104 protein-coding genes, 3 tRNA genes and 1 pseudogene (2 of these 108 cut by a window edge) are annotated in these 113,336 nt (G+C 67.6%); 47 read left to right on the forward strand and 61 right to left on the reverse strand.

The window, feature by feature from the left end; translation table 11 throughout:
• Window positions 1–89, reverse strand: the beginning of a protein-coding gene (locus ACFQQD_RS02190; protein WP_378085739.1) for a PspC domain-containing protein. 1,174 nt of this gene lie to the left of the window's left edge; the window shows 89 of its 1,263 coding nt (coding positions 1–89); it begins with the start codon at window positions 87–89; its stop codon lies off the left edge, out of view.
• 115 nt (window positions 90–204) lie between these two features.
• Between ACFQQD_RS02190 and ACFQQD_RS02195 the strand changes: the two genes are divergently transcribed.
• From ACFQQD_RS02195 to ACFQQD_RS02215, 5 genes are read left to right on the forward strand one after another with little or no spacing between them, the layout of a single operon-like run.
• Window positions 205–1,563, forward strand: coding sequence for a PspC domain-containing protein (locus tag ACFQQD_RS02195; protein WP_378085741.1), 1,359 nt, complete (start codon window positions 205–207; stop codon window positions 1,561–1,563).
• A 47-nt stretch (window positions 1,564–1,610) separates the two neighbouring features.
• Window positions 1,611–1,964, forward strand: a complete 354-nt coding sequence (locus ACFQQD_RS02200) for a hypothetical protein (protein ID WP_378085743.1) — start codon at window positions 1,611–1,613, stop codon at window positions 1,962–1,964.
• Between the two features lie 40 nt (window positions 1,965–2,004).
• A complete protein-coding gene (locus ACFQQD_RS02205; RefSeq protein ID WP_378085745.1) occupies window positions 2,005–2,265 on the forward strand; it encodes a PspC domain-containing protein in 261 nt (86 codons plus the stop codon).
• 17 nt (window positions 2,266–2,282) lie between these two features.
• Window positions 2,283–3,314, forward strand: coding sequence for a 6-phosphofructokinase (locus ACFQQD_RS02210; protein WP_378085747.1), 1,032 nt, complete (start codon window positions 2,283–2,285; stop codon window positions 3,312–3,314).
• Window positions 3,315–3,324: 10 nt separating this feature from the next.
• A complete protein-coding gene (locus ACFQQD_RS02215) occupies window positions 3,325–4,101 on the forward strand; it encodes a GNAT family N-acetyltransferase (RefSeq protein ID WP_378085749.1) in 777 nt (258 codons plus the stop codon).
• Here the strand turns inward: ACFQQD_RS02215 and ACFQQD_RS02220 are convergent.
• Window positions 4,091–4,957 (reverse strand): LysR family transcriptional regulator, encoded by an 867-nt coding sequence (locus ACFQQD_RS02220; protein WP_378085751.1) that lies wholly within the window; start codon window positions 4,955–4,957, stop codon window positions 4,091–4,093. The two genes, ACFQQD_RS02215 and ACFQQD_RS02220, sit on opposite strands and share 11 nt — an antisense overlap.
• A 93-nt stretch (window positions 4,958–5,050) precedes the next feature.
• Between ACFQQD_RS02220 and ACFQQD_RS02225 the strand changes: the two genes are divergently transcribed.
• A complete protein-coding gene (locus ACFQQD_RS02225) occupies window positions 5,051–5,989 on the forward strand; it encodes an EamA family transporter (RefSeq protein ID WP_378085753.1) in 939 nt (312 codons plus the stop codon).
• A gap of 320 nt (window positions 5,990–6,309) precedes the next feature.
• A pseudogene (locus tag ACFQQD_RS02230) lies at window positions 6,310–7,419 on the forward strand (DUF222 domain-containing protein); the annotation flags it as partial.
• A gap of 252 nt (window positions 7,420–7,671) precedes the next feature.
• Here the strand turns inward: ACFQQD_RS02230 and ACFQQD_RS02235 are convergent.
• The 4 genes from ACFQQD_RS02235 to ACFQQD_RS02250 form a co-directional block, all read right to left on the reverse strand.
• A complete protein-coding gene (locus tag ACFQQD_RS02235) occupies window positions 7,672–8,820 on the reverse strand; it encodes a YgfZ/GcvT domain-containing protein (RefSeq protein WP_378085755.1) in 1,149 nt (382 codons plus the stop codon).
• Window positions 8,821–8,828: 8 nt separating this feature from the next.
• Window positions 8,829–9,473, reverse strand: coding sequence for an FABP family protein (locus ACFQQD_RS02240; protein WP_378085757.1), 645 nt, complete (start codon window positions 9,471–9,473; stop codon window positions 8,829–8,831).
• Between the two features lie 140 nt (window positions 9,474–9,613).
• A complete protein-coding gene (locus ACFQQD_RS02245) occupies window positions 9,614–9,970 on the reverse strand; it encodes a hypothetical protein (protein WP_378085759.1) in 357 nt (118 codons plus the stop codon).
• Window positions 9,971–9,988: 18 nt separating this feature from the next.
• Window positions 9,989–10,780 (reverse strand): hypothetical protein, encoded by a 792-nt coding sequence (locus ACFQQD_RS02250; protein WP_378085761.1) that lies wholly within the window; start codon window positions 10,778–10,780, stop codon window positions 9,989–9,991.
• A 77-nt stretch (window positions 10,781–10,857) separates the two neighbouring features.
• Here ACFQQD_RS02250 and ACFQQD_RS02255 point away from each other — a divergent pair, with 77 nt between their 5' ends.
• Genes ACFQQD_RS02255 through asd form a run of 8 tightly spaced genes read left to right on the forward strand, consistent with a single transcriptional unit; the run spans window position 10,858 to window position 16,597 of the window.
• Window positions 10,858–11,559, forward strand: a complete 702-nt coding sequence (locus ACFQQD_RS02255) for a winged-helix domain-containing protein (protein ID WP_378085763.1) — start codon at window positions 10,858–10,860, stop codon at window positions 11,557–11,559.
• Window positions 11,560–11,569: 10 nt separating this feature from the next.
• Window positions 11,570–12,523, forward strand: a complete 954-nt coding sequence (gene mshD / locus ACFQQD_RS02260; RefSeq protein ID WP_378085765.1) for a mycothiol synthase — start codon at window positions 11,570–11,572, stop codon at window positions 12,521–12,523.
• Between the two features lies 1 nt (window position 12,524).
• Window positions 12,525–13,508, forward strand: a complete 984-nt coding sequence (locus ACFQQD_RS02265) for an NUDIX domain-containing protein (protein WP_378085767.1) — start codon at window positions 12,525–12,527, stop codon at window positions 13,506–13,508.
• 14 nt (window positions 13,509–13,522) lie between these two features.
• On the forward strand, window positions 13,523–13,870 hold the full coding sequence (locus tag ACFQQD_RS02270; RefSeq protein WP_378085769.1) for a GNAT family N-acetyltransferase: 348 nt from the start codon (window positions 13,523–13,525) through the stop codon (window positions 13,868–13,870).
• Window positions 13,867–14,670, forward strand: a complete 804-nt coding sequence (locus ACFQQD_RS02275) for a thymidylate synthase (RefSeq protein ID WP_378085771.1) — start codon at window positions 13,867–13,869, stop codon at window positions 14,668–14,670. Before ACFQQD_RS02270 ends, ACFQQD_RS02275 begins: the two co-directional genes overlap by 4 nt.
• Window positions 14,660–15,199 (forward strand): dihydrofolate reductase, encoded by a 540-nt coding sequence (locus ACFQQD_RS02280; RefSeq protein ID WP_378085773.1) that lies wholly within the window; start codon window positions 14,660–14,662, stop codon window positions 15,197–15,199. Before ACFQQD_RS02275 ends, ACFQQD_RS02280 begins: the two co-directional genes overlap by 11 nt.
• Window positions 15,196–15,417 carry an NF038396 family protein gene (locus tag ACFQQD_RS02285; RefSeq protein WP_378085775.1) on the forward strand — a complete coding sequence of 74 codons (222 nt, stop codon included), beginning with the start codon at window positions 15,196–15,198 and terminating at the stop codon, window positions 15,415–15,417. Before ACFQQD_RS02280 ends, ACFQQD_RS02285 begins: the two co-directional genes overlap by 4 nt.
• A 10-nt stretch (window positions 15,418–15,427) precedes the next feature.
• Window positions 15,428–16,597 carry an aspartate-semialdehyde dehydrogenase gene (asd, locus tag ACFQQD_RS02290; RefSeq protein ID WP_378085777.1) on the forward strand — a complete coding sequence of 390 codons (1,170 nt, stop codon included), beginning with the start codon at window positions 15,428–15,430 and terminating at the stop codon, window positions 16,595–16,597.
• A 13-nt stretch (window positions 16,598–16,610) separates the two neighbouring features.
• Here asd and ACFQQD_RS02295 read toward each other — a convergent pair whose 3' ends face one another.
• The 8 genes from ACFQQD_RS02295 to nirD all read right to left on the reverse strand — a co-directional run bounded on the left by ACFQQD_RS02295 (window position 16,611) and on the right by nirD (window position 25,574).
• Window positions 16,611–17,510 (reverse strand): NAD(P)/FAD-dependent oxidoreductase, encoded by a 900-nt coding sequence (locus ACFQQD_RS02295; protein WP_378085779.1) that lies wholly within the window; start codon window positions 17,508–17,510, stop codon window positions 16,611–16,613.
• A gap of 60 nt (window positions 17,511–17,570) precedes the next feature.
• The gene (locus ACFQQD_RS02300) at window positions 17,571–18,635 is read right to left on the reverse strand and encodes a UDP-N-acetylmuramate dehydrogenase (RefSeq protein ID WP_378086091.1); all 1,065 of its coding nucleotides are present in this window, start codon (window positions 18,633–18,635) and stop codon (window positions 17,571–17,573) included.
• The gene (locus ACFQQD_RS02305; RefSeq protein ID WP_378085781.1) at window positions 18,623–19,048 is read right to left on the reverse strand and encodes a MaoC/PaaZ C-terminal domain-containing protein; all 426 of its coding nucleotides are present in this window, start codon (window positions 19,046–19,048) and stop codon (window positions 18,623–18,625) included. The genes ACFQQD_RS02300 and ACFQQD_RS02305 overlap by 13 nt, the downstream gene beginning before the upstream one ends.
• Window positions 19,045–19,497: a MaoC family dehydratase N-terminal domain-containing protein gene (locus ACFQQD_RS02310; protein ID WP_378085783.1), complete on the reverse strand. Its 453-nt coding sequence runs from the start codon at window positions 19,495–19,497 to the stop codon at window positions 19,045–19,047. Before ACFQQD_RS02310 ends, ACFQQD_RS02305 begins: the two co-directional genes overlap by 4 nt.
• Before the next feature lie 149 nt (window positions 19,498–19,646).
• Window positions 19,647–21,110 (reverse strand): S-layer homology domain-containing protein, encoded by a 1,464-nt coding sequence (locus tag ACFQQD_RS02315; RefSeq protein WP_378085785.1) that lies wholly within the window; start codon window positions 21,108–21,110, stop codon window positions 19,647–19,649.
• Between the two features lie 323 nt (window positions 21,111–21,433).
• Entirely contained in the window at window positions 21,434–24,367 is a 2,934-nt protein-coding gene (locus ACFQQD_RS02320; RefSeq protein WP_378085787.1) for an esterase-like activity of phytase family protein, read from the reverse strand.
• Between the two features lie 101 nt (window positions 24,368–24,468).
• Complete coding sequence (locus ACFQQD_RS02325; protein WP_378085789.1) at window positions 24,469–25,173, reverse strand: sirohydrochlorin chelatase; 705 nt, start codon at window positions 25,171–25,173, stop codon at window positions 24,469–24,471.
• Window positions 25,170–25,574 carry a nitrite reductase small subunit NirD gene (gene nirD / locus ACFQQD_RS02330; protein WP_378085791.1) on the reverse strand — a complete coding sequence of 135 codons (405 nt, stop codon included), beginning with the start codon at window positions 25,572–25,574 and terminating at the stop codon, window positions 25,170–25,172. The genes ACFQQD_RS02325 and nirD overlap by 4 nt, the downstream gene beginning before the upstream one ends.
• 205 nt (window positions 25,575–25,779) lie before the next feature.
• Between nirD and nirB the strand changes: the two genes are divergently transcribed.
• From nirB to ACFQQD_RS02345, 3 genes are read left to right on the forward strand one after another with little or no spacing between them, the layout of a single operon-like run.
• Entirely contained in the window at window positions 25,780–28,374 is a 2,595-nt protein-coding gene (gene nirB / locus ACFQQD_RS02335) for a nitrite reductase large subunit NirB (RefSeq protein ID WP_378085793.1), read from the forward strand.
• Window positions 28,374–29,138, forward strand: a complete 765-nt coding sequence (gene cobA, locus ACFQQD_RS02340) for a uroporphyrinogen-III C-methyltransferase (protein ID WP_378085795.1) — start codon at window positions 28,374–28,376, stop codon at window positions 29,136–29,138. The genes nirB and cobA overlap by 1 nt, the downstream gene beginning before the upstream one ends.
• Window positions 29,135–30,283 carry a uroporphyrinogen-III synthase gene (locus ACFQQD_RS02345; protein ID WP_378085797.1) on the forward strand — a complete coding sequence of 383 codons (1,149 nt, stop codon included), beginning with the start codon at window positions 29,135–29,137 and terminating at the stop codon, window positions 30,281–30,283. Before cobA ends, ACFQQD_RS02345 begins: the two co-directional genes overlap by 4 nt.
• Here the strand turns inward: ACFQQD_RS02345 and ACFQQD_RS02350 are convergent.
• The 6 genes from ACFQQD_RS02350 to ACFQQD_RS02375 all read right to left on the reverse strand — a co-directional run bounded on the left by ACFQQD_RS02350 (window position 30,255) and on the right by ACFQQD_RS02375 (window position 37,764).
• Window positions 30,255–31,829 (reverse strand): FAD-dependent oxidoreductase, encoded by a 1,575-nt coding sequence (locus ACFQQD_RS02350; RefSeq protein ID WP_378085799.1) that lies wholly within the window; start codon window positions 31,827–31,829, stop codon window positions 30,255–30,257. The two genes, ACFQQD_RS02345 and ACFQQD_RS02350, sit on opposite strands and share 29 nt — an antisense overlap.
• Complete coding sequence (locus tag ACFQQD_RS02355) at window positions 31,822–34,044, reverse strand: molybdopterin oxidoreductase family protein (RefSeq protein WP_378085801.1); 2,223 nt, start codon at window positions 34,042–34,044, stop codon at window positions 31,822–31,824. The genes ACFQQD_RS02350 and ACFQQD_RS02355 overlap by 8 nt, the downstream gene beginning before the upstream one ends.
• On the reverse strand, window positions 34,037–35,455 hold the full coding sequence (locus ACFQQD_RS02360) for an MFS transporter (RefSeq protein ID WP_378085803.1): 1,419 nt from the start codon (window positions 35,453–35,455) through the stop codon (window positions 34,037–34,039). The genes ACFQQD_RS02355 and ACFQQD_RS02360 overlap by 8 nt, the downstream gene beginning before the upstream one ends.
• 186 nt (window positions 35,456–35,641) lie before the next feature.
• A tRNA-Met gene (locus tag ACFQQD_RS02365) sits at window positions 35,642–35,715 on the reverse strand.
• 55 nt (window positions 35,716–35,770) lie between these two features.
• Window positions 35,771–35,842, reverse strand: a tRNA-Thr gene (locus tag ACFQQD_RS02370).
• A gap of 68 nt (window positions 35,843–35,910) precedes the next feature.
• Complete coding sequence (locus tag ACFQQD_RS02375) at window positions 35,911–37,764, reverse strand: DEAD/DEAH box helicase (protein ID WP_378085805.1); 1,854 nt, start codon at window positions 37,762–37,764, stop codon at window positions 35,911–35,913.
• 343 nt (window positions 37,765–38,107) lie between these two features.
• On the opposite strand from ACFQQD_RS02375, the gene ACFQQD_RS02380 reads away from it, so the two are divergent.
• A complete protein-coding gene (locus ACFQQD_RS02380; RefSeq protein WP_378085807.1) occupies window positions 38,108–38,674 on the forward strand; it encodes a hypothetical protein in 567 nt (188 codons plus the stop codon).
• Window positions 38,675–38,751: 77 nt separating this feature from the next.
• Here the strand turns inward: ACFQQD_RS02380 and ACFQQD_RS02385 are convergent, their stop codons facing one another.
• Both ACFQQD_RS02385 and ACFQQD_RS02390 read right to left on the reverse strand, forming a co-directional pair.
• Window positions 38,752–39,996, reverse strand: a complete 1,245-nt coding sequence (locus tag ACFQQD_RS02385; protein ID WP_378085809.1) for a cystathionine gamma-synthase — start codon at window positions 39,994–39,996, stop codon at window positions 38,752–38,754.
• Window positions 39,997–40,037: 41 nt separating this feature from the next.
• Entirely contained in the window at window positions 40,038–41,513 is a 1,476-nt protein-coding gene (locus ACFQQD_RS02390; protein ID WP_378086093.1) for a cystathionine beta-synthase, read from the reverse strand.
• Between the two features lie 167 nt (window positions 41,514–41,680).
• Between ACFQQD_RS02390 and ACFQQD_RS02395 the strand changes: the two genes are divergently transcribed.
• Window positions 41,681–42,649: a DNA-3-methyladenine glycosylase family protein gene (locus ACFQQD_RS02395; RefSeq protein WP_378085812.1), complete on the forward strand. Its 969-nt coding sequence runs from the start codon at window positions 41,681–41,683 to the stop codon at window positions 42,647–42,649.
• A 36-nt stretch (window positions 42,650–42,685) separates the two neighbouring features.
• Here ACFQQD_RS02395 and trxA read toward each other — a convergent pair whose 3' ends face one another.
• Window positions 42,686–43,048, reverse strand: a complete 363-nt coding sequence (gene trxA / locus ACFQQD_RS02400) for a thioredoxin (protein ID WP_378085814.1) — start codon at window positions 43,046–43,048, stop codon at window positions 42,686–42,688.
• 188 nt (window positions 43,049–43,236) lie between these two features.
• Between trxA and ACFQQD_RS02405 the strand changes: the two genes are divergently transcribed.
• A complete protein-coding gene (locus ACFQQD_RS02405; RefSeq protein ID WP_378085816.1) occupies window positions 43,237–43,680 on the forward strand; it encodes a hypothetical protein in 444 nt (147 codons plus the stop codon).
• 7 nt (window positions 43,681–43,687) lie between these two features.
• Here the strand turns inward: ACFQQD_RS02405 and ACFQQD_RS02410 are convergent, their stop codons facing one another.
• Both ACFQQD_RS02410 and ACFQQD_RS02415 read right to left on the reverse strand, forming a co-directional pair.
• Window positions 43,688–45,967 (reverse strand): tannase/feruloyl esterase family alpha/beta hydrolase, encoded by a 2,280-nt coding sequence (locus ACFQQD_RS02410; protein WP_378085818.1) that lies wholly within the window; start codon window positions 45,965–45,967, stop codon window positions 43,688–43,690.
• Window positions 45,968–46,211: 244 nt separating this feature from the next.
• Window positions 46,212–46,293, reverse strand: a tRNA-Tyr gene (locus tag ACFQQD_RS02415).
• A 181-nt stretch (window positions 46,294–46,474) separates the two neighbouring features.
• On the opposite strand from ACFQQD_RS02415, the gene ACFQQD_RS02420 reads away from it, so the two are divergent.
• Together ACFQQD_RS02420 and ACFQQD_RS02425 are read left to right on the forward strand one after the other, a co-directional pair.
• Complete coding sequence (locus tag ACFQQD_RS02420) at window positions 46,475–46,963, forward strand: YajQ family cyclic di-GMP-binding protein (protein ID WP_378085820.1); 489 nt, start codon at window positions 46,475–46,477, stop codon at window positions 46,961–46,963.
• A 9-nt stretch (window positions 46,964–46,972) separates the two neighbouring features.
• Entirely contained in the window at window positions 46,973–47,452 is a 480-nt protein-coding gene (locus ACFQQD_RS02425; RefSeq protein ID WP_378085821.1) for a hypothetical protein, read from the forward strand.
• Window positions 47,453–47,459: 7 nt separating this feature from the next.
• Here ACFQQD_RS02425 and htpX read toward each other — a convergent pair whose 3' ends face one another.
• The 5 genes from htpX to ACFQQD_RS02450 form a co-directional block, all read right to left on the reverse strand.
• A complete protein-coding gene (gene htpX, locus ACFQQD_RS02430; protein ID WP_378085823.1) occupies window positions 47,460–48,329 on the reverse strand; it encodes a zinc metalloprotease HtpX in 870 nt (289 codons plus the stop codon).
• 127 nt (window positions 48,330–48,456) lie between these two features.
• Window positions 48,457–49,764, reverse strand: coding sequence for an MFS transporter (locus tag ACFQQD_RS02435; protein WP_378085825.1), 1,308 nt, complete (start codon window positions 49,762–49,764; stop codon window positions 48,457–48,459).
• 9 nt (window positions 49,765–49,773) lie between these two features.
• Complete coding sequence (locus ACFQQD_RS02440) at window positions 49,774–51,171, reverse strand: FAD-dependent oxidoreductase (protein WP_378085827.1); 1,398 nt, start codon at window positions 51,169–51,171, stop codon at window positions 49,774–49,776.
• A gap of 200 nt (window positions 51,172–51,371) precedes the next feature.
• Window positions 51,372–51,674, reverse strand: coding sequence for a hypothetical protein (locus tag ACFQQD_RS02445; RefSeq protein WP_378085829.1), 303 nt, complete (start codon window positions 51,672–51,674; stop codon window positions 51,372–51,374).
• 82 nt (window positions 51,675–51,756) lie between these two features.
• Window positions 51,757–52,098, reverse strand: a complete 342-nt coding sequence (locus ACFQQD_RS02450; RefSeq protein ID WP_378085831.1) for a hypothetical protein — start codon at window positions 52,096–52,098, stop codon at window positions 51,757–51,759.
• A gap of 244 nt (window positions 52,099–52,342) precedes the next feature.
• On the opposite strand from ACFQQD_RS02450, the gene ACFQQD_RS02455 reads away from it, so the two are divergent.
• Genes ACFQQD_RS02455 through ACFQQD_RS02485 form a run of 7 tightly spaced genes read left to right on the forward strand, consistent with a single transcriptional unit; the run spans window position 52,343 to window position 61,204 of the window.
• Window positions 52,343–52,759 carry a hypothetical protein gene (locus tag ACFQQD_RS02455; protein WP_378085833.1) on the forward strand — a complete coding sequence of 139 codons (417 nt, stop codon included), beginning with the start codon at window positions 52,343–52,345 and terminating at the stop codon, window positions 52,757–52,759.
• A 1-nt stretch (window position 52,760) separates the two neighbouring features.
• Window positions 52,761–54,113 (forward strand): type VII secretion integral membrane protein EccD, encoded by a 1,353-nt coding sequence (gene eccD, locus ACFQQD_RS02460; protein ID WP_378085835.1) that lies wholly within the window; start codon window positions 52,761–52,763, stop codon window positions 54,111–54,113.
• Window positions 54,113–55,204 carry a hypothetical protein gene (locus ACFQQD_RS02465; RefSeq protein WP_378085837.1) on the forward strand — a complete coding sequence of 364 codons (1,092 nt, stop codon included), beginning with the start codon at window positions 54,113–54,115 and terminating at the stop codon, window positions 55,202–55,204. The genes eccD and ACFQQD_RS02465 overlap by 1 nt, the downstream gene beginning before the upstream one ends.
• Window positions 55,201–59,262 carry a type VII secretion protein EccCa gene (eccCa, locus tag ACFQQD_RS02470; RefSeq protein ID WP_378085839.1) on the forward strand — a complete coding sequence of 1,354 codons (4,062 nt, stop codon included), beginning with the start codon at window positions 55,201–55,203 and terminating at the stop codon, window positions 59,260–59,262. The genes ACFQQD_RS02465 and eccCa overlap by 4 nt, the downstream gene beginning before the upstream one ends.
• Entirely contained in the window at window positions 59,259–60,221 is a 963-nt protein-coding gene (gene rarD / locus ACFQQD_RS02475) for an EamA family transporter RarD (protein WP_378085841.1), read from the forward strand. The genes eccCa and rarD overlap by 4 nt, the downstream gene beginning before the upstream one ends.
• 9 nt (window positions 60,222–60,230) lie before the next feature.
• Window positions 60,231–60,725, forward strand: coding sequence for a hypothetical protein (locus tag ACFQQD_RS02480; RefSeq protein WP_378085843.1), 495 nt, complete (start codon window positions 60,231–60,233; stop codon window positions 60,723–60,725).
• Window positions 60,716–61,204, forward strand: a complete 489-nt coding sequence (locus ACFQQD_RS02485) for an HIT family protein (protein ID WP_378085845.1) — start codon at window positions 60,716–60,718, stop codon at window positions 61,202–61,204. Before ACFQQD_RS02480 ends, ACFQQD_RS02485 begins: the two co-directional genes overlap by 10 nt.
• Before the next feature lie 12 nt (window positions 61,205–61,216).
• On the opposite strand, the gene ACFQQD_RS02490 is transcribed toward ACFQQD_RS02485, so the two are convergent.
• Window positions 61,217–62,308 carry a polyprenyl synthetase family protein gene (locus tag ACFQQD_RS02490; protein WP_378085847.1) on the reverse strand — a complete coding sequence of 364 codons (1,092 nt, stop codon included), beginning with the start codon at window positions 62,306–62,308 and terminating at the stop codon, window positions 61,217–61,219.
• 9 nt (window positions 62,309–62,317) lie between these two features.
• On the reverse strand, window positions 62,318–63,658 hold the full coding sequence (locus ACFQQD_RS02495; RefSeq protein ID WP_378085849.1) for a geranylgeranyl reductase family protein: 1,341 nt from the start codon (window positions 63,656–63,658) through the stop codon (window positions 62,318–62,320).
• Between the two features lie 68 nt (window positions 63,659–63,726).
• On the opposite strand from ACFQQD_RS02495, the gene ACFQQD_RS02500 reads away from it, so the two are divergent.
• The 3 genes from ACFQQD_RS02500 to ACFQQD_RS02510 all read left to right on the forward strand — a co-directional run bounded on the left by ACFQQD_RS02500 (window position 63,727) and on the right by ACFQQD_RS02510 (window position 67,305).
• Window positions 63,727–65,079, forward strand: coding sequence for an isochorismate synthase MenF (locus ACFQQD_RS02500; protein WP_378085851.1), 1,353 nt, complete (start codon window positions 63,727–63,729; stop codon window positions 65,077–65,079).
• Between the two features lie 107 nt (window positions 65,080–65,186).
• A complete protein-coding gene (locus ACFQQD_RS02505) occupies window positions 65,187–66,530 on the forward strand; it encodes a TrkH family potassium uptake protein (RefSeq protein ID WP_378085853.1) in 1,344 nt (447 codons plus the stop codon).
• Window positions 66,523–67,305, forward strand: coding sequence for a potassium channel family protein (locus ACFQQD_RS02510; protein ID WP_378085856.1), 783 nt, complete (start codon window positions 66,523–66,525; stop codon window positions 67,303–67,305). The genes ACFQQD_RS02505 and ACFQQD_RS02510 overlap by 8 nt, the downstream gene beginning before the upstream one ends.
• Window positions 67,306–67,321: 16 nt before the next feature.
• Here the strand turns inward: ACFQQD_RS02510 and menD are convergent, their stop codons facing one another.
• The 4 genes from menD to ACFQQD_RS02530 all read right to left on the reverse strand — a co-directional run bounded on the left by menD (window position 67,322) and on the right by ACFQQD_RS02530 (window position 73,459).
• A complete protein-coding gene (gene menD / locus ACFQQD_RS02515; RefSeq protein WP_378085859.1) occupies window positions 67,322–69,274 on the reverse strand; it encodes a 2-succinyl-5-enolpyruvyl-6-hydroxy-3-cyclohexene-1-carboxylate synthase in 1,953 nt (650 codons plus the stop codon).
• A gap of 108 nt (window positions 69,275–69,382) precedes the next feature.
• Window positions 69,383–71,491 (reverse strand): PhoX family protein, encoded by a 2,109-nt coding sequence (locus tag ACFQQD_RS02520; protein WP_378085861.1) that lies wholly within the window; start codon window positions 71,489–71,491, stop codon window positions 69,383–69,385.
• A 116-nt stretch (window positions 71,492–71,607) separates the two neighbouring features.
• A complete protein-coding gene (locus ACFQQD_RS02525) occupies window positions 71,608–72,723 on the reverse strand; it encodes an o-succinylbenzoate synthase (protein WP_378085863.1) in 1,116 nt (371 codons plus the stop codon).
• Window positions 72,724–72,856: 133 nt separating this feature from the next.
• Entirely contained in the window at window positions 72,857–73,459 is a 603-nt protein-coding gene (locus ACFQQD_RS02530) for a hypothetical protein (RefSeq protein WP_378085865.1), read from the reverse strand.
• 162 nt (window positions 73,460–73,621) lie between these two features.
• On the opposite strand from ACFQQD_RS02530, the gene ACFQQD_RS02535 reads away from it, so the two are divergent.
• Window positions 73,622–74,542, forward strand: a complete 921-nt coding sequence (locus ACFQQD_RS02535; RefSeq protein ID WP_378085867.1) for a phosphatase PAP2 family protein — start codon at window positions 73,622–73,624, stop codon at window positions 74,540–74,542.
• Here ACFQQD_RS02535 and ACFQQD_RS02540 read toward each other — a convergent pair.
• From ACFQQD_RS02540 to ACFQQD_RS02565, 6 genes are all read right to left on the reverse strand, one after another.
• Entirely contained in the window at window positions 74,539–75,858 is a 1,320-nt protein-coding gene (locus ACFQQD_RS02540; RefSeq protein WP_378085869.1) for an MFS transporter, read from the reverse strand. The two genes, ACFQQD_RS02535 and ACFQQD_RS02540, sit on opposite strands and share 4 nt — an antisense overlap.
• Window positions 75,859–75,949: 91 nt before the next feature.
• Window positions 75,950–77,206 carry an ABC transporter substrate-binding protein gene (locus tag ACFQQD_RS02545; RefSeq protein ID WP_378085871.1) on the reverse strand — a complete coding sequence of 419 codons (1,257 nt, stop codon included), beginning with the start codon at window positions 77,204–77,206 and terminating at the stop codon, window positions 75,950–75,952.
• Window positions 77,203–78,312, reverse strand: a complete 1,110-nt coding sequence (locus tag ACFQQD_RS02550; protein WP_378085873.1) for a branched-chain amino acid ABC transporter permease — start codon at window positions 78,310–78,312, stop codon at window positions 77,203–77,205. The genes ACFQQD_RS02545 and ACFQQD_RS02550 overlap by 4 nt, the downstream gene beginning before the upstream one ends.
• Window positions 78,312–79,196, reverse strand: coding sequence for a branched-chain amino acid ABC transporter permease (locus ACFQQD_RS02555; protein ID WP_378085875.1), 885 nt, complete (start codon window positions 79,194–79,196; stop codon window positions 78,312–78,314). The genes ACFQQD_RS02550 and ACFQQD_RS02555 overlap by 1 nt, the downstream gene beginning before the upstream one ends.
• Window positions 79,196–79,906 carry an ABC transporter ATP-binding protein gene (locus tag ACFQQD_RS02560; RefSeq protein WP_378085877.1) on the reverse strand — a complete coding sequence of 237 codons (711 nt, stop codon included), beginning with the start codon at window positions 79,904–79,906 and terminating at the stop codon, window positions 79,196–79,198. The genes ACFQQD_RS02555 and ACFQQD_RS02560 overlap by 1 nt, the downstream gene beginning before the upstream one ends.
• Window positions 79,893–80,675 carry an ABC transporter ATP-binding protein gene (locus ACFQQD_RS02565; protein ID WP_378085879.1) on the reverse strand — a complete coding sequence of 261 codons (783 nt, stop codon included), beginning with the start codon at window positions 80,673–80,675 and terminating at the stop codon, window positions 79,893–79,895. Before ACFQQD_RS02565 ends, ACFQQD_RS02560 begins: the two co-directional genes overlap by 14 nt.
• A 322-nt stretch (window positions 80,676–80,997) precedes the next feature.
• Here ACFQQD_RS02565 and ACFQQD_RS02570 point away from each other — a divergent pair, with 322 nt between their 5' ends.
• A complete protein-coding gene (locus ACFQQD_RS02570; RefSeq protein ID WP_378086095.1) occupies window positions 80,998–82,404 on the forward strand; it encodes an NCS2 family permease in 1,407 nt (468 codons plus the stop codon).
• 97 nt (window positions 82,405–82,501) lie between these two features.
• Window positions 82,502–84,817 (forward strand): S9 family peptidase, encoded by a 2,316-nt coding sequence (locus ACFQQD_RS02575; protein ID WP_378085881.1) that lies wholly within the window; start codon window positions 82,502–82,504, stop codon window positions 84,815–84,817.
• Window positions 84,818–84,910: 93 nt separating this feature from the next.
• On the opposite strand, the gene ACFQQD_RS02580 is transcribed toward ACFQQD_RS02575, so the two are convergent.
• The 3 genes from ACFQQD_RS02580 to ACFQQD_RS02590 form a co-directional block, all read right to left on the reverse strand.
• Entirely contained in the window at window positions 84,911–88,012 is a 3,102-nt protein-coding gene (locus ACFQQD_RS02580; protein ID WP_378085883.1) for an FtsX-like permease family protein, read from the reverse strand.
• Between the two features lie 113 nt (window positions 88,013–88,125).
• Window positions 88,126–88,854: an ABC transporter ATP-binding protein gene (locus ACFQQD_RS02585; protein WP_378086097.1), complete on the reverse strand. Its 729-nt coding sequence runs from the start codon at window positions 88,852–88,854 to the stop codon at window positions 88,126–88,128.
• A 110-nt stretch (window positions 88,855–88,964) separates the two neighbouring features.
• Window positions 88,965–89,603, reverse strand: a complete 639-nt coding sequence (locus ACFQQD_RS02590) for a PadR family transcriptional regulator (protein ID WP_378085885.1) — start codon at window positions 89,601–89,603, stop codon at window positions 88,965–88,967.
• A gap of 289 nt (window positions 89,604–89,892) precedes the next feature.
• Between ACFQQD_RS02590 and ACFQQD_RS02595 the strand changes: the two genes are divergently transcribed.
• Both ACFQQD_RS02595 and ACFQQD_RS02600 read left to right on the forward strand, forming a co-directional pair.
• Window positions 89,893–91,560 carry an alkaline phosphatase D family protein gene (locus ACFQQD_RS02595; protein ID WP_378085887.1) on the forward strand — a complete coding sequence of 556 codons (1,668 nt, stop codon included), beginning with the start codon at window positions 89,893–89,895 and terminating at the stop codon, window positions 91,558–91,560.
• Between the two features lie 53 nt (window positions 91,561–91,613).
• Window positions 91,614–92,726: a 1,4-dihydroxy-2-naphthoyl-CoA synthase gene (locus ACFQQD_RS02600; protein WP_378085889.1), complete on the forward strand. Its 1,113-nt coding sequence runs from the start codon at window positions 91,614–91,616 to the stop codon at window positions 92,724–92,726.
• 4 nt (window positions 92,727–92,730) lie between these two features.
• Here ACFQQD_RS02600 and ACFQQD_RS02605 read toward each other — a convergent pair whose 3' ends face one another.
• Entirely contained in the window at window positions 92,731–93,153 is a 423-nt protein-coding gene (locus tag ACFQQD_RS02605) for a type II toxin-antitoxin system death-on-curing family toxin (RefSeq protein WP_378085891.1), read from the reverse strand.
• Window positions 93,150–93,353, reverse strand: a complete 204-nt coding sequence (locus tag ACFQQD_RS02610; RefSeq protein ID WP_378085893.1) for a toxin-antitoxin system protein — start codon at window positions 93,351–93,353, stop codon at window positions 93,150–93,152. The genes ACFQQD_RS02605 and ACFQQD_RS02610 overlap by 4 nt, the downstream gene beginning before the upstream one ends.
• Before the next feature lie 118 nt (window positions 93,354–93,471).
• Here ACFQQD_RS02610 and ACFQQD_RS02615 point away from each other — a divergent pair, with 118 nt between their 5' ends.
• Both ACFQQD_RS02615 and ACFQQD_RS02620 read left to right on the forward strand, forming a co-directional pair.
• Window positions 93,472–94,737 (forward strand): AMP-binding protein, encoded by a 1,266-nt coding sequence (locus ACFQQD_RS02615; protein WP_378085895.1) that lies wholly within the window; start codon window positions 93,472–93,474, stop codon window positions 94,735–94,737.
• A 25-nt stretch (window positions 94,738–94,762) separates the two neighbouring features.
• Window positions 94,763–95,641, forward strand: coding sequence for a 1,4-dihydroxy-2-naphthoate polyprenyltransferase (locus ACFQQD_RS02620; protein WP_378085898.1), 879 nt, complete (start codon window positions 94,763–94,765; stop codon window positions 95,639–95,641).
• A gap of 6 nt (window positions 95,642–95,647) precedes the next feature.
• Here ACFQQD_RS02620 and ACFQQD_RS02625 read toward each other — a convergent pair whose 3' ends face one another.
• A complete protein-coding gene (locus ACFQQD_RS02625) occupies window positions 95,648–96,022 on the reverse strand; it encodes a DUF4229 domain-containing protein (protein WP_378085900.1) in 375 nt (124 codons plus the stop codon).
• 69 nt (window positions 96,023–96,091) lie between these two features.
• Here ACFQQD_RS02625 and ACFQQD_RS02630 point away from each other — a divergent pair, with 69 nt between their 5' ends.
• From ACFQQD_RS02630 to ACFQQD_RS02645, 4 genes are read left to right on the forward strand one after another with little or no spacing between them, the layout of a single operon-like run.
• The gene (locus ACFQQD_RS02630; protein WP_378085902.1) at window positions 96,092–96,505 is read left to right on the forward strand and encodes a PLDc N-terminal domain-containing protein; all 414 of its coding nucleotides are present in this window, start codon (window positions 96,092–96,094) and stop codon (window positions 96,503–96,505) included.
• Between the two features lie 32 nt (window positions 96,506–96,537).
• A complete protein-coding gene (locus ACFQQD_RS02635) occupies window positions 96,538–96,912 on the forward strand; it encodes a hypothetical protein (protein WP_378085904.1) in 375 nt (124 codons plus the stop codon).
• A 10-nt stretch (window positions 96,913–96,922) separates the two neighbouring features.
• Window positions 96,923–98,902, forward strand: a complete 1,980-nt coding sequence (locus ACFQQD_RS02640; RefSeq protein ID WP_378085906.1) for an alpha/beta hydrolase — start codon at window positions 96,923–96,925, stop codon at window positions 98,900–98,902.
• Between the two features lie 35 nt (window positions 98,903–98,937).
• Complete coding sequence (locus tag ACFQQD_RS02645) at window positions 98,938–99,567, forward strand: hypothetical protein (RefSeq protein WP_378085908.1); 630 nt, start codon at window positions 98,938–98,940, stop codon at window positions 99,565–99,567.
• A 33-nt stretch (window positions 99,568–99,600) separates the two neighbouring features.
• Here the strand turns inward: ACFQQD_RS02645 and ccsB are convergent, their stop codons facing one another.
• The 5 genes from ccsB to ACFQQD_RS02670 all read right to left on the reverse strand — a co-directional run bounded on the left by ccsB (window position 99,601) and on the right by ACFQQD_RS02670 (window position 104,784).
• Window positions 99,601–100,818 carry a c-type cytochrome biogenesis protein CcsB gene (gene ccsB / locus ACFQQD_RS02650; RefSeq protein WP_378085910.1) on the reverse strand — a complete coding sequence of 406 codons (1,218 nt, stop codon included), beginning with the start codon at window positions 100,816–100,818 and terminating at the stop codon, window positions 99,601–99,603.
• A 3-nt stretch (window positions 100,819–100,821) separates the two neighbouring features.
• The gene (locus tag ACFQQD_RS02655; RefSeq protein WP_378085912.1) at window positions 100,822–102,501 is read right to left on the reverse strand and encodes a cytochrome c biogenesis protein ResB; all 1,680 of its coding nucleotides are present in this window, start codon (window positions 102,499–102,501) and stop codon (window positions 100,822–100,824) included.
• Window positions 102,498–103,268: a cytochrome c biogenesis CcdA family protein gene (locus ACFQQD_RS02660; protein WP_378085914.1), complete on the reverse strand. Its 771-nt coding sequence runs from the start codon at window positions 103,266–103,268 to the stop codon at window positions 102,498–102,500. Before ACFQQD_RS02660 ends, ACFQQD_RS02655 begins: the two co-directional genes overlap by 4 nt.
• Before the next feature lie 8 nt (window positions 103,269–103,276).
• A complete protein-coding gene (locus tag ACFQQD_RS02665; RefSeq protein ID WP_378085916.1) occupies window positions 103,277–103,978 on the reverse strand; it encodes a TlpA family protein disulfide reductase in 702 nt (233 codons plus the stop codon).
• Between the two features lie 137 nt (window positions 103,979–104,115).
• Window positions 104,116–104,784, reverse strand: coding sequence for a histidine phosphatase family protein (locus ACFQQD_RS02670; RefSeq protein ID WP_378085918.1), 669 nt, complete (start codon window positions 104,782–104,784; stop codon window positions 104,116–104,118).
• 108 nt (window positions 104,785–104,892) lie between these two features.
• On the opposite strand from ACFQQD_RS02670, the gene ACFQQD_RS02675 reads away from it, so the two are divergent.
• A complete protein-coding gene (locus tag ACFQQD_RS02675) occupies window positions 104,893–105,753 on the forward strand; it encodes a hypothetical protein (protein WP_378085920.1) in 861 nt (286 codons plus the stop codon).
• A gap of 24 nt (window positions 105,754–105,777) precedes the next feature.
• On the opposite strand, the gene ACFQQD_RS02680 is transcribed toward ACFQQD_RS02675, so the two are convergent.
• The 5 genes from ACFQQD_RS02680 to ACFQQD_RS02700 form a co-directional block, all read right to left on the reverse strand.
• Window positions 105,778–106,440: a redox-sensing transcriptional repressor Rex gene (locus ACFQQD_RS02680; protein ID WP_378085922.1), complete on the reverse strand. Its 663-nt coding sequence runs from the start codon at window positions 106,438–106,440 to the stop codon at window positions 105,778–105,780.
• Window positions 106,437–106,709, reverse strand: coding sequence for a glutaredoxin family protein (locus tag ACFQQD_RS02685; protein WP_378085924.1), 273 nt, complete (start codon window positions 106,707–106,709; stop codon window positions 106,437–106,439). Before ACFQQD_RS02685 ends, ACFQQD_RS02680 begins: the two co-directional genes overlap by 4 nt.
• A gap of 93 nt (window positions 106,710–106,802) precedes the next feature.
• Complete coding sequence (locus ACFQQD_RS02690) at window positions 106,803–106,901, reverse strand: 30S ribosomal protein bS22 (RefSeq protein WP_009882927.1); 99 nt, start codon at window positions 106,899–106,901, stop codon at window positions 106,803–106,805.
• Window positions 106,902–107,042: 141 nt separating this feature from the next.
• Window positions 107,043–107,228, reverse strand: coding sequence for a helix-turn-helix domain-containing protein (locus ACFQQD_RS02695; RefSeq protein WP_378085926.1), 186 nt, complete (start codon window positions 107,226–107,228; stop codon window positions 107,043–107,045).
• Window positions 107,229–107,410: 182 nt separating this feature from the next.
• The gene (locus tag ACFQQD_RS02700) at window positions 107,411–108,547 is read right to left on the reverse strand and encodes an acetoin utilization protein AcuC (RefSeq protein WP_378086099.1); all 1,137 of its coding nucleotides are present in this window, start codon (window positions 108,545–108,547) and stop codon (window positions 107,411–107,413) included.
• A 257-nt stretch (window positions 108,548–108,804) separates the two neighbouring features.
• On the opposite strand from ACFQQD_RS02700, the gene ACFQQD_RS02705 reads away from it, so the two are divergent.
• Window positions 108,805–110,304: a TrkH family potassium uptake protein gene (locus ACFQQD_RS02705; RefSeq protein WP_378085928.1), complete on the forward strand. Its 1,500-nt coding sequence runs from the start codon at window positions 108,805–108,807 to the stop codon at window positions 110,302–110,304.
• Entirely contained in the window at window positions 110,297–110,968 is a 672-nt protein-coding gene (locus ACFQQD_RS02710; protein ID WP_378085930.1) for a potassium channel family protein, read from the forward strand. Before ACFQQD_RS02705 ends, ACFQQD_RS02710 begins: the two co-directional genes overlap by 8 nt.
• A gap of 88 nt (window positions 110,969–111,056) precedes the next feature.
• Here ACFQQD_RS02710 and proC read toward each other — a convergent pair whose 3' ends face one another.
• The 3 genes in view from proC to ACFQQD_RS02725 are tightly spaced (at most 22 nt apart) and all read right to left on the reverse strand, a layout consistent with a single transcriptional unit that may run on beyond the window.
• The gene (gene proC, locus ACFQQD_RS02715; protein ID WP_378085932.1) at window positions 111,057–111,887 is read right to left on the reverse strand and encodes a pyrroline-5-carboxylate reductase; all 831 of its coding nucleotides are present in this window, start codon (window positions 111,885–111,887) and stop codon (window positions 111,057–111,059) included.
• Window positions 111,884–112,747: a sugar phosphate isomerase/epimerase family protein gene (locus tag ACFQQD_RS02720; RefSeq protein ID WP_378086101.1), complete on the reverse strand. Its 864-nt coding sequence runs from the start codon at window positions 112,745–112,747 to the stop codon at window positions 111,884–111,886. The genes proC and ACFQQD_RS02720 overlap by 4 nt, the downstream gene beginning before the upstream one ends.
• Window positions 112,748–112,769: 22 nt before the next feature.
• Window positions 112,770–113,336, reverse strand: the 3' portion of a protein-coding gene (locus ACFQQD_RS02725) for a Ppx/GppA family phosphatase (RefSeq protein WP_378085934.1). It continues 462 nt past the right edge of the window; 567 of the gene's 1,029 nt are visible here — the last part of the coding sequence; the start codon falls outside the window, past its right edge; the stop codon is at window positions 112,770–112,772.

Here is a 113,336-nt window from a genome sequence, read left to right on the forward strand (position 1 = left end):
GTCAGGGGCAGCCCGAGATACCGGGCCAGGCCGGCACAGACACCGGCGATGGCCCGATTCTCCCGGGAGCGGGTCAGGACCGAGTTCATGGTCTCCATCCTGCCCCAGAGAGGCGGTCCTGAGGTGCGCTTACGGGGCTTCTCCGGGTCAGCTCCGGGTGCTTACGGATACCGCGGGGCACCCCGGGGACCGGAGGATGGAGTCATGAACGGCTTCTACTCCTGGATCTACTCCCTCCGCACCGTCCGTGCACCGCAGCGCTGGCTGGGCGGCGTCGTCGCTGGTCTGGGCGCCCGCGTCGGCATGGACCGCACCCTGGCCCGCGCCCTGTTCGTGGTGCTGACCTTCCTGACCGGTGGATTCACCGTGCTGTTCTACGGACTGGCGTGGATGTTCCTTCCCGAACCGGACGGACGCATCCATGCCCGTGAAGCCGGGCAGGGCCGATGGACCTCCGGCATGACCGGGGCCCTGATCTTCTCCGTGCTGGGCTTCGTCGACCTGTTCACCTTGCCGGGCGAGATCGGCCGTGGGGACGGGTGGTGGGACGTCGGCAACATCTTCGGCCTGGCCATCATCGCCGTCTTCGTCTGGCTCGTGATCTCCCAGAACCAGAACAACCAGAACGGTGCACGCACGGCGCCCCAGGAGATCGCCCCCGCGGAGCCGACCGCGCCGACGGCCCCGACCCAGCCCGTGCACCTGGCCCCCTCGGACACCGGCTGGTACTCCGCCAGCGCCTCCACCGATTCCACCCCCGATTCTCCGCCTCATTCACCGCCCGAAGGATCCGAGACCATGACTGCGACCTCCGCTCCCCCCACCGCTCCTCCGCCTCCTCCTGCCGGACCGCCTGCCGCAGAACCCCCCGCCCCGGTGGACCGCACGCCGCCGTCGCTGTCCGGCGCGACGCAACTGGCCGTCGTCGGGCTGGCCCTGCTGGGTGCCGCGGCGATCTCGCTGCTGCGCTACCTGGAAGTGTTCATGGCACCGTGGCCCGTCGTCTTCGCCGCCAGTATGGCCGCCGGGCTGGCGGTCCTGGCGGTCGGAGTGGCCGCCGGAGCGCTGGCCGGCCGAGGCGGCGGCAGTCTGACGGTGATCAGTGCCATCCTCATCATCCCCGTGCTCCTGGCCACCAGTGCCGACCTCTTCCGCTCGGAGCGGTGGGACAGTGACAGGGACGGCGACTGGGACGGGGGCACGCTCACGGGCAACCCGAATCAGGGCTATTCCCTGAGCTTCGGCGAGGACACCATCGACCTTAGCGGGCTTCAGGGCGATCCCTCCGCACAGGCGGAGGCCATCCCGATCGACGTGAGTTTCTCCAACGTCGACCTCGTCGTGCCGGATGATGTGGACGTCTTCCTGAGGGTCGACGACACCTTCAGCACCATCAACTATGCAGCGCTCGATGCAGACAACTCCGGCAGCTCAGCCGGCTCAGACGACCGCGTGCAGATCGTGAACGCGCCCGGGGACGACCAGATCCTGATCGACGCGGACGTCACCTTCTCCGAGCTCACCGTCCGAGTTGAGGACACGTCCCCGGCAGCCACGAGCTGACCAAGCGCAGCAGACCGAGTCCAGAAGACCACACAGGAGTCCATGACATGAGCAACTATCCATACGATCCTGCCGACGCTGACGATTCTCTCGAAGAGGAGATCACCCGGGGCACCGTCTACGACCGGAACTATGCAGCAGACCGGAACCACGCAGCAGACCGAGACTATGCAGCAGACCGCACCGAGGAGCCGTCCGAGGCACCGCAACCCACCGGGGTGCGGGTCGGAAGCCTGGTTTGGGGGGTCATCGCGCTGCTGGTGGCCTTGTGGTCACTGTCGGTCACAGTCTTCGATTGGAACATCGACACGGTACTGGTCTTGATCGGCCTCGCCGTCGTCGGTGGCCTCGCCCTGCTGATCAGCGGCATCGCCGGCGCCGCACAACGCAAGAATTCCTAAACTCACGTCACCCTGAGCCACCATCCCTGAGGAGAACACCATGAACACCTTCTACCGTTCACTGCGAGCCATTCCGTTCCGCCGCGGGCCGAGTCGATGGGTTGGTGGGATCTGCGGTGGGATCTCGGCAAAATTCGGCTGGGACCCTACGCTGGTCAGGATCGTGGTGCTGATCAGCTTCCTGTTGCCGGTCATCGGGATCGGCGCCTACATCGTGGCGTGGATCCTGCTGCCGTGGCAGGACAATACGATTCCGCTGGAGCGGGTCTTTCCCGGAACCCAGCGCCCGTACAACCCCTAACCGAAAGGACCATCAGCATGCGCGTCGGACTGTTGACCAGCGGCGGGGACTGCCCCGGACTCAACGCCGTGATCCGTTCCGCGGTGCTGCACGGCATCAAGTCCTACGACCTCGAGCTGATCGGTATCCGGGACGGTTGGCGCGGGCTGATCGAGGCCGACGTCGAGGATCTGCCCCGCCAGAAAGTCCGGGGCCTGGCGCGGACGGGCGGAACGATCCTGGGCACCTCCCGCACGCACCCGTACAACCATCCCGACGGCGGCCCGGAGAACATCAAGGCCCGGATGGCGGAACTGGGACTGGACGCCGTCGTCGCGATCGGCGGCGAGGGCACCCTGGCCGGGGCGAAGCGGCTGTCCGACGACGGTGTCCCGCTGGTCGGCGTGCCGAAGACCATCGACAACGATCTCAAGGCGACCGACTACACCTTCGGTTTCGACACCGCCGTCTCCATCGCCACCGACGCCATGGACCGGCTGCGCACCACGGGCGAGTCCCATCATCGGTGCATGGTGGCTGAGGTGATGGGCCGCCACGTCGGCTGGATCGCCCTGCATTCGGGCATGTCGGCCGGTGCTCATGCGATCCTCATCCCGGAACAGCGCACCTCGATGGACGAGGTCTACGACTGGGTGCGCCAGGTCTACGACCGCGGCCGTGCTCCCCTGGTCGTGGTGGCCGAGGGCTTCATTCCCGAAGGCCACGAGGACCCGCTCTCCGAGGCCGGTGCGGACGCCGCCGGTCGCCCGCGACTGGGGGGTATCGGTGAGTGGGTGACCCGTCAGATCGAGGACTCGACCGGCATCGAGACCCGCAGCACGGTCCTCGGCCACATTCAGCGCGGCGGCGCCCCAACCGGCTACGACCGCGTGCTGGCCACCCGGTTCGGCATGGGCGCCATAGACCTGGTGGCCGAGGGCAGGTTCGGTCAGATGGTCGCGTTGAACGGGACGGAGATCGTGCAGGTCGACCTCGGTGCGGCCCTGGACGGGCTCAAGGAAGTCCCCCAGCACCGCTACGACGAGGCCAAGGTGCTGTTCGGCCGGTAGCGTGAACGGCATGCCCGTCAACGCCCACACTCGTCAGATCATCGAACTGGCCTGGTCCCGCATCCTGGGACTGCCGGACGGCGCGATTTCCGAGGCGGCCGGTCGCCCGACTCAGCACCGTCGGCTCGAGGTGCCGACTGATGCCGGCGCCGGCTCCGACGCCGTCGCACAAACCCGGGAAGACGATCAGATCGCCACGTTCGTCCGGCTCTACGGGACGTCCGTGCTGTACGGCCCGTCCTGGTTGCTGACGGCGGCGCGGGACATCGACGACGAGGTCCTGTCCCTGGAGTCCACCATGATCCGACTCGGCGCCGGGCACGACGCCCGATCGCTCGGAGAGTGGGTGCTCTACTACGCCGATGATGTCCCGGACATCGAGCGCTCCTCCTCGGTGGCGGTGTCCTATGAGGCCGCTGACGCCCAGGATCTCGAGGCACAGTGCCCCGCGGACGATGTCACCGAGGTCGGGTTGTCCGGCTTGGATTCCACCTTCACCCTCATTCCCGACGACGGCGCAGGCACCCCGAACGGCCGGCCCGTGGCCGGTGCCGGCTACGAGGAATGGCAGGGACTGATCGGTCATCTGGGGGTGCTCGTCCGCCCCGACGTCAGAACGGTGGGGCTGGGCAGCTACGCCGCAGCCGTCGCCATGGAAGAGGCCTTCACCGAGGGTCTGATCCCGCAATGGCGAGCGGCCCTCGGGAACACGGGCGGTCAGCGTGTGGCCGGATCGCTCGGCTTCGAGCTGGCCGGATCGCAGACGACGGTGCTGTTCAACCAATAGAGCGCGATTCAGTCAGACCGCTGATGAAGGCTTGTGCGGCGGGCGTGGGGTTGAAGCTGCTCCACGCCAGATACTGGACGCGAGTGGGGCCTCCGGTGACCGGTATGGTGCACAGGTCCTCGCTGTCGGGGATCACGGCAGGTGAGAGCAGCGCGATCACCGGGGTGTGTCTGACGAGGCCCAAGATCAGATCAGTGCTCATCGCCTCGAACGCGACCTCGCGACGGACAGAAGCCGCCTGGAACGCGAGGTCGGAGGGAATCCTTCCCGGAGTGCCATCGGGGAAATCCACGAACGTCTCCTCAGCCAGATCCTCCAGCCGCAGTCTGGGCCGTGCAGCAAGCGCATGGTCGGCGGAGACCACCGCGACGAAGCGTTCGCGGGCCAGCACGGTGGTGTTCACTCCCTTGGGTGGCGTGGTCTCGGAAAGTCCGAGCACTGCCGCGTCCATGCTGCCGTCAGTGATCGCGGTGATGAATTCGTCGCTGCCACCACCTCGAAGTCTGATCCGCACGTCTGGATGAGTACGGTGGAACTCTCCCAGGATTGCCGGAATGTCGATTGCGCTCACGGTGGGAATCACACCGATGGTCAGAGTGCCCCGAACCTGACCCGTGGCGGCGGCCGCGTCCGACACCGCACGCTCGGCCGCATCCAGACTCCGGCGGGCCGAGGCCAGGAATGCCTCACCAGGGGCGGTGATCTCGACCTTCCGGCTCGTCCTGGCGAACAGAGTGACACCAAGCTCGTGCTCGAGCGCCTTGACCTGATGGCTGAGAGCGGATTGGACGACGTGGCACCGCTTCGCCGCACGGGTAAAGCTTCCCTCTTCCGCGACGGCGACGATGTACCGCATCTGCTGTAGTTCCACATGTCTATGATTGGCGTTCATCGGTGAGATGACAACTATGTGTTGGACTCATTGAAATGAGGCGCCGACGATGGATGAGTGAGCACGACGACGACTTCCACCGCTGCCTCGCCCGTCATGTCTTCTTCCCAGATTGGACGGACGGCACTGACCGCCATCGCCCCCGCCGTGTGGGGCACGACCTACATCGTCACCACACACATGCTGCCCGAGGGCCACCCCTTGTTCGCGGCTCTGATGCGGTCGCTGCCTGCCGGAATGATCGCCGTGCTGATCGCCCGTCGTCTTCCACAGGGCTCATGGTGGTGGAAGAGCCTAGTGCTGGGCACGCTGAACATGGGCGCGTTCTTCCCACTGCTCTTCCTTGCCGCCCAGCACTTGCCTGGTGGCGTTGCCGCTACTCTGGGGGCGGCTCAGCCGATCATGGTGGCATTCCTTGCTGTTGCGATTCTCCATGAGAAGCTCTCCACCTGGCGCGTGTCCTGGGGCGCGATCGGAATGATCGGCATCGCTCTGGTAGTACTCGGCCCTGATGCGGAGCTGTCTCCTCTCGGCATCCTCGCAGGTCTCGGCGGTGCGGCGTCGATGGCCACCGGTGTCGTCTTGACGAAGAAGTGGGGCCGCCCCCATGGCGTCTCCGCGGTCGGCCTGGCAGGGTGGCAGCTCACCGCGGCCGGCACCGTCCTGTTCATCCCGGCCATGTTGATTGACGGCATCCCGGCGGACATCGATGGAGCCGCCGTCGCCGGCTACCTGTGGCTTGGATTGCTCGGCGCACTGCTGACCTACTCGCTATGGTTCGCCGGCATCCGCCGCCTGCCCGTCACTGCCACCGCTCTGCTCGGTCTCCTGTCTCCACTGGTTGCGGCAGTTCTCGGCGCGATGATCGCGGAGGAAGCGCTCTCTGGGACACAGCTCTCCGGCTTTGGACTGGCGTCAGTGGCGATGGTGGCCGGACAGCTCTCCCCGTCGAAGAAGACGAACTGGACCAACACGACCAACACGACCAACACCTAAGGCCTCCTGCACAGACGACCAGGTGCGGAGAGTTTTCCACGGTTGTCGGCGCGGGGCTTATCGTGTCCGGCCCCCTTCGTAGAGTAGTACACATGTTCGAATCTGGTGCACGTGACGACGCTCCCGCCGACGGCGAGCGCCCTTTGGGTGGCGAGCGCCCTCTGGGTGGCGAGCGCCCTCTGGGTGGCGAGCGCCCTCTGGGTGGCGACGGCTCTCTCAGCAGAGGCGCCACCCACCCACGTCGTGCCGCGGAAGTACCGGACATCGCTCCTCCGGCGTCGGTCGCGGATCTGATCGGATTCCGTGACGCCTTCGCCTCCATGGTTCCTGCGGTGGCAACCTCGCCGGCGAGCCCCCGTCCTGAGTCCGCCGAGGCTGCCGAGGCTGCCGAGGCTGCCGAGGCCAAGATCATCGAAGCCGACATCCTCGAGGCCGAGGCCATCGACCGCCTCCAGTTCCTGGAGCAGATCAAAGCCGCCTGCGCGGCAGCTCAGGCCCGGGAGACCGCGGCGCTGTACACCCACCGCCGGTCCAGTGAAGCTGCTCGAGGAGTGCCGGCCGAGCGCCGCGGCCGTGGCCTCGGCAGCGAGATCGCCTTGGCTCGTCGGGAGAACGTCTCCCGCGGAAACAACCATCTCCGGCTGGCCCGCAATCTGTGTGATCACCTGCCTCATACCCTGCAGGCCCTCAGCCGCGGACGCATCAGCGAAGAGCAGGCCGCCGCTGTCGACCGGAACTCACATTGGCTGCCCGCCCCTGCGAGACGGACCGTGGATGCGAATCTCCGCGACCGGCTGGAACTGCTCGGGGTTCGCGAGACGGCGCGGGAAGCTCAGGCGGAGGCGATCCGCCACGATCCCCTGGCCGCCGCCGAGCACCAGGACAACGCCCATCGTGACCGGCATCTGAGCCTCAAGCCGGCCGAACACGGCATGTCCTATCTGACCGCCCTGCTCCCGTCCGCGCAGGCGGCCGCCTGCTATCGGTCGCTGGTGGATCAGACCAAGGCCGACATTGCCCTGGGCGAGGCCGGCGGACGCACCCCGCAACAGGTCCTCACCGACACCTTCGTCGAACGCCTCACGGGCCAGGCGAGTCCGGCCGACATCCCCGTGGAGATCCAACTCGTCATGACGGACAGCACTCTGCTCGGTGGAGACGGCGCGCCCGCGTGGGTCCCCGGCCACGGCCCGATCCCGGCGGAGACGGCCCGGAGTCTGATCGCGACCACCCAGGCCGAGGTGTTCCTCCGCCGGCTCTTCACTGCTCCGGACACCGGTCAGCTGGTCTCCATGGAATCTCGCCGTCGGGAGTTCAGCGGCTTGCTGCGCCAGATGGTGCTGGTCCGGGATGACACGTGCCGCACTCCGCATTGTGGCGCTCCGATCCGGCATATCGATCACGCGACACCGCATCGCGACGGCGGCCCCACCAGTTATCAGAACGCCTCAGGACTCTGTGCACGCTGCAACTACACCAAGGACTATCCCGGCTGGTTACATCAGCCCGGGGCGGGAGAACTCGAGGTGACGACGCCGACCGGTCACCGCTATCTGTCCCGGCCACGGCCGCTCTCGCCGCTCTCGCCGCCGGAACGAGAACCCACGTCACCAGCTCGTGGCTCAACTGGCCGAGTAGACGCCGTCCCCTGCGTCAGGGACACTCCCACAGTGACCAGCGTTCTACCGCGGACCGCCGCGCAGAAAACCGGTCTGCCTTCCGACGACCTTGCCGGCCTGGGGCGAGACGACCGTCTCTTGGGTGGCCGCCGTGAAAGACCAGCCGTTCTCGGCATCGCCTTCACGGATCAGCAGTTCGGCCTCCGGGTCGGTATTGCGCTTGAGAATCGCCAGCGCGATGGGTCCCATCTCGTGATGTTGGGCCACGGACGTCACCGTGCCGGTGGATCGAGCCGACTCAGGCTCATCTCCCCGCACCACGATCTCCGAGCCGGGTGCCGGGAGCGTGTGCCCCGAGCCATCGAGCTGCAGAAAGGCCAGCCGACGGGGTGGGTGGCCCAGGTTATGGACCCGGGCGATCGTCTCCTGCCCCTTGTAGCAACCCTTCGCCAAGTGGACTGCGGTACGAACGATGTCGATCTCGTGCGGGATGGTGCGATCGTCGGTGTCCACGCCGTGCCGTGGTCGCACGGCCGCGATGCGCAGTGCCTCGGAGGCCAGGGTCCCGGCCACCTTCCATCCCTCGGGCAGCTCCGTCTGGATCGATTCCAGCACGGCCGCCGGCACCAGGTACTCGGACCAGGACCATTGCGCCCCTGGATGCTGAGCAGGGTCCGGATCGACCGTATAGGGAAAACCGCCCTCGGCGATCGCCGGCCAGGGGTCGATCCAGCGGACCACATCATCCCGCTCGTCCCACCCGGGCACTTCGGCCGTGGCACCCACCACAGCGATGTCATCGGTCCGGTCGGCGACCTCCACGCGAGAGGCAAAGACCATCTTGGTCAGCCAATCGGTCAGGCCAGCATTCTCTCCGGGTTCGACGGTGAGCCATACGGTCTCACCGTCGTCGATCAGATGGCAGTCGAATTCGATGCGTCCCTGAATGTCGAGGAACAGTGTCTCGGTGGAGGTGCCCGGAGGCACCGTGTCCAGCTTCTGGCTCGAGAGCACATTCAGCCAGGTCATCCGGTCGGGGCCGGTCACGGTCACGACGCCGCGATGGGAGAGGTCGACCACGGCCTGACCATCGGCCAGTGCACGTTGTTCCGCGGTCGGCTGGCCGTAGTGTGCGGCGACGGCGGCGTCGGAGCCGTCGCCGGCGACGGCCCCGTGGATCGCGTGTGGTCCGGACAGCAGGGGCGATGTCATGCAGTACCTCAGTTCGAGGTTCGCGGGACGCCGGGAGCCAGGCGCCCCTGGGAGGGGTCAGGCATTCGATCCAGGATGGCCGAGGCATGCGGGTGCTCCTCGCCGTCGGCCGTGGCATCCCAGCGCCAGAACAACTGGCCGTTGACCAGGCCCATGATCCGGGATCCGCCCTCATAGGGGCCGGCCGCCGAACCGCGCATCACGGAATCGGTCCGCAATTGCAACTGCGGGCCCTTGATCACGCCGTAGTACAACTCGGTCAGTGAGCCGGGATGGGAAATCTGCGCGGTGATGGGGAAGGACCCGTCCTCGCGGCGGAACGGTTCCACGTCTTCGGCGGAGCGCAGCACGGGGACCACGTCGGCGGGGCGCATGCCCGGACCCGGGTCGCCGTCACGGCGGTCACGGTCCAGCGCCCAGAACCCGTTCTCGACGGTGAGCGGACGCAACAGGGTTCCGTCTTCCTCACACAGCCAGGACTCGCCGCGGTACTCCAGGAACGGGAGCTGATGGTCGGTGAAGTCGATCCGCTGATAGAACACCTCGGTGCCGGCCTCGCCCGCGCCGAGACGGCCTTGGCCCTCCCAAGCGCCGATCAGCCAGGACAGCGGAGCGAGCTCCGGAGTCAGGTCAAAGGGCAGTTCAGTGGGCACGGAGGCTCAGCGCTGTCCCTTGTACAGACCGGAGACCACGAGCACGGCGAAAGCCGCCATGGCGAGCCCGGCGATGACGAGCAGAACGGTGAAGAAGACCTCGAGAGCAAGAATCGACATGCGGCAATCCTACTGCAGTCCTACTCCGACCGAGTCCCTTCGGAGTCAGGGCGGGAGTCAGGCTCAGCCACGTGACGCCCGTGCTTGGTCTGATTCAGCCAGTACGAGACGAAATCTTCCGCCGGGTAGGTCTGCAGATCCTTCTGGATCGCCTGCAGAATCTGGTCACCGTCCTCTTGGTTCACGGCATCGATCCGCAGGACCTCGGCGTCGTCGGTCCGTCGGCGAACCACCACCGACACCCCCACGACGTCGGCCCCGGCTCCGCCCAGGACCTGGGTGAGGACACCACCGACGAAGCGGAAAGCTCGTTCGAGGGGGTCGTCGCCGCCCTCCTCGAGCGCCACGGAATAGTGCTCTGCGGCCATGTCAGTCATGGTGGCTCCTTCCGCCGGTCATACCGGCATGATCCTGAAGACAAAGTAGGTGAGTAATCCGGCCACCGCCACCGGGGCAACGCCCAAGGCCAGTGCCGCCCGCACCCCATCCGGTCGCCCAGCGCCCCGCTGCGGAGCGGTGCGACCGATCAGTATCAGCACGACGGCGGCCAGCACACCCGCGACGACAGCCGCCGGCAACGGCAGTGGAGTAATAACCGAGACAGCCACCGGCACGACGCCGGCCAGGACCACAGCCAGCAGCACGTCACCGTGCCGCGGGAGCGGAACCAGCCCGGCCAGCGCTGCCACGATCAAGGACAATGCGACCGAGGCGACCGAGATCATCAGCGTGCTGACGGAACTCGTCTCGGCAGCCAGCCGGACCAGCGCGGTCCACCCGGCACCGGCGCAGACGACCGCCAACCCCGCAATCGTCCCAGCGGTCGACTCGAGGCGATGGGGACTGCCCGCGCCGCGGAACAGCTGCACCATGAAGGCCGCGACGATGCCCAGAGCCATGCAGACCGCGATGGGCTCGACGAAGGAGGCGCCGAACGCCGCCGCCTCCTCGCCCGGGTTCCGGCCGGGCCACAGGGCGGCGGCCGCCACCGCGACCAGTCCGGTCACACCCAGGACAGCCGTGAGGGACTTCCGGGCCGGCGCGCCCAGCAGCTGAGGCCATCCCAGGGCCGCGACCACCACCAGAACGGCGCTGACCACGGCGGTCGTCCACACCCCACCGAGGCCACCCACACCCACGAGCAGCGCGGCGAGCGCGGCGGTGGTGACCAACAGTGGATGCTTCACGCGTCCCATCCTGCCATTGCCGAGTCCCTATACTCATCACCATCCCTTCCGGGGCTCCCGACCTGACGAGGAGACACATGGCTCTGCTGTTATTGCTGTCCGGCTCTCCGGACGAGCCCACCGCGGTGCTCGAATCCCTCGCCTTCCTCGACCATCGGGTGGTGTCCTGCCCGGCACGGGCCGAATCACTGCTGCACCAGCCCGACGCCGACGTCGTGCTGGTGGACGCTCGCCGCGATCTGACCGGAGCCCGCAATCTCTGCCGCGCTCTCGAGGTCGCCTCTCCCGGAGTGCCGATCGTTCCGGTGCTGACCGAGGGCGGACTGGCAGCCTTCTCCCCCGTCTGGGGCGCCAAGGACTTCCTCCTGGACACGGCGGGTCCCGCCGAGGTGACCGCCCGACTGCGACTGGCGATGCTCCCCGTGGCCGAAGGGCAGGACCGGCCGATCCGCGCGTCGGGCATCTTCGTGGACGCGTCGAGCTACACGGCACAGGTCAATGGCGAGCCCATGAACCTCACCTTCAAGGAATTCGAACTGCTCAAGCACCTCGTCCAGCATCCGGGCCGGGTCTTCACCCGCGAGCAGCTTCTGCACGAGGTGTGGGGGTACGACTATTTCGGCGGCACCCGCACCGTCGACGTGCATGTGCGACGACTCCGGGCCAAGTTGGGTTCCGATCAGGAGCAACTGATCGGCACCGTGCGCAACGTGGGGTACCGCTTCGTCCCTCGGGAGAACGACCGGGAAAGCACACGGGAGTCCGAGCAGAGCATCTAGAGTTGGACTCATGGAGCACCCGCACGAGAAACCGTCCCTGACCCCGAACGCCGGTCAACTGGATGCCGGGTTGCTGCGCGACCTGACGTCGCTGGCCGAGGCCGCCGAGGCCGCCGACGGCAACCCGCCGTTCTCCGATCAGACCTGGGTCGAACTGCGGACCACCGATGATCCGGACCGGGTGCGCACCGTCACCGCCTGGCTGGACCACCGCGAGGGACGGGACGGGGAACTGGCCGGCGCCGCCGTCGCGATTGAACCCGAGCCCGGCTCAGCCGAGGGAACTCCGGGGGTGCTCGAGCTGGTCGTCCACCCGAACTGCCGCTCGCAGGGTGTGGCCACGGCGCTCGCCGAGAGCCTGCCGGGGCGCTATCACGCGTGGGCCCACGGCAACCATGCCGCCGCCGGTCGCCTGGCCGAGCGGTTCGGCTACGCCCCGGTTCGCGAGTTGCTCCGGATGCGTCTGACGCACCAGGAGCCCTTTGCCACCGAGGAGCTTCCCGACGGCGTCACGCTGCGTTCCTTCGTTCCCGGAGACGACGACGCCGCGTGGCTGCAGGCCAATGCCCGCGCGTTCGCGAACCACCCGGAACAGGGCTCGCTGGACCAGACCGACCTGGACGCCCGGAAGGCCGAGCCCTGGTTCGACCCGGAAGGATTTCTGCTGGCCGAGGACGCAGACGGGACGCTGCTGGGATTCCACTGGACCAAGATCCATCCGGGTCTCGACGGCCACCCCCCGCTCGGGGAGGTGTACTCCGTCGGCGTGGTCCCAGAGGCCCAGGGCAAGAAGCTGGGCCGGGCGCTGACCGTCGCCGGCATTCGGTACCTGCAACAGCGTCGGGTCGAGGCCGTGATGCTGTACGTGGACGCGGACAACACTCCGGCCGTCAAGCTGTATCGCGCACTGGGATTCATCCGCTGGGACACCGACGTGATGTACGCCCCGCGAACCTCACGCTGATATGCCTCAAACTCACACTGCCGCTCGTTCCACCGCCGATTTCCATCACCCCGCGCCCACGGCCGAGGTCCTCGCCGCTGGGGTGCTCCCGTGGCGGCTCACCGGCCAGGATTTCGAGGTCCTGCTGATCCACCGCCCCCAGTACGACGACTGGTCCTGGCCCAAGGGCAAGCTCGACGAGGGCGAGACTCTGCCCGAGTGCGCCGTCCGTGAGGTCCGGGAGGAGATCGGGCTGCACGTGGATCTGGGGCTGCCCCTGCCCGTGACCCGATACACCGTCGGGTCAGGCAAGACGCCCAAAGAGGTCTGGTACTGGGCCGCCGAGGCAGGGCGATCCGTTCCCGTCCCGGACGGCAAGGAAGTGGACCGGACCGAGTGGATGACCGTGGATCAGGCCCGTGACGCACTGACCAACGCCAGCGACGTCGAGCCGCTGGACTACCTGGCCGCCGCGCACCGTGACGGGATCCTCCGGACCGTCCCGTTCATCGTGCTGCGCCATGCCAAGGCGAAACCACGGTCTTCGTGGTCCCGCGCCGAAGGGGCCCGGCCGCTCGCGGCGACAGGCAAGCGGCAGGCGCTGTCCGTGCGTCGGCTGCTCAGCGCGTGGAACCCCGTCAAGGTGATCACCTCACCGTGGACCCGGTGCGTCCAGACCGTGACGCCCTACATCAAGGACACGAAACGCGGTTTCAAGACGAACAGCGCCTTCACCGAGAAGTCGGCCAAGAACAAGCCCAAGAAGGCGCGCAAGGAAGCCGCAAACCTGCTGGCCAAGCAGCGCTCGACACTGTTGTGCACGCATCGGCCGGTGCTGCCCGCGATCCTGGAGGTCCTTGGGGCGGACACCCTGGACGCCGTGCTGGCCGCCCTGCCGGAGAAGGACCCGTTCCTCAAGGCCGGGGCCGTCATCGTGGCGCAACAGGCCCTCGACTCTGGGGGCAGAATCGTGTCGATCGAGACCTACGACGTCTGGTACGACTGAGCTAGGGTCGGTCCATGAACGACATGCCCAAGATCGTCCACGATGATCTGCGGGTCGAGCGCGACCCGGACCGTTGCCGCTTCGAGCTGTGGCAGAACGACCAGTTCATCGGGTTCCTCGGCTACGCCGAAGCCGAGACCCCCGATGGTGAGCAGTCGGTCGTGGTGCTGCAGCACACCGTGATCCGGGAGTCCTACGGCCACCGCGGCTATGCGCGGGCCCTGGTGACCATCGTGTTGAACCGACTGCAGGCCGAGGGGTTCCTCATCGTCCCGGAATGCACCTACGTCCAGGACTACCTTCAGCGCTATCCCGAGTGCACCCCGATGGTCTATGACGGGCCGCGTAGACTGGACTCGTGAGCATTCCCACCCCCTATGAGGACCTGTTGGCCGAGGTCCTGGCGAACGGCACTGTCAAAAACGACCGCACCGGCACGGGGACCCGCAGCGTCTTCGGACGCCAACTGCGCTACGACCTCGGTGACTCCTTTCCGCTGATCACCACCAAACGCGTGCACTTCACCTCCGTGGTGCAGGAACTGCTCTGGTTCCTCCGGGGCGAGTCCAACGTCCGCTGGCTACAGGAACGTGGCGTGAGCATTTGGGACGAATGGGCCGACGAGGACGGCGAGCTCGGGCCGGTCTACGGCGTGCAGTGGCGTTCCTGGCCCACACCCGACGGCGGCCAGATCGATCAGATCGCCAAGGTCGTCGAATCGATCACCACGCAGCCGGACTCCCGCCGGCACATCGTGACGGCCTGGAATCCGGCCGAGGTGGACAACATGGCCCTGCCGCCGTGCCACGCCCTGTTCCAGTTCTATGTGGCCGACGGGAAGCTCTCCTGCCAGCTGTACCAGCGTTCAGCGGACCTCTTCCTCGGCGTCCCGTTCAATATCGCCTCCTACGCCCTGCTGACCGTGATGATGGCACAGCAGACGGGACTGGAGCCCGGAGAGTTCGTCTGGACCGGTGGCGACTGCCACATCTACGCCAACCATCTCGATCAGGTGAACGAACAGCTCACCCGCGAGCCCTACCCCTACCCACGGCTGACCCTCCACCGGACGCCGCAGGACATCTTCGACTACACCTTCGAGGACTTCGAGCTGGTCGACTACCAGCATCACCCGACGATCAAGGCCCCCATTGCCGTCTGAGCTGCCGTCTGACACGCACACCCCCTCCCGCATCGGCATGATCTGGGCGCAAACCACCGAGGGCGTCATCGGCGCCGACGGCGGCATGCCCTGGCACGTGCCCGAAGACCTGGCCCACTTCAAGGAACTCACCCACGGCCACCCCGTCATCATGGGACGGCGGACGTGGGACTCCTTCCCCGAACGATTCCGGCCCCTGCCCGGACGGACCAACATCGTCCTGTCTCGCAACCGCGAGGCGGCGGAGCAGATGCGGCAGGCCGGCGCCGTCGTCGTGCCCGGTTTTCAGGAGGCCCTCGATGCCGCCATCGAGGCGGACGGACTGGACCTGATCTGGGTCATCGGCGGGGCAACCCTGTTCGATCAGGCGCTCGACGTGGCCACTCTCGCCGAGGTCACCGTGATCGAGTCCACGGCCTCCGGTGACACCTACGCCCCCGCCCTGAATGATCAATGGACCCGCACCGCTGTGGACCAGCACGAGGGCTACCGGTTCGAGCGATGGGAACGAGGAGGGGAACGAGCATGAGTCAACTGCTGAACAAGACCTCCCTGACGTTCATCGCCTTCATCGCCTGTCCCATCCTAGGGCTGGTCACCGCCGTGATGGGCCTGGTGATGATCTTCACCGACAACGTGATCATGGGCGTGGTGTTCCTCGTGCTGCTGACCCAGGTGTTCATCGCCGGCGGAGTGTGGGCGACCCTGAAACGCAGATCACTGACCCAGGACACCCCGGCCCCGTAGACTGGCCCCCATGCTTTCCCCTGATTCAGCCACTCTGTCCGTGTCCGATCCCGCCGCCACCCCCACCGTGGGCCTGGTCGGCTGGCGAGGGATGGTCGGCTCTGTGCTCATGCAGCGGATGAGCGAAGAAGGCGATTTCGCCCGCCTGAACCCGGTGTTCTTCTCCACGTCCTCCGCCGGCCGCCCCGCGCCGACGTTCGAGGGCATGAGCGGCGACGCCGGACTGCTGCAGGACGCCTTCGACATCGACGCCCTGGCCAAGCTGCCCGTCATCCTCACCACCCAGGGCGGCGGCTACACCTCGGAGGTCTACCCACGGCTCCGCGCGGCCGGCTGGGACGGCATCTGGATCGACGCCGCCTCCACCCTGCGCATGTCCGACTCGTCCATCATCGTCCTGGACCCGGTCAACCGCGACGTCATCGACGCCGGCCTGTCCGCCGGGGTCAAGGAATTCGTCGGCGGCAACTGCACCGTCTCCTGCATGCTCATGGGCCTGGGCGGACTGTTCAAGGCCGGCCTCGTCGAGTGGGGCACGGCCATGACCTACCAGGCGGCCTCCGGCGGCGGAGCCCGCCACATGCGCGAGCTGCTGACCCAGTTCGGCGGACTGAACGGCGTCGTCGGGGAGGATCTCGCCGACCCCGCCTCGGCGATCCTGGACATCGACCGCAAGGTCTCCGCCGCTCAGCGTGACGACTCGCTGGACGTCTCCGAGTTCGGCGTGCCGCTGGCCGGATCCCTGATCCCGTGGATCGACGCCGATCTCGGCAACGGCATGTCCAAGGAGGAGTGGAAGGCCGGAGCAGAGACGAACAAGATCCTGCGCACCTCCACCCGCATCCCCTTCGACTCACTCTGCGTCCGGATCGGCACCCTGCGATCCCACTCCCAGGCCCTGACGCTGAAACTTACCCAGGATCTGCCGCTGGAGGAGATCGAACAGATCATCGCCGACGACAACGAGTGGGTCTCCGTGGTGCCGAACACCAAGGAGGCCTCGATGGCCGAGCTGACGCCGATCGCTGCCTCCGGCACCATGACCATCCCGGTCGGCCGGCTGCGCAAGCTGGAGATGGGTCCGGAGTACCTCTCCGCCTTCACCGTCGGCGACCAGCTGCTCTGGGGGGCCGCCGAGCCGGTGCGCCGGATGCTGGCCATCGCCACCGGAAACCTCTGACGCCCGCTCTTTCTTACAGCCCTTCCATCACCAGCTCGGCGTTGAGCTGAGCCCCGACCATGGTGCCGGCGGCGGCTGCGGCTCCGACCTGGGCTGACAGATCCGACACATTCCCGGCCGCCCAGACGCCGGGGACCGCGGTTCGCCCGGTGGCATCCACGGGAATGAAGCGGCCCATGGGGTTCTCCTCCGTGGCGAGACCGAGCGATTCGAAGGCGGCCGTCCGGGCGATCATCCGCGGGGCCACCACCACGGCCTCCGCCGGAAGCAGGCTGTCATCGGCGAGCAGGAAGCCCTCGGCCTCCAATCTCCTGGCCCGGCTGTTGACGATCTCGATCCCCTTCGCCCGCAGCTTGCGTGCGTCCTCGGGGTCCAGTGGGCCGGCGTGGGCCAGGAACCGGACGTTGTCGCTCAGTTGGCTGAACAGCAGCGCCTGGTGCACGGATGCCGGTGCGGTGCCGAGCACGACGACGGCCTGGTCCCGGACTTCCCAGCCGTGGCAGTACGGGCAGTGGATGACATCCCGGCCCCAGCGCTCGGCCAGTCCCGGGATCTCCGGGAGCTCGTCCACCAGCCCGGTCGCGATGACGAGTCGACGCGCTGAGATCACCGTTTCGCCGGACAAGGTGGCCTCGAAGCCGTCGTCCGGCAGTCGGCGGACGGAGGAGATCTCTCCCTCGACCACCACTCCCCCGTAACCGGCCAACTCGCGCCGACCCGCGGCGAGCAGCTCGGCGGGACTGATCCCTTCGCGTCCCAGCAGCGCGTGGACGCCTTCGGCCGGAGCATTGCGGGGACGACCGCCGTCGACCACGGTGACGGAGCGGCGGGACCGGGCCAGGGTCACCGCGGCAGCCAAGCCGGCGGCACCGCCACCGACGACGAGCACATCAAGAGTGTTGTTCTGGTTCATCTCCCCAGAATGCGCCCACCCACGACTGCATGGCAATCATTCTTGCCAAACGGAAAAGGCTCAGAGTGAGCAGCCGATCAGCACCGGCTCCGGGTGCAGGCGGATCCCCCAATGGGAATCGACCCCGTCCCGGACGGCGCGGGCCACCGACAGCAGGTCCTCGGCGGTCGCGCTGCCCCGATTGGTCACGGCCAGCGTGTGCTTGGTGGACAGCGACGCGCGGCCCCCGGCGGGTCCATCCGGCAGGCCGAAACCCTTGGCGAATCCGGCGCGGTCGATCAGCCACGCCGCCGAGAGTTTGACGCGTCCCTCCCCGGCGCCGAAGACGGGCGCCCCCTCGGGCAGACTCGAGCGGACCTCGGCCGGGACGATCGGGTTGGTGAAGAAGGAGCCGGTGGACCAGGTGTCGTGATCGTCGGCGTCCAGGACCATGCCTTTGCTGGCCCGCAACCGCAGGACGTGGTGGCGCACCGTCTCGAGCGGGGCGCTCTGGCCCTCCTCCACGCCCAGAGCCGAGGCCAGTTGCGCGAAGCGGACCGGAGCGGCACTGCCGGACCGGGTGAGCCGAAAGTCGACGGAGAGCACCACCCACCGCGGGGTGGCGGAGTGGCCCCCGAGAGACTGCTTGATGATCGAGTCGCGGTAGCTCAAGCGCAGCTCTTCGCTCGAGAGCTCCACAAGACGGCCCTCTTCACGGTCCCAGGCGCGTAGTCGGACCAGGGTGTTGGACACTTCGGCACCGTACGCGCCGACGTTCTGCACCGGAGTGGCGCCGGCGGAGCCGGGAATGCCGGAGAGCGCTTCCAGACCGGACAGGCCCTGCGCCACGGTCCACGCCACGGCCTCATCCCAGTTCTGCCCCGCGGCCATCCGCACCAGCGCCGTGGACGGACCCTCTTCTACGATCTCGACGCCGGAGAACGCCATCGTGACCACCGTGCCGGGGAAGCCGGCGTCCGCCATCAGGACATTGGAACCGCCGCCCAGGACCAGCAGGGGCGTCTCCGAGGTGTCGGCCGCCCGGATCGCTTCGACGGCGTCGGCCTCCGACTCCGCCACGACCCAGCGCTCCGCCGGCCCCCCGACGCGGCTGGTGGTGTGCTCGGCGAGCCTCACGCGTCGGATCCGGACGGAACCCGGACCACGGCCTGGGCCTTACTGAGGACTCGGGTGTCCTCTCGACGCGGATCCGTGACCTTCAGATCGATCCTGACGGTGCCGGCGTCGGGATCGGCTTTTCCGACGGTGCCGGAGATCTCCAGGACGGCTCCCTCCGCCTCGTCCACGGGCACCATGGATGAGAAGCGGGTCTGGTAATCGATGATCGCCCCGGGATCCCCACACCAGTCGGTGACGAGTTGGACGGCGGCACCCATGGTCAGCATGCCGTGGGCGATGACGCCCGGGAGGTCGACGGACCGCGCGGTGGACTCAGACCAGTGGATCGGGTTGAAGTCCCCCGAGGCACCGGCATAGCGCACCAGACCGGCGCGGTCGAAGGTGATGGTGGTGGAGCCGATGGACTCGCCCTTGTTCATGCCGCCTCCTCCCCGCGGACCAGGAGCGTGGACCGGACGGTGCTGACGGACTCGCCGCCGGTCGTGGTGATCTCCGTGGCGGTGGTGACCATGGTGTGCCCGCCGAGGGTCTTGACCGACTCCACGGAGGCAGTGCCGATCAGTTCATCGCCGGCCACCACGGCGCGATGATGGGTGAAACGCTCGTCCGCGTGGACCACGCGAGAGAAATCGATACCGGCCTCGGGATCAGCCACGACGGCGGCCTCGGCCCGTTGCGCGAGGATCACCAGGAACGTGGGTGGGGCGACGAGGTCCGCGTACCCGAGCTCCTGCGCCGCGGAGACCTCATGGTGAGCCGGGTGAGTGGCCTGGACGGCCACGGCAAACTCACGGATCTTCTCTCGCCCGACGACGTAGGGCTCAGTGGGCGGATAGCTCCGCCCCTGCAATTCGGGGTTCACGCCCACGATGCTCCTCCGGGTTTCGTGTCGGCTCCGGCCAGTCCTCCGGCCGCGATCCAGCTTACCGGCCCACACGACAACGCCACCTCCACGAGGATGGAGGTGGCGTTGACGTGTGGCGTTGACGTGTGGCGTTGCCGCGTACTGAGCGTTACTCAGCCGGCGACAAAGGCGTTGTAGCGCTGCATGAAGGCAGAGATCTCGCCACGGGTAATCTCATCCGACTGATTGAAATCACCCTGCGTGTCACCGACGGTGATCCCCTCGGAGGCCAGCCACGTGACGGCCTCGTAGTTGGCGCCACCGGCATTCAGGTCGCCAAACGGGGAGGTCGACGGCGCGTCGAAGTTCACTCCGGACAGACGGTACAGGAACGCCGCGAACTCGCCGCGGGTCACGTCCTCTGAAGCGTTGAAGTTGCCCTCGGTGTCACCGACGGTGACCTCCTCGGCGGCGGCCCAGGTGATCGCGTCGTAGAACGCGCCACCCTCGTTGAGATCACCGAAGGGAGAGGTCGGCGGAGCATCGAAGTCGACCGGATCGATGTAGCGGAACAGGAACGCAGCGGTCTCACCGCGGGAGACGTCCCTGGTCTTCTTGTAGGTCCCGTCCGCGTATCCGACCGAGATCCCGTTCTCCGCCATCCACTGCACGGGAAGGTAGAAGGCGGAGTTCGGCGGGTTGTCCGAGAAAACGACCGCCGGCTCCGGTTCAGGCTGAGGCTCGGGTTCCGGCTCCGGATCGCTGGAGCTGAACTGGCGGTGGCTGATGAGCTCGCCGGTGCCGTCGTAGACCGAGATGGTGCCGCTGCCGTCAGGGTTGGTCACGGTGACGGTCACGATGTCGTCGGCGGTGCCGACCTCTCCGTCCACGCCCGGCTCGGTGACCTCTTCGGTCACCGTGTCCGATGTCTGCTCACGGGTCGTCCGCTCCATGCTGATCGGATTGCCCTCAGCGTCGTACTCCGTCACGGTCTCCACGATGGAGTCGGTCTGGGTCACCGTCACGGTGACCGTGGTGGTGCCGTCGGCCTCGGTGACAGTGACCGTTTCGGATGTGAAGTCGGACTTCGTGACGGTGATGGTCTCGGTCGAGCCCTGCAGCTCGCCCTCGGCGTCAAAGACCTCTTCCAAGACTGTGACCGTCTGGCCGTCCGGATCCGCCTTCTCCCCCTCGACCGTCGTGGTGGTGACCGTGGACGTCTCATCCGGGGCGGTCACCGTCACGACCTCAGTACCCGCGGCCCTGTTGGTGACGGTTTCCGTCACGGTCCCGTCTGGGGTGGTTTCCGTAACCGTGGTGACGTCGCCCTCTTCGACCGTCACCGTTTCGGTTCCGTCAGTACTGATTTCAGTGACGCTGAGGATGGCCTCGGTGTCGTGGTCAACCTCCTTGTCACCGTCAGCGTCGGTGAAGACGGTGACAATCCGAGTGCCATCGGTATAGAGGTCCGTCAGCTGACCGTATTCAACGCCATCGATGGTGACGGTCACGAACGTGGAGGTCTCGATGGTGGCCCCCTCCGCCGGATCGGCGAAGGAAGGTGCGGCGAAGGCTCCGGTCAGGGCGACGGAGAGCCCGAGTGCGACGGCGCCAGAAAGGCGGCGAGTGGAAGTCATGGGATGACCCTTTCACAGTGCGGTGCGTAGTGATCAGCACGAGATCATCATTGATCCCGCGGAGAATCCCGGTTGTCCCGAAGGAATATGGCCGGAATGAGCTGAGCTTATCCCGCTCGAAGGCGGTGCCGTCAAGCACTTTTCTATAATTTGGTGAGCCCTGTCACGCGGCGTCAGATACGCGGGTTGGAGAAGCGTCCAATACCGAGTCCCGCGTGCAGGAGTCTCAAAATGAACAAAGTGGCCCGCCTCTGAGGGAAAACCCCTAGAGACGGGCCACTTTCTCTTCGGGCGCTAGGCCATCAGGCCATCACACCCCGCCCTCAGTGCTGGGCCGCGAACTGATCGAACCGTTGCATGAACGCTGAGATCTCCGCACGCGTGATCTCATCCGACTGATGGAAATCACCCTGCGTGTCCCCCACCGTGATGCCCTCCGAAGCCAACCACGTGATCGCCTCGTAGTTCGCCCCACCGGCATTGAGATCCCCGAACGGGCTCTGCCCCGGAGCCACATGCTCCGGATCAGCCAACCGATACAAGAACGCCGCGAACTCCCCCCGCGTCACCGCACGCGAGGACTTGAACGTCCCATCAGCAAAACCAGCCGTCATCTGCTCCTGAGCAGCCCACGACACCGGACGGTAATACGCCCCACCGGCATTGAGATCACTGAACGGACTCTCGGACGGAGCCGCGAACTCCGGCTTCACATACCGGTACAAGAACGCCGTGGTCTCCCCACGAGTCACATCCTGCGTCTTCTTGAACGTCCCATCGGCATAACCGACCGAGATCCCGTTCGCCGCCATCCACTGCACCGGCGCATAGAACGCCGAGCCCGGCTCATTATCCGAGAACTCCGGAACCACCGGCTCACCCGGCTCCTCAGGATCGGTCGAGCCCTCGCCGAAGATCTCCTCGGCGGTACCGAGGTTCAGGAACACGGTCTCGCCGGTGGCGTCTTCGACGCCGTCGTTGTCGGTGACGGAGTAGACCTGGCCGTTGCCGGCGATCGTCAGACCTTCCAGCTTCTCCTGGGTCCAGCCGTTGAGCTGCTGCAGCTCCGGCAGCACATCGATGGCCTCCGTCTTCTCGAGGACGTCGTCCTGCGTAAGCGCCTCGTCACTGGCCTTGCCCTCGCCGGTGATGTCCACCGTGTAGACCTTCTTGAGGGCGGCGTCCGGACCATTGAGCTTGTCCCGCTCGATGACGGCGAACGTGTCTTCGTCAACGGCGGTGATCTCGCTCAGACCGATCCAGTCGCCGTCGGCGTCGGTGGTCTCGAGCTGGTAGCCGAACCACTCCCATTCGCCGGTGGCCACGGTGTACTTGCCGATGCGCGCGACGTTCTCGGCGTCCTGGGAGGCCGCACGCTGGACCGGGGTGTACAGCACGGCGTCTTCACCCGTACCGACGCCGGCGATGCCCTCGAAGCCCTGGCCCTTCAGTCCGGCCGCGACCTCCGCGGGCATCTCCACGGTGTCGATCTCCGCACCCTCGGCGTCGACGTGGACGAGCTGGTTGCCCTCGGCACCGGCGTCGCCGGCCTCGCCCTCGACCGCCAGCCAGAAGGTTCCGTCGGCGTCCGCCCAGAGGCCTTCGACGTCGTAACCCTCGTCCAGCACGAGCTCGGACTCGATCGTGGCCGGACCGCCGTCGTCCTGAGTCGTGGTGTCGACGGTGTAGATGCGCGACGGGCTCAGGAAGTTGTCCGGAGCGGCGTAGACCTTGTCGTCCTCGCCCGGCACGGCGGACAGGGCGCCCAGAGCGGACCACGTGATCGGCTGTCCCTCGGCGCTCTCTGCGCTCTCATCGTCGGCGGACTTCAGGGTCGGCACGTCGGCCGGCCCGTCACCGAGCTGGAAGACCTGCACGGTGGCGCGAACGTTGTTCTCGGCATCGTCCTCCTCGGAGGAGACCACCATGAGATCACGCTCCGGGATGGAGAGCAGGCCCTCGGGTCCATTGGTGGACGGCAGCAGCTGGGTGAAGACCGGGTTGGCCGGATCGTTCACGTTGTAGACGGCCACGAAGTTGCCGCGCTCAGAGCCGACGAAGGCATAGGTGGTGTCACCGTAGGTCTCCACAGTGAGGCCCTCAGGCTCGGAGCCCTTGTTCTCCGAGCGGTGCTCGGGGTACTGACCGTAGCGGTGGGCGATGTTCTCGAAGGAGGTGCCCGCATCCCAGGTCACCCCACCGAACGAATCGGACTCCGGGTCGGCGTCGAACACGGTCCAGCCGCGGCTGCCGCCCTTCCAGTCACCCTCGTTCGCCGTGGCCACGTGATCGTTGCCGATCCAGCCGATGGCGTCGGGCTCTCGCACGACCTCCTCGAGGGAGCCGGTGAGGGACAGATTCCCGTCCTCGACCGTATCCACGCCCTCCAGAGACACCGACCCGGCGCTGAAGTGATCCAGAACCTCGCCGGCGGCGTCCAGAATCACGACGCCGTTGTTCTCCTGCAGCGTGAGGGCTGCCTTCGAGCCGTCCGGGGAGAACTTGATGTACTCGGGCTCGGGGTCCTCGGGAGTATCCAGTGCCTCCAGGCCCGTCAGGTCGGTATACTTCACGGAGTCGGCGGTGATCTCGGTGATGTCCTCGACGCCGAGATCGATGACGGCGAGTTCGCCGGCGGGCATCTGCGGCAGTCCGCCGTCCACGTCCTCACGGTCCTCGTCCCGCTGGTTCTCCATGGCGATCATGGCCGTGGCACCGTCAGGAGAGACGTCGATGGAATCGGGCTGGCCGGTGAGCTCCACGCTCTGCAGCAGCTGGTGGGTTTCCGGATCCCAGAACTCCACAGTCCCGGTCGGGTTCGTGTAGTCCTCAGTGGCGTCCGTGACGACGATGATGTACTTCTCCGTGGCATAGACGGAGGTCGGCGAACCATCGGTCTTCTTGAAGCCGGCCGGCTTCGGGTTCTCCGGATCGGTGATGTCCACGAAACCGATGCCACCGGCGGCGGCGTCGGTGTGGATCACCGTGTTGCCGTCCGCGGTGACGGCAGAGATCTCGGCGACAGTTTCGGCGTTCTTGTCAGCCTCGTCGTTCTCGAAGAGCTGGTTCTCGTAAGCCGGCAGCGTGGCGAGGCGATGGAAGGCCTGCCCCCCGGCAGTCTCGCCGGCTGGTTCTGCGGCTGGCTCTGCGGATGGTTCTGCGACCGGTGCAGCGAAGCCGGGGGCGGCGAACGCGCTGGTCAGAGCGGCGGAAAGACCCAGTGCGACGGCACCGGACAAACGTCGGCGTGTACTCATGTCGGAAAATACCTTCCGGAGACGGAGTGGGGACCACCACATCCAATCGGCCGGAACTTCTTTTCCGGTGACTTCCAGGCAACTCTCAGGTGAACGCTGCTCTACCGGAGTACGACGCCGCGCTGAGCAGAGCGGGTCAGCACCAACTGGACCAATTCCTCTGGCACCGGACCGGACTCCCCCAGCAACGGCACGGTGACCCTCTCAGCGCCGGCGGCCGTCGCCTCTGCGATCAGCAACGACTGGAAGTATCCGGGAGCCAGCAGATAACTGAGCACCATCACCGGCCGCCCCGGTCCTTCCCGGCAACGCCTCCCGACGGCGACCGCGATGCCGGGGCGCGCGGCCGAGAGGTAGGCGTCGTTCACGGGAGTCTCCAGCCGCTCGGCCAGGCGTTCGGCGACAGCACGGCAGTCGTCGATGGCGCCGGCGTCGGTGGATCCGGCCGCCCCCAGGACCAGCTGGTGGTGTCCGCGCACGAAGCCGGACTCCAGGGCCCGCTGCACCAGCACGTCCACCAGTCGATCGTCGGGGCCCAACGCCGGAGCGACGCTCACGGGCCGATCGGCGGCCACGGCGGCCTCGTGCAAGTCGACTTTGACGTGGTATCCGCTCGAGAGCAGGACCGGCACGACGACGGCGGGCCGGCCCGGCGGCAAGGAGTTCAGCACATCCTGCACACGAGGCGACTGGACGTCGACGTGGGCGAGATGGACGTCCTCGGCAACGGACCGGACCAGCAGGGCGATGCGTTCCTGACCGAGGGGGTCGGCGGTGCCGTGGGACACGGCCACCAGAGCAGTCATGCCGCTCGGCGAACCTCGACCATGCGGTCGGTGATGCGCACCGGATAGGTGACCAGTTCCAGGGTGGGGTCCGTGAGGCAGGCACCGGTGGCCAGATCGTAGACCTGCTTGTGCAGGGGCGAGGCCAGCGTGGGACGGCCGGCCTTCGAGCCCACGATCCCGCGGGCCATCACGTACGCCTTCGCATAGGGATCCCAGTGGGACACCGCCATCACCTGATCGGAGGGCAGTCGCACCAGGGCGACCTGCTCCTGATCCACCAGGGCGGCCTCGGCGTGCAGAGGCTCGAGAGCGTCCAGCGGGCAGACGGGCCGCCACGCGCCGGTGGCTAAGTCAGTACCGGTGGCCTGGTCAGTACCGGTGGCCGGATGAACGACGGAGGCAACGGCAGTGAGTGTCATGGCACCACGGTAAGTTTCGCGTGTTTCCGCCACTTCCCTCTCGTGTTTCGCCCGTGCAACATCGGTTTCTCTCTCGGGTTCGTCGGACTGATGAGGGGCGTGTGATGTGGCCGTTACATCAGCGTCACGGTCGGGAAATCGCCGCCGCATAGCGTGAACAACCAGCGTGAATGCCCGCGTGATGACCGGATGAGACGGGGGATCGATGACTGTGCGAACCGTAGCAGTGGTGGGCGGTGGCCCGGCGGCCCATCGGCTGGTCGAGGCGTTGCTCTCCCGCAGTGAGAACAACAGTGAGAACAAGGGTGAGAACCGCGCGGAACTGCGCTTGGAGGTCTTCACCGAGGAACCGCTGGCCCCCTATGACCGGGTGGCACTGTCCCGGCGCTTCATCGACTCCTCTGACCCCCTTCCCCTCGGATCCCTGGACGAAAAGGCCCCTTGGGACGATCCCCGGGTCTCGCTGCACACCGGCAACCGGATCACCGGACTGGATCCCGACGCGCGGTCACTGACCACCGCAGACGGCCTCACCTTCGCATGGGACGAGTTGGTGCTGGCCACAGGCAGCGCCGCGGCCGTTCCGGCCATCCCGGGCGCCGAGAACATCGTGGTGTACCGCACCATCGGCGATGTCGACCGGTTGCGGGACACCGTCGCCGAGCTCACCGAGCAGTTGGGCCGCACGCCCCATGCCGCCGTCATCGGTGGTGGGCTGCTGGGGCTGGAGGCCGCCGGCGGGCTCCGGGTCCTGGGAGCCGATGTCACCGTCGTCCACTCGCGACCGTGGGTGATGAACGCCCAGCTGGACGAATTCGGCGGGCGCACCCTCAACCGCCTGCTCACCGAACAGGGCTACGTGCTCAAGCTCGGTGAGCGCCCCAGCGCCGTGGAGGAGGGCGTGCTCCGCTTCCCCTCCGGTGACGACCTCGAGGTGGACCTGGTGGTGGCCGCCACCGGCATCACCCCGCGTGATGAGCTCGGCGCCGATGTGCTGGAACGAGGGCCTCGGGGCGGGTTCGTCATCGACGACACGTGCGCCACCTCGGTCCCGAACATCTGGGCGATCGGCGAGGTCGCCAGCTTCGGGGGCGAATGCATGGGACTGGTGGCCCCGGCGAACACGATGGCCGAGGTCGTCGCGGACCGACTGTGCGGCGGCACCGGCACCTTCCCCGGTTTCGACACCGCGGCCAAGCTCAAGCTCTCGGGCCTCGACGTGGCCAGCTTCGGGGACGGCTTCGCCACCACGCCCGGGGCGCTCGAGGTCGTCTACGCTGACCCGACCGGCGGAATCTATCAGAAGCTCGTGGTCTCCGAGGACGCCCGCACGCTGCTCGGCGGCGTCTTCGTCGGCGACGCCACCCCCTATGCCTCCCTGCGCCCCTTGCTGGGCCGCGAACTGCCGGGAGAGGCCGGGGCCTTCCTCTCGGCCGCCGGCAGCGGCGCCCCGATGGATCTGGAGCTGCCCGACGACGCCCAGGTCTGCTCCTGCAAGGACGTCAGTGCCGGCACCCTGCGCGCGGCGGTGTGCGACGGCTGCGCGGACATCGGCGCCCTCAAGTCCTGCACCGGCGTCGGGACACAGTGCGGATCGTGCCTGCCGGCCGCCCAGAAGGTCATGGAGAAACAGATGACCGAGTTGGGGCTGGAGGTCTCCACGGCGCTGTGCGAGCACTTCGAGTTCTCTCGCTCCGAACTCTTCGAGGCCGTGCAGGCCACCCGGTTGAGCACCTTCAGCGAGATCGTGGCCCGCTTCGGCGCGCCGGCCGATCCGGATCTCAACTTCGGTTGCGACATCTGCAAGCCGGTCATCGCCTCCGTGCTGGCCACCCAGCACGAGGAGTACATCCTGGGCGAAGGCCGGGGCGGCCTGCAGGACACCAACGACCGCGCGCTGGCGAACATGCAGAAGGACGGCACGTACTCGGTGGTTCCCCGGATCCCGGCCGGTGAAATCACGCCGGCCAAGCTGGCCGTCATCGCCGCCGTCGCCGAGGAATTCGACCTGTACACCAAGATCACCGGTGCCCAGCGGATCGACCTCTTCGGGGCGCGGCTGGAGCAGCTGCCGCAGATCTGGCGCCGGCTGGTGGACGCCGGTTTCGAGTCCGGGCAGGCGTACGGCAAGGCGCTGCGCAATGTGAAGTCCTGCGTGGGCTCCACGTGGTGCCGCTACGGCGTGCAGGACTCGGTCTCCATGGCGATCGACCTCGAAGAGCGCTACCGCGGACTGCGGTCTCCGCACAAGATGAAGTTCGGCGTCTCGGGATGCGCCCGCGAGTGCGCCGAGGCGCGCAGCAAAGACGTCGGCATCATCGCCACCAGCGAGGGCTGGAACATGTACGTCGGCGGAAACGGCGGAGCGACGCCGGCCCACGCCCAGTTGCTGGCCAAGGACCTGGACGACGAGACCCTGCTGCGCTACATCGACCGCTACGTGGTCTACTACATCCGCACGGCCGAACGGCTGCAGCGCACGGCCCGCTGGATGGAGGAGCTGCCCGGCGGGATCGACCACTTGTACGACGTGGTGGTGAAGGACTCGCTCGGCATCGCCGACGACCTGGAACGCGTCGTTGCCGAGCACCAGGACAAATACCGGGACGAATGGGCCCAGACCCTGGCGGACCCGGAGCGCCTGAGCCGGTTCCGCGGCTTCGTCAACGCCCCGGAGGACGCCTCCAGCCTTCCCTACGTCCTCGAACGCGACCAGCGCCGTCCGGCCACGGATGAGGAACGGGAGTCGGCCGCTGTCGTGCTCTCCGGTCCGCGGATCCCGGTGCGAGGTGAGCTGTGATGGTTCCAGGCTCCGTGACTCTCGTCGGCGGCGGCCCCGGCGCCGCCGATCTGCTGACGGTGCGGGCGCTACGGGCGCTCGAGACGGCCGACGTCGTGTACTTCGACCGGTTGGCCCCCAGCGACGACTTGGCCACGTGGGCTCCCCGAGCGCGGCTGGTGGACGTCGGCAAACGTCCCGGGCACCACAAGGTCGCCCAAGAGGAGATCAACCGGCTGCTCGTGGAGTCGGCGCTGTCCGGACTGCGCGTGGTGCGGCTCAAGGGCGGCGATCCGTTCGTCTTCGGCCGGGGCAGTGAGGAGGTCGAAGCGTGCGAGGCCGCCGGAGTGCCCGTCTCGGTGGTACCGGGTATCACCTCGGCGGTGTCCGTTCCGGCGGCCGCGGGGATCCCCGTCACGGCCCGTGGTCTGAGCAAGTCGTTCACCGTGATCTCCGGTCACGATCCGCTCAGCGAGGAGGAACTCTCCGGACTCGCCCAGCTCGGCGGCACCGCCGTGGTGTTGATGGGCATCGGCACCCTGGGGCACACCACCGCCGGACTGCTGCGGCACGGTCTCACTGCGGACACCCCCGTGGGCATCATCGAGCGGGGCTGCACACCGGAACAGCGGGTCTGCATCGCCTCCCTGGACCGGATCGCGATGACCGCCGCGGTGCAGGGCCTCTCCTCCCCCGCGGTGCTGGTCATCGGCGAGGTGGTCCGGTTGGCTCCGGACGCGCCGGAACTGATGCGCGGCATGGCTACTCTGGTGGACCACGCATGACCTCCACACCACAGCTGCCGGCACCGACGCCGGAGCAGAAACTTCCCCAGACCCTGGCCGGATTTCGCCTCGGAGTGACCTCGGACCGCCGCAGCGACGAACTCATCTCGGCCTTCGAACGCCGCGGGGCCGAGGTGATGCACGCCCCGGCGCTGCGGATCGCTCCGTTGACCGAGTCCGTCAGTCTGCACCGGGACACTCGCCGGGTCATCGCCGCCCTGCCGGACTTCACCATCATCACCACCGCCTACGGGATGCGCCGATGGATGGAGGCCGCCGACGCCTACGGGCTCGGAACGGACCTGCACCAGACGCTGTCCGAATCCGCCATTCTCGTGCGCGGTCCGAAGGCCCGCGGCGCCGTCCGCGCCGCCGGGCTCGATGATCAGGGCTCGGCTCCGGACGAGCGGACCGCGACCCTGGTGGAGATGCTCCGGGCCCGGAACGTCGCGGGCCGGACCATCGCCTTCCAACTGCACGGCATGCTGGACCACCAGCAGATCGGACGACTGGAGCGGGCCGGCGCTCGGGTGCTGACCGTCATGCCCTACACGTGGGCTCGGCCGGCCGAAGACTCGGCGCTGCTGCGGATGATCGACGCCGCCATCGACCGCCAGCTGGACGTCATCACCTTCACGGCGGCCCCGGCCGTTGAGGCGTTCCTGTCCGTGGCCCAGCAGTACGGCAAACTGGACCGGCTGCTCGAGGCGCTGCGCTCTGAGGTGCTGACGGCCGTCGTCGGGAAGGTCACGGCCGGTCCCCTGCATGAGGCCGGTATCCGGCCGCTCGTGCCGGAACGCTGGCGGTTGGGTGCCATGATCCGGCTGGTGTGTGAGCACCTGGAGCAGAAGCAGGTGCTGCGCGTGCAGACACGGCTCGGGCCGGTGGAGGTGCGCGGAGCCCAGGTTCACCTGATCGACCACCAGACGGAGCCGGTCCGGCTGCCGCCCGGGCCCTTGGCGCTCCTGCACGAACTGATCAGCGCCGAGGGCGCCGTCCTGTCCCGCGACCATCTGTTGACGGCGCTGCGTCACTGTGAGTCGGAACATGCCCTGGAGATGCTGGTCTGGCGACTGCGGAAACTGCTGCCCGTGCCCGGCCTCGTGACCACCGTGGTCAAGCGGGGCTACCGGCTGGCTGTTTAGCCAGCATCTCCTCGATCTGACTGCGGCAGGTCCCGCAGCCGGTCCCCGCCCCGCAGCGATCGCCCACCGCGTCCACGGTCTCGCAGTCCCCGGCGGCCTCCTCCACCTGACCGGCCGTGGCGCCGGAGCACCGGCAGAGCACGTCCTCCGGGCTGAGCAGCGTGTCCCCGGCAGCGTATTCGAGGGCCAGCAGGGAGCTGCGATCAGCCACGGGAATGGTCCCGGTCAGGCAATGCCGTGAGAGTTCCGCCGCCGAGCGGGGCAGGCCGACCGAGATGAATCCGAGGAGCCGCTCCCCCTCCGTGACGATGCGCAGGTACTGCCCGGCCCGGGGGTCGGTCCAGGTGGACACGTCCGGCCCCTCCGGATCCCAGGGGTCGGCCGTGACGGTCCCGGCACAGGCCAGGCTGAGGGTATGCGACTTGAGGATCAGCGGGTCCAGGCGGTCGGCGCGGGGTTCGGCGCTGGGCTGCAAAGCGGGGACCGGCTGGCCAGCTGCGTCGCGCTCCACCTCGGCCGGACAGCCGGCGTCGTCACGCAGGGCGAGAGCGGCGGCGTGGGCCTGGTCCCAACCCGGCCCGATGAGTCCGGTGGGTCGCTCACCCAGTGGTGCGGCGCAGTCGCCGATGGCCAGGACCGCGGGGTCGTCCGGGCTGCGCCCAGCACGGTCCACGACGACGCCGCCGCGGGACAGCGTGGTCAGCCCGGCCGCGCGCGCCAGCTCGTCGCGAGGCCGGACGCCGGTGCATGCCACCAACAGGGCTGAGGCCAACCGGCCACCCTGGGTGGTGCGCACGGCGACGAGGCGCGGGACGCCGTCGTCGGGGGTCGCCCGGTCCTCCGCCCGCGCCGCCACGATGAGCTGCTGCACCCCGCAGTCGGATTTGACCTGGACACCCGCCCGCGCCAGTTCGCGGCGCAACAGCATCCCGGCGTCCCGGTCCAGATGGCGCTCCAACGGAACCGCCCCCCGGTAGAGGAGGGTGACGGCGGCGCCGACCTCTGCCAGCGCGAGGGCGGCCTCCACGCCGAGGACGCCGCCGCCGAGCACGACCACCGGATCGCCCTGACGCACGGCCTCGTGGAGCCGGCGGGCGTCGGCCAGATCCCGCAGGGCCATCACGCCGGCCGGCTGTTCTGCCGTGGGCGCGGTGGGCACAATGCCCCCGACCGCCCCGGTCACCGGGAACTCGGGGATCACGGCCTCGGCGCCCGTGGCCAGCACCAGACGATCGAAGAGCACAGAGCTGCCGTCCTGAAGGTGGACGGTACGGCTAGGGCGGTCGATAGACACCGCCGTGACCCCGCATCGGATCTCCACGCCGATGGCGCTCAACTCCTCGGGGTCCAGCATGGACAACGTGGCCCCGTCGATCCGGCCGCTCGCGACGTCACCGATCCGGATCCGCTGATACGCCGGCACCGGCTCCTCACCGACGACCGTGACCTGCACGGCGCCCACGGTCAGGGCCGGCCGCAGTTCCTCGACCAGCCGCGCGGCCACCGGGCCACCACCGACGACGACGATGCGCAGGGGCTCACGCATGGCTGGACTCGCTGACGGGGTGGTGGGCGGGGTGGCTGACTGGGTGGTGGGTGGGATGGCTGACGGGGTGCAGTGTCACGGGCGTGTTCTTGAACTCGGGCATCTGGCTGTGCGGATCCAGCAGTCCCGCCGTCAGGCGGTTGGCCGTGCCCTCGCCCGCGAAGTGGAAGGGAACGAACACGGTGTCGGTGCGCAGGCCGGCGTCGAGCACCGTGCGCGCCCGCATGGTCCCGGACGCGCTGGTCAGTTCCGCGGCGTCCCCCTCCGCGAGCCCGAGATGGCCGGCCGTGGCCGGATGGACCGAGACGGTCGCCTCGGGGTGAACGGCCATCAGGTCCGGAACCCGTCGAGTCTGCGTGCCCGACTGGTAGTGCTCCATCAGCCGCCCGGTGGTCAGCGTCAGACCCTGCGGCGACGCCGGCTGAGGTGCGCGGACGTGGATAGGCGCCAGGTGGGCCTTCCCGTCGGCGTGGGCGAACGTCTCCGTGAAGACCCGGGGCGTGCCGGTCACCGGTTCCCCGCTGGCGGAGCGTTCGGGCGACGGTTGACGGTCCGGGTCCGTCAGCGGCCAGTAGGCGGCCACCTCACCGACCTGATCCCAGGCCAGGGCCGAGTAGTCGGCGCGGGCACCGGCCGTCACGCGACCGATCTCGGAGTAGACCTCGGCGGGATCATCGGCCAGCGGAACGGAGCTGCCCAGACGGCGGGCCAGCTCGGCCAGAATCCACAGTTCCGACCGGGCGCCCTCGGGGCCTTCCAGGGCCTTGCGCCGCCGGAGCACCCGGCCTTCCAGGCTCGTCATGGTCCCGTCCTCCTCGGCCCACTGGAGGACCGGGAGCACGACGTCGGCCAGTTCAGCGGTCTCGGAGCGGAAGAAGTCGCAGACCACCACCAGATCGAGCGCGCGCAACCCGTCGCTCACGCGCTGGACGTCCGGTGCAGAGATCACCACGTTGGCGCCGTGGACGAGCAGCGCCTTGACACCGTGGGGTTCACCCAGGGTGTGCAGCAGTTGGGTCGCCGGCAGCCCGGCCCCCGGCAGGGCCTCGGCGGTGGTGCCCCAGAGCCGGGCGACCGTTTCCCGATCGGAGGGATCGGTGATGGAGCGCAACCCCGGCAACTGGTCTGATTTCTGGCCCATCTCCCGTCCGCCCTGGCCGTTGCCCTGTCCGGTCAGGGTGCCGTAGCCGCCGCGCCGCGTCCCCGGCAATCCCAGCAGCAGGGCCAGGCTGATGGCCGCCCGGGCGGTGTCCGTCCCGTCGCGGTGCTGTTCCACTCCCCGGCCGGTGAGGATGAAGACCGGCTCTCCCCCGGCCTTCGACGCGCGGGCGGCCCCTGCCAGGTGCCGGGCCAGCCACCGGATGCGCTCGGCCGAGACTCCGCAGACGGTCTGGGCGCGCTCGGGCCACCACTCATCGGCGGTCCGGCGAAACCCGTCCAGTCCGGTGACCCGATCACGCAGGTACGTCTCATCGGCCAACCCCTCGGCGAGCACCACGTGTGCCACGGACAGCAGCAAGACCAGATCTCCCCCGGGCGCCGGGGCGAGATGGTGACCTGCGCCGTCGTCGGTCAGGGCTGCCGTGGTGGAGCGGCGCGGATCCACCACGATGAGCCCACCACGGTTCCGCGCCCGCTCCAGGTGCTGGACGAACGGCGGCATGGTGTCCGCCACGTTGGAGCCGAGCAGCATCACGGTGCAGGCGGAGTCCAGGTCGCTCAGTGGGAAGGGCAGGCCCCGGTCCAGGCCGAACACCTCAGTGGACGCCTTCGCCGCCGAGGACATGCAGAAGCGCCCGTTGTAGTCGATCCGCGAGGTGCCCAGCGCCGTGCGGGCAAACTTCCCCAGGGTGTACGCCTTCTCATTGGTCAGGGAGCCGGAGCCGAACACTCCGATGGCGTCCGCTCCGTGCGTGCGTTGCAGGGCGGTGATGCGGCTGACCACCACGTCGAGGGCCTCGTCCCACGTGGCCTCTCGCAGGGAATCGCCGTCCCTCAGCAGCGGCTGGGTCAGCCGGTCCGGCCGGTCCCCCAGTAGCGTCGCCGCGGTGGCGCCCTTGCGGCAGAGCCGGCCGTGGTTGGTGGGGAACTCGGCCCCGGCCACCGTGACGGGGAGTTCGGTGGCGGGGAGATCAGTGGTGCCCGGCTCCGGCACGGTAAGCGTCATGGCGCACTGCAGGGCGCAGTACGGGCAATGCGTGCGGGTCTCAGACATTCGCGGCGGCCAACCTGGAACCGGGGCGGTGGTAGACGAGGAAGGTGAACCCGGCCAGGGCCACGTAGGCGGCGCACAGGGACCAGAAGGCGGCGTCGAAGGAGCCGTTGGCGCTGTGGGAGGCGTTGAGCACCTGCGGGATCATGAATCCGCCGAAGCCGCCGACGGCACCGATCAAGCCCAAGGCGGCCGAGGACTTCCGCTCGTGACCGACGCGGTCGTCGGCGTCAACGGTCAGCCGGAAGACCAGCGGGATCATCCGATAGCTGGACCCGTTGGCGATGCCGGTCAGAGTGAACAGGACCAGGAACAGCGCCAGGTAGAGCCAGAAGTTCTGCCAGGGCAGGGTCAAGACCACGGCCGCGGTGACGGCTGCCATGGCGATGAAGCACTGGATGGTGACCCGGGCCCCTCCACGGCGATCGGCGAGCCGGCCCCCGAAGGGCCGAGCGAGCGAGCCGACCAACGGGCCGAGGAAGGCCATCGAGATCGCGGCGCCCAGCAACTGGATGCTCGAGTAGTCCGGGAACATCATGCTGATCAAGGTGGGGAACACCGAGCCGAAGCCCATGAACGAGCCGAAGGTCCCCACGTAGATCACGGCGATGAGCCACAGGTGCGGTTCCCGCAAGGCCGAGAGGGAGCCCTTGAGATCGTTCTTGGCGTGAGAGAGGTTGTGCATGTAGCGCTGGGCGCCCCACGCGGCCACCAGAATCAGGGGAATCCAGATCAGTCCCGCCATGGACAGGTTCGGCTGCAGTGTGCCGAAGGCCAGCAGGGTGACGGCCAGTGGAACCAGGAATTGCGCGACGGCGACGCCGACGTTGCCGCCGGCCGCGTTCAGCCCCAGCGCCGCTCCCTTTTCCCGTGCCGGGAAGAAGAAGGTGATGTTGGACATCGAACTGGCGAAGTTCCCGCCGCCGAAACCGGCCGTGGCCGCCACGGCGAACAGCATCCACAGCGGTGTGCCGGGGTTGGCGAGGGTGATGGCCAACAGGATGGTGGGGATCAGCAGCAGCAGCGCCGAGATGACGGTCCAGTTCCGGCCCCCGAAGATGGCCACGGTGAAGCTGTACGGCACCCGCAGCACGGCTCCCACCAACGGCGGCAGGGAGACGAGCCAGAACTGTTGCGAGGTGGTCAGATCGAATCCGGCCCCCGGCAGGAACACCACGGTGACCGACCACAGTTGCCAGACGGCGAAACCGAGGAACTCGCAGAAGACGGACCAGTACAGGTTGCGGCGTGCGGCAGGACGTCCTGGACCGTTCCAGAACTGTTCGTTCTCGGATTGCCAGTTACTCACCCACCGTCCCCGGCCCATCACCAACCGGTCGGTGGGAGGGGCGCCGACGGTGTCGGGGCTGGTGTCAGGGCTGGTATCGGTGCTCGTATCGGTGCTCACGGCCATGGCGGATACCTCTCTGCTCGCGGTTATCCGCCACGATGCCAAGAAGATGTTTCCGCCGATGGCGCGGAGTGATTTCCGCGAGGGAAACGCTGGCTCACTGAGGTCTACGGAGGCGGTGAGATGGAACAGACCCTCCAGACAGCACAAGACCCGGAGCGCGATTCGCGGCTCCGGGTCTTGTTTCTGTAGCGGCGGGGGGACTCGATCCCCCGACCTCACGATTATGAGTCGTGCGCTCTAACCAGCTGAGCTACGCCGCCGTGAAATGAGTGTGCCCGTGCCGCGACATCTCGCAACGCACGGGCTCTCATTCAGAGCCCCGACCGGGAATCGATCCCGGGACCTCCATCTTACCAAGATGGCGCTCTACCACTGAGCTATCGGGGCAACGACGTGAAACTCTACCAGCGATACACCGGGAGGTGAAATCGAGGTGGCCTCACGTCCACACGGGATCAGTAGCGATCGCGGGAAGGCTGTTCGGAGGATTTCCGACCGCCCTTGAATCCGCTCTTTCCGCCCTTGAAACCACCTTTGAATCCACCCTTGTTGCCGCCCTTGAAGCCACCGCCGGAACGGAACGGCTTGCCATCGCGCTCCGCTCGCGTCGGGCGTCCGCTGTCGATCTGCAGATCGATCGGGCGACCGTTGATGGTGGTGTTGCCCAAGGCGTCCCACTGCTGGCTGTTCAGGTCGGCCGGCAGCTCCACGAGGGAGTGGTTGGACCGGATATCGATGTGACCGATCTGGTTCGACCGCAGTCCGGCCTCGTTGGCCAGGGCCCCGACGATGTTGCCGGGCTGCACCCGATCCTGACGGCCGAGGGAGATCCGGTAGGTCGCGTTGCCCTCGGCGGGACCGCGCTGTGGTCCGCGAGAACCCCGGCCGTCCCGTTCGCCGCGACCCTCGCCGCGGGCCATCTTGGCCGGCGGCAGATCCGGTTCCTCGGCAAGCAGCGGTCGCCCGCCCTGTGCCATCTTCGCCAGCGCGGCGGCGACGTCCTCCGGCTCGGCACCGTGTTCGGCCACGTAGGACTCGACCAGTTCACGGAACACGCCGAGGTCGCCCTCGGAGAGGGTCTCGGTGATCTTGGCGCTGAACCGACCCATCCGGGAGGTGTTCACGTCTGCCACGGAGGGCATGTGCATCTGCTCCACGCTCTGGCGGGTGGCCTTCTCGATGGCCCGCAACAGGTACTTCTCGCGCGGGGTCATGAACAGCACGGCGTCACCGGAACGACCGGCACGGCCGGTGCGGCCGATGCGGTGCACGTACGACTCCGTGTCATGCGGGATGTCGTAGTTGATGACGTGGCTGATCCGCTCGACGTCGAGTCCGCGGGCCGCCACATCGGTGGCCACGAGGATGTCGACGCGGCCGGCGCGCAGATTGTCCACGGTCTTCTCGCGCTGGTTCTGCGCGACGTCGCCCGAGAGCGCCACGGCGCGGAAACCACGGGCGTTGAGCTTGGTGCTGAGTTCCTCGGTGGCGTTACGCGTGCGAACGAAGGCGATGACGCCGTCGTGCTCTTCGGTCTCGAGGATGCGGGTCAGCGCCTCGAGCTTCCACCCGCCGGTGACCTGAAGGTAGCGCTGGCGAATGTTGCCGGCCGTGGTGTTCTTGGCGGCCACGGTGATCTCCACCGGGTCGTTGAGGTACTTGCCGGAGATCCGCTGGATGGCTCGCGGCATGGTGGCCGAGAACAGAGCGGTCTGCTTCTGGTCCGGAGTGGCGGACAGAATCTGGTCCACTTCCTCGGCGAACCCCATGCGGAGCATCTCGTCGGCCTCGTCCAGCACCATGTACTGCAGGTCCGAGAGATCCAGGGATCCCTTCTGCAGGTGGTCGATGACACGGCCGGGGGTACCGACGACGACCTGGGCGCCACGGCGCAGGCCGGACAGCTGCGGTCCGTACGGTGCGCCACCGTAGACGGGCAGCACGGTGACGCCCTGGATGTGCTTGGCGTAGGTGGTGAAGGCCTCGGCGACCTGCAGGGCCAGCTCGCGCGTGGGAGCCAGCACGAGGATCTGCGGTGTGTTGGCCACGCCGTTGGCATCGGCCTTCTCGGCGAGCCGGGACAGGGCCGGCACGGCGAACGCGGCCGTCTTGCCGGTACCGGTCTGGGCCAGCCCGACGACGTCGCGGCCCTTCAGCAGCAAGGGGATGGTCTCGGCCTGGATCGGCGAGGGAGTCTCATAGCCGAGGTCGGAGATGGCCGCCATGACGCGGCTGTCAATGCCGAGGTCGGCGAAACCCGGCGTCTGGGCCTCGGTCTGAGGGTCTTCATTCTGGGCGTGTTCGGACACGGTGATTCCTAACGGGGGTCGAGTCTGCGGCCGGTTGGATGCCGCAACGCAACGGACTAGTGCTCTCCGGTGCTCCCCGTGGCGTGGTCCAACTTCACGCCCGTTCCATTTCTCCTGGCGGTCCCCGCTCTGCCGGTTCCGATGGCGACTCGGCCGCACGGGCGGCACAGCTCTGCAACGGAGGAACGGAGGAGGTTTGGGACCGGCCGCCCGTACCGCTGGCACTCTGCCGGGAACGGGCCACACAACTCGATGCCTCATGAGGCATGCACAGGGGATCTGACCGGAATGGTCCCTCCAGTCTAGCGCATCACGCCCGCCCGCCGACCGTTAGGCTCATCACGTGCCCGAACAGAATCCCGATCACCGCTTCGCCCGTGCCGCCGGCAAGGCGACCCGTGCCTTTTTGGACTCGTCCCGCCAAGATCAAGAGCGTCTTCGGCAGGAGAAAGCGCAGGAGAAGGAGAGGGAAAGGGAGAGGGAGACACACCGGGGTACCCCGTCTGCCCGGCCAACAGAGCCGTCCGACGCCGGCAGACCAGTCATGGTGACCATCGCGCGGTGGTGGTGGGCGGTGGCGACCGTGCTGTTCGCCCTGCTGACGGCATCGTTCATCATCTCGGGAATCTCGATGCCCGCGCCCGCTCCGGGCGACGACCTGCTCGGCGGCGAGACGGGACAGTTCGTCCTGGCCGGCGCGGCCGGGATCCTCACCCTGGCCGCCGGCACCGGCACGGTCCAGTTGCTGCGCTCCCGGCGCAGCGCCTCGGGCCTGCTGACGGCGGTGGCCCTGGTCATCGGGATCCCGTTGATCGTGCGCGGTCACCCGCTGCTGATCACCGTCGCCGTCGTGCTCCTGGCCGGGGCCATCCTGCTGTGGCTGCCGCAGGTGCGCCGCCGGCTCAGATGACCAGACATCGAAGTAGCACGATCTACCGCCATTGACGCCTGGCTTCGACAATTCGTGCTACTCGGATCCAAGGTAGCTCAGACAGCGCTGATCGCCCGGTCCAGGTCGTCGATCAGGTCGGCGACATCCTCGATGCCGACGGACAGGCGCACCAGGTTGTCCGGCACGGCCAGCTCGGTGCCCGCCACCGAGGCGTGGGTCATGGCCGCCGGGTAGTTCATCAGCGATTCGACGCCGCCCAGGGACTCGGCCAACTGGAACAACCGGGTGGTCTCGGCGACCTTCCTGGCTGCTGTGGCGCCCCCGGTGAACTGCACGGAGACCATGCCGCCATAGCCGCGCATCTGACGAGAGGCCAGCTCGTGACCGGGGTGGTCCGGCAGGCCGGGGTACAGCACCCGTTCCACGCCGGGACGGTCGAGCAGCCACTGCGCGATGGTGGAGGCGTTCGCGTTGTGACGATCCATCCGCACCCCCAGGGTCTTCAGACCACGAGTGGTGAGGTAGCCGTCCAGCGGGCCGTTCACCGCACCGGCGGCGAACTGCTGGAACTTCACCTTCTCGGCCAGTTCCGGGTCCTGGACCACCACGGCACCGCCGATGACGTCCGAGTGCCCGCCGATGTACTTGGTCGTGGAATGGACCACGACGTCGGCGCCGCGTTCCAGCGGCAGCTGCAGGTACGGCGTCGCGAAGGTGTTGTCCACGACCAGCAGCGCGCCGGCCGCGTGGGCAGTCTCGGCGAGTGCGGCGATGTCCGAGATCTTCATCATCGGGTTGGACGGCGTCTCCAGCCACAGGATGGCGGCCTTCGTCTCTGCCAGGGCTTTCTCCACAGCGGACACGTCGGCCATGTCCACCACTGTGTGGCCGATGCCCCAGGGTCCGAGCACCTTGTCGATCAGGCGGTAGGTGCCGCCGTAGACGTCGTTGCCCATAACGATGTGCGCCCCGGGGGCGGCCACGGCGTGGATCAGTGCGTTCTCGGCGGCCAGACCGGAACCGAAGGTGTACGCGAGCGCCCCACCGTCCACGCCGCCTTCCAGTGCTGCCAGCTGGTCCTGCAGGGAGTCGCGGGTGGGATTGGTGCCGCGACCGTAGTCGTAGCCACGCCTCAGCTGCCCCACGGACTCCGGGGCGTAGGTGGTGGACAGGTGCACCGGAGGCACCACGGCGCCGGTGAGCGGTTCGAAGGACTGACCGGCGTGGATGGCGCGGGTGTTGAATCCGGCGCTGGGACGCAGGCCGTCCTCCTGTTCGGTGGTCTCGGCGGGCTGGTCGGTGTGGACGTTCTCGTCGGGCTCTGCGGCACGCTCGGTCATGACGGTTCCTCTCAGCGAGTTCAGCGGGGTCGGTCAGGCGGTTATCGGGCCACGCGGGCCAGGAGGTCGTGCAGGGTGACGATGCCGGCCACCATGCCATTGCGGGTGGCCATCACGGCAGGAGCCGACCGCAGGGCCTCACGGGCAGCGGCCAGGTCCGCGTTGACGTTGATCTTCGGCAACGGATCGCCGGCGTGATCGGCCACGGGCTCCCCCGCCGTCGCACGCCCGGAGGCGAGCAGGTCGGTCAGGGTGACGGCGTCCACGGCGCCGAGCACCTCCCCGATCCGCAGGTCTTCGCGGGGGGCATCGATCACCGGGAGTGCGTCCACGCCGTAGCGGTTCATAGTGGAGATCGCCTCGGCCAGCGTGGCGTCCTGGGGTGCCGTCACCACCGACGGCAGGGCACCCGGCAACCACGCCGATTTCTCCTGGAGCAGCTCGGCCACGGTGATGTTCCAGCGGCCGGCCGCCGGGCCGTCGTCGGGCGCGTCCGCCGGCTGTGCTTTCGGTGGCAGCGCGTTCTGTGGCAGCACCGAGGCCGGGGTGGACGTGGTGAAGCCCATCTCGTCCATCCACGTCTCGTTGAAGATCTTGCCCAGGTATCCGCGGCCCGAGTCGGGCAGGATGATGACCATGACGTCGTCCTCGTCCAGGTCTCGAGCGGCACGGAGACCGGCGACGACGGCCATTCCGGACGATCCGCCCACCAGCAGTCCCTCTTCGGCGGCGAGGCGACGGGTCATCTCGAGGGAATCGGCGTCGTCCACGGCGATCACCTCATCCGGCACGGAGGGGTCATAGTTGCCGGGCCACATGTCCTCGCCGACGCCCTCGATGGAGTAGGGCCGGCCGTCGCCTCCGGAGTAGATGGAGCCGTCCGGGTCGGCGCCGATCACGCGGACGGGGCCGGCGTCACGGTCCCGGGAGACGTCCTTGAGGTACCGGCCGACTCCGGTGATGGTTCCACCGGTGCCCGCGCCGATCACCACATGCGTGACGCGGCCGGCGGTGTCCTCCCAGATCTCCGGACCGGTGGTCTCGTAGTGCGATTCGGGCGCGGAGGGATTGAAGAACTGGTTGGGCTGGTAGGCGCCGGGGATCTCCCGTTCCAGACGGTTGGCCACGCCGTAGTAGGACTCCTCCGACTCGGGAGGAACGGCGGCGGTCGTGACGACGACCTCCGCGCCGTAGGCCTTCAGAACGTCGCGCTTCTCCTGGCCGACCTTGCCGGGGGTGACGAACACGGAGCGGTAGCCCTTGAGCTGGGCCACCATGGCCAGGCCGACTCCGGTGTTGCCCGACGTCGGCTCCACCACGGTGCCGCCGTCGGAGATCTTGCCCTCGGCCTCGGCATTCTCGATCATCTTCAGCGCGATGCGGTCCTTCACCGAGCCGCCGGGATTCAGATACTCCGGCTTGACCAGCACGGTGGCTTTGATCCCCTTGGTGACTTTGTTGAGTTTCACCAGGGGCGTGTTGCCGATCAGACCCAAGACATTCTCGGCGTATTTCATGCCGTGTTCATTCTGGGGATCGTGCTGGGAACTACCGGCATTCTCGGGCTGCGCGTTCATGATCCCCACCGTACCGCTGAGGCCGGCGGGCGCGTGAAGAGCATGAATCCCCGTGACTGCGGGAAGACTGCGGGAGGACTGCGGGAGGACTGCGAGAGAATGTGAGGATGCATGTTTCTCTGCCGACGCCCGATGCTTCGGCGATCCTGGAGCCGGGCGTCCCCGTGGACGTGCGCCGGACTCTGGGGGTTCTCCAACGCGGCCGGGCCGACCCGGCGGTGCAGTCCAGGCCCGAGGGGATGTGGCTGTGTTTCCGGATTCCGGGCTCGGGGGATCCGGCGACGCTATTGGTCCGGCCTGCTCACTCGCCATTCGAACCGGGCCCGATCCACGTGTTGGCGTGGGGCCCCGGAGCCCCGACGGCGGTAGCGGGAGCGTCGCGACTGCTGGGACTCGAGGACGACTGGTCCGGTTTCGATGCGTTGCTCGCCTCTGGAGAATCCGGGCTTCCCCGGGCCGTCGTGCAGGCGCGACGGTCACATCCCGGACTCCGCTTGCCCTCGACGGGGCGGATGGTGGACCAGGTGCTCGCGGTCGTCTTGGAGCAGAAAGTCACTCATGATCAGGCCCGGTCCGGCTGGCGCTGGTTGCTCAGGACGCACGGGGAACAGCCGCCGGCTCCGGCGCCGGAGGGGATGTTCCTGCCGCCCACCGCCGAGGCAGTGTGCCGGGTACCCTCGTGGCAGTGGCACTCCGGCTGGGTGCAGCCGGCCCAGTCGGCCGCCATGGTGCGGGTGGCCGCACGGGCGTCCGCCGTAGAGCGGTTGTCCGTCGAACCCGTGGAGCAGGCGCTGTCCAAGCTGACCAGCATTCCCGGGATCGGTCCCTGGACGGCGGCCGAGACGGTGCAGCGCACTCACGGAGCACCGGACACGGTGTCCGTGGGTGACTACCACCTGGCCCATCACGTCGGCGAGGCACTCAGCGGCCGGCGCACGGACGACGTCGGGATGTTGCGGCTGCTCGCACCATGGCCAGGCCATCGCCAGCGTGTGGTGCGACTGATCGGCCTGTCCGGTTATCGGTTCAGCCGCCATGGGCCGCGGCTGGCGCCGGCGGACCACCGCCTCCGCTGAGGTTCTCGGGAGGGACGATGGGACTGAAGACGGAGCTCAGTTCTGCTGCTTGGCGATCTGCTCCCGCACCTCGTCCATGTCCAGCCCCTTGACCGCGGTGACGAGTTCCTCGAGCTGGCCGGCATTGATGGCCCCGGGCTCGGCGTAGACGAGGACCTTCTCGCGGAAGGCCATGAGGGTGGGGATGGAGGAGATGTTCGCGGCGGCGGCGAGGCCTCGCTCGGCTTCGGTGTCCACCTTGCCGAACACGACGTCCGAGTGTTCCTCGGAGACCTTCTCGTAAACCGGGGCGAACTGTTTGCACGGTCCGCACCAGTCAGCCCAGAAGTCCACGAAGACGACGTCATTCTCCGTGAGGGTCTGTTCGAATTCTGCTTCGGTGATGTCCTTGGTTGCCATCCCCCCACCCTAACGGCGAGACCGCATCGCCCGCTCCTGCCGTCCACAGCTGCGGCCGCTCCCGAACTGCTCCACAAGTGACGCGCCTTCGCTCGTTGCCCACCACTGGCGTGATCTCCCCGATGCCCAGGCCCTGCACCTTCCTAGCGTCGGAAGCACCAGGTACCCCAACTTCCCAGGAACGGACGATGACGCAGCAGCAGCACCAACCCCATAAGCACGGCCCCGCCGATCCCGGGACGATGGTCCCGGGCCAACGCACCACAGTGATGGTGGTGGTACCCCACGAGGATCCGCATCAGGCGTTGCAGGAGTCCATCGAATGGGTGCAGGCCTTCGAACGGGACTGCGGGCTGGTCCTGGACTCGCAGGCCACCGAACTGTACGGCGTGGCCTCGGTGGAAGATCTGAAGGAGTCCCTGCGCCCGCCGAGGGACGGCGCCATCGCTGACTACCTGGATTTCATCTGCGCGGACGGCACGTGGATGAATCCAGGCGATTGTCCGATGGCGCCGCCCGATTCGAACGGAGCGCCGGCCTGGTCCTGGGCCTACTACCAGGCCGTCATGGGAGCCCCGGACGGGTCCTTCTGCACCATCTGGGATCTGATGCCCCTGCCCGTGGCGTCATGAACGGGCGCTAGTCGACAGCCACCCGGTCGTAGCGTTGCATGAACGCCGAGATCTCGGCCCGGGTGATCTCGTCGGATTGATGGAAATCACCCTGGGTGTCACCCACGGTGATGCCCTGAGATGCCAGCCACGTGATGGCGTCGTAGTTCGCGCCCCCGACGCTGAGGTCACCGAAAGGACTCTCGGCCGGAGCAGTGTGCTGCGGAGACTCCAGCCGATACAGGAACGCCGCGAATTCGCCACGGCTCACCGCCCGGGAGGGTTTGAACGTGCCGTCGGCGTATCCCGCGGTGATCTGCTCTGCCGATGCCCACGTGATCGGAGTGAAGTACGCACCACCGGGATTCACGTCACTGAAAGGACTGTCCTGAGGAACGCTGAACTCCGGCTGCACATAGCGGTGCAGGAACGCGGTGGTCTCCCCCCGAGAGACATCCCGGTTCTTCTTGAATGTCCCGTCCGCATATCCGACGGAGATACCGTTGTTCGCCATCCATTGCACAGGAGCAAAGTACGCCGAGCCCGGTTCGTTGTCTGAGAACGTGATCGGCTCCTCAGAGTCGGGAGCGCCACATTCGAAGCTCGAGGCGGCTTCCGCGTCGCCTCCGGTGTACTCCGCCACCGCCGGGTACGCACAGAGCGGGCGGGAACGTTCTGTCGACCATTCCGCCGGCAGCTCGGGGTTCTCCGGATCGACCCAAGCGCGAAGCTCCTCCGGCCGGTCCCCTTGCTCGACCCAGTCGACCAACGCGGCCAAGGCGTTGTGCTGATCAGTGGCCGGGCCCCCGGAAACGTGGTCCATTCCGGGCACCTGGAAGTACTGGACGAAGTCTGATGCGTCGCCGCCGTGCGCCTCTTCCAGGTTCCGATACCAGGCGGTGGTGTCGTCCATGGAGAAGACGCCGTCGGAGGCGCCGTGGACGACCATCATCTTGCCGCCGCTGGACTTCAGATCCTGATAGGTCAGATCTGGCGGTGTCATGAACTCCATCGCGCTTTCGCTGTACTCGTCGGAGCTCTCGTAAATGGACGCGTTCGCCTCGTCGATGTCCAGCTGAAGAGCGAACTCGCGCAGTGCGTTCAAGTCCGGAGCAAAGGGCGGAACGGAGAACACATAGCCGACCGCCGTGGAGTCCAGATTGATGGGTGCAGTAAAGTTCCAAAACCCCCATCCCCCCGAGACCAGTCCGGGATCGTACGGGAAGGACCGGTACACATCCTCGCCCTCGCTCGTGGTCGCTCCGGCGAAGACGCTCGACACCACGACCTTTTGCTCGCTACTCAGACAGGTGCCGTCCCGACCGCCCTCGCACGTCGGCACGTGCGCCTCGACCGAGAACTCTTCCTGGCATGCAGCACTGTTGTGCACTATGCCGTCGGCCAGTCCGTCCAGGTCGTCGCACTGTTCGCGAATGGCAGCTGCGAGTACCTCTCGCTCGTCTTGAGTCAGGGCCGAGGCGGGATCCTCACTCGTCGCCACCGTGTCCCATTGCTGGGCTTCCCACAGCTGGGCCACCGCAGCTTGCGGAAGATTGAAACCCGGAGCCAAGGCCAGGAAGCCGTCATACTCATCGGTGTAGCGGGATGCGGCAACCATGGTGTGGCGACCACCGTTGGATCCACCGGTGATGTACGAGTGGTGGGGCGGCTGGCCGTAGGCCTGTTCGATGAGCGACGTGGCCATCGGAGTCAGCGTGCCCACGGCCTGATAGCCGTAGTCCAGACGCGCTTGCGGATCGAGACCGAAGGTGGGGTTCTGGTCGCTGTTGTGTCCGGCGTCGGAACTGATCACGGCCATCCCCATCTGCAGCCCACTCTCACCTCCGCCTACTTCCCCCAGAGCCGTGCTCACCGAGCCATCCATGCCTCCGTTGGCCTGATACAGGTACCGTCCGTCCCACTTCTGGGGCAAACGCATCTCGAAGCCGATGGCGTACCGCTCCGAGTCGACCTCGCTGGTCCGTTCGTTCATGTGTCCGGTGACCAGGCAGTGCTCGTCGATGGGTTCGCCTCGATTGGACAGTGTTCCGGCCGGAACGCTCTCGGCAGAGGTGATGACCGTTGACTCAAACTCGAAACCGGCCAAGTCCTGACATTGCTGCAGGGGCGTTGTGGTCGTTGTGGAGGAGACCGATGTGGAGGAGACCGATGTGGAGGTGACAGTTGAAGAATCCGGAGTCGCGGCCGTGGCCACGCCGGTCATCGAACTGAGCAACAGGCCCGCGGTACCGGCGGCGACGAGGACGTTCAGTCCTGGGGGGCGGCGGTCCGGTCTGGGAGATTTCATGTGCTTGCTGTCCTTTCGCGAGGGATGACACCCCGATGGAGGGCCTGCCACCTGTGAGGCAGGACACACCATCGGCGGGTGATCGCCATCCTAGAAAGGACTGTTGGCTGTGACCATGGTGGACATACTCAATGATCAATTTGACGTGCCGAAGCTCGATACCGTTGCCGCAGGGCGTCGAAGACCCCAGCAGGCACAAAAAAACCACCGCGGAGCTCAACGCTCCGCGGTGGTTTTCACTGCGTGGCAGATACTGGATTCGAACCAGTGAAGGCAATGCCAGCTGATTTACAGTCAGCCCCCTTTGGCCGCTCGGGTAATCTGCCAGGCGTCCATCCGATCGGAAGGGGATCCGTTCGGTCGGCGACATCTCACTTTACCGGAGCTCGGCGCGGATTTCGAATCGAGAACTTCGACCCGGGCCCTCTACGGCCTCTCGGCCCACCGGTAGGCTGGCAGCAAACACCGTAGAACCACTCCACAGAACTACACCGCAGAAGAGGAGCCATGGCGAGCGATTCGACGTTTGATGTGGTCAGCAAGGTCGACAAGCAGGAAGTCAGCAACGCCCTGAACCAAGCGCAGAAGGAGATCGCGCAGCGCTATGACTTCAAGGGAGTCGGAGCAGAGGTCGAGTACAGCGGCGAGACGATCCTGATGAAGGCCAACTCCGAGGAGCGCGTCAAGGCCGTGCTGGACGTCTTCCAGTCCAAGCTGGTCAAGCGCAACATCTCGCTCAAGTCCCTCGACGCCGGAGAGCCCTACGCCTCCGGCAAGGAGTACCGCATCGAGGCGGCCATCAAGGAGGGCATCGACCAGCCGACCGCGAAGAAGATCACCAAGCTGATTCGCGACGAGGGACCGAAATCCGTCAAAGCCACCATCCAGGGTGATGAGTTGCGGGTCTCGTCCAAATCCCGGGATGATCTGCAGGCGACCATCTCGCTGCTGAAAGACTTCGAAGACGCCGACCTGCAGTTCATCAACTTCCGCTGAGGATGCGCCATGCTCTATCTGATCACTCCTGATGGCATCGTCAGTACGCTCGATGCCCAGCTCGGCGAAGTCCTCGTGGACGCCCAGCGCGGTCGTCCGATCATCGACCAGGCCTGGGAAGCGGACACCGCCGGAGTGTCCCCGGAGACCGTCCTGACCGTGGCCCTGCGCAAGGGGATCGACGCGGAGGTGGGCCTGATGGTGCATGGCGGGTTCGTCGATCAGGTGCTGGAGTCGGAGCGGCTGCGGGCGGCCGAGCGCAACCACCAGCGAGTTGCCGCGCAACTGGAATCGGTCGCCGTGACGCCGCAGGACGAGTACCGCGACTGGTACCGGCGTCAACGAGCGATCACCGAAGAGGCCCGGCAGTCCGCCGTCGAGAGGATGCGGAAGGCCGAGGAAACGGCCCAAGAGCTGCTCGATGCGCCCGTTGACGGCCGCTTGGCGCGAGCGTGGGAACGCGCCGGAGGCTTACTGCCCACCGGCTAGTTTTCGGTCAGCCCTGACCCAACTGGCGCGCCATGCCTTCGAGTCGCTGAACACGTTCGGCCATCGGCGGGTGTGTGGAGAACATGGCCTTCACGTTCCGGAACGGGTTCGCGATCATCAGGTGAGCCGTGTTCTGCAGCTTCGGCTCCTGTGGCAGCGGTGCGGCCTGAATGCCGTTCTGGAGCTTGTACAACGCTGAGGCCAGGGCCAGCGGGTCGCCGGTCAGCGTCGCACCGTCCTCGTCGGCGTCGTATTCGCGGGTGCGGGAGATCGACATCTGAATCAGCGAAGCGGCCAGCGGCGCGAGAATGGCCAACGCGATCATCGCCAGCGGGTTGCCCCCACGATGGTCCCGGCCGGCGCCGAAGAACATCATGAACTGTGCCACCGAGGTGATGACACCAGCCACGGCGGCGGCTACGGACGCGGTCAGGATGTCCCGGTTGTAGACGTGCATCAGTTCGTGCCCCAGCACTCCGCGCAGTTCGCGGGCGTTGAGGATCTGCAGGATGCCCTCGGTGCAGCACACGGCGGCGTTCTTCGGGTTGCGCCCCGTGGCGAAGGCATTGGGGGACGACGTCGGCGCCACGAAGATCCGCGGCATCGGCTGGTCGGCCGCCTCGGACAGTTCCCGGACGATGCGGTACATCTCCGGTTGTTCCCGCTCCGTCACTGGGTAGGCACGCATCGATCGGATGGCGATCTTGTCGCTGTTCCAATAGCTGTACGCCGTGGAGGCCAGCCCGAGGAGGGCGAAGATGCCGATCCACCACGCCCGGCCGGTGCCGGCAGCGATGACCGCACCGATGGCCAGCAGCACCGCGAACAGGCCGGCGAACAGCAGGGCGGTCTTCAGTCCGTTGTGGTGCTGGTGCATTCGAGACGATCCTTCCGCGAAGGGCTCTGAGTAGAACAGGGCTCTGACAAGAACAGGGCTCTGACAGATACAACGTACGTCAGCGGCGGCAGATTCCGGACAGGACAGCGTCAGCCGCAGGCGAGTTTCAGGGCACCGGATGGCGGGAGTCGTACTTTAGGAAGCCGGGCTGCCACCGCATCAAGGCGCTGACACCGAGTACGCAGAGCAGGCCCCCGACCATCAGCGTCACCGGTTCGGTCAACAGTTCGGCGGCACCGCCGGTGAGCATCTCCCCCACCCGTGGACCGCCGGCGACGACCACCACGAACACTCCTTGCAGCCGCCCTCGCAGATGGTCGGGGGCCGCCGACTGCAGGATCGTGTTACGGAAGACGCCTGACACGGAGTCCGCGCACCCGGCCAGGGCGAGACAGGCCGCCGCTGGCCACAGGAACACCAGCGGGTCGGCGCCCTCGGCACCGGCCCGTGCGGCGAGAAACACGACGACCCCGAACCCGGCCACGACCAGCCCCCACGCGACGATCGCCCAGTACACCGCCGCACCGTGGCGGACAATGCGCGTCAATGGTCCCGAGAACAGCCCCGTGAAGAACGCCCCGAGTGCCATGGCGGCCAGCAGAATCCCGACGGCGGTCTCCCCACCACCCAGCACCACCGAACCGACCGCCGGCAGCAGGGCGCGGGGAAAAGCGGTGGCCATGGCCACGATGTCCACCAGGAACGTCATCCGCAGATTGGGCCGGGTGGCGAGGAAGCGAAAGCCCTCCACCACGGAGGACCAGCCCGCCCGTCGTCCGTCAAGAGATTCGGTACCGCCCGTGTTGCTCGTTGCCCCAGGCGGCAGCGAGGGCAGCCGCCACACCGCATACAGCGCAGCGAGGAAGGTCACCACGTCCACCGAGTACGTCCAGGCGTAGCCCACGTGGGCCACCAGCAGGCCGCCGAACAGCGGACCGACCATCATGGCCACGGAGAACGTCATCATGTTCAGGGCATTGGCGGCGGGCAACAGCTTGGTGCCCACGAGGGCGGGGATGATGGCGCCTCGAGTCGGCTGGTTAACCCCGGAGGCCCCGGAATGCACGGCGACCAGAACGTAGAGCACCCACACGTTCTCCACGCCGATCCAGGCCTGCGCGGCGATGAGCGCCGTGGTCAGCCACAGCACTGACGACGAGCCGAGCGCGAGTTTGCGCCGATCCATGTGGTCGGCCACGGCCCCGCCGTACAGCCCCGCCACCACGAGGGGAACGAGCGCGAAGAGTCCCAGCATGCCCACGGCCAGCGAGGAACCGGTGAGGTGAAAGACCTCCAGGCTCACGGCCACCAGGGTCAATTGGGTCCCGACGGCGGAGAGCGCGTTGCCGATCCACAGCCGCCGGTAGGCGGGGCTCACCCGCAGCGGGGTGAGATCGGCGAGAAATCGGGGCACCGCAGAATACTATCCGCGGCTGATGCGCACCATGTCCTCTCGCGCGACGACCTTGACCCGCTCACGCTCCACGGGGCCCGTTCCGGTGGCCTCAGTCCCGAGGGAGAGTTCATGCTCGTCGAGCTTCAACCACCCCTCCCACTGGGTGTACTCGATACCGCGTTCCTCCAACAGATCGATGACCGCCTGCTCATCCGGGACGTCAGCCGTCCACAGATCCGGCTCGTCCTCGAGCAGGCAGCCGATCGTCTCCAGGGCGTCGCCCTTGGTGTGGCCGATCAGGCCCACCGGACCGCGCTTGATCCAACCGGAGGCGTACAGACCCGGGACCGGGTTCCCGTCCTCGTCCAGGACGCGGCCGGCGTCGTTGGGGATGACCCCCCGGCGCTCGTCATAGGTGAGGCCGGACACCGGAGAGCCGTGGTAGCCGATGGCGCGGTAGACGGCCTGCACGGGGTAATCGATGTACTCGCCGGTGCCGCGGACATTGCCGGTGCCGTCCAGCTCCATGCGCTCCATGCGCAGGCCCGCGACCTTCCCGGCATTCTCTCCTTCGCCGGGCAGGATCTCGACGGGCTGCTGCAGGAAGTGCAGGTGCAGGCGGCGGGAAGCACCGGTGTCCTGATCCTCGACCAGCCAGTTCGTCAGCGTGCCGACCATGGTCTTGATCTGGTTGTTCGTGGTGGCGGCCTCTTCAGAAGCCTCATCGAACTCGAAATCCTCCGGATACAGCTTGAGGTCCACGTCGCGGGCGTGGGCAAGTTCGCGCAGCTCGAGCGGGGTGAACTTCACCTGGGCTGGACCACGGCGACCGAACACGTGGACGTCCGTGACCGGAGAGGACTTCAGCCCTTCATAGACGTTCTCCGGGATCTCGGTCACCAACAGGTCGTCGGCCTGCTTGGACAGCATGCGTGCCACATCCAGGGCGACGTTGCCGTTGCCGATGACCGCCACCTCGCGGGCCGTGAGCGGCCATTCGCGTGGAACGTCAGGGTGGCCGTCGTACCAGGAGACGAAGTCTGCCCCGCCGAAAGAGCCCTCGAGGTCTGCACCGGGAATATCCAGGGCGGCGTCCTTGACGGCTCCGGTCGCGAAGACGATCGCGTCGTAGTGGCGCCGCAGGTCCTCCAGGGTCAGGTCCGTACCGAAGTCGACTCCACCCAGAAAGCGGATGTCACCGCGGTCCAAGACCTTGTGCAATGCCTTGACGATGCCCTTGATGCGGGGGTGATCCGGTGCCACGCCATAGCGAATCAGCCCATAGGGAGCCGGGTAACGATCGAAGAGGTCGATGCTGACCTCGAAATCGCGTTCGGCTTTGGTCAGCAGATCTGCCGTATACACGCCTGCGGGTCCGGCACCGATGATGGCGAGACGGAGGGGGCGGTCGGGGGCAGTCGTCACAAAAGGTCCAATCGCTGCGGTCGGTTCGGGGAAAATCTCAGGTCAAGAGGCACCAGCTGGCCTCCGTGGCGGTTACCGCCAGCAGGAGATTCTACCGTTGCCTGTCCAGACTCCCCCAACGACCAGAGGCCAGCCCCGTGGCTGGCCTCCGATGGCGCGATGGTCCGCGCCGTGCCTGCCCCACGGGGCAGGCGTCAATGTCACTTGCGCATGCCCTCGATGGCGATGCGGGCGGCGTTGTGGGCGGTGGAGGCTGTGACGTCGTTCTGCTCCATCAGGCTACGGGCGAGCTTGACGATATCGCGAACGGCCTCGGCTGCTTCGAGCCACTTGGACTCGACCACGCTGTAGTCTGCGTCATTGTCGGTGGCCTCGTAGCTGCTCTCGACGAACTTCTTCTGGTCTTCACGGTCGCCGATGATGGTTTCGATGCGACCGGCGATGGACTCGACTTCAGCTTCGTAGGTGGCGGCAGCGCCGGCGTCGTACTTAATGGTGGACATAATCCTGGCCTTTCTGGTTCCCGGTGACGGTGTCGCCCGGACGAAGTGTGGTGTGGAGTGGGTGAGGATCGGTCAATCAGACTTAGAGCTTGCCGCCGACGGTGCCTTCGGCCTGGCCCAGGGCCTGCTCGGCCTGGTCGGTGCTTTCGTCTTCCTGCTGCAGGTAGGTCTTGTACAGGTCGCCCTGTCCGACGTTGATCAGTGCCAGGGCCTCGGCCAGCTGGTTCTGCACTTCGTTGACCTTCACCATGAAGTTGTTGTAGGCACGAGCGCCGTTGCCTTTGAAGGTCTCCTTCAGAGCCACGACAGCGTTCTCCAGGTTGACGGTCTCGGCCAGGAGTTCCTCACCGGAACCCGCGGACCGGTCTGCGGCCTGTTCGAAAGTCTCTACGCCATCCAGGTTCAGAGAAATGTTGCTACCCATATTCTCGGTTCATCCCCTTGCTTGTGTTCGGACCACAGGATCCGATCGGTTGCTTCCAGGTGGCCCGTCGTCCGGACCGTGATTCACATCCTTCTCGACTCTCTGGTCGAGCGTCAACGAACGTGCATGGGTACTTCTCCCCATCCTCGCGAACGTCCAGATAACCATGGGGGTACACATAGGCTGGAATGATGGTCGAGGTGAACCGGCGTGCCCACGTCCGGCGGAAAGGGGACTGGCCTCTATGGCGATGGACTTTGACTCACAGCTCATCGAATCGGTCGAGGTACGCCGCAACCGGCTGACGACATCCCTGCTGTTCGGCGCCAACCCCACGGAGCGGCGCTGGAAGGGGCGAAGCAATCTGCTCGTCTACGGTCTCGTGGTGGGAGCGTTGATCTGCGCGTTCTGCGTCGCCATCTCCTTCGTCATCATGGTGCTGACCAACTATATGCAGGAGCGCGAAGAGCGCGAACGCCAGCAGCAGGAGCGGATGGACCAGAACGCCAGTGCCGTGGTCCCGGGCACTGTTGATGTGACTGATGCGACTGACGCGACTGAGGTGACGGCCGACGTCGACCCTGCATCGGTTCCCCCCACGCCAGTTCACGCCGCGGCAGCCCTGGAGGCAGTCCCCGCTCTCATTTCCGGAAGGTCCTGACGTGCCCATCCCCTACACGCGAGTCTCCCTGGTGGGAGTCCGGCGCAACGCCGACCTGCTACTGCCCTCGGACACCCCTGTCGGTTCGCTCATGCCGCAGATCCTGGAGATCCTGAATGATCGCCCCGAGGAGTCGCTCGGCGCCAAGCTGCTGGTGCGCCACTCCGGCGAGACGGTCCCCGCCACGCAAACCTTCGCCGAGGCCGGAGTGCTCGACGGCGAACGGCTGACACTGGTCTCGCGCACCGAAGCTCCGCCGTCCCCCATCGTCTACGACCTCAACGACGAGGTCTCCGATGCGACGGAGTCAGTCCGCGGTCGGTGGTCCGCGATCTACCGCTACTTGACCTTCGGCTTTCTTGCTGCCGTCGGGGCCTGGTGGGGAATCAACCGCCTGCTCGAGACGTATGTGCCGGACGAGGCCTCCTGGATCAACCTGGGAGTGGCCGCAGTCCTCCTGATCACGGCCGCGGCCTCCTCTGCGCCAGGACGGCGTCAAGCGGTGGCCGGCACGCTGGCGGGGACCGGCGCGTTGTTTGGCGTCACTGGCCTGGTGGGCCTAGAACTACCGGACCCCTGGGTGTACGTGGCCTTGGCCGGCTTCGCCGCGCTGATCCTCGGCGTGCTGGGCTTCGTCGTGAACCGGCCCCTGTCCATGTTCATCGGCGCCGCTGTGACCGGTGCACTGACGGTTTCGTGGACCGTTGCCGGACCTCTGGCCGCGTGGGCCATCGGAGACCGGGATGCCGACCAGGTCGTCGGCGCAGCAGGAATCGCCGGAATCTTGACGGTGCTGGTGATGGGCCTGTTGCCGAAGATCGCCCTGGGCGCCTCCGGGCTGGCCAGCATGGACGACCGTCACGCCAGTGGCGCTTCTGTCCTGCGGCGGGACGCCTCGGTCGCCATCGACTCGGCCCACGGGGGCTTGGTGACCAGCACCGTGGCCTGCTCCCTCTCCGGTGCACTGGCGGTGTGGCTGGTCAGCTCGGATGCACAGTCCTTGCCGTTCTCCCTGCCGATGTTGTTGTGCTTGGTCGTCGCCATCGGCTTGCGAGGCCGGTCCTTTCCGCTGGCCGCCGAACGGGTCCCGCTGTATCTGGCCACAGGCGTGGGAGTGCTGGCCCTGATCCGACTCGCCACCACCTGGCTGCCCGAGTTCGAAGCCCTGTGGATGGTCGTGCTCGTCGTGCTGGCTCTGGTGGCCGGTTCCGCACTCTCCATCGACCTCCCCGATCACACGCAGGCTCAGATGCGCCGGGCCGCGGATTCCATTGAGGCCCTCGTCTTGTTCGCCGTCATCCCGCTGCTCATCGGCTACTTCGGGATCTACGCAACCCTGTTGGAGACCTTCTGATGTCCATTCCCACCGGCCACGGCCGCCGTTCCGCCGACCCCTGGACCGACGCCGGTCCGGCTCCTTCCCGGCCTCGGGCCGGCTCCAGTCGCGCAGATTCGGGAGAGGATGTCCTGTGGTCATCTCCCCGGGAGATACAGCGCGATCTGCAGCGTGTTCAGGACGACCCTCGCACCGGCTTCGAGTCGGTCTCCGACCAGGCTCAACGCCGATTCTCTCGTCGTCCCGCTCTGTCTCTATGGACGCGCACGTGGCGTGAGCTGGGCAATTTGTTCCGCCACGACCGGATGCCGGAACGCCTCGCCGGCCACGCGCAGACGGTCCAGTCGCCTATCACCACGGGCCGGCGCCTTGCCGTGATCTCGCTGCGTGGAGGAGCTGGAAAGACGGCGGTCACCGCCATGCTGGCGCGCACGTACTCTGCTCTGCGCCCGGATCCGGTGGCCGCTATCGACCTCGATCCGGGCCTCGGCTCGCTGGGGTTGCGCTTGGGTCAGGCGGCGGCCCCCACGGCGGACCATGTCACCTCGGCGCTGGCCGGGATGTCCGCCACGACCTTCAACGAGGTCAGTGGATTGATGGCGGCCGGGCCCGATGACCTGCACTACACCGGCCCCCGGGTGACCGGTGCGCCGCTGGGCGAGGCCGGTGCCACCACGTTGTTGTCCGGACTGTCCCGGTACTTCCCGGTCACCCTGTTCGACTGCCCGACCGGGCCCTCGACGCCGGACACCGCGGCCGTGCTGGCACGATCCCACGCCGCTGTGTTCGTCGTTCCGACGACGGCCTCCGGGCTCGACGAGGCTGCCGGCTATCTGCGGCATTGGCAAGAGGATCCCTTCCTCTCCGATATCCCGGTGACTGCCGCCGTGGTGGACACCGACCGCGCACGGGACCTGAACCCTCTCGCGCAGGCCGCCGCCTTGACCCGGGTGGGCGTGGACGCCGTCGCGTTGCGTCACGACCTGCATGTGGCCGGGGGCGTGGGCATCTCCATGCACCTGACCCGGCCGGAGAACCGGCTGGCCACCACGGAACTGGCCGCCCGCACCCTGACAGCTGCGATCTCGATGCGGGGAGGATTCCGGTGACGCAGAAGATCATCCATCGCCCGGCGCGCACCTCTCCCCCGGCCCGCAAGTTCCGCGCCTTCACCGTGGACGGACCCCAACCGGTTGATGTGGCCGCAGCCGATGACGGCGGTGGAGCCGGTTTCCTCCGTATTCTGCCGATGTTTGCCGCCGGCGCCTCGATGATGGTGATGATGGTGTTCCGGCAGAGCCCCTTTGCTGCCGTCGGCGCCATCGCCATGATGTTGTCTCTGGTGGTCGGCATCGTCATGCTGTTCTCCCAGCGTGGCAAGGCCGGCCGTCAGCGCAAGATCCTGCGCGACACCTACACCCGCTACCTGGAACGCACGCGCGTCCGACTGCGGGACGACGAGCACGAGGCGCAGATGGCCGCCCGGGCCGCCAGCCCGCCGCCGGCGGCACTGTTCGACATCGTCCGGGATCCCGCTCGGGTGTGGGAGCGACGGCGCTATCACGAGGATTTCCTGGTGACTCGCTTCGGTTCCGGGCGACGGCCGACCCGGAACATCGACATCTCGCTGACGGAGACGTCCACCTCGATCCAGGACGAGTTCATGGTGCGGGAGGCGGAGGCACTCAAGAGCCGGTTCGAGACCGCACCGGACATGCCGATGACGTTGCCACTGGATTCGGCCGGAAACGTCTCGGTGGTGGGGCCGCGAGAGTTCGACCTTCAGGTGGTGCGTTCCCTCGTGCTCGGGGCTGCCGCGCTGCATTCTCCGGAGGATCTGCGCCTTGCCGTGATCACGCCTCGCGAGACTCGAGCCGACTGGGAATGGCTCCATCTTCTCCCCCACCTGGACGATTCCACCCCCAAGCATGAGTCCGGACCGATCAAGCTGATCGCACCGGACGCCGAGTCCTTGGCTGAACTGCTGGACGCCGACCTGCAGTACCGCTCCACGGTGGCCGGGGAACACATGAAGTTCGGCAACGAGCTGACCCGCGCCCCCGCTCTGCTGAACCGTCTCGTGGTGATCGTGGACGACTATGGTCACAATGCGCAGGACCTGGCTTTCGGCGACAGCCATTTCAGCCTCACCGCCCGCGGCATCACCGCGATCCACCTCTGCGCCGATCGGCTCCAGGAGCCCTCCGAGGTCTCCTACCGCATCACCACCCGGGGTGCGCACGACGACGGCCGGGCCCGATTCCTCCTCGAGGACCGGACCGTCGACCAGGGAAATCCCGTGACCACCGAGGGGACGGTGGACCTGATCGACGATCAGACGGCAGCCGGCATCGTCACGGAACTGGCACCCCTGCGCCTGTCCCTGGAATCCCTGGAGCACACCGGGGCGGAAAGCGCCGCCTCACGGTCTTTCCTGCAGATGCTGAATCTGAGCCCCCAACTGAGCCGGGACGACGTCGAGCGCAATTGGCGACCGCGGTCCCAAGCGGAATTCCTGCGGGTGCCCCTCGGCCCCGACGACAAGGGCAAACCGACGCTGCTGGATCTCAAAGAGGCCGCCCAGCTCGGCATGGGACCGCATGGCCTGTGCGTGGGTGCCACCGGCTCCGGAAAGTCGGAGATGCTGCGGTCGCTGGTCTTCGGACTGTTGGCCACGCACTCCCCCGATGTGCTGGCGATGGTGTTGGTCGACTTCAAGGGTGGTGCCACCTTCGCCCCGTTCGAGGGCGCCCCCCAGGTCACCGGCATCATCACGAACCTCTCCGACGACCTCACCCTGATCGAGCGCGTCTACGCATCCCTGAACGGTGAGATCCTTCGTCGGCAGGAACTGCTCAAAAGCGCCGGGAACATCGCCAACATCACCGACTATCAGATCCACCGGGACGAGGAACTCGCCAAGGGCCGGGACATGGAGCCACTGCCGCACCTGGTGGTGATCATCGACGAGTTCGGCGAGCTGTTGACCGCCCGGCCGGACTTCATCGACCTGTTCCTGTCCATCGGACGCATCGGACGCTCCATCGGGGTGCACCTGCTGTTGAGCTCCCAGCGCGTGGAAGCGGGCAAACTGCGCGGGCTGGAGACCTATCTCTCCTACCGCATCGGCCTGCGCACGCTGTCCGAATCGGAGTCCCGCACCGTGCTGGATACTCCGGACGCGTTCCATCTCCCGCCGTTGCCCGGCTATGGCTATCTCAAGGTGGACACCACCGTCTACACCCGGTTCAAATCCGGCTATGTCTCCGGTCCCCTGGAGGATGAGGCCTTCGACGAGGAAGAAGACGAGGAACCGCCGGAGGAGATTCCGGAGGTGCTGGAAGCCACCGACTATGCCCTCGTGCTCGAGACTCAGCACCGGCAACCATCCCAGGATCAGGCCGAGCGGCAGGCTGCGAAGCCGGAGAAGAAGGACGGGCCGGCCCGCCGGACCACGGGGCCGACCGTGATGTCCACCATGATGGACACCTTGCGCACCTTCCCGCCGTCGGTCAAGCCAATTTGGCTGCCTCCGCTGCCGCAGGCCACCACCCTGGACCAGGTGGTCGGTGAGCCGAAGAATTCCGCACAGGGCCTGCGACTGCCCGCCGGCGGCAACCTCAAGGTGCCGATCGGCCTGCTCGACGATCCGGCCCACCAGTGGCAGGGACTGTGGGAGATCGACTTCACCACCGGTTCCGGCAACCTGCTGATCCACGGTGGACCGCAGTCGGGCAAATCCACCACCTTGCGCACCCTGGTCTCGGCTCTGGCCTTGACCCACTCTCCTCAAGAGGTCGGTATCTACTGCATCGACCTGATGGGCTCGGGCATGCTACCGCTGCAGGATCTGCCGCACGTGGGTGGCGTGGCCATCCGGACCAACACCGAGGTCATCACCCGCACCGTGGACGAGATATCCGGCATGCTCACGCACCGGGAGCGGATCTTCGAGAAGTACTCCATCGACTCTCTGCAGACCATGCGTCGCATGCATGCCGAGGGGAAGATCCCCGAACTGCCCAGTGCGGACATCTTCCTGGTCATCGACGGTCACGGCCAATTCGCCGAGGAGTTCGACGATCTGGTCTCCAAGATCGTCACCATCATGACGCGCGGCGGCGGGTACGGCATCCACATGATCACCACGGTCAATCGCAACAACGAGGTCCGCGTCACCCACCAGTCCTTCTTCACCCACCGCATTGAACTGCACCTGACGGACCAGGGAGATTCGCAGATCGACCGCAAGCTGGCGGCCAACATCAATCCGGAGGCCCCGGGCCGTGCGCTGACCACCAGCAAACTGCAGGGTCATCTGGCCCTGCCGCGGATCGATGGTCAGGACGAGGCCGAGTCCGCCACGGAGGGCTTGCGGGACCTCGTGGAGCAGGTCGGCCGGTTCGCCACCGGCTCGGCCATGAAGGTCCGGGTGCTGCCCGGTACCGTGAATGCGTCCACGTACCCGAGCCCGGCGCAGAAGGGATTGTTTCCCCTCGGGCTGCGCGAGCTGGACCTCGCCCCGGAGGTTCTGGATATGGAACTCAAGGACCGGAACCTCATCGTCATGGGCGATGAGGAGTCCGGCAAGACCAACATTCTGCGCAACTTCATCCACCGCTTCACCGCCACCCACACCGAAGACGAACTCCTCATCGCGGTCTGGGATCCCCGTCGCAACCTGGGCGACGCGGTCCCGGAGGACTACCTGGGCGGCTACGCCTCCAACTCCGCCGTCGGCACCAAGCTCACCCAGGCGGTCATCAACGAGTTGAAGAAGCGCCAGGACCCCAACGAGGACCAGAACACAGACCAGCGCCGGGCTCGGCTCCTCTTGCTCATCGACGACTACGATGTCCTCACGGTCGGCGGCGGACAGTCCCCGCTGGCGCCCTTCGTTCCGTACGTCCCGATGGCGGCCGAGCTCAAGATGAACTTCGTTCTCACCCGACGCGTGCGCGGGTCTTCACGGGGAATGTACGAGTCGTTCTTCTCCACCCTGCGGGACAACGGCACCTCGGCGTTGATCATGTCCGGTGATCGGAGCGAGGGCAGCCTGATCAACAACGTCCGGGCGCGCAAGATGCCACCCGGGCGCGGACAGCTGTTGATGACGGGCCGGCCCGTCCAGACGGTCCAGACCTTCTTCGACGACTTCACGGAGTGAGCACGCCCGTTGGACAGCGCCCGCTGACGCAGCGCCCCCTGACACCGGGCGGACTGTCCCTCGGAGCCGGTGCCTATCTGATCTGGGGCGGGCTGCCGCTGTACATGGCGGCCACCGCTCCGGCCACGGCCCTGGAGGTGGTCTTCGCCCGGATCGGCTTCACCCTGGTCACCTGCGCCGTGCTGCTGTTCGTCCTGCGGCGCTGGCACGACGTCGGCCATCAGCTGGGCAGTCCGCGGCGAGCCGGCGCCACGGCGCTGGCGGCCACGCTCATCACGGCCAATTGGGCCATCTACACCTACGCGGTGGTCTCCGGTCAGACGCTCGAGGCGGCCCTGGGCTACTTCATCAATCCGCTGGTCTCCGTGCTCGCGGGTGTGGTGCTGTTCGGAGAGAAGCTGCGGCGGGCTCAGTGGGTCTCCGTCGGGTTGTCCGTCGCCGCCGTGGCTGTGATGGTGGTCGGGCACGGGGCGTTTCCCTGGCTCGCGGTGCTGTTGGCCCTGTCCTTCGGCGGCTACGGCATCGTCAAGAGCCGGCTGGGGACCTCCGTCAGTCCCGTCGCCTCGCTCGGCGCCGAGACCATCCTGTTGATGCCGGTCTGCGTGGCGGGAATGTGGTGGCTGGCCGCCACGGAGCAGCTCACGCTGTTCACCCACGGGACCGGCCATTTCTGGGTCCTCGCCCCGTCCGGAGTGGTGACGGCCGTGCCGCTGATCCTCTTCGGGGCGGCCGCGAGCCGGTTGCCCCTGACGGTGCTGGGACTGCTGCAGTACATCAATCCCCTGATCCAGTTCCTCATCGGGCTGCTGCTGTTCGGGGAGGCGATGAGCACCGGGCGGTGGGCCGGGTTCATCCTCATCTGGTGTGCGCTCGTGGTGCTGGCGGTCGAGTCCTGGCGGAGCGCCCGGCAGAACCCGCGGCATCCCCGCGCGGGTTCCGTGAGTGAGGACGCGCCCTAGACTGAGAGTATGCCTGCTGAACCGACCGCACCGGTCTTCCTCCAGCTGTTCCAAAACCTCGTCCCCACCCACTTGGACACCCCCTGGGCCACCGAAGACGGTCTGGAGCCCGGAGAGTTGGATGCTCTCCTGGCCGCCTCGCCGGCTGCCCAGGTCAGTGGTGACGGCACGGTGCCGGTGCCGCTCGCGCTCTACGAATTCCACCGTGCCTTGGGCAACTGCTCCGAGCTGCTGGAGACCGACCACTTCTTCTTCGACGCCGACGAGTTGGACATCCGCGACGGTTATCTGATGTTCCTCGAGGACGCCAACGAGCAGACCGTGTGGGGATTGCCCGTGGCGGACGCCGAGCTGCCGGACCCGCTGGTCTGGCGCCGTTCCACCGGTGCGGACCAGGACCATGGTGAATGGACCTGTGAGGACGGGACCTTCAGCGAGTTCACTCTCGACCTGCTGGACTGGACCTTCGAGGAGGAGGCCCAGGAGAACTCCGCATGGGAGTGATCCGCTCCCATGCCCCCGAGGGGTACCACTGCCCCTTCTGCGGGCTGGTCGCCGGCGACGTCTCAGCCCCGGACAACCGTTGTGAACTGCAGGACGTGGTGTACCAGGATGAGGACCTGATCGTCTTCATCGCGGCTGACGGCTTCGGGCCGTACGAAGGCCACGCCATGATCTCGCCGGCAGAGCACTACGAGACGCTCTATGTGCTGCCCGACCGCATCCTGCAGAGGATCGCCCTGATGACCCGCCAGGTGGCGCTGGCCATGAAGACGGCCTGGTCGCCGGAGGGCACGTCCACGCGCCAGCACAACGAGCCCGCGGGGAACCAGCACGTCTGGCACTATCACCTGCACGTGTTTCCGCGCTGGAGCGATGACATGCTCTACCGCCAACTGCGCCACCCCGTGGATCCCGCCGTCCGGGCGGTCAAGGCCCGGGAATTGGCCGCAGCCCTCGACGCCGGCCCGAGCCGCTGTTGAGGAGCTAGCCGGCTATGACTCCCGGTCGACGACGTAGCGCGCGAACGCGACCAAGGCATCCTTCACAGGAGACGGGGGCAACGGCGCCAGCGCGTCCACGGCATCCTGCGACCACCGCCGAGTGATGGACCAGGCCCGGTCGATCACCGGATGTGCGGCGACGGCGGCGACCGCTGACGCCAACTGCTCGTCGGTGTCCAGGGGTCCGTCGACCAGTTCCAAGGCGGCCCGGGCGGCCGGATCGTGCTCGGCCTCCTGCCGCAACAGCAGCACCGGCAGCGTCGGCACCCGCTCCTTGAGATCGGTGCCCGGCGTCTTGCCGGAGGCCTGAGAGGAACTGGTGAGATCGATGACGTCGTCGGCGAGCTGGAAGGCCATGCCCACCTTCTCCCCGTAGTCCTCCAGGGTCTGGACCGTGGCCTCGTCGCCGTCCCCGAAGTGCGCGCCCAGGCGGCCCGCGGCGGCGATGAGCGAACCGGTCTTGCCGCCGATCACGCGCAGGTAGTGCTCCAGGTGATCGTCGCTCTCCTCGGGTCCGACGGTCTCCCACAGCTGGCCCATCACCAGTCGCTCAAAGGTCCGCGCCTGGATGGCGACGGCCTCCGGACCGAGGGAGGCCATCAGCAGTGAGGCGCGGGCGAAGATCAGGTCACCGGCCAGGATGGCGATGGAGTTGCCCCACACCCGGTGGGCTGCCGGAGTGCCCCGGCGCACCGGGGCCTCGTCCATGACGTCGTCGTGGTACAGCGTGGCCAGATGAGTCAGTTCCATCACGACGGCGGCCGTGCGCACCTCGTCGTCGACCTCGCCGACGTGGCCGGTACTGACTCCGGGGTCCCCGAGCATCGAGGACAGGATGGTCAACAGCGGACGGATCCGCTTGCCACCGGCCTCCAAGAGGTGCCGAGAGGTGTGGTCGGCCAGCTGATCCGCATTCGCGACGGCCTCGGAGAGTTCTCGCTCCACCAGGTCCAGCGCCCGGGCCACGACCTCCACCAGCTCACCGTGCTCGGCGAGGACCTCGAACCCGGCGGGCAGGGACAGCTGAGGCGCTGTGGCGTCGGCAGCGTGGTCAGCGGGGACTGCGGGCTCGGGGGAAGTCACCGGGCCAGCCTAGCCAACCTTGGCTCGGCGCGGAGCATCTGCACCGAGCGTGGTCGCCGCCGGGACGGCAGACTCCAACAGTCGGACCGTGCGGTCCACGGCGGAGGTTCCCTGCTCGTCGACGAGGTTCGCCATGACCTGGACCACCGTGCGCAACAGCGGCCGCACGCGCATGCCGGTGGCCAGCGCGGCCTTCAGCACGGCCGGATGCCCGATCAGGTCGGCGAAGCGCGCCCCGAGCGCGAAGTGAGAGCCCCATTTCTCCTGAGTGAGTACCGGGTAGCGGGCGAGCTCGTGCTCCCGGCCGGCCGCCGTCGGGCGTTTCAGGGCGGTGACGGCGACGTCTGCCGCGAGGCGCGCTGCCTCCATGGCGAAGGAGATGCCCTCGCCGTTGAACGGTGAGACCATCCCGGCGGCGTCGCCGATCAGCAGCATGCCGGGCACATGCTGCGGGGTGCGGTTGAAGCCCATGGGCAGGGCGGCGCCGAGGATCCTGGAGGTGCGGGTGTCCTCCGACAGTCCCCACGTCTCGGTGAGCGCGCCGGACCAGTCGCGCAGGATCGACCGATAGTCCAGGGAACCGAATTGCGGGGAGGAATCCAGGATGCCGAGCCCGACGTTGACCGTGCCGTCGCTCAGCGGGAACAGCCAGCCGTAGCCCGGCAGCAGGTTCCCCTGAGCGTCGGGCAGCTGCAGCCACGACTCCATCCAGTCGTCGCCGTGACGCGCCGCGTGCTCGGGCACGGAGTAGTACGCCCGAACCGCGACGCCCAACGGGCGGTCCTCACGCCGGGACAGTCCGGCGGAGACGGCGCTGCGGGTGGAGTTGCCGTCGGCGGCCAGCACGATCGGCGCGTGGAACTCGCGGGTGGCCCCGGTCTTGCGTCCGCGCTCGTCCAGCAGCTCGGCTCGCAGTCCCGTGACGGTTCCGTCCTCGGCGCGCAGCACTGTGGAGACGGAGTGGCGTTCCAGGATGGTGGCGCCGGCGGATCGGGCGTGGTCGGCGAGGATCTCGTCGAAGTCCTGGCGGGTTCGCACCAGGGCGTAGTCCGGCCACGTGTCGGTGCTCGGCCACCGCACCTCGACGGCCCGGCCCTCCGCCACGAGCCGCAAGCCCTTGATGCGCCGCCAACCGTCCTCGGCTGGATGCGGAAGTCCCAGCAGGTTCATCTCGCGCACGGCTTGCGGTGTCAGCCCGTCCCCGCAGACCTTCTCCCGGGGGTAGGCGGTCTTCTCCAGGACCACGACCTCGACGCCGGCGTTGGCCAGGTGCCACGCGGCCGTCGCCCCGGCGGGGCCGCCTCCCGCGATGAGGACCTGCGTCCGAAGGGGTTGCTCTGCTGATTCCACCCGGCCATTCTCCCAGAGCTTCTCCCTGAAGCATCGCCCTCTGCTCGCGGCGGTAGGCTGGTCTGGTCATGAAGAACCCTGCATCCGGCACGCTGGCACCGCGGCTGGCGTCCATCACCTGCACCCGCCCGCTGCCCGGGGGTTCGTCCTTGGCGGATCTGCTGGTTTCCGGGCGCGAGTGCGCGTGGATCCGGCTCGGCGAGGGGCTCGTCGGCCTCGGCACGGCCGCCCGCTTCACCACCACCGGCCCGGCCCGCTTCGATGAGGCCCGCCAGTGGTGGTCCGGCGCGACGGCCGCCGCCACCGGCAATCCCGTCGCCTTCGCCGCCTTCGCCTTCGACGACGACAGCCGAGTGGACTCCGTGCTGCGGGTGCCGGAGATCGTCCTGGGCACCACCGACGGCGAGTCCTGGCTGCAGTGGCACGTGGATCTGGACTCCCCCGCCTACGCCGACCGGGTGGCCGCCGGCTGGTGGCCCGACGAGTCGGGGGCCGAGGAACGTCTCGCCGAGCTGTTGACGGAGGCCGACCTGGCCGGCGAGGAGACCGCCGCGGCGCAGGCCGGCGACCCCACCCTCACCGAAGGGGCGATGACGAGCGACGGGTTCCGGGCCGCCGTCGTGCGTGGGGTGGAGGCGATCACCGCGGGGGAACTGACCAAGCTGGTGCTCGCCCGCGATGCCGTGGTGAGCACTCCGGGGCCCGTGGACGTGCCGCAACTGCTGCGTGAACTCGCGGTGCGGTACCGGGACTGCTGGACCTACGCGGTGGACGGGCTGGTCGGGTCGACCCCCGAGATGCTCGTCAAGGTCGATGGCGGCCGGGCCCGGGCACGAGTGCTGGCCGGCACCCTCGACCGGGCCGGCGCCCCGCAGGGTCATGGCGGCACCTCCTACGCGACGCATCTCTTGTTCGAAGACGAGAAACAGCGCCATGAGCACCAGCTGGCCATCGACTCCCTGACGGAACGGCTGGAACCGTTCACCAGTGAGCTCAACGCCCATGCCGAGCCCTTTGTGCTGGAGCTGCCCAACGTGTGGCATCTGGCCTCGGACGTGACGGCGGAGCTGGCCGCCACGAACGGTCACGCCACGAGTGCCCTGGACCTGGTGCAGGCGCTCCACCCGACGGCCGCCGTCTGCGGAACACCGCGAGACGAGGCGGCCCAGCTGATTCGCGCACTCGAGTCGGTCGAACACGGTGTGGACCGCGGGCTGTACGCCGGACCGGTCGGCTGGCTGGATGCCGCCGGCAACGGAGAGTTCGGTATCGCCCTGCGCGGGGCCGTGGTGGAGGACGAGCACACACTGCGGCTCTACGCCGGCTGCGGGATCGTCTCCGCGTCCGATCCGGAGGCCGAACTCGCCGAGACCAACGCGAAAATGCGTCCCATGCTGCAGGCCCTCGGGTTGCGCGCGTAGCGTCTCCGGCCCCCGATGTCCCGGCTGGCAGCCAGGGATCGACGTGAGACGCACATCACCAAACGTGGACTATTCCCGCGTCACGGGGAGGAGTACTTTGATCTCTCGTGACCTTGCACGCCCTCCGTCGACCCCATCTCTCACCGGTGCGACTGATCATCTTGATGTTCGTCGTCGCCATCGTGGTCGGCACCGGATTGCTGATGCTTCCGATCTCCTACCAGGGTCAGGCGCCGCGTCTTCTGGAGGCCGGATTCACCGCGACGAGCGCCATCACCGTGACCGGACTGATCGTGGTGGACACCCCCGAGTTCTGGACCCTCTTCGGTCAGGTGGTCATCCTCATCCTGATCAAGATGGGCGGGCTGGGAGTGATGACCTTCGCCACGGTGCTGGGCATGCTGATCTCCCACCGGATGGGACTGACCCGGCGGCTGGAGACGGCGGCCGAATCACGCACCGAGGGCATCGGCGACCTGCGTCGCGTGTTGCTGGCCATCTTCACCATCTCGTCCACGATTGAGCTTTCCGCCGCTGTGGTGTTGTTCCTGCGCTATTGGCTCGGGCACGGCGTCGACGCCGGGCTGGCAGCGTGGTACGGGCTCTTCCACGCCGTTTCGGCCTTCAACAACGCCGGTTTCGCCCTGCATTCGGACAGCCTGATGGGCTACGTGGGCGACCCGTACATCAGCCTCACCGTGGTGGTGTGCATCGTGCTCGGCGGCATCGGCTTCCCCGTGCTCGTGCAATTGCTCAAGTTCTGGCGCATCCCGCACCGGTGGAACATGAACACCCGGCTGATGATGCTGGGCACCGTTCTGCTGGTGAGCGCCGGCACCGCCATGTATCTCCTGCTGGAGTGGAGCAATCCCAGGACCTTGGGCTCGCTCGATGTCCCCTCCCGCATCCTGGCCGCCTTCTTTCAGTCGGTGACCACGCGCACCGCCGGTTTCAACACTCTGGACTTCGGTCAGATGGATCCCATCACCCTGATGGGCACCGACGTGCTGATGTTCATCGGCGGTGGCCCCGGTGGAACGGCCGGCGGCCTGAAAGTGACCACGTTCGGCGTGCTGTTCTTCATCATGCTGACCGAGCTGCGTGGAGAGAACGCCGTCAACGTCCTGGGCCGGCGATTGGCACGGTCGGCTCAGCGCGAGGCCACCACCGTGGTGCTGCTCTCCGTCGCAGCGGTGACCCTCGGCACGGCCGGGCTGATGGCCCTGAGCGAAGCCACCACGGACCAACTGCTCTTCGAAGCCGTCTCCGCCTTCGCCACCGTGGGACTGTCCACCGGTGTCATGGCTGACCTGCCGGACGCCGGACAGGCCATTCTCATGGTGTTGATGTTCCTCGGCCGACTGGGCCCGGCCACCGTGGCCGGCGCCCTAGCCCTGCGTCAACGCAAGATCCTCTACGAACTACCGAAGGAAAGGCCGCTCCTTGGCTGACACATCCATCCCCCAGCCCTGCCAACCCACCCACCCTGAACGGCCACCGGAATCCCGACGCCGGAGCCGTCACCGCGGGCTGGGCTCGCTGACCAAGCCGTTCGGAGACTCAGCCTCCGGCCGGCAGGCCGGACAGAACGTCGTCGTGCTCGGACTCGGCCGCTTCGGCACCGGGCTGGCCCTGGAGCTCATGGAGTCCGGCTGCGAGGTGCTCGGCGTCGACGTCCGCGAGGACACGGTGCAGTCCCTCAACGGCCTGCTGACCCACGTGGTGCGGGCGGACACGACCTCCGAGGAGGCCATGCGCCAGCTCTCGGTCCACGAGGCCGACCGGGTGGTGGTGTCCATCGGCGGCACCCTCGAGGCGTCGATCCTGACCACCTCCCTGATGATCCGGTTCGGGATCGAGAACATCTGGGCGAAGGCCAACAACGAATCGCATGAGACGATCCTGCGTCAACTCGGGGTCCGGCACGTGGTGCATCCCGAGCGGGACATGGGCCGCCGTCTGGCCCACCTGGTCCGGGTCTCCATGGAGGACTATGTGGAGGTCGAGCCCGGATTCGTCATCGTGCGCACCGGGGTTCCCCGCGACTACGTGGGCCAGGAGCTCAGGACCACGCTGTTCCGCGAGAAGCTGGGCGTCTCCGTGGTCGCCGTCAAGGACCAGGGCCGCTGGCTCTACCCGGACCGCCACTATGTGCTGCAGGCGGACGACACGCTGCTGGTGGCCGGGCCGACACGCAAGGCGGAGGCCTTCGCCGAAAAGCGATGAGTCTGAGCGAGGCTGCTCAGAACGTGGCCCGGACGGCGTCCTCCACCAACTGCCGAACCTCGGGGCGCGCCTCTCGATCCGCCCGCAGTTCCAGCACTCGCCGTCCGTGGCCGGGGCTGCCGAGCGCGGACAGCAGGCCGTCCTCGCTCTCCACGGGAGCCCAGTCCAGGCCGTAGGCCGCACAGATCGACTGCACGTCCACGTCCTGCGGGGTGCCGAAGAAGCGCTCCACCACCGGCGCCATGCCCTCGCGCCGGGCCACCAGCCCGTGCTCGAGCCCGGCGAAAATCGCCCCGCCGCCGTCGTTGACCACCACGATGTCCAGGTCCGGTTCCCGCTCCCCCGGGCCGATGAGCAGGCCGCCGACGTCGTGCAGCAGCGTCAGGTCTCCGCACAGCAATACCGTCCGCCGGCCCGTGGACAGGGCGATGCCGGCGGCCGTGGAGACGGTTCCGTCGATGCCGGACAGGCCGCGATTGGCATAGACGATCGACTGCGGAACCGTGGGCGGACGCCAGGACAGGTCGACGTCGCGGATCACGGAGGACGAGCCCAGGACCAGAGGCCCTCGCACCGTGCTGGCCACCAGCTGACTCGTGCGCAGGGCCCCGGGCCGGCCGACCGCGTCATGCCGGGTGGCCAGAGCCTCATCCACCGCCGTCTGCGCCCGGTTGCCGGCCTGCTGCCACGCGCCCAGCCACCCCGCGGGTCCGTGACCGGCGACGACGGCCAGCTCCTCCAGGTCCTCGACCGGCCGTTCGCGCCGGGTCCCCGGCACGAACCAGGCCACCGGCTCGGGCTGGTGGAACGCCGTCTGCAGGTCCTCACGGGCCAGCAGCCCACTGATCTGACGGGTCAGCGTCGGCCGTCCGAAGAGGATGACCTGCTCGATCTGCGCTGCCAAGGGGTGCGAGTCCTCGCCCAGTCCCCCGGCTGAACCGATGAGCCAGGGATAAGCGCCCACCGCGTTGTGGCCGAAGCGGGCATTGGAGCTCGGTTCGGCCAGCAGGGGCAGCCCCAGGGCGGCGGCGAACGCGGCCGGCAAGGGGCCGGAACCATGGCCGGCCACCACCACCGTCCGGGTCTCCGGGAGCCCGGAGACATCCAACGCGAGGCGCTCGGTCAACTGCAGCGGATCAATCGGGGCCACCCTCACCGGGCTGGCGGGACCGGTGACCAGTTCCTCCGCCGCGGGGGCGACCCATGCGTCTTTGCCGGTGCTGACGTCGTCTTCATTCGGGATCAGCGGGTCCCTGAACCGCAGATTCAGGTGGATCGGCCCCGGCGCGGACTCCCGGATCGTGACGCCCGGAACGGCGGCGAAGCCTTCCACGTCCTCCGTGTTGAAGCCGCTGGCGGCCAGCAGCGCACGTCCCACCACGGAACGGAGGTGGTCGCGGTGCTTCTGCAGCGCGGTGGCCCGTGGATCGGCGTCGGGACCGGACACCTCAGCTGCCTCAGCGGCCAGCCAGTCCGGAATCTCCTCCGGGTCGCCGTCGGGGATGACCGTGCCGCTGACAGTCTCGGCGAAGCGCACATGGAGGGGGAAGATCCCGTCCTGGTCCGTCGTCTGGTTGACCCCGGTGCCCTGGAGCTCCTCCGGGCGGTCGGCGGTGAGCGCCACCAACTGCACCGCCGAGTGGTCGGCCTCCATCAGCGCCGGCAAGAGGTTGCCCACGGCGGTTCCGGACGTGGTCACGACCCCGACTGGCCGGCCCGAGGCCGCGGCCAGGCCCAACGCGGTGTAGGCGGCGGAGCGCTCGTCGATGCGGACGTGGAGACGGACGTGGCCGGCCCGTTCCGCCTCGGCCAAGGCATAGACCATGGGGGCGGACCGGGAGCCGGGGGCGACGACGGCCTCACGCATTCCCCCTCCGATCAGGGCCGCGGCCACCGTCCGGGCGACCTGCAGGGAATCCAGAGCGAGCATCGGAGGCCGCGGACGGGAGTGGTGCCGGAAGTTCTCCATAGTGCTCATCCTAGAGAGCGGGGCTGATCGGAAGGTTAACGACCACACCCCCGGGCCGAGGAGTTCGGTCCGGGGGTGTGGTGTTCAGGCGTGGTGTTCGGGTGCGGCTCAGTTGTTCTTGTTCTTATTCCGGCCCTTGTTGTTGCTCTGGCCTCGGCCGTTGTTCACGCTCGTGGAGAAGACCTGCACCACGGCCGGACGGGGGACGGCGACCTGGTCACCCTTCAGCGGGCCGTCCGGGACGAAGTCCGGGAAGTACGAGGTGTGGGCTCCCCAGTCACCGCCCTCACCGGGGTGCTGCACGGCCACGAACACGGAGTTATCGCGATCGTGAATCACCGGGCCGCAGGTCTCGGCATCGGCGGGCACGGCCAGGAACTGCTCCACGCGACCGCGCTGGGGCCCCTCGAGGGTCACCTTGTGCAGTGCGTCCGAGTAGCCGATCTTGCCGGGCTGGCCGTCCGTGGAGATCCACAGGTTTCCCTCGGAATCGAAGGCCACGTTGTCCGGGCAGGAGATCGGGGAGACCTGGTCCGCCGGGAACCCGGAGAAGTAGACCGAATCCGACTGGGTCGGGTCGCCGGCCAGCAACAGGATGTTCCAGTTGAAGCGTTCCGAGGTGTGGTCGCCGCGGCGCTCGATCATCTCGATGACGTGCCCGTCCCGGTTGCCCCCGTCGGCCTTGGCCACCGGGTTCGCCTCGTCCACATAGTCGGCCTTGCGGCCGGAGTTGTTGGTCAGCGCCAGGTAGATCTTGCCGGTGACCGGATTGGTCTCCATGTCCTCCGGACGGTCCATCTTGGTGGCGCCGACCTTGTCCCCGGCGAGGCGGGTGTTGACCAGCACCTCCTCCACGGTCATGCCCTCGACGAGCGACTTGTCATTCTTGACCAGCGGGATCCAGCGGCCCCAGCCGTCGAAGTCGCCGTCGGAGGGCACAGCACCGGTGCCGTCGATCTCCGACTCCGGGGAGTTGCCGTAGTACTTGGCCACATAGAGGGTGCCCTCGGAGAGCAGGGTCATGTTGTGCTTCTTGTCGCCCTCGCGGTACTTCTTGCGGGAGACGAACTTGTACACGTAGTCGTCGGCCTGGTCGTCACCCGAGTAGACCACCGCGTAACCGTCTCGGGAGATGATGGCGGTGCCGGACTCGTGCTTGAAGCGGCCCAGGGCGGTGTGCTTGACCGGCGTGGACTCGGGGTTCTCCGGGTCGATCTCCACGATCCAGCCGAAGCGGTTCGCCTCGTTGGCGTAGCCCTCGTTGTTCAGGTTGAACCGGGGGTGCACGGTCTCCCAGCGACGTTGGGTCGGGCCGGGCGAGATGCCCAGACGGCGCTCCTCGTCGGAGCCGGTGCCGACGAAGTACTGGTTGAAGTTCTCTTCCCCGGAGAGCACCGTGCCCCACGGGGTGGTGCCGCCGGCGCAGTTGTTGAACGTGCCGACGACCTTGGTGCCGGTGGTGTCGTCCTTGGTCTTCAGCAGGTCGGTGCCTGCGGCCGGGCCGTCCACGGTGAAGGTCGTGAAGCCGGTGATGCGGCGGTTGCGAGCCCCGCCCACCACGTACTCCCACTTCTGGCCCGTGCCACCGCGCTTGAGGTCCACGATGGACAGTCCGTGGGCCGCGATCGCCGCGTTGACGACGTCCTCGGGGTTGGACTTGATGTACTCCGGGGGGAACATGATGTTCTCGTTGGTGTACTCGTGGTTGTTCACCAGGTAACCGGTGCGGTCGCTGCCGCCGTCGGAGATCACGTTGAGGTAGTCGCTGTTGTACCCGAACTGCAGGGACTGCGACTCCTGGGTCTGGTTCTCGACGTCGAACTCCGGGGAGTTCTCGAACAGCGGGTCGCCCCAGCGGATGATCGGGGCCCAGTCGTAGCCGGCCGGGACCGTGACGTCGTCCACGGTGCGCAGGACCGGGTCGATGGCGTCGAAGGGCAGCTTGCCGCCGCCCGAGGGGACGTTGCCGTTGTCCGCCACGGCCGCGGGGGTCTCGCTGAGGGCGGTGCCGCCCACCACGACGGCCGCTGCGAGGCCGCCACCCAGTCCGAGGGCCGCACGCCGGGAGATGGCGGCGTTGGCGATGTCCCGGAAGTGCGTGTTGTCCGAGGTGTTCGGCACCGGATGCGCACAGTCGTCGCCGCACTTCAGTGCGCAGGTGATCGGCAAACGGTTACCGCGAGTGTGTCCGGCCATGGGCAGGTGGCGCTTCAGCATGGGGATATTCCTCCGAGATGGTTTGGCTTACGCACTCCACAGAGTGGACCCGGCAGGACGCCGTTCGGTCACTGCCCGGTGACATCCCGGTGAACACTGGATGAGGGGTATTTAGGTCATGTGGACGGACCGAAATTAGGTTCCGCCAGCGCCTGGTATGCGGCCGCCAACCGTTCGCGCCACCAGACCTGGCGGTCCTCAGGGGCCCGCAACCGCGCCACGGCCGCCCCCGCTGGAACGGGACGATCCTGCGAGACGAGGTGACCGGCGTCGGGAATCCATGGCGGATCCACCACGTCCTCGGCGAACAGCGCCACGGTGCCGAGCCCGCACGCATGGGGCAGTCGGGACAGCGCGGCGGCGAGCGCCACTCCCCCGGCGATGCCGACCGACGTCTCGAGCGCGGAGGACACGACGGCGTCCAGGCCGGTCGCCTCGACGATCGCCCGGGCGCGGCGCACCCCACCGAGAGGCTGGACCTTGATCACCACCAGATCAGCGGCCCCGGCCCGGGCGACGGCCAGCGGGTCTGTCTCCTTGCGCACGGATTCGTCAGCCGCCAGCTTGAGGGGCACCCCGGCCCGGTGCAGCGCTTCGCGGAGGCGGGCGAGTCCCTCGATCCCGGCCACGGGCTGTTCGGCGTACTCCAGCCCGACGTCGGAGAGTCGGCTCAGCGCGTCCATGGCCGTGGCGTGGTCCCAGCCTTGGTTGGCGTCGATGCGCACGGCGGCGTCCGGTCGCAGACGGCGCACCTCGGCCACGCGTGCCAGGTCCTCGTCCAGGTGCTGCCCGGCCTCGGCCACCTTCACCTTGACGGCGGGAACGGGACCGAAGGAGTCCAGTACCCGCCGGACGTCGGCCACGGGGACCGCCGGCACGGTCGCGTTCACGGGTATGGCCTCCCGAACCGGGGCCGGCCACCCCAGCCAGCCGGCCTCGATGGCGGCGGCCAGCCACCGAGAACTCTCCTCCGGACCGTACTCGGGGAAGGGCGAGAACTCCGCCCAGCCCTGAGGCCCGCGCAGGAGCATGGCCTCACGCACGGTGGTGCCGCGGAAGCGGGTGTGCATCGGCTGCGCCACGACGACGGCGCCCTCCAGGAGCTCCTCCAGGCTGGGCAGCGCGTCCCCCGGCGACCAGAGGGGCGGGACGCCGTCAGGAGGGGGTGTTGAAGGCGGGGATGTTGAGGAAGGGGGTGTTGAAGGTGGGGGTGGGGGTGTGCGCGGGGCCATCGCGCCATCTTACGGAGCCGGACAAGCTGACCCTCACATCAGGTGTCGGATCCGGCCCCAGTGTGGAGCGAAATTACTGGGTGGAATCCGACAACTGATGACTGGGGTGGGAGTGCCTCGAGGGTGAAGCGCCTCAGACGGCGTGGTAATAGCCGAACTTGCGGGCCACGGTGGCCGCCCGGCCGTGGTCGCCCAGGACTTCCTCCAGGGCGCGGACCACGGACTCGGTCGTTTCCTGGCGCATCGACCAGTCCTCGGTGAAGGGATCGTCCCAGCTGGCCCACGCGCGGCCGGTGGCCACCAGGGCGAGCGTCATCTCCTCCAGTGAGGCGAAGGTCGGCTCGGGGTCGTCGAGGCGGTCCTCCCAACCGTCATCGCCGGGCGCGGTGAGGACCTTGCCGGTCAACCCGTCGAGGATGAACGGATCGGCGCCCTGCTTGGCGACCACGGTCCACTCATCGTTCCAGTCGACCAGGTGAGCGCCGCTGCGGCGGTTCCAGCGATAGCCGGCCTGTTCGTCCCAGAGTCGTTCCAGGGGGAAGAACAGGAACGGCAGCCCCGCCGTGTCGATCTCGATCCATTCCGGTCCGATCTCACGGTAGAAACGGGCCAGTTCGGGGGCCAGCGGCGAGTCCCCGGCCCACTCGATGGGCTCCTGGCGGCTGACCGGACCGAAGACGGACAGGGCCTGGCGAACGGCAGCATGCTCGGGAGCGGTCCCCGCACTGTGTGGCATGGGGCCAGAGTAGACCCGCATTCTCGGTCCCGGTCCAGCGCTGACCGACGTCCGTGTGACGGTTCGGCGAAGAGTTGTTGACGTTCCGGTGACGAACCACACAGGACACACCTCGCCGACGGCTTACGGATTCCTCCCAGAAGCATCGACCACCATGGACCTATGTCCTTCCACGGTTCTGAGGCGGTCTCCGCGCGCCGGCCGGCCCGGTCCACCTGGGCCTGGGTCCTGGCCATGGTGCTCGCGGCGGCACTGTTGGTGGCGGCGTACCGGGTCTTCGTGACCACGTCGACCGGCCAGCTGGCGGAGTTCGTCACGTTCGACGCAGCCGGTGACCGACTCGGTGGGCTGCACGGCACCACCCTGACCGTGCTTCAGCGGCTGCCGCAGATCGTGGGGGTGGCCGGCGTCGGGACGTTCTTGGTGTTGACCGTGTGGCGGCGGCGATGGTTCGCCTCGCTACTGGCGGCGCTGGCGTTCGGCGCCGCCAATCTGACGACCCAGGTCCTGAAGAACTGGGTGCTGGTGCGGCCCGATTTCGACAACGGCGTGCCGTACTACACGGGAAACTCACTGCCCTCGGGGCATACGACCTTTGCCGCCTCCGCCGCCGTGGCGGCGTTCCTGATGGTCGCACCCCGCTGGCGGCCACTGACCGCCACGGTCGGCGCCGTGTTCGCCACGGCCGTCGGAGCGGGAACGTTCGTGGAGACCTGGCATCGCCCGGCGGACATGGTCGCCGCCTATCTCGTCGCCGCGTTCTGGGGGCTCGCGGCCGGCTACGTCATCCTCCGGACCGGCGCCGACTGGAACACTCGCGGTCGCCGAACGGCCCGGCATCCGCACCCGGCGGGACATCCGGGCTGGGATCTGGTGCTCTGGCTGGGCGGGGCGGCCCTGGTCTTGGCCGCGTGGTGGAGCTTCGGTGCGGCCGGCGGCACGTCGGCGCTGGTCGCCTCACCCGATTCCGGCTCCAGTTCCGACGCGCACTTCCTCATGGGACTGCTGCTGTCCACCGGTCCGGGGCTACTCGTCTTCGGCGCCCTGGCGAGCTTCTTCCGCTGGCAGGCCGGTCGGCGCTAACCCGTCTTCGGACCGCGGGCCAGTTCCGCCACCGAGCCCCGGCCCGGCGGCAGCGACCGGACGAAGATCAGTGCCCCCACCGCGGCGACGGCGGCCACCGCCCAGATCCCGACGGCGAGACCCGCCAGCCCGGTCACGGCCGAGAGCACCACCGGTCCGGCCAGCATCCCGGTGTCCGAGAGCAGTCGCCACAACGCCAGGAACTGCGGACGGCCCACGTCGGGCGAGTAGTCGGCGCCCAAGGTCATGACGATGCCGGAGCCGAAACCGTTGCCCAGGCCCACCACCAGGGCCACCGCGGCGAACCACCACGGGGTCCCGGTCGCCGGGATCAGGGCGAGCCCCAGGCTCAGGCTCATCATGCAGCACACCGCCACCACGCGGCGACCGCGGCGGTCCATGAGGAAACCGGAGGGGTAGAACATCACCAGATCTGCGAACCCGGACACGCCGTAGATCACCGAGGCTGTGGCCGGGGACAGTCCGAGTTCCGTGGCCCACAGGGGGATCACGGCGGAGCGGCACGCCCGGGTCGCGGCCAGGCAGAGCACACCCACTCCCGCCGTCAGCAGAACCCGGTGGTGCCGCCGGGCCAGCCACCGCATGGTGGCGGAGCGGTCCGGGGAGCCCGGTGCCGGCGTCGGGCGGGGGTGATCGTGGCCGGGGGTGGCTCCGGGCGTGCTCGGCGTTGCACCAGGCAAGGGCAGGTCACGGATGGTGAAGCTCAATCCCGCGGCCAGCGCCATGGCCAGGGTCGCGGCCACGAAGGCACCCTCCAGTCCCATGAGCGCTTGGAGGCCCGCGCCGATGAACGGGCCGATGAACAGCCCGATGCGGATGGTCCCGCCCAGCGTGGACATGGCCCGGGCGCGATGGGTGACCGGCACGGCGACGGCGAGGTAGGACTGCCGCGCCAGGTTGAACCCGGCTCCGGCCATGCCCACGACGACCAATCCGGCCAGGAGCACGCCGAGCGCGGCGCCGTCCGGTATCGGCAACCATCCGGTGACTGACGCCAGGGACACCAGCGCCCCGAACGCCCCCGTCCACGCGGAGACGATGATGGTGGTGCGCTCCCCGGCTCTCGAGGCCAGCTGCGCGGCGGGGGCGTTGGCCGCCAACGAGCCGAGGCCCACCAGCGTCACCGAGGCGGCCGCCAGCGCCACCGAGGCCCCGAACGCCGTGGCGGCCGGGGCCATCGCTGGGGTCAGCGCGCCCAGGCCAACGGAATACACGGTGGACGGGGCGTAGATTTGAAACGCCTGTTCCAGCGGACCGCCGCGGAACGAACGACGGCGGCCAGCGGGATCGGGCATCGGTGGCGTGGAGTTCTCCTGAGAGTTCGACAGTCCCTACGGCGTCATAGGTTCTGTGCAGAATCGGGGTGCAGGCGGTGCTGTGCCGACTTTACTCCAAGGATTCCGCGTTCTCGTATCCAGTGCCGTTGTAGCGCTGGACCACCACGGAGGACACGGCCGGCTGGCCGTCCTCGGTGGTGTTGACGGCGGTGCCCTCCAGCATCAGCGGAGCCTGGAAGTCCTCGATCTTGCGCAACTCCTCCATGAAGTTCTCCCGCGTGGGCTCCGTCATGTTCTTGAAGGTCTCTTCGAGGGTGGCCCCGACCATGTAGCTCCACATGCAGTGCGGGAAGTCCGGAGAGGTCGTGTAGTCGCCGGAGTACTCCTCGAGGTTGTCCAGGAACTCCACCACGTCCTCATCCTCGGCGAAGGCGGGGCTCTGCGGCGCCTTCGCGAACGAGACCGAGTAGAACCCGTCCTCTTCGTCGGCACCGGCCGGCTCGAGGATTCCCGCCGGGCTGGAGGTGTTCGAGGGCAGGAACCAGCTCGGAGACCAGTTCAGTTCGCGGGTCTTCTCGATCGCCGAGATCGTCAACGGCGTGATGGACATGGCGTTGAAGAACACGTCGGCGTCGGTGCTGGCCAGTTCGGTCAGCTGAGCATCTACGGAGGTGTCCGTGGCCTCATAGGTGAGCTCGTTGACGACCTCGATGTTGTCCGAGTCTGAGATGGCTTCCTTGAAGCCCTCCACGTAGCCCTCGCCGTAGTCGTCGTTCTGCGAGAGGATCGCCACGGTGAGGTCCTCATCGGACTCGGCCAGTAGTTCCCCGAAGGCCTCGCCCTCGTTCTGGTAGATCGGCACGAAGCCGAGCTGCCAGGGGCTCTCCGTCTGGTCACTGAAGATCGGATCGCCCGTCTGGATGAGCGCCTGCGGCACCTCGGAGTCGATCGCGGCCTCGCGGAACGCGCGGTTGGTCGGGGTGCCGAGACCGGAGGTGAAGGCGAAGACGTTCCCCTGGTTCTGCTGGAAGTTGGACAGCGATTTCTGCGGGTCGTAGGCGTCGTCGTAGGCCTCCACCGTGACTTCGCGCGTCTTACCGTCGCCGAACTCGATGCCGCCGTCGGCATTGGCCGCACCGAAGTACGCGACCAGGCCGGCCACCGTGCAGTTGCCGGGCCCGGCGGTGCCGCCGCTCAACGGCGTCGTCACGCCGAGGGTGATGGCTTCGTCGGTGATTCCCGGGCTGGCTGCTGTGCCGCCGTCCTCGCCGCCTCCTCCGCCGTCGGAGCGTGCGCAACCGGACAGGGCCAATGCGGTGGCGGCGCTCATCGCGACGGCGCTGAGTACCTTCTTCTTGATGGTCATGGCGTGTCTTCCTTTGCTGGATGAGACGGATCTGATGGAGAGGTTTCTGGATGAGGCGCGGTGCCCCGGTCAGGGGTGCCCTGAGTGCCGGAGGTGGAGCGTTGGGTCCAGCGGCGGATGGTTCTGGGCAGGCTGGCGATGCCACCGGGCAGGACGAACAGGACGATCAGCAGGACAGCGCCCTGGACGAGTGAGGTCAGGGTGGGTGCCACGTCGTTGATCACATTGGGCACCAGCACGTAATAGATGCCGCCGATGATCGAGCCGATGATGCTGCCCGCGCCGCCGACCACCATCGAGGCCAGCAGACTGATCGAGTGGTGGAAGGCCAAGGTCTCCGGGGAGGTGTACTGCACCACCACCATGTAGAGGAAACCGCTGACCCCACCGATCATCGCGGCGATGGTGAAGGCCAGAACCTTGTACCGATAGGGCGAGATGCCCATGGCACCGGCCACGGCCTCGTTCTCCTTGACGATCCGGAAGGCCCGGCCGTACTTCCCGCGAACCAGGTTGTAGGCCAGCAGGAAGGTGACCCCACCGATCAACAGCACCAGGTAGTACTGCCATTGATCATTGGCCAGTCCAGACCAGTCCGGTGCGGCGGAGAACCGCGCCGAGGTGCCCTGGGAGCCGCCGGTGAAATCACTGAGACGCTTGGCCAGGGGCACGCCGATGATCGGGAGTGCGATGGTGACCATGGCGATCGCGAGTCCGCCCAGTCGGGCTGCGGCCAAGGCCACCACCAGTCCGGCCAGTCCACAGGAGATCACCGTGACGATGAAGACGAACACGATGTTCCAGTCCTGATTGACGCCGTAGGCGGTGACATAGGCGCCCATCCCGAGGAAGAAGATCTGCCCGAGGGAGACCTGCCCGGTATAGCCCATGATGATGTTCAGACCGAGCACGGCAACGGCGAAGACCCCGACTCTGGCCAGACTCTGATTGACGGGAATGGGCAACAGCAGCGGGGCGACGATCAGCGCCACGACGATGACGGCGATCAGGGCCAGGCGAACCCACGGCCGACTGAACAGGCCCTGGCGGGGCTGGAGGGGTGTGCTGGAGTCCACGGTGTTGGATGCTCTCTTCTCTGCGGCCATCAGACACGCACCACGGTTTTGCGGCCGAACAGTCCTTGGGGTCGGATCAGCAACACCACGAACAGCAGGATGAAGGGCACCACGATCTTCAGGTCGTGGCCGATGAACGGCACGTACACGGCTGCCAGATTCTCCAGGATGCCGATCAGCCAGCCCGCCACGACCACTCCCAGCGGGCTCGAGACGCCCCCGAGAATGACAGCGGCCAAGGCGTACACCAGCACGGTGTCCAGCATCCCGGGCGTCAGGGACAGGCGCGGCGCCACGAGGGCACCGGCGACGGCGCCGAGGGCCGCGGCCAAGCCCCAACCGACCATCAGCAGCCGCCCGACGGGCAGCCCGGAGAGCGAGGCCGACTGCCGGTTGTCCGCCACGGCCCGCAGAGCCAGTCCGAGCTTGGTCTGCTGGAACAGCAACTGCAACAACACCATGATGGCGGCGATGGTCACGAAGGTGCCTAGAGAGCGCCAACTGACGGCTGCTCCGAGCAGGTTGAACGCCGAAGACGGGAACATGGACGGGAACTGCAGGTTGTTATAGGACCACAACCAGCCACAGATACCGGTGATCAGCGTCAGCAGACCGACGGTGACCACCACGGACGTGTGTTCCTCCCCGCCCATGAACCGGCGCATCAGGAATCGCTCGATCAGTGCGCCAATGACGAAGGAGGCCGCCACGGACAGGATGATGGCCACGATGAGCGGCAGACCGAGATTCAGGAAGGCGAACGCCAAGTACGCGGACAGCACCGCCATGCCGCCCTGGGCGAAGTTGATCAGACCGGTGGACTGATTGACCAGAACGATGGCCAGGGCGATGGCCCCGTAGACGGATCCCATGGCGAGGCCGTCGACCACGAGTTGGATGAAGGTACCCATCATCAGCCTCCCAAGTACGCTTTGCGGATCTCGTCGCGGCCCTTGAGCTCCGTCGAGCTACCGCTCAGGACACTGCGGCCGGTCTCCAGGACCGTGGCCGTGTCCACGATGGTGAAGGCGAGGTTGGCGTTCTGCTCCACCAGCAGCATGGCCACTCCCGTTTCCTCGCGCAGGAGCCGAATGGCGTCGTACACGGTCTTGGCCGTGCTGGGCGCCAATCCCAGGGAGGCCTCGTCCAGCAACAGCAGCTTGGGCTGGGCCATGTACGCGCGGGCGACGGCGAGCATCTGCTGTTCGCCACCGGACATGGCCGAGGCATTGGAGGAATACCGCTCTCGAAGGTTGGGGAACAGCTCCAGCAGGTGGTCGATGTCCTCCTGGATCCCCTTCCGGTCCTTGCGCAGGTAGGCCCCGACCTGGAGGTTCTCCTTCACGGTCAGGTTGCCGAGAGTGCCGCGCCCCTCCGGGACATGGGCGATGCCCAGTGCCGCCACCTCGTCGGGTCGTTTGCCGCGGATGTCCCGGCCTTCGAATCGAATGGATCCGCCGGTCTTCACCTCGCCGCTGATGGACTTGAGGGTGGTGGTCTTCCCCGCGCCGTTGGCGCCCAGAATCCCGACGGCACCCTGCTCGGGCACACTCAGACTCACGCTCTCCAGCACCTGGACCGGGCCGTAGTGAGCGGTCAGATCAGTGATCTCAAGCAGCGTCATCGCTCGCGTCCTTCCCGAGGTACGCCTCGATGACCCGTGGATCGGACTGTGCCTCAGCCGCAGTGCCCTCCATCAGTTTGCGGCCGTGGTCCAGCACCACCACACGGTCGGCCAGCGCGGAGATCACGCCCATGTGGTGCTCGACGATGACGATGGTGATCTCGCCGGTCTCCCGAAGGGTCTGGATGGTCTGGATGAACGCGTCGACCTCCCCGTGGGAGAGTCCGGCCGCCGGCTCGTCCAGCAGCAGCACCTCGGGGCGGACCATCAGGGCCCGGCACAGCTCGACGCTCTTGTGCAGTCCGTGGGACAGCTCATCGGCTCTCCGATGCGCGGCCCAGCCCAGACCCAATTCGTCCAGGCGTCCCAGCGCTTCGGTCCGGAGATCGCGTTCGCCGCGGGCCATCGGCGGCAAGCGCAGGGCCCACGACGCCGGCCCGCCGGGCAATCGAGCGTGTCCGCCCAGCAGCACGTTGTCCAGAACGGTGGCCTCCAGTTGCAGCGCCGGGTGCTGAAACGTCCGGGCCAGGCCGTGGCGGGACATCCCGGCCGGGGCGGTCTGGCTGATCTCGGCATCGTCGATCCGGATGGAACCGGAACTGGGTTTGTAGTGCCCGGAGATGCAATTGAACAGCGAGGTCTTGCCCGCGCCGTTGGGGCCCACCAGGCCCAGGACCGTCGCGGGCTCGACGGTGAAGCCCACGTCCTTGAGGACGGTCACCCCTCCGAAGTGGAGGTTGACCCCCTCCAGAGTCAAGCGTGCAGCCATGAGTGTTCTGTTCTTTCGGTGCGAGTCAAGCGGTGATGCGATCCGTGCGGTCGCACGTGGTGCGGATGTAGTGCGGACGTGGCCATGTCAGTGGGGATGATCTGGATCACAACCGCGTCTGGCTTGGATGTTAGGCGCCTGAGTGTGAGATTGGCAACAATATTGGTGGCAGTCTGCCGGACCGTGGCCGATTCGTTGCACGCCGATCGAGGGCCCGAGCCGCCGATAGCATGAACTCATGCCCACTTCTGAGCCCTCCACCCTCGAGACGGTGAATTCCACCGGCACCGCCGAACCGCACGGTCGTCTGGACCGGTTCTTCATGATCAGCCGGCGCGGCTCCTCCGTCGGCCAGGAGATCCGCGGCGGACTCGCCACCTTCCTGGCGATGAGCTACATCATCGTGCTGAACCCGCTGGTGCTCTCGGGCACCGATGCCGGCGGAGACACCCTGGGGGTCGCCCGGGTGGCCGCCGTGACGGCCCTGGTGGCCGGCGTCGCGACCATCGCCATGGGTGTGTGGGCCCGGCATCCCTTCGCGTTGGCCGCGGGCCTGGGCGTCAACGCCCTGGTGGCCATCACCGTCTCGACCACCGAGGGCATCACGTGGCCCTCGGTGATGGGCCTGGTCCTGCTGGCCGGTCTGGTCATGGTTCTCCTGGTCGCCACGGGATTCCGCCGCGCCGTGTTCAACGCCGTCCCGGACGCCCTGAAGACCGGGATCGTGGTCGGCATCGGGCTGTTCATCGCCCTGATCGGCCTGGTCAACTCCGGTTTCATCCGCCGTGTGCCAGACGCGGCCGGGACCACCGTGCCCGTCGGGCTGGGGACCGGCGGAGAACTCAACGGGTGGCCGGTACTGGTCTTCGTCGTCGGGCTGCTGGTGACTGCCGTGTTGGTGGTCCGCAGGACCCGAGGCGCGATTCTCATCGGCATTGTGGTGGCCACCGTCCTCGCGAACGTCCTTGAGGCGGTCTTCCACATCGGTCCCTCCACCACCGACTCCGGCGAGCCCAACCCCACCGGTTGGTCGCTCGTGGCGCCGTCGTTCCCCGAGTGGACGGCCCCGGATCTGTCCCTGATCGGTCAGGTCGACGTCTTCGGCGCGTTCAGCCAGGTAGGTCCGCTGATGGCCCTGCTGCTGGTCTTCGCGATTCTCCTCTCGGTGTTCTTCGACGCCATGGGCACCTCGGTGGGGCTGGCCCGGGAAGCCGGCAACGTGACCCAGGACGGGGAGATCCCGCATCTGAACCGCGTGCTCATGGTGGACGCCCTGGCGGTCTCGGCCGGCGGTGGCGCCTCCGGCTCGGCGAACCAGATTTTCGTGGAGTCAGGCACCGGGATCGGCGAAGGCGCCCGCACCGGCTTCGCCTCGGTGGTCACCGGCGTGCTGTTCCTGCTGGCCATGTTCCTGACTCCGCTGATCTACCTCGTGCCCTTCGAGGCGGTGGCCCCGGCCCTGGTGGTCGTCGGCTTCATGATGGCCACCCAGGTCGTCGGGATCGACTGGACCGACTGGGGTGCGGCCCTGCCGGCGTTCCTGACCATCATCCTCATGCCGTTCACGTACTCGATCGCCAACGGCATCGGTGCCGGCATGATCGCCTTCGCCGTCATCCGCACCGCCCAAGGCCGCGGCCGCGACGTGCACCCCCTGCTGTGGGTGGTGGCCGCCGCCTTCGTCCTCTACTTCGGCATGGGAGTCTTCCGCGGCCTCCTCGGCCTCTGACGTCACTCCTCCCCCGGGCGCAAAGTGACCCCACCCCCGTCATGGTGACGCCCTCTCGTCACTTTGTGCCTGTGGCGGGTGAGGTTGAATGGTCTGCATGACTTCACCCACGCCCCGGCAGAGCACCACGGACACCACGACGTCGGCCACCGCCTCGCAGCCGCCGGTCGCCGCAGCGCGCCCGGTGACCCGCGAACACCACGGCCACCGGTTCATGGACGACTTCGACTGGTTGCGGGACAAGGAGTCTGAGGAGGTTCTGGACCACCTGCACACCGAGAACGCCTACACAGAAGCGGTCACCGCGGACCAGGAACCGTTGCGGAAGGCCATCTTCAACGAGATCAAGGCGCACACGGTGGAGACAGACCTCTCGGTGCCCGCCCGCAAAGACGGCTGGTGGTATTTCTCCCGCACCGAGGAGGGAAAGCAGTACGCCGCGCACTGCCGCGTGAAGGCGGAGGACACCGGAGACCGCATCGCCGACTGGACGCCGCCGGTCATTGAACCGGGCGTGCCAGTACCCGGGGAGCAGGTCATCCTGGACGGCAACGCCGAGGCGGAGGGACAGCCCTTTTTCTCCCTCGGCGGGCTGGCGGTCTCCCGCGACGGCACCCTCATGGCCTACGCCGTGGATCATGCCGGTGACGAGCGCTTCACTCTGCGCATCCGCGACCTGACCACCGGTGAGGATCTGGCCGACGAGATCCCCAACGTGTCCTACGGAGCCGTCTTCGACCGTACGGGGACCCGCGTCTTCTACACCGTTCCGGATGACTCCTGGCGCCCGTACCGGATTCTCGCACACACGCTCGGCACCACCGCTGACCAGGATCTCTTGTTGTTCCAGGAGGATGACCCGGGCATGTGGTCCGGCTTCGACCTCTCCCCGGACCGTACCGAGCTGCTGATCTCGGTCGGGAACTCCGAGGTGGCCGAGACGCGTGCACTGGATCTGCCCGCGAGCGCCGAGGAGCCCCTCGGCGAACTGCGGATGCTCGTCTCTCGGGACCTCGGCCTCTTGCACGGTGTGGAACCGGTCACCCTGGACGCAGCCAGCCCGGACGAGGCTCCGCAGCGGCACTACGTCATCGTGCACAACAAGGACTTCGCCACTGAGGACGAGCAGCACGGACCCGCTCCGGCCCCGAACAACATGGTGTCCCTCGCCGACCGCGACACGGTGACGGACCCGCGGTTCTGGCGCACCGTCGTCGGGCATTCGACCACCACGAAAGTGGACGGTGCCGCGGTCACCGCCACGCACCTGGCCCTGGCCATACGACGGGACACGGCACCCAGGACCGTCGTCATGCCGCTCGCCCGCCTCGGCACGGAGCTGCAGGCCGAACCCGTGGAGCCCGATTTCGGTGAGGAGCTGTACTCGTGCGACCTGGCCGGCGCGCCGTTCGAGTCGCCGTTCCTGCGCTTGTCCTACTCCTCGTGGGTGACGCCCGCCCAGGTGTTGGACTGGGAGCTCGGAGCGGATGACGACGCCGGCCCCGGCACCCTGCATCTGCGCCGCCAGCTCGAAGTGCCCGGTTATGACCCGGAGCAGTATGTCGTGGAGCGGCGGTGGGCCCCGGCCCAGAGCGGCCCGGAGGGCGGGCAGACATCCATCCCGCTGACGGTGATCCGCCGCCGGGATCTGGTCCGTGACGGGTCGAATCCCTGCGTGATGTACGGCTACGGCAGTTATGAGATGTCCATGGACCCCGCGTTCGGCGCCGCGCGGCTGTCCCTGCTGGACCGTGGCGTGGTCTACGTGGTGGCGCATGTGCGCGGTGGCGGCGAGCTCGGCCGTGACTGGTACGAGCAGGGCAAGAAGCTGCAGAAGAAGAACTCGTTCACCGACTTCGTCAATGCCACCCGGTTCGTCGTGGACTCCGGCTGGGTGGACCCCGCACGAGTCGGCGCGATGGGTGGCTCGGCCGGTGGCCTGCTGATGGGCGGAGTGCTGAACCTCGCTCCCGAGCTCTACCGGGTGTGCGTGGCACAGGTGCCGTTCGTGGACGCGCTGACCTCGATCCTGGATCCCGAGCTGCCGCTCTCCGCCCTGGAATGGGAGGAGTGGGGCAACCCGATCACGGATCCGGAGGTGTACCAGTACATGCAGGAGTACACCCCGTACGAGAACGTGCGGGCCGTGGACTATCCGGCGATCGCCGCGGTGACGTCGCTCCACGACACCCGCGTGCTGTATGTGGAACCGGCCAAATGGGTCCAGCAGCTGCGCCGGACCGTCACCTCGGACCAGTCCACGCCGCTGGCCGAGGGGGGAGCGCCGATCGTGCTGAAGACCGAGATGGACGGCGGCCACGGTGGCGCTTCCGGACGCTACCGCGCCTGGGAGGATCGGGCCTGGGACTACGCGTTCCTGCTGACGGGTCTCGGCGCCACCGAGCTCCGCTAAGTCCGGGGCAACTGGCGGTCGAAAGTGCACCGAATTGGCGAGAATTCCCGGGCGTGTTGGGGCACTTTCGACCGCCAGTTGCTGAGGAGGGTGTCAGTCTCGGTCGGCTTCACGCATCGGCAGCCGCCCTGGCACCACCATCCACGTCAGCGCGGCGGCCAGCAACGGGCCCCCGATGATGAGGGTCAACAGCGGTAGCCACGGGATCCAGTCCACGGTGTACAACTGCAGCAGACCGAATCCCATGACCGGCAATGCCCCCACCGGGACACCCAGCACCGTGCCCGTCAGCGCGCCGGTGAAGGTCTGGGCCGCGGCCATGTTCTTCCGGGTTCCGGGGTTGGCTCCGATCGAGGAGAGCACGGTCTGGTCTCGTCTGGCGTCGGCGAGCGCGAGCCCGGTGGTCATGCCGGCCACGGTGATCACCAGCACCGCGGTCAAGGCGGTGAGCCCCCATAACCCGGCCATCCGGAAGCCATCCGATGACGTCATCGAGGAGAGCCAGAGATCCTGACCCTGGAGGACGTCATTGGTCAACGTCAGTTGCTCGTCACTGACCGGCTCGGCAAATCTCGCCAGCACGCCGTCCAAGGCCATGGACTGATCCATCCCGGCCAGTGCGGTGACCGGGATGACGGCGATGGGCTCGTCACCCTCCAGCTCAGGGGCCACGACGGCGTCCACCGTCACCTCGTGCTCGGGAGCCCACATCACGTTCCGTCCGACGACGGCGCTGATTCCCGGTTCATAGGACTCCGGCGCCGACTCCGGCAGCACAGGCTGGCCGGGCCCGCCAGGCAGATCAGGATTCAGAGACAGTCCGGGGACCTCGCCCACGTCCATGGTGAACTCCCCCAGGGTCAGCTGCCCGTCCTCGTCCACATACTCGGGATCGAAGACCACGGCCTGACCGGACTGGACCGCGCTCACCAGCTCGTCGTCGCCCCCGAACAACGGCGCGGGAACCGTTTCGGGCCGCAGAGGGTCCACGACCATGACGGACATCATCGGGTCCGGATTCAACGAATTCGGCTGTGAGGGACCGGAGATTCCACAGCTCTGACTGGCAGCGCGGCTCATCGATCGAATGGCCTGGTAGACCGCCTCGCTCCGTTCGCTGACGGTCGGCGCCTGCGGAATGGGCACATGGCACACCGAGTCTTCGGGATACAACGGGATCAGTTCCGAGCAGTCCGCTGAGTAGTCGAACTCACACGAAGACCGCGGGCTGTACACCTGCCAGTGGTCCATCAGCTGCGGGGTGCCGGGGACCGTCGAGAGCGACTGCAATTCGTCCACCGCTCCGGAGGCTCCCCCGGTGAACAGCTGAAGATCGTCCACGGTCGGCGTCTCATCGTTCTCGGACCACAACGCTTCCTGGGCGAGGACCCGTTGGATGCCCGCCTCGTCCCTGACGCCGAGGTAGCCGGTGTCCTCGGTCGGTGAGCCGGCTCGGGCGTGGTCGCCCTGATCCGCCGTGCCCAAACCGAGGCCCACGATGGCGGCCGCGCCGACGGCAGTGGCGGCCACCACCGCTGCCGCCACCGGAACGGTGCGCGACCGGTTCCGGTATGCGTCTCGTGCGGCGATTCGCAGTGATACCGGCAATCGGCTGGACAGCCGGGCCCACCCCGCCACGATGCCGGGCAGCAGCATCAGCACGCCCGCCAGCAGAAGCAGAGAAGAGAAGCCCAGCAGCACGACCAACACCGGCAACGCGTCGAACAGCGCACCGATGGTCGGTACGGCCATCCCATACCCGGAGGCCCCCAGAAAAACCAGCAGCCCGACGCCGGCCACGATCAGCCCCGCGGTCAGCATCCGCCGGCTCACCGGTCTCCGCTCCCCCGCGACCCCCTTCATGGCCGCCCAGGCGTCCTGTCGAGACACGGAACGGGTAGGCACCCACGCCGCGACGACGGCGCAGATCAACCCGAGCAGCACGGCAGTCAGCACGAGCCACCACGGAACATGCGGACCGAAGACCACCACGTGGCGGGCCTCGGCGGACCACAGCAGACCCCAGGCCGTCCCGACGCCCAGTACCGCTCCGGCCAGCGATCCCAGGAGTCCACACCAGAGTCCCGAGAACACCATGGTCTGACGCAGGGTGGCCGGCTCCGCACCCGTCACGGAGAGCAGGGCCGTGGCGCGCCGCTGCTGACGCACTCCGACGGCGAAGGCCGCCCCGGCCAGCAGGCCCGTCTCCGCCAGAGCCAGCACGCCGATGAACAGCAGCGGCACCATGCTCATCCACGGAGTCCCACTGCCCCACAGGTCATCGAACGCATCCTGCACCGGCCCAGAGCCATCCATCACCGGGGCGAACAACACGGCGAAATCGGCCTGGTTATAGGCACGGTAGGCGCTGTAGTCGTCCGGGACCTCACCGTTCAGGTACACGGTGACGCTCCCCTCGGCGGCGAACGCCTCTGCCGTGGGACTCCCGGCGGGGACGAACACTGTGGAGAGTCCACCCTGCAATGGACGGACCAGATCCACCGGTGAGGGCCACTGAGCCTGACGGTCCAGGAGGGTGCCGCTGATCGGAAGGGCGACGGTGCCGCCGTCGGGCAGGTTCAAGGTGACGCTGTCCAGCGACGCCGGCTCCAGCCCGCGGGCCTCGGCCCGCTCGTTCGCCGCAGCCAACTCCTCCAGCAGCGCACCGCTGGCCAGAGCTTGCTGCGGTCCGGGCAAGGCTCCGTCCAGCAGCTCGAAGCGGTGACCGTCCCCGCGCAGATCGTCACGATGGACGTCGGCAATCACCACCTGAATGTCCAGCTGCGATCCCGGGACCGCCACCTCGCCATCGGCGGCACGCACCATGGTGGCCTCGGTTCCGGACGGGATGGCCTCGTCCACGGAACACTCTTCGCCGCCAGGACACACGTTCCATTCGGCCGCCTCAGCGTCCAGCCCCGCCACGTCGATCTCGTAGCCGTTGGTCTCGTTGTCCTTCTCACTGATGCTCAGTTGCGGATCGGTGGGTGACTGCAGGTTGCCCTTCGGAAAGCCGGCTTCGGTGATGGTCCCGTCGAATCCCCAGAGGTGGCGTTCACGCTGCTCGGTCTCCGACGGCATGGACACCGAGGCCATCAGAATGGACCCGGCCGTCAGCGCGAAGACCGGCAGACCGATGAGCGCGAGGATCAGCAGTGTCTGCCAGGGGTGACGCCGCACGTCACGCACAGCCATGCGGGCCGCGGCCCGGCGAGACCCGGAGATCCCTCCGGGGCGAGGAGCGACCTCGGCACGCGACGAATCCTGCGATCCCCCGGCCGGCCGGGCGTGATGGCGCCTCACTGGCCTCACCGGGCGCCGTCCGCCAGCAGAGATTGCGGATCGCTCTCGGCACCGGCCTGGTCCACCACGCGTCCATCGCGCAGGAACACCACGCGATCGGCCCAGCCGGCGTGCCGCGCCTCATGCATGACGAGCACGACGCCGGCCCCGGCATCCGCGCGTCGCCGCAGTACGGCCATGATCTCCTCGCCAGTGACGGAGTCGAGGGCACCGGTCGGTTCATCGGCGAGGATCAGGGCCTTCTCGCCGACGATCGCCCGGGCGATCGCGACCCGTTGCTGCTGGCCGCCGGAGAGTTCGTCGAGGAATCGCCCGGCCAAATCCTCGATGCCCACCTGCCGTAGAGCATCGATGGCCTGACGGCGGGCCCTGGCCGGTTTCACGCCGTCCAGTTCCAGTGGCAGGGAGACATTCTCGGCAGCAGTGAGCGTCGGAATCAGGTTGTAGTCCTGGAAGACATACCCCACGGCCCGACGGCGGAGGCGCGCCTTCTCCGCGAGGGTGATGGACCCCAAGGGCGTACCGCGGACATAGATCTCCCCTTCCGTGGCGGAGTCCAGTCCGCCGGCGAGGGCGAGCAGAGAAGACTTGCCGGAGCCCGAAGGCCCCATGACGGCCACGAACTCTCCGGCGTTGACCACCAGATCGACGGCACGCAGGGCGGCGATCGTGGCCGTACCGTCGCCGTAGGTCTTGGTCACGGAGCTCAGCTCCAGGATCTGACGCGGCGGCATGCCTTGGGTCGCCGGACGCACGCGCGGTTCCCACGTCTCCGGCTGAAGGCCGTTGTCCGCACCGCCGTCGGCGCCGTCAAACTCAGCGTCCCTGTGCCGTGCCATACCGATCACCGGTCCTGTGCATGGAGGGAGGTGGTCACCGTGGCTTCCGGTGCCGATACGGACGCACCCGCCGGACTGTCCGGGGCGATGCCGTTCGTGCTGGCCGGACGCTGCCCGTCCCGCGACGCTCTCAAGACCGCCGCCTCACAATGATCGAGCCACCGGACCTCCGCCTCAGCTGCGAAGATCAGCGACTCGAGCACCAGCAATCCCGCCAAGTCGGTCCCGGCTCCAGAGGGATCGGCCGCCCGTTTGGCGCGGGTGTAGTCCTGCAACGCGCGCAGGGTGGATGCCCGCTGTGCCTGAATGACCTGTTCGACGTCCACGCCCGGCGTCGTGACGGCGATGGCCAGCTTGATGGCCAACTCGTTGCGAGGCGGGCTCGCCGAGTGCGAGGGCTGAGCGAACCAATCGGCGACCTCGGCTCGGCCGGCCTCGGTGATGGCGTAGAAGCGATGTCCCTGGCCGTCGTCGCCCTGGTCCTCGACGTGCCCGTCCCGGGCCAATCGGTCCAGCGTGGTGTAGACCTGCCCGATGTTCAACGGCCACGTGGTGCCGGTGCACTCCTCGAACTCGGTGCGCAGTTGGTAGCCGTAGCGCGGACCCCGAGTGAGCAGGGCCAGCAGACTGTGCTTGACGGACATGGTGCCTCCGAGACGAAATAACCTACCGGGTATGCACACTCAGTATGCATACCCGGTACTGCTCAGACAATCCGCCGATCATCTGGCGGTCGAAAGTGCACCGAATTGGCGAGAATTCCCGGGCGTGTTGGTGCACTTTTGACCGCCAGATGCAGGCCGGAGCAGGAGGGGGCGCACGGGGCGGGGCGGTCCGTCCAGTGCTGGAAGTTGAACCTTTCGGAACGCGGTTGATCAGTGCTGTTCATTCCCCTGCCACGTCGATGTCAAAGCGGAGGCATCTACTGGACCCATGGATCACCTTCAGAACCCGAACCGCCGTACCGTGCTCAAGGGTGCCGCCGCGGCCGCCATCGCCACCTCACTGCCGGCCGTCACAGCCGGCCCAGCCGCCGCCGCTGCATCGCCGGCCGTCAGTCCGGTCGCCGGCACAACCGCCCGCCGCGCCACCTCCCCCCTCACCCTGCCGTCCGGCATCCAGACCGGTGACGTCACGTCCCGCTCCGCGGTGCTGTGGTCGCGCGCTTCCGGCATCGGCCGCCTCAACGCCATCCTGCATCCGCTGGATGACGACGGTGAGCGCGTCAAGGGCCGCGGCCGGCGTCGTGGTCATGGCCGAGGGCGCGACGGTCAGCCAATCCACCTGCGTGGACCGTGGGCGACCGAGGAGACCGACTTCACCGCCCGCATCAACGCCAACGGACTGCCCTCAGGCAGCCGGTTCGACGTGGAGCTGTACTTCGAGGACGAACGCGGACGCCACAGCGAAGTCGGCACCGGCGGTTTCAGCACCGCACCGGGCCGGAAGTCCGACGGCGCGCAGAGCTTCGTCTGGACCGCCGACACCGCCGGGCAGGGCTACGGCATCAACGAGCAGATCGGTGGCATGTTCGGCTACGAGACCATGCGCTCCTACTCCCCCGACTTCTTCCTCCACGCCGGCGACACCATCTACGCCGACGGTCCGATCACCGAGACGATGGAAGAGCCCGACGGCACCATTTGGCACAACGTCGTGACCGATGAGGTTGCCAAGGTCGCCGAGACGCTCCAGGAGTTCCGCGGACGTCATCGCTACAACCTGATGGACGCCAACGTGCGGGCCCTCTACGCCGAGGTCCCGGTCATTGCCACGTGGGACGACCACGAGACCACCAACAACTGGTGGGTCGGCGAGACGCTGGAGGACGATCGCTACACCGTCACCGACGTCAACACCCTGGCCACCCGCGGTCGTCGCGCCTGGCAGGAGAACCAGCCGATCGCCGACCGGCGGGCGCTGTCCCGGGGCCACGGATTCGAGCCGGCGCGCATCTACCGCACCATCGAGCGCGGTACCACCCTGGATGTCTTCGTGCTGGACATGCGCACCAACAAGGCGGAGAACACGGACGGTCTGGAGCAGCATGAGACCGAGATCTTCGGCGAGGAGCAGCTGCAGTGGTTGCTGCGGGGCCTCAAAAAGTCCAAGGCCACGTGGAAGGTGATCCTCGCGGACCTGCCGTTGGGCATCGTGGTGCCGGACGGCGAAGGGCAGGAGTCGATCGCCAACGCGGATCCCGGCAAGCCCCTCGGCCGCGAGTTGGAGTTGGCCCGCCTACTGCAGGGCATCAAGCGGCAGAGGACCAAGAACGTGGTCTTCCTGACCGGTGACGTCCACTACTGCGCCGCGCATCACTACTCTCCGGAGCGGGCGGCGTTCAAGGACTTCGACCCGTTCTGGGAGTTCGTGGCCGGCCCCATCAATGCCGGGTCCTTCGGCCCGAACGAGATGGACGCGACCTTCGGGCCCCGCGTCGACTTCTCCCAGGCCGGCCCCGCCATGGGATCCCCGCGGGACGGCGAGGGCCAGTTCTTCGGCCGCGTGGAGATCTCCCCGCACGGCGAGGAGTTCACGGTGGAGCTGATCAACATCAAGGGAGACGTGCAGTACACGCGCACGCTGACCGCCGAGCACTGAGCCGAGCACTAAGCCGGGCGCAGGCCGGCGCACTGCTGGCTAGACTCGGTCGGGTGAACGGACAAGAGATTCCCCAGCGCCCGACGTCGGCGGCCTCCTCGGCGGCACCGTCACCTTCACCATCCGGGCCAGCGCTTCCGGACCAGGTCTCGGACGTCTTCGATCCGCAGCGCTGGCGGGTCGTCGAGGGATTCGACTTCGAGGACATCACCTACCACCGACAGGTGGAACGGGACGCCTCGGGTGCGGTGATGCGGGATCTGCCCACGGTTCGCGTGGCATTCGACCGGCCCGAAGTCCGCAACGCGTTCCGGCCCGCCACGGTGGATGAGCTCTACCGCGCCCTCGATCATGCCCGGATGACCCCGGAGGTCGGCTGCATCCTGCTCACCGGCAACGGCCCCTCGCCCAAGGACGGCGGCCACTCGTTCTGTTCCGGCGGCGATCAGCGGATCCGCGGCCGGGACGGCTACCGCTATGTCGTTACCGATCCCGACGGCGGCACCGGCAGTACCGGCACCAGCGGCCCCGGCAGCACGGGCGCCAGCGGCCCCGGCAGCACGGGCGCCAGCACCAGCACCGGATCCAACGAGACGATCGACCCGGCCCGGGCGGGCCGTTTGCACATTCTCGAGGTCCAGCGGCTGATGAGGACCACGCCCAAGCCGGTCATCGCCGTCGTCAACGGCTGGGCGGCCGGTGGCGGGCATTCGCTGCACGTGGTGGCCGACCTGACCATTGCCTCGAAACAGCACGGCAAGTTCAAGCAAACCGACGCTACCGTGGGGTCCTTCGACGCCGGCTATGGGTCGGCTCTGTTGGCGCGTCAGATCGGTCAGAAGAACGCCCGCGCCGTCTTCTTCCTCGCTCGCGAACATTCCGCGGAGCAGATGGTGCAGATGGGCGCCGTCAACGAGGCCGTGGATCATGAGCGGCTCGAGGAGGTCGCTCTCGAGTACGCCGCGGATATCAACCGGCAGTCCCCGCAGGCCATCCGGATGCTGAAGTTCGCCTTCAACATGGCCGACGACGGCCTGGCCGGCCAACAGGTCTTCGCCGGCGAGGCCACCCGCATGGGCTACATGACGGACGAGGCCGTGGAGGGCCGGGACGCGTTCCTTCAGAAGCGGGACCCGGACTGGTCGGCGTACCCGCGCTACTTCTGAGGCATCATTCCGCCTGCATCCACCCCTCGATCACAGCGGTGAGTGCTTCTCGGTCCATCCGGCCGGCCGCGAGGGCCATGACCGTGTCATAGGCCGCGTCGTCATCGACCTCTAGCCAATGACCGTTGAGATCAAGGAACACGACCAGGCAGGTCCAGCCCAGCCGCTTGTTCCCGTCCACCAAGGCAGGGTTGCGCACCAGGGACTCCAGGAGCGCCGCCGCCTGCGACGCCATCGAGGGATACACCTGCACTCCCTGCAGGGACGTCTGCGGACGGCGCAGGGCGCTCTCCAGAAGACCCAGATCGCGCACGGGCCCAATGCTCAGTCGCTCACAGAGAGCCAGGGCGTTCTCCAAGTCGAGGTACTCGACGTCTCGGTCCTCGCCCCTGCTGTCGTCAAGGCTGTCGCCGCCTGTCGCCGTCATTCGCCCAGACGGCGCAAGAGATCGCCGTAGCGCTCGATGACGCGGTCGGCGGACCGGTCTACCCGCTGTTGCCGAGCAGTCCGCTCCGACTCTGCGAGCACCGCGCGCAACACGGCCTCGTGTTTGGAGACGCCGAACGTCTTCGCCAACTCTTCGATGCGGCGGTCGTCGTCAGGATTGGTGCGCAGTGTCATCGCCATGGCGCCATGGTATCACTGTGATACCGCGCCACTACCTATGCCACTTCCTGAGCCAGTACCTCTGCAGCCCCGCGCAGGCGCGCTCAAATCAGCGCCGTTCACTGACTAGACTCGATCCGTGCCCGTGACCCCCGCCGACCTTGACCGCGCCCAGACCGCCCTGGCTGCTGCCCTGGACGGCTCCGGTGCGCCCGTTGAATTCACCGACGACGGCCAAATCGTCTATCGCCCCGAGGCGGCCGATCCCGCCCGTGGCGGCGCCAAAGGCACCGTGGCCATCGTGCGGACTTCCGGCTCCACCGGCACCCCGAAGCAGACCATGCTGACCCGTGAAGCACTGACCGCTTCGGCCCGGGCCACCGCCGCCCGCATCCGCGGCGAGGGACAGTGGCTGCTGGCCGTGGGGCTGCACTATGTCGCCGGCCTGGCCGTGCTGTCCCGCTCCATCGCCGCCGGCACCACCCCCGTTGCCATGCCTCCTGGTCCGTTCACCCCTCGGGACTTCGTTCAGGCGGTGGACCGGATGGAGCGCGGCACCGGATTCCGCGCCGTCTCTCTGGTGCCCACGCAGTTGTCCCGCCTGCTCCTGCCAGAAGTCGAGTCCGGCAATGCCAGCACCGGCCCCAACACACCGGCCTTCGCCGGGGCCGCCGTCGACGCCTTGCGCACGTTCGACGCCATCCTGGTCGGTGGCGCCCACGTCCCCGAGCGCCTACGGGAGGCGGCGGCCGACGCCGGACTGCGACTGCACCTGACCTACGGCATGAGCGAGACCTGTGGCGGCTGCGTCTACGACGGGGTGCCACTAGATGGTGTCACCGCGGACGTGGTCACCGCGGAGGCCGCCACCAAGACCAGTGAGCCCGACGCCGGCACTCCCCGGATCCGTCTGTCCGGCCCCATGGTCGCCGCCGGGTACTTCGACGATCCGGAGCGGACGGCCGCCCACTTCGGCCAGGGAACGGACGCTGATCCCGAGGAACGCTGGTTCCTCACCGAGGACACCGGCACGGTGCGCCCCCATCCCGAGCACCCGCGGCGCCAACTGCTCTCCGTCACCGGTCGCGTGGACGACGTCATCAACACCGGCGGCGTGAAGATCTCCGCCGCACGCCTGCAACAGGTGCTCGAGGGCCTGCCGGGCGTCACGGCCGCCTTCGCCGCCGGGATTCCCGACGACGAGTGGGGACAGCGTGTCTGCGCCGCCGTCGCGCTCCGGGAGGACGGGGAGCCCTGGGACGAGGCTGCCGCACGCGAAGCGGTGCGGGCCCAGCTGGGACCGGCCGCAGTGCCCAAGCAGTGGCTGGTGCTGGATGAACTACCGCAGTTGCCCCACGGCAAGGTGGACCGGCAATCCCTCCTGAACCGCTTCAGCTCATTCTGAGAGATCCTGAGGAAGGACCCTGACTATGGCCACCACCGCCCAGTGGGTGGAAGGCGCCCGGCTGCGCACGCTGCCGATGGCGATCGCGCCGGTACTCGTCGGCTCCGCCGCGGCCTTCGCGCTGGACGGTTTCCACCTCGGCCGGGCGCTGCTGGCCCTCTTCGTGGCGCTGGCCCTACAGGTCGGCGTGAACTATGCCAACGACTACTCCGACGGCATCCGCGGCACCGACGACGCCCGCGTCGGCCCGCTGCGGCTCACCGGTTCGGGCGCCGCGCCGGCCGCCACCGTGAAGACCGCCGCGTTCGCCTGTTTCGGCGCGGCCTCCGTGGCCGGGCTCGGTCTCGTGGCGTGGTCGGGCACGTGGTGGCTGATCGCCGTGGGCGTCGCGGCCGTCGCCGCCGCCTGGTACTACACCGGGGGCAAGAAGCCCTACGGCTACCTCGGGCTCGGTGAGGTCTTCGTCTTCATCTTCTTCGGGCTGGTCGCCGTGCTCGGCACCACCTACACCCAGGCCTTGGCCCTGTCCGGGCCGGCATGGGCCGGAGCCGTGGGCTGCGGGCTGATCTCGACGGCCCTGCTGATGGCCAACAACGTCCGGGACATTCCCACGGATCGCGAGACCGGCAAGATGACGCTCGCCGTCCGCCTCGGGGACACCCCCGCGCGATGGTCCTACGTCGCGATGGTGGCCGTGGCGCTCATCCTGCCCGTGCTGTCCTCGCTGTTGACCGGGCAACACCCGTGGTTGTGGCTCGTGCTGCTGGCGGGGGTGGTGGCCGTCAAGCCGTCGGTCACGATGCTGCGTTCCGCCGACCGCCGCGACCTGATCCCGGTGCTGAAACTGACGGGGGTCCTCGGACTGGTCTACGCGGTGCTGTTTGCCCTCGGCCTGGTGCTGTAGCGGTGCTCAGCGACCGTCGGCGTCGCGGGGATTCGAGCGGTCTCCCGAGCCGTCGCCTTTCCCGTCACCCGAGTCATCCTCCGGATCCGTCCCGGCACTCGCGCCGGCGTCGAAGTATCGGCCCTCGGTATACGCATCCTCGGCGTCCATGTCCTCTTGCTCGGTGGCGAACCGATCACGCCCACCGCGTCCCTGCCAGGCGTTGGCCACGTCCTGAGAGGCCCCGGTGCGCAGGTCGTTGAAGAACAGATAGCCGACCGCCAGCGCGATCACCGCCGCCACGATGGTGGAGAAAATCCACCCGAGCTGGAGCAGCATGCAGGCAGCCCAGACCACGAAGAAGACGGCCAGGCGGATCAACGCATACTTCACAAGTCGCACCCGCGGCAGTCTACCGGGAAGCGCTGGGCACCGGTTCGTCGATGCGGCCGCGATCCGTAGAATGGAGGCATGCCCCGCCTCCTGATCCCTCTCGGCATCGTTGCCGCCGGTCTCATCATCTACTCTCTGATCGAGTGTCTGATGACTCCGCGCCACCAGGTGCGGGCCCTGCCGAAGATCGTCTGGGTACTGATCGTCTTGCTGGTGCCGCTGGTCGGTGCCCTGCTGTGGCTGTTCCTGGGCCGGCGTCGTGGTTCTGGTGGTCAGGCGGGCCCCCCGAGCGGACCGGCCCGTCCCCCGCGTCCCCAGTCTCCCGACGACGACGCCTCCTTCCTGCGCCAGCTCGACATCCAGCGCAAGCAGCAGCAGCGCCAGGCCGAGCTGGACCGCCGTGAGGCCGAGCTGCGGGCTCGGGAGAACAAGGGTGGCGCCCCGCGCCGGGACGGATCCGAGACGCCCGACGACGGCTCCGATCTCGCCTGAGCGCGTTCGGCTGACCATGGGCAGAAGTACCCATGGCAAGTGGCCTCCCCAGCCGCCATGCTGAAGGCGTGGCCCACGAGATCATCCCCGAATTCCTGCACTCCGCCCTGGTCCGAGTCGCCGGCGACGGCCAAATTCTCGACTCCGCTGCCCTCGCCGCGCGCGACGCCGGAGACACTGTGTCCGGCGCATTCGGGACCGCCTCGACGGCACACTCCGCGTTCACCGATTTCTGGTCTCAGCGCTCCGAGGTCGGCGTGCGGATCTCGAATCTGCTTTTGCACCAGGCATCGTGCGTCGCCGAGGCCGGTGATGCGTTCATCGATTCCGACGGGGTCATGAACGCGGACGCACAGTCGGCCATGGGGTCCTTCGCTGACATCGCCGCTCCCGAAGACGAAGGGTGACGGTCCGCCCATGAGCCTGCCGGCCATCAGCACGTACCCGGACGTCGAGGCGGATTGGGGTTCCCTGAGCGACGGTGCCGCCGACCTGAAGACGGAGTCCGCCCATGTGCAGAACTCCATGAACGACGCCGCGAATTCGTGGGCCGGCCTGCAGACCGCCTACCGGCACGACGGCACCTCTGAACAGGTCTGGTCGGCACTGGAGCCTCTCGGGCCGCATGCCGAGGATTGGGCCTCTGCACTGTCCTCGGCCAAGAACGCCCTGGAGGACTTCGTCACCACCGGCAAACCTCTGCAGACCGAACGCGAGTCCCTGGACGACCTCAAACCGGGTCTGACCAGTCGCCGCACCCAGGCCCTGAACTCGGACGACGAGACCTTCGTGGCCGAGGTCCGAGCAGACATCGTGGCTTTCAATGAGCGCGCCAACACGCTGACCACAGACTGGACCACGGCGCAGGACGATCTGGAAACAGCGTTGAGCGCCATCAGCATCGGCACCACGGAGGGGCTGCCCCAGGTCGCCGCCACTCGGAACCCCGACTCATCGGCGTTGGACTGGGCCACCATGACCAGCGGTCTGGACGAGAAATTCGGCGAGTTGGACCCGAGAGCGATCTGGCGGGACCTGCGGGGCCTGTCCGAGGAGGAACTGCGAGACTGGCTCGAGGCCAATCCCGAGGCGGCACAGGCCTTGGCGGAGAACGAGCTGCCCGAGAATCCGGTGCCCGGCTCCGCGGAGGAAAAGATCGCCGAGGCCATGGCCGACGACGCCGACCTCACCGAAGAGGGCATCGAGGGGATCCGCGAGGTCTGGTTCGGCCTCGAGGACCACGAACGCGAGCGCCTGATGCTGTTGTTCCCGGGCATCATCGGCAACCTCAACGGCGTCCCACTGGCCACGCGAGGCCAGACCAACCAGGTGACGGTGGCCGGCCTGCGGGAGCAGACGAGAGAGACGCTGGCGGAACATCGGGAGAACAGGCCACAGCATGCTCCGGGGAATGCCTACGAGGGCGGGCAGTGGGAAGACGAAGAGGCCCGTCTCGAGACGGTGTTGTCTGGCCTCGATCAGGCATGGAACGCCTACGGCAGACCGCAGTATCCGGAGAACACACAAGCCACCCCCGGCTACTCGACACTCTTCGTCTCCACCGCGGGCAATGGGCAGATCGCCACCATGCGCGGCGAGACTTCAGGATCCACGGAGCGCGCCGTCACCTTCGTGCCGGGCACCCACACCACCATCGCCAGCGTGGATCGCTACAACGGCTCGCTCGATGCCATCGACGGCAATGATCCGGAGGGCACGGTTTCGATCTATTGGCAGGGCACTGATTTGCCTCAAGACTTGGTCCGGGACAACGCGACCGCCGACTTCAACGAGACCGGTGCTCCGAGGCTGGCGGCCTTCGACGCCGCGGCCGATCTGGAGATGGCCAGCAGCAGGACCAAGGATGTGGAGACGACCTACGTGGGCCACAGCGCCGGTGGCTCCTTGCTGGGCACAGCCGAACGCTCCGACCACGGACTCGATTCCACCAATATCGTCTACGTCGCTCCTGCCGGCACCGGCCATGAGGTCTCCTCCCCGGAGGACACCTCGAACGAATATGCGCACCGCTACCTCATCCAGACCAATGACGATCCGATCAGCTGGGCACAGATTCTCGGTGGGGGTTCCCAGGGTGGCTCATTCCTGGAGGGCTCCAATCCGGTGGGACAGATGGGCGCCGTCCGGCTGGAGTCCGGGTTCGACACCAATGGGGAGGTCATGTCCGGTCACACGAACTACTTCAATGACGGTTCGACGTCGGCCCAGAACATCGAGGGCGTCGTCTACGGCAACGAGGTGGCCCCCTACCTGGAACCCGATGTTCACGTCTACCCCGGTTCCCCTTATCCCGTCACCGAATACCCTCTCGAGTCCGACGCGGACCACTACCGCGAGCAGGGGATTCCCACCGTTCCGATCGAGGACACCCACTGACGCGGCTTCGCCGGCGCTCGTGCAAGACTGATCCCGTGAGGACACCGATTTTCCGTCACACCGCTGCCGTGGCCATCGCCGTGGCAGCGCTGACCCTGGGAGGATGCATGAATCCCGAGTCCGACGACCAGCCCGACGCCGAGGCGCGGTCCGCAGAGTACGGCAGAACCATCGAGCAGGAGCTGCCCCCTCTCGTGCGAGCAGCCGGCTGGGACAGCATCGGCACCCTCACCGAGAAGAGCTGCCTCGGCACCGCTGACCCGGAAGAAGCTTCCCGCAACACCCGGTGGACCGGCAGTTCCGGCGCGAGCGGGCTGTCTCAGAGCGAGGCCGAGGAGATTGCCGACGACGTCCGGTCGACCGCCGAAGAGAACGGGTGGGACCCGAAAGAAGGCAAAGGACCTCACGGTGACCGGGTCTACGGCGCTTCCAAGGGCGACCTCACTCTCACGGTGACGTACCACACTGGCGCCGGCAGACCCGAGCTGACCCTGTCCCTCGACTCTCCCTGCCTGGACATGCCCAGCGGGCACACGATGAGCCGGTCCGAGCTGGACCCCATGTACGGGTCCTCCGACCCGCTGTACCCCAACGACGACCGTTCGAAGTTCACCAACGGCAAGGCCAAACCCCTGCCGAGTCCCTCCGAGGACGCAGCCGGGTAACTGCCCGCGGTTCCCGTGCGGGACCGAAACCCGTTACTCCGGGAGACCGGCGTACGAGTGCAGTCCCGGGAACACCGTGTTGACCACGGCGAAGTTGAACACCAGGCAGGCGAAGCCGATGATCGACAACCAAGCCGCGCGCTCCCCCGTCCAACCGCGGGTGGCACGGGCGTGCAGGTAGCCGGCGAAGACCACCCAGATCACGAACGTCCACACTTCCTTGGTGTCCCATCCCCAGTACCGCCCCCAGGCCTGTTCGGCCCAGATGGCCCCGGCGATCAGGGTGAACGTCCACATCACGAAACCGACGGCGTTGATCCGGTACGCCCAGTTCTCCAAGCTCAGGGCCGGCGGCACCAGCTGCATGAAGGCCGGCTTGCCGCTGCCCCCGGCACGCATGCGCGCCTGACGACGGCTCTGAATGAGCTGCAGGACGCTCATCGCAAAGGTCAGGGTGAACAGCGACGACGCGAGCACGGCAATCGAGACGTGAATGACGATCCATGGGGACTGCAAGGGTGGCTGCAGGTGGGCGATCGGCGTCGGGAAGCCCATGGTGGCCGCGCACATCATGATGACGACGAGCCCGGAGACGAAGGTTCCCAGGAAGCGGACGTCCTTGCGGATGAGGAACAGCAGGTAGACCGAGCAGACCAGCAGCGCGCCCGTGGTGCAGAACTCGTACATGTTGGCCCACGGCACTCGCTGGGCAGCCACACCCCGGGCGATCACCGCGAAGGCGTGCACCAAGGCGCCCACCACCATCAAGGCCACCGCCACGTTCGCCGCCGGTCGGCGGGTGGTGCCCAGATAGGCCATGTCGTCGTCGACCAGCCCATCCCCCGAGTCGCCCCCGGCGCCGGCCGCCGCGCCGTCCGGCGCACCGCCGATGCGACCGTCCAGCCGACCTTCGGCCGGTCCGAAAGCGGAACCGGAGGCAGCAGTCGACGGGGCGGGCTCCGCCGTCGTGCTGTTCTCCGCCTCCGAGGGTCCGACGCCGGCTCCCACCAGTTCACCGCGTCCCAGTTCACCCCGCCCCGATTCACCGCGCCGCTGAGCGACCGCGGTCCGGGCCTCGCGGGAGGCGCCGTCAGAGGATTCGTCCGCCAGTTCTGCTTCGAGGGTGCGGATGGTCTTGGAGGAGGTCGCCATATCGAGGGCGAACACGATGAACGCCGCCGCGTAGATCAGAGCGGCGATCAGCATGAACAGGTCGCTATAGCTGGCCAACTGCATATTGATGGACGGCATGGTTTACTCCGGTCGATTCTGGGTGCCGCCGGCGGTCCCGGCGGAGGTCGTTTCAGTGTCCTCGGGGGCGACCACGGGCCACATCTTCTCGAACTGCCGCCGCAGGGAGACATTCTCCTCGCGCAGGCCGAAGTCCTCACCGCGGGCGAGCAGTCCGTACTCCACCATGGTGGACCCCTCGGGGTCCGTGGCGCCACGAACCCATACCCGGCGACGGCGGACGAACAGGCTCACGCCCAGCGAGAGCAGGGCCAGGATGGAGAAGAAACCCACACCCCATTTGCCGGGATCGTAGTGAATGTCCAAGCCCACGAAGCGAGTCACCCCGTCGAAGCTGATGGACCCCTTGCCTTCGGGCAGGTCATAGGACTCGCCCGGTTTCAGGGTGATTCCGCCGGCCTCCGTATTGCGACTGTTCAGCTCGGTGAGGGTCTCGGTGTCCAAGACATAGACGTTCTGCGGCTCCCCGTTGTCCAGGCCCAGGTCCCCGTAGTAGCTGTTCAGGTTCAGTTCGGGGCTGTACAGCCCGGGATCGACGGAGACGGCCACGCCGTCGTCGCCGGTGTAGGCCGTGGGCAGGAACAGGCCCACGAAGCCGAGCTGGTCGGGCCGGGCGTCCGGGGCTTTGATCACCATCAGGGAGGTGTACATCTGGTCCTGCACCTGGGCCACCACAGGCCCCTGGTAGGAGATGTCCCCGTTACCGTCCCGCACGGTGACCTCCGGGGCGTAACCGTTGCCGACCAGGTATACCCGGGTGCCGCCGATGTCCAGCGGATGATTGACCTTGAGCTGTTGCTTTTCCGGTTCACCGCCCGTGCCTTCCTGGACCGTCATGCTCGCCGTGAAGTCCAGGGGCTGGCCGTAGTGGGTCTCCGACTCGCGGTCGAACTCCGCCTCGAACTTGTCCAGGGTGAGGGAGAACGGCACCAGGCTGTCCTCGGAGAAGGCGCTGCCCGGAGTGAAGGAGTCATACGCGACCAGCGTGTTGGCGAAGCCCTCTCCCTCGACCAGGATCTTCTGGCCGCTGTAGCTGAGCAGCGACCCGGCGGCCATGAAGGCCAGCACGCCGATCAAGGACAGGTGGAACAGGATGTTGCCGATCTCGCGCACATAGCCGCGCTCGGCTCCCACGGAGGCGCCGCCGTCGGGCTCCTCCCGGACCTGGACGCGGTACCCGCGCTTCTTCAGGTACCGGGACGCCTGGTCCACCGCCGACCGCGGGGACGGTCCGCTGGGTTCCAGGACGACCCGGCCGTACTCGGGCAGCCGGGACAGCCGGCGCGGCGTTCGCGGCGGTGCCGCACGCAGGGCCTTGGCATGCTTGATGGCGCGCGGGACCACACACCCGATCAACGAGATGAACAGCAGCAGGTAGATCGCCGAGAACCAGACGGAGGAATAGACGTCGAACATCTGGAGTCGGTCCAGCCATTCGCCCTGCACTGGGTGCTGATCGATGTAGTCGTTGACGATCTCTGGTCCGGCGGGGCGCTGTGGGAACAGGGAGCCGGGCACGGCGGCGACAGCCAGCAGGAGCAAGAGCATCAGCGCGGTGCGCATGGAGGACAGCTGAGTCCACAGGTACCGCAGGGTGCCCCGGAAGCCGAGGGCGGGAAGCTCCACGTCGGGGCGCTGCTGTTTGGGACGCTGCTGCTTCGGGCGCTGTTGTATGGGGCTCAAATCGGCAACCTGACGTCGTTGGCGAACCAGGTCTGTAGTTCAACGACCCAGGTGTTCCAGAGCCCGGAGACCATCAGCAGACCGAGCACGATCAGCAGACCTCCGCCGAAGCGCATCACGGCCAGGCGATGGGTGCGGAAGAAGGCGAGGGCGCCCATGCCACGGCGTAGTCCCAGGGCGATCAACAGGAACGGCAGGCCCAGGCCGAGGCAGTAGATGAAGGCCAGCAGGGCGCCTTTGCCGGGGCTCGGCGAGCCGGCGGTGGACAGGGCGAGGACTGCGCCCATGGTCGGGCCGATGCACGGTGCCCAGCCGAGGCCGAAGGTGATGCCCAGTACGGGGGCGCCCCACAGTCCCGCCCGGGGCCGGACGTGGACACGGCGTTCGCGTTGCAGGAAGCCGAAGCCGCCCATGAACACCACACCGAGAACCATCACCACGACGCCGAGCAGTCGGGTCAGCCACTCGCCGTCACCCTGCAGCCAGAAGGTCAGCTGCGAGAACACGATGCCGACCAGGACGAAGACCGTGGAGAACCCGAGCACGAACAGTGCGATGCCCAGCAGCATGCGGCCGCGCCTCTGGTCCTGCAGATCCGCCCCGGTCAGTCCGGTGACGTAGCCCAGGTAACCCGGCACGAGCGGCAGCACGCACGGCGAGAGAAAAGACACCAATCCCGCCAACAGCGCGATGGGCGCGGCGAGCAGGATCGAGCCGTTCATGACGGTCTCGGCGAACGGGTTGGCAGGATTGACGGCCGGCAGCATGAACGGACTCAGACCTGCCCCGGGGCAGAGTCACCAGACGCTTCAGCGGCCGTCTCTTCCACGACCGTGGTGATCAGGCTCTTGAGCGTGGAGGGATCCGCGACACCCAGGATCCGGGAGGCCACCCGGCCCTGCCGGTCCAGCACGATGGTGGTGGGTACCGCCTGTGGGGGCACGTAGTCGGTCATCGCGAGCAGCACCTGGCCGCCGCGGTCCTCCAACGAGGGATAGGTGATGCCGAAGTTCCGCTCGAAGGCACGGGCGGTATCGGCCGTATCGCGCACATTGACGCCCACGAAGCGCACACCCTCGGATTCGAACTGCTGGTGAAGCTGGCGCAGGTCAGGCGCCTCCACGCGGCAGGGGGCGCAGGCGGCATACCAGAAGTTCAGGACCACGGGGTCGCCCGTCCAGTCACCGGAGCTCACGCTCTCGCCCGAGAACGAGGTCGAGGTGAACCGCACCGGCTCGCCGCGCTCCTCGGCGGCGATCTCCAGCACGGAACCGTCTCCGGCGATGTAGTTCTTGCCGTCCGCATTGCCGGCCTGGGCTGCGAGCGGGTCATCGTCCGAACAGGCGGCCAGCAGCGGCAATGCTGCAGCTCCGGCGAGTCCGGCCAGCACCTTCCGTCGGCTGAGGCCGGCCCCGACGCGAGTGCCGGAGCGGGCGCCGGAGCCGGATGGTGGGCTGGGCTGATGCGGAACGGTCATGGCGGATCCGGATACTTCCATCGGAGAGTGGGCGTCCTCTGGATTCTACCGGCTGTAGTAGAACCTGATGGAATCCTGTGAGGGACGGCGTTGTCGGCTTCTCGCGGGCGTGGTCACACGCCCGGCAGAGCGCTCTGCTACGCGCCCGGAAGATTGGAGGCGTTGGCCAGCAGTGCGGCATTGGGTTCGCGGTACTCGATGCTCGGGACCGCTCGGTCACGTTCGAAGTGCAGGGAAGTGACGGAGGTCAGGGTGCATTGCCGCCGTCGGGGGTCATGCCACAGCGGGCGCCCCTCCGCGGCCAAACGGGTGACCCAGATGGGCAGCTGATGTGAGACCACGATCGCCTCGGCCCCCTCCCCGGCCACCTCCACCGCACGGTCCCGCAGGTCCTGAATACCGTCGGCCATCCGGGCGACCTGGGCGCGATACGGTTCTCCCCACGAGGGGCGGAACGGGTTGACCAGGAAGGGCCAGTGCTGCGGGTGTCGGAGCTGACCGGCGACCCGCGAGGTGCCCTCGAAGTGATTGGCGGCCTCGATGAACCGGTCGTCGGTGTCCACCTCGAGCCCCAGTAAGTTGCCGATGGGTGCCGCCGTCTCCTGCGCTCGCTGCAACGAGGACGAGACCAGCAGTGCCGGAGTGCGCCCCGTGATGCGGGCCTGCTGCTCGAACCAGTCGCCGAGATCCGCGGCCATCCGGTGGCCGAGCTCGGAGAGGTGGTACCCCGAGATGCGACCGTAGAGAACCTGGTCCGGGTTGTGGACGTCTCCGTGGCGCACGAGATGAACGGTCGCAAAAGGCATGGTTCCATACTGTCAGACTGCGGCGGGCGACCCAGCCGGGCGATACCGTGGAGGGCAGAATCAGCGCACCGGCCGGGGAGCCGAGTGTTCACCGAGGAAGGATTCGCCATGACCGAGCAGAACCCCGAGAAGCCGGAACAGCCAGAGCAACCAGAGCAGCCAGAACAGCCAGAGCCGCGGCAGCAGCAGCCCGGTCGCCCTCTGGAGGATTCCGCCGGGCGTCCGCAGTACGGCATCCGCTTGACTCCCGAGCAACAGGCCGAGCACCAGGCCCGGTTGAACGAGGCCCAAGCCGCTCAGGCTACTCAGGCGGCTCAAGCGAGCCAGCCCGGTCAGGGCGAGCCCCCTCAGCAACAGCAGCCCTACGGCCAGCCTCCCTACGGGCAATCGCCCTACGCTCAGTCTCCGTACGGCGAGCCTCCGCAGCACCCCTCCCCCTATGGGCAGCCGCCTCAGCCCGGTGCCGCGTCCTATGGTGCCCCGCCCTATGGTGCCCCGAACCAGGGAGCAACCCCGCAGTTGGGCCCGATTGAAAGGCCCCAGCAGATCGACCGGGCCTATTGGCTGATCATCGCGGCCGGAATCGCCTTCCTCATCATCGAGATGATGACGGTGTTGTCTCCGAACATGGGTCTGACCCCCGAGATGATGGACCTCTACGAGTCCCAGATGGAGACCGCCGGCGTCTCGATCGACATGGCATCGCTCATGGAGTCCATGCGCGTCTTCGCCATGGTCTTCACGGTGGTGCTCGCCGCCCTGTACTGGGTGATCGCCACCGGTATTCGTCGCGGCTCCAACGCCGCCCGGATCATCGGCACGATCTTCGCCGTGCTCTCCTTGACCTCGTTGTTCACCTGGGGTGTGGTCTACGTGGTCCTGGGCGTGGCCGGCATCGTGTTCACGTACTTGCGTCCGGCCAGCGAGTATTTTCGCGCCAAGGCCTGGGAGAAGGCGCTGCGCCGCTGATCAGTCGGCCCACCCCTGCACTGGCTAGTCTCCTGCCCGGCGATCCTCATCGCGCAGTTCAGCCTGGTGGAAAGCCAGGATCTGCAGTTCGGTGGACAGGTCCACGGCCCGGACGGACACTCCCGAGGGAACCTCCAGGTCGACGGGTGCGAAATTCAGCAATCCCCGGATTCCGGCGGTCACCAGCTGATCGGCCACCGACTGCGCGACGTCGGCCGGCACGGCCAGGATGGCCAGGCGCGCCCCGGTCTCGGTGATGACGCGCTCGACATCGTCCATGGACTGGACCACCGTCGGCCCGCACCGGGCCCCGGCGAGCCGAGGATCGGCGTCGAGCACGGCACAGACCCGCATCCCCCGGTCGGCGAAACCGGTATAGCCGGCCAGCGCGGAACCGAGGTGGCCGGCGCCGACGAGGATCACCGCTTGGTCCTCGGCGAGCCCCAGGGCGCGGCTGATGGTCTGCTCCAAGGCCGTCACCGGGTAGCCCACGCCTCGGCGCCCCAGTTGCCCCAGGCTGGAGAGATCTCGTCGCAACACCGCTGGACTGACGCCCGTACGCCGGGCCAATTCGGTCGAGGAGACGCGCAGAGTTCCCGCCGCCGCCAGAGTGGTCAGGGCTCGCAGATAGACGGGCAGCCGCGCCACCGTCGGCCGAGGCAGGGCGGACGCCGTCGGAGTGCTCATGCGCTGTGCGCGGTCAGCAGTCGTTCCAGCCGCACCGGATCGATCCGCCAGAAGTCTCTTTGGACCCCGTCCACCAACAGGACCGGGATCTCCTCGGCATGGCGCTCGGCCAAGTCCGGATGCTGCGCGATGTCGACCTGCTCCCAGCGCACCCCGAGCCGGCCGCAGACCTCCTCCACGACCTCGACCGCATCTGCGCACAGGTGGCAGCCGGCTTTCACCAGCAGGGCAACGGTCGGTGCGGACGTTTCAGACGGTGGAGTAGTCATCGCTGTCATCTTAAACGACTCTTAAACGACATCGGGGCCACCCCGGCCTGACGGCAGGATGACCCCGATGCGGCGAGACGTCGCGGTCCGCGCCTACTTTTTGTTGCGGCGCTGGTGACGCGTCTTGCGCAGTTGTTTGCGGTGCTTCTTCTTGGACATGCGCTTACGGCGCTTCTTGATCACTGAACCCATAGGGAAACCTCTTGCTTGGTTGGTGAATCCGCAACAGACGACTGTTGAAGATCCGGCGTCATAGGTCAAAACGTTCCCTAACACCTTACCCTGACCTCGGGCGTGCTCACGAACTGGAACGTCTGACGGGCCGAGCGGCCCTTAGCGGTCGTCCGTTCCGGTGGCCTGCCCGTCCGTGGAACCGGTCTGCAGGATCTGCTCGACGGCGGACTCGGGGACCCGGTAGGAGCGTCCGAAGCGCACAGCGGGAAGCTCTCCGGCGTGAATCATCCGGTAAACGGTCATGCGGGACACACGCATCATCTCGGCCACTTCCGTGACCGTCATGAAGCGCGTGTCGGCGAAGTTACCGGCATCCACCACGTTGAGTTCCCCTTTTCCACTGCTTGGCGTACCTCTGGCGCCAACGGCGCGTCTACCCCGCCAGGCGTGGCATCCTCGGACATCGTATCGAACACTCCGTGCACATCTGTCACCGCATGCACACGTACAGAGCATACATCGGCGTGTCAGTCGAACCAGGGGTCTAGACCGTGATAAGGAAAGATCTCTTTCCTGGTGGCCATAATGGTCTGGTCCACGGCGTCCGCAGGATCGTAGCCGCTCTCCCACGAGCGCCACCAGACGTCGCCGCCGTCGGACATGGTTTCCGGGATTCCGGCGAGCCCCACTGGTCCGGCTGCGCCCGCCGCCCGAGCCGCCTCGAGCCGCCATTCGTGCGGAATTCGGGTGCCGGAAGGCAGCGGTCGCCCGGTGGCCACGGCCACCAGATGCGTCCAGACCCTCGGCACCACGGAGAAGGGACTGTACCCACCGCCACCGGTGGCGAACCAGCGGTCCCCGGCGAAGTCACGCGCCCAGTCGGCGGCGTCCAGCACGAGTTGCCGCTGACCATCCACGGAAAGCCGGAGGTTGGTCAGCGGGTCCTCACCGTGCCCGTCGCAACCGTGCTGGGTGACGAGCACCTCCGGAGCGAAGACCCCGAGAAGCTGCGGGACCACCGCGTGCACCGCACGGAGGTATCCCGAGTCCCCCGTCCCCGGAGGCACGGCCACATTGACGACCGAGCCGAGCGCTTGGGGACCGCCGGCGTCGTTGGCGAAACCGCTGCCGGGGAACAGGGAGATTCCGGTCTCGTGAATCGAGATGGTGAGCACTCGCGGATCGTGCCAGAAGATCGATTCCACACCGTCTCCGTGGTGGGCATCCAGATCCACATAGGCCACGCGCTCCGCACCCAGGTCCAACAGGCGTTGGATGGCCGCGGCACAGTCGTTGTAGATGCAGAAGCCACTGGCCCTTGACCGGCCCGCGTGGTGCAGTCCGCCGGCGAAGTTCACGGCATGGCGAACCTTCCCCGTCCACACCGCCTCAGCCGCGTCCACCGATCCACCCAGGATGCGGGCCGAGGCCTCGTGGATGTGCGGGAACACCGGATTGTCCTCGGTGCCCAAGCCCAGATCCTGGCGGTGGGGTTCCGCCCCCGAGCTGACCGCCCGGACCGCCTGGATGTAACCGGGGTCATGGACCGAGGCCAGCAGCTCATCGGAGGCCACCGTCGGCGTCAGGATCCGCACTCCCGGCCGGTCGAACAGCTCGAACGCCGCGGACAATCGCTGGGTCAGGTCCAATCGCACCGGCGCCATCGGATGATCCGTGCTGAACTTGTACTGCAGCAACGCCTCGTCCCAGACGACGGCGGTCCCGGCGTCCGCGCCGGTCGTATTGCAGGCTCCTCTGCCGTCCGCTCTGCCGGCGGAGTCGCTCTCTGTGGTGGTCATCACTGCACAGACTATGCTTCCCGGGTCACTCGCCGCAGGTGATGACGGCAGTGCGCCCCGATCACCCCGGGAACGCAGCCATGGGGGATGATGGGTAACGTTCGTGACGTCGGAAGGTAGGCATGACCCGGCAGAATCCCGGTCCCGGTCCGCGGCGACGCCTCGGCCGGCGGATCCCGGCCCCGTCGATCGGCCCCGTCGTCCGCCCCGGCCCCACCGGGCGGACCCCGATGAAACTCGAGGGTGGACGCACCGGGGTGTGGGCACTGCTCGGCCGCGTCCGGACCTTCATCTCCACGGTGGCCGGTGCCTCACCCGCCCGGGCCGCGCTGCTCGTCTTCGCCCTCGCCACCCTGTTGTTCACGGCTCTGTTGTCCCTACCAGCGGCGTCTCAGTCGGGACGGGTCACTCCCTTTCACGATGCGCTGTTCGTGGCGACCTCGGCGGTGTCCGTGACTGGCTTGACGCCCGTCAACACCGGCGAGCACTGGAGCCTGTTCGGTCAGGTGCTCATCCTCATCGCCATTCAGGCTGGTGGCCTGGGCATCCTCTCCATGGCTGCCCTGCTCTCCCTGGCCGTCTCGAAACGGCTCGGGGTGCGCTCCAAACTGATCACCCAGGAAGGCATGACCACCGGCCGCATCGGCGAGGTGGGCTCCCTGCTGCGGATCGTCGTCGTCACCTCTTTCACGCTGGAGGGCATCCTGGCGTTGATCCTGACCCCCCGGTTCGCCGTGCACTCCGGATCACTCTCCGAAGGGCTGTGGAACGGGGTCTTCTACGCCGTCTCCGCCTTCAACAACGCCGGATTCGTGCTGCATGTGGACGGGCTGGAGTCCTTCGTCGGAGACCCGTGGATCATGTGGACGATGATGGTGGGCGTCTTCGCCGGAGCCCTGGGTTTCCCCGTGGTCATGGTGCTGCTCAAGCACCGTTGGCACTGGTCGCGCTGGAATCTGCACACCAAGCTCACCGTCAACACCACCGTCATCCTGTTGCTCGGCGGCGCACTGCTGATCGGCATCTTCGAGTGGAACAATCCGGACACGCTGGGACAGTTCGGCGTGGGCGGGCGCATCGAGTACTCGCTATTCGCCTCGGTGATGCCGCGCTCGGGCGGCTTCGCGGTCTACAACATGAATGACCAGACGCCGGAGACGCTGTTGCTGACCGACGCGCTGATGTTCGCCGGCGGCGGCTCCGCCTCCACGGCCGGCGGCATCAAGGTCACGACCATCGCCGTGATGTTCCTGGCCATCATGGCCGAGGCCCGGGGTGACCGCGAAGTGACCGCCCACGAACGCACCATCGCCCCCGGCTCCCTCCGTGTGGCGATCGCCGTGTTGGCCCTGGGCGCCAGCCTCGTCCTGGTGGGGACCATGGCCCTGGTGGCGATCAGTGACGAGACACTGCAGCGCCCGCTGTTCGAGGCACTGTCCGCTTTCGCCACCTGCGGATTGACCTCCGGACTCAGTGAGGAACTGCCGCCCGCGGGCAAGTACGTGCTGACAGCCCTGATGTTCGCCGGTCGTGTTGGTACGATCACCTTCGCGTCTGCGCTGGCTCTGCGTCAGCGGCGCAATCTGTTCCGGTACCCCGAGGAGAGGCCGATCATTGGCTGAGAACCGTCCGGACCCACACGCCCCCGTGCTGCTCATCGGCCTGGGGCGTTTCGGCACTGCCGTCGGCGAGCAATTGGTGGAGCAGGGTCGCGAGGTCCTGGCCATCGAGCGCGACCGCTCGCTGGTGCAGAAGTGGTCAGGCACGCTGACCCACGTGGTGGAGTCCGACGCCACCGACCTCGAGGCCCTCCGCCAACTCGGCGCTCAGGAGTTCAACACGGCCATCGTCGGGGTGGGCACCTCCATCGAGTCGTCCGTGCTGATCACCGTGAATCTGGTGGATCTGGGCGTGGACCACATCTGGGTCAAGGCCATCACCCCGGCACACGGAAAGATCCTGCGGCGGATCGGCGCTCATCACGTCATCTTCCCCGAGCACGACGCCGGTGTCCGCGCCGCACACCTGGTCGGCGGGCGCATGCTGGACTTCATCGAGTTCGACGACGACTTCGCCATCGTCAAGATGTATCCGCCGGCCGAGGCAGTGGGATTCACGCTGGCGGAGTCGGACATCCGCGCCAAGTACGGCGTGACGATCGTCGGCGTGAAGACGCCCGGCGAGGATTTCACCTATGCCCAGCCGGACACTACGGTCGGCCCGAGGGACACGTTGATCGTCTCCGGCCACACCGATCTGCTCGAGCGCTTCGCCTCCCGCCCCTGATCCCCGCTCCCCTCCATCTGACGGTCAAAAGTGCCCCGGATTTAGGGGTTACTGGCGAGTATCTGGGGCACTTTTGACCGCCAGATGTTTAGGAGGAGGCGAGCTGCTCGGAGATCTCCGCGCTGCGCGCCGCGGAGGCCTGCATCCCCCGGGCGATGAGGTCGGCGAGCCCGGAGTCCAGGTAAGACTCGATGGCGGCCTCCGTGGTGCCGTTGGGACTCGTCACAGCCCGGCGCAAGGCGGCCGGGTCCGCGTCCGGTTCGGCCAGCATTCTCCCGGCGCCCGCCACCGTCGCCGCAGCCAGGTCCTTCGCCACAGCCTCGTCGAGCCCCAGCTCCACTCCCCCGGCCGCCATCAGCTCGGCCAGTAGGAAGACATAGGCGGGACCGGATCCGGAGACGGCCGCGACGGCGTCGAGTTGGGATTCGGCCACCCGGTGCACCGTCCCGGACCCCTCGAACAAGGCGGCGACCGCGTCCAGGTGCTCGTCCGTCGCCTCGGGCCCGCCGGCCATTCCGACGACGCCCATCCCCACGGTGAGCGGCGTGTTCGGCATGGTCCGCACGACCGGCTGCCCGGCCGGCAGATGACGTTGCATGGCGGCCAGCGGAATCCCGGCGGCCACGGAGACCACCACGGTTTCCGGCCTCAGCGCCTCGGAGATCTCCCGGCACAGGGACAGGATGTCCTTCGGCTTGACCCCCAACACCACGACGTCGGCCCGAGAGACCGCGGTGCGGTTCGCCTCCGGATCGTCATCGGTCGCGGTCACGGCCACACCGAAGCGGTCCTGATTCGCCCGGGCCTTCTCGCTGGAGTGTCCGGTGGCCTGGATCTGGGCCGGATCCGTTCCGGCCGCGAGCATTCCGGCGAGGATGGCGCCGTTCATGTTCCCGAGTCCGAGCAGGGCGACGGTCATCTGATGATGGTCCTTTCCGTGGCGCGGGCAGCCCCCGCGGCGAGGTGTTGGCGGGCGAACTCGAGTGAGTAGATCAGCATCTCCTCACGTTCGCCGGCGTATTTGGTCTTGCGGGTGCCGACCTCCACACAGACGGCACCGTCCCAACCGGTCTCCCCCAGGAACTCGATGCACTCGGCCACCGGCTGGTCGCCGTCGCCGGGCAGCAGGTGCTCGTCGCGTCCATTGGCGGTGCCGTCGGTCAGGTGAACATGGCGAAGGCGATCACCGAGCCGATTGAAGGCCTCCAGGGAATCGGCCTGGGCGATCGCGGCGTGGGAGAAGTCCCAGATCACGTGCTCGTAGCTTTCGGGGACCGGGTCCCAATGCGGCAGGTACATCCGGGCCTCGCGACCACCGGCGCGCCACGGGTACATGTTCTCCACACAGATCTGCACGCCGGTGCCGTCCATGATCTCCCGGATGCCCTCGGCGAACTCGGAGGCATAGTTGCCCTGCCACCGGAACGGCGGATGCGCCACGACCACTTCGGCCCCGACCTCCCGGGCCAGGTCGGCGCTCTTGGCGAGCTTGTTCCAGGCAGATCCCCAGACCTGCTGAGTGAACAGCAGTGTGGGCGCGTGGATCGAGTGGATCGGCATGCCGTGCTGGTCGGAGAGCCGGTTCAGCTTCACCGGGTCCTGTGACCAGGAGTTGTGCGTGACCATGATCTCCACGCCGTCGTAGCCCAGATCCTCGGCCATCGCGAACACATCCTGGGTGCCCAGAGGGAACACCGAGGACGAGGACAGGGTCACGGGAATGTCCGTGTGGTGAACGGATCCTCGTTCCTGTTCTGTTTCTCGGTCCTGTTCCGGCACGGGATCTGGCGAAGCGGTCTGATCAGTCACTGGTCACCCCTACGGAGAAGCCGGGCAGCATCGGATCCGGATTGAGGTACAGGTGCCCCACCCCCGGGGTCCCTTCTCGGCCCAGGATCCCTTCCTGAACCAGCGCATCGAGCCTACGCATGATCAGGCCTTCGCGCAGGGCCCAGGGACAGATCTCTACTTCGTTCACGCCGAAGGTCTCCATGGCCGCCTCGGCCACCATCCCGCCGGCCAGCATCTGCGCGGCACGCACTTCGGACACTCCGGGCAGTTCGGCACGTTCCTTGACTGTCATGGCGGCCATCCGGTTGTTCCACAGCTTCAGATCCTGGATCCGCAGGTGGCGGCGGGTAAAGATCCCAGCCGCGGACGGAGCGGCCCCGGTGATGCGGGCCAGGGAGCGGAAGGTCTTGGACGTCCCGGTCACCAGGACGGGGGCCGTCAGCTGCGGAAACCCGGCTGCCGCGTCCGCGACCGTGGAACGGATGTGCTTGCGCAGCTTCTTCGTCGACTTCGGTGTGGGCGGGTCCCCCGTGAGCCAGTCCCGGGTCAGACGGCCGGCACCCAGCGGGATGGACAC

The organism is Citricoccus sp. GCM10030269 (genome assembly GCF_042665635.1).
Lineage (GTDB): Bacteria > Actinomycetota > Actinomycetes > Actinomycetales > Micrococcaceae > Citricoccus.

Bases quoted from the DNA above. Each gene is read 5' to 3' on its own strand.
- ACFQQD_RS02445 (WP_378085829.1), bottom strand. From the start codon at position 51,674: ATGTCCACCATTAAGTACGACGCCGGCGCTGCCGCCACCTACGAAGCT.
- ACFQQD_RS02345 (WP_378085797.1), top strand. From the start codon at position 29,135: ATGACCTCCACACCACAGCTGCCGGCACCGACGCCGGAGCAGAAACTT.
- menD (WP_378085859.1), bottom strand. From the start codon at position 69,274: ATGGAGAACTTCCGGCACCACTCCCGTCCGCGGCCTCCGATGCTCGCT.
- ACFQQD_RS02585 (WP_378086097.1), bottom strand. From the start codon at position 88,854: ATGCCGCCGCGTCAGATCCTGGAGCTGAGCTCCGTGACCAAGACCTAC.
- ACFQQD_RS02525 (WP_378085863.1), bottom strand. From the start codon at position 72,723: ATGGCCCCGCGCACACCCCCACCCCCACCTTCAACACCCCCTTCCTCA.
- ACFQQD_RS02360 (WP_378085803.1), bottom strand. From the start codon at position 35,455: ATGGCCGTGAGCACCGATACGAGCACCGATACCAGCCCTGACACCAGC.
- ACFQQD_RS02560 (WP_378085877.1), bottom strand. From the start codon at position 79,906: ATGACGCTGCTTGAGATCACTGATCTGACCGCTCACTACGGCCCGGTC.
- htpX (WP_378085823.1), bottom strand. From the start codon at position 48,329: ATGCACCAGCACCACAACGGACTGAAGACCGCCCTGCTGTTCGCCGGC.
- nirD (WP_378085791.1), bottom strand. From the start codon at position 25,574: ATGACACTCACTGCCGTTGCCTCCGTCGTTCATCCGGCCACCGGTACT.
- ACFQQD_RS02210 (WP_378085747.1), top strand. From the start codon at position 2,283: ATGCGCGTCGGACTGTTGACCAGCGGCGGGGACTGCCCCGGACTCAAC.
- ACFQQD_RS02580 (WP_378085883.1), bottom strand. From the start codon at position 88,012: ATGGCTGTGCGTGACGTGCGGCGTCACCCCTGGCAGACACTGCTGATC.
- ACFQQD_RS02265 (WP_378085767.1), top strand. From the start codon at position 12,525: ATGCCTCAAACTCACACTGCCGCTCGTTCCACCGCCGATTTCCATCAC.
- ACFQQD_RS02395 (WP_378085812.1), top strand. From the start codon at position 41,681: ATGCATGTTTCTCTGCCGACGCCCGATGCTTCGGCGATCCTGGAGCCG.
- ACFQQD_RS02555 (WP_378085875.1), bottom strand. From the start codon at position 79,196: ATGATGGGTACCTTCATCCAACTCGTGGTCGACGGCCTCGCCATGGGA.
- ACFQQD_RS02220 (WP_378085751.1), bottom strand. From the start codon at position 4,957: ATGCGGTACATCGTCGCCGTCGCGGAAGAGGGAAGCTTTACCCGTGCG.
- ccsB (WP_378085910.1), bottom strand. From the start codon at position 100,818: ATGCCGTCCATCAATATGCAGTTGGCCAGCTATAGCGACCTGTTCATG.
- ACFQQD_RS02305 (WP_378085781.1), bottom strand. From the start codon at position 19,048: ATGAACAAGGGCGAGTCCATCGGCTCCACCACCATCACCTTCGACCGC.
- ACFQQD_RS02350 (WP_378085799.1), bottom strand. From the start codon at position 31,829: ATGCGTGAGCCCCTGCGCATCGTCGTCGTCGGTGGTGGCCCGGTGGCC.
- ACFQQD_RS02405 (WP_378085816.1), top strand. From the start codon at position 43,237: ATGACGCAGCAGCAGCACCAACCCCATAAGCACGGCCCCGCCGATCCC.
- ACFQQD_RS02355 (WP_378085801.1), bottom strand. From the start codon at position 34,044: ATGTCTGAGACCCGCACGCATTGCCCGTACTGCGCCCTGCAGTGCGCC.
- ACFQQD_RS02485 (WP_378085845.1), top strand. From the start codon at position 60,716: ATGGGAGTGATCCGCTCCCATGCCCCCGAGGGGTACCACTGCCCCTTC.
- ACFQQD_RS02215 (WP_378085749.1), top strand. From the start codon at position 3,325: ATGCCCGTCAACGCCCACACTCGTCAGATCATCGAACTGGCCTGGTCC.
- ACFQQD_RS02235 (WP_378085755.1), bottom strand. From the start codon at position 8,820: ATGACATCGCCCCTGCTGTCCGGACCACACGCGATCCACGGGGCCGTC.
- ACFQQD_RS02245 (WP_378085759.1), bottom strand. From the start codon at position 9,970: ATGACTGACATGGCCGCAGAGCACTATTCCGTGGCGCTCGAGGAGGGC.
- proC (WP_378085932.1), bottom strand. From the start codon at position 111,887: ATGACCGTCGCCCTGCTCGGACTCGGGAACATGAACGGCGCCATCCTC.
- ACFQQD_RS02695 (WP_378085926.1), bottom strand. From the start codon at position 107,228: ATGACGGTCACGGAAGTGGCCGAGATGATGCGTGTGTCCCGCATGACC.
- ACFQQD_RS02640 (WP_378085906.1), top strand. From the start codon at position 96,923: ATGAGCCTGCCGGCCATCAGCACGTACCCGGACGTCGAGGCGGATTGG.
- ACFQQD_RS02545 (WP_378085871.1), bottom strand. From the start codon at position 77,206: ATGACCATCAAGAAGAAGGTACTCAGCGCCGTCGCGATGAGCGCCGCC.
- ACFQQD_RS02390 (WP_378086093.1), bottom strand. From the start codon at position 41,513: ATGAAATACGCCGAGAATGTCTTGGGTCTGATCGGCAACACGCCCCTG.
- nirB (WP_378085793.1), top strand. From the start codon at position 25,780: ATGACTGTGCGAACCGTAGCAGTGGTGGGCGGTGGCCCGGCGGCCCAT.
- ACFQQD_RS02550 (WP_378085873.1), bottom strand. From the start codon at position 78,312: ATGGCCGCAGAGAAGAGAGCATCCAACACCGTGGACTCCAGCACACCC.
- ACFQQD_RS02455 (WP_378085833.1), top strand. From the start codon at position 52,343: ATGGCGATGGACTTTGACTCACAGCTCATCGAATCGGTCGAGGTACGC.
- ACFQQD_RS02285 (WP_378085775.1), top strand. From the start codon at position 15,196: ATGAGTCAACTGCTGAACAAGACCTCCCTGACGTTCATCGCCTTCATC.
- ACFQQD_RS02705 (WP_378085928.1), top strand. From the start codon at position 108,805: ATGACCCGGCAGAATCCCGGTCCCGGTCCGCGGCGACGCCTCGGCCGG.
- ACFQQD_RS02255 (WP_378085763.1), top strand. From the start codon at position 10,858: ATGGCTCTGCTGTTATTGCTGTCCGGCTCTCCGGACGAGCCCACCGCG.
- cobA (WP_378085795.1), top strand. From the start codon at position 28,374: ATGGTTCCAGGCTCCGTGACTCTCGTCGGCGGCGGCCCCGGCGCCGCC.
- ACFQQD_RS02195 (WP_378085741.1), top strand. From the start codon at position 205: ATGAACGGCTTCTACTCCTGGATCTACTCCCTCCGCACCGTCCGTGCA.
- ACFQQD_RS02540 (WP_378085869.1), bottom strand. From the start codon at position 75,858: ATGCCCGATCCCGCTGGCCGCCGTCGTTCGTTCCGCGGCGGTCCGCTG.
- ACFQQD_RS02575 (WP_378085881.1), top strand. From the start codon at position 82,502: ATGACTTCACCCACGCCCCGGCAGAGCACCACGGACACCACGACGTCG.
- ACFQQD_RS02590 (WP_378085885.1), bottom strand. From the start codon at position 89,603: ATGTCCGTCAAGCACAGTCTGCTGGCCCTGCTCACTCGGGGTCCGCGC.
- ACFQQD_RS02325 (WP_378085789.1), bottom strand. From the start codon at position 25,173: ATGACTGCTCTGGTGGCCGTGTCCCACGGCACCGCCGACCCCCTCGGT.
- ACFQQD_RS02480 (WP_378085843.1), top strand. From the start codon at position 60,231: ATGCCTGCTGAACCGACCGCACCGGTCTTCCTCCAGCTGTTCCAAAAC.
- ACFQQD_RS02620 (WP_378085898.1), top strand. From the start codon at position 94,763: ATGGCCACCACCGCCCAGTGGGTGGAAGGCGCCCGGCTGCGCACGCTG.
- ACFQQD_RS02570 (WP_378086095.1), top strand. From the start codon at position 80,998: ATGATCAGCCGGCGCGGCTCCTCCGTCGGCCAGGAGATCCGCGGCGGA.
- ACFQQD_RS02565 (WP_378085879.1), bottom strand. From the start codon at position 80,675: ATGGCTGCACGCTTGACTCTGGAGGGGGTCAACCTCCACTTCGGAGGG.
- ACFQQD_RS02670 (WP_378085918.1), bottom strand. From the start codon at position 104,784: ATGCCTTTTGCGACCGTTCATCTCGTGCGCCACGGAGACGTCCACAAC.
- ACFQQD_RS02690 (WP_009882927.1), bottom strand. From the start codon at position 106,901: ATGGGTTCAGTGATCAAGAAGCGCCGTAAGCGCATGTCCAAGAAGAAG.
- ACFQQD_RS02520 (WP_378085861.1), bottom strand. From the start codon at position 71,491: ATGCTGAAGCGCCACCTGCCCATGGCCGGACACACTCGCGGTAACCGT.
- ACFQQD_RS02605 (WP_378085891.1), bottom strand. From the start codon at position 93,153: ATGACGGCGACAGGCGGCGACAGCCTTGACGACAGCAGGGGCGAGGAC.
- ACFQQD_RS02535 (WP_378085867.1), top strand. From the start codon at position 73,622: ATGTCCTTCCACGGTTCTGAGGCGGTCTCCGCGCGCCGGCCGGCCCGG.
- ACFQQD_RS02465 (WP_378085837.1), top strand. From the start codon at position 54,113: ATGTCCATTCCCACCGGCCACGGCCGCCGTTCCGCCGACCCCTGGACC.
- mshD (WP_378085765.1), top strand. From the start codon at position 11,570: ATGGAGCACCCGCACGAGAAACCGTCCCTGACCCCGAACGCCGGTCAA.
- ACFQQD_RS02675 (WP_378085920.1), top strand. From the start codon at position 104,893: ATGACCGAGCAGAACCCCGAGAAGCCGGAACAGCCAGAGCAACCAGAG.
- ACFQQD_RS02450 (WP_378085831.1), bottom strand. From the start codon at position 52,098: ATGGGTAGCAACATTTCTCTGAACCTGGATGGCGTAGAGACTTTCGAA.
- ACFQQD_RS02660 (WP_378085914.1), bottom strand. From the start codon at position 103,268: ATGCTGCCGGCCGTCAATCCTGCCAACCCGTTCGCCGAGACCGTCATG.
- ACFQQD_RS02320 (WP_378085787.1), bottom strand. From the start codon at position 24,367: ATGAGTACACGCCGACGTTTGTCCGGTGCCGTCGCACTGGGTCTTTCC.
- ACFQQD_RS02665 (WP_378085916.1), bottom strand. From the start codon at position 103,978: ATGACCGTTCCGCATCAGCCCAGCCCACCATCCGGCTCCGGCGCCCGC.
- ACFQQD_RS02385 (WP_378085809.1), bottom strand. From the start codon at position 39,996: ATGACCGAGCGTGCCGCAGAGCCCGACGAGAACGTCCACACCGACCAG.
- ACFQQD_RS02270 (WP_378085769.1), top strand. From the start codon at position 13,523: ATGAACGACATGCCCAAGATCGTCCACGATGATCTGCGGGTCGAGCGC.
- ACFQQD_RS02630 (WP_378085902.1), top strand. From the start codon at position 96,092: ATGCCCCGCCTCCTGATCCCTCTCGGCATCGTTGCCGCCGGTCTCATC.
- ACFQQD_RS02610 (WP_378085893.1), bottom strand. From the start codon at position 93,353: ATGGCGATGACACTGCGCACCAATCCTGACGACGACCGCCGCATCGAA.
- trxA (WP_378085814.1), bottom strand. From the start codon at position 43,048: ATGGCAACCAAGGACATCACCGAAGCAGAATTCGAACAGACCCTCACG.
- ACFQQD_RS02530 (WP_378085865.1), bottom strand. From the start codon at position 73,459: ATGCCACACAGTGCGGGGACCGCTCCCGAGCATGCTGCCGTTCGCCAG.
- ACFQQD_RS02500 (WP_378085851.1), top strand. From the start codon at position 63,727: ATGAAGAACCCTGCATCCGGCACGCTGGCACCGCGGCTGGCGTCCATC.
- ACFQQD_RS02295 (WP_378085779.1), bottom strand. From the start codon at position 17,510: ATGAACCAGAACAACACTCTTGATGTGCTCGTCGTCGGTGGCGGTGCC.
- ACFQQD_RS02595 (WP_378085887.1), top strand. From the start codon at position 89,893: ATGGATCACCTTCAGAACCCGAACCGCCGTACCGTGCTCAAGGGTGCC.
- ACFQQD_RS02425 (WP_378085821.1), top strand. From the start codon at position 46,973: ATGCTCTATCTGATCACTCCTGATGGCATCGTCAGTACGCTCGATGCC.
- ACFQQD_RS02200 (WP_378085743.1), top strand. From the start codon at position 1,611: ATGAGCAACTATCCATACGATCCTGCCGACGCTGACGATTCTCTCGAA.
- ACFQQD_RS02680 (WP_378085922.1), bottom strand. From the start codon at position 106,440: ATGAGCACTCCGACGGCGTCCGCCCTGCCTCGGCCGACGGTGGCGCGG.
- ACFQQD_RS02700 (WP_378086099.1), bottom strand. From the start codon at position 108,547: ATGGCGCCGGTGCGATTGGACCTGACCCAGCGATTGTCCGCGGCGTTC.
- ACFQQD_RS02420 (WP_378085820.1), top strand. From the start codon at position 46,475: ATGGCGAGCGATTCGACGTTTGATGTGGTCAGCAAGGTCGACAAGCAG.
- ACFQQD_RS02315 (WP_378085785.1), bottom strand. From the start codon at position 21,110: ATGACTTCCACTCGCCGCCTTTCTGGCGCCGTCGCACTCGGGCTCTCC.
- ACFQQD_RS02205 (WP_378085745.1), top strand. From the start codon at position 2,005: ATGAACACCTTCTACCGTTCACTGCGAGCCATTCCGTTCCGCCGCGGG.
- ACFQQD_RS02685 (WP_378085924.1), bottom strand. From the start codon at position 106,709: ATGACTACTCCACCGTCTGAAACGTCCGCACCGACCGTTGCCCTGCTG.
- asd (WP_378085777.1), top strand. From the start codon at position 15,428: ATGCTTTCCCCTGATTCAGCCACTCTGTCCGTGTCCGATCCCGCCGCC.
- ACFQQD_RS02410 (WP_378085818.1), bottom strand. From the start codon at position 45,967: ATGAAATCTCCCAGACCGGACCGCCGCCCCCCAGGACTGAACGTCCTC.
- ACFQQD_RS02635 (WP_378085904.1), top strand. From the start codon at position 96,538: ATGGCAAGTGGCCTCCCCAGCCGCCATGCTGAAGGCGTGGCCCACGAG.